The 111,292-nt window shown below is 70.1% G+C and carries 112 protein-coding genes and 3 pseudogenes (2 of these 115 only partly in view); 63 read left to right on the top strand and 52 right to left on the bottom strand.

Translation table 11 applies throughout. The features are described 5' to 3' along the window. Both ctaD and ACIQE0_RS23150 read left to right on the top strand, forming a co-directional pair. Positions 1 to 996 carry the 3' portion of a cytochrome c oxidase subunit I gene (gene ctaD / locus ACIQE0_RS23155; RefSeq protein ID WP_366329362.1) on the top strand. 717 nt of this gene lie to the left of the window's left edge, so 996 of the gene's 1,713 nt are visible here — the last part of the coding sequence; its start codon lies off the left edge, out of view; its stop codon occupies positions 994 to 996. 24 nt (positions 997 to 1,020) lie between these two features. Further along, entirely contained in the window at positions 1,021 to 1,383 is a 363-nt protein-coding gene (locus ACIQE0_RS23150) for a cytochrome C oxidase subunit I (RefSeq protein ID WP_402335264.1), read from the top strand. A gap of 81 nt (positions 1,384 to 1,464) precedes the next feature. Here the strand turns inward: ACIQE0_RS23150 and ACIQE0_RS23145 are convergent, their stop codons facing one another. Beyond that, positions 1,465 to 3,447 (bottom strand): heavy metal translocating P-type ATPase, encoded by a 1,983-nt coding sequence (locus ACIQE0_RS23145; protein WP_402335261.1) that lies wholly within the window; start codon positions 3,445 to 3,447, stop codon positions 1,465 to 1,467. A 108-nt stretch (positions 3,448 to 3,555) separates the two neighbouring features. Here ACIQE0_RS23145 and ACIQE0_RS23140 point away from each other — a divergent pair, with 108 nt between their 5' ends. From ACIQE0_RS23140 to ACIQE0_RS23130, 3 genes are all read left to right on the top strand, one after another. Then, complete coding sequence (locus tag ACIQE0_RS23140) at positions 3,556 to 3,960, top strand: ArsR/SmtB family transcription factor (RefSeq protein WP_402335258.1); 405 nt, start codon at positions 3,556 to 3,558, stop codon at positions 3,958 to 3,960. A 75-nt stretch (positions 3,961 to 4,035) separates the two neighbouring features. Next, positions 4,036 to 4,893, top strand: coding sequence for a maleylpyruvate isomerase family mycothiol-dependent enzyme (locus tag ACIQE0_RS23135; RefSeq protein WP_402335256.1), 858 nt, complete (start codon positions 4,036 to 4,038; stop codon positions 4,891 to 4,893). 258 nt (positions 4,894 to 5,151) lie between these two features. Further along, positions 5,152 to 5,835: a CBS domain-containing protein gene (locus tag ACIQE0_RS23130; protein ID WP_402335253.1), complete on the top strand. Its 684-nt coding sequence runs from the start codon at positions 5,152 to 5,154 to the stop codon at positions 5,833 to 5,835. Between the two features lie 102 nt (positions 5,836 to 5,937). Here ACIQE0_RS23130 and ACIQE0_RS23125 read toward each other — a convergent pair whose 3' ends face one another. Beyond that, positions 5,938 to 6,849, bottom strand: a complete 912-nt coding sequence (locus ACIQE0_RS23125; RefSeq protein WP_402335250.1) for a universal stress protein — start codon at positions 6,847 to 6,849, stop codon at positions 5,938 to 5,940. A 232-nt stretch (positions 6,850 to 7,081) separates the two neighbouring features. On the opposite strand from ACIQE0_RS23125, the gene ACIQE0_RS23120 reads away from it, so the two are divergent. The 3 genes from ACIQE0_RS23120 (at position 7,082) to ACIQE0_RS23110 (ending at position 11,222) form a co-directional block, all read left to right on the top strand. Further along, positions 7,082 to 7,756: a CBS domain-containing protein gene (locus tag ACIQE0_RS23120; protein WP_402335247.1), complete on the top strand. Its 675-nt coding sequence runs from the start codon at positions 7,082 to 7,084 to the stop codon at positions 7,754 to 7,756. A 108-nt stretch (positions 7,757 to 7,864) separates the two neighbouring features. Beyond that, complete coding sequence (locus ACIQE0_RS23115) at positions 7,865 to 10,564, top strand: GNAT family N-acetyltransferase (protein WP_402335244.1); 2,700 nt, start codon at positions 7,865 to 7,867, stop codon at positions 10,562 to 10,564. A gap of 52 nt (positions 10,565 to 10,616) precedes the next feature. Next, positions 10,617 to 11,222 carry a CBS domain-containing protein gene (locus ACIQE0_RS23110; RefSeq protein WP_402335241.1) on the top strand — a complete coding sequence of 202 codons (606 nt, stop codon included), beginning with the start codon at positions 10,617 to 10,619 and terminating at the stop codon, positions 11,220 to 11,222. Positions 11,223 to 11,271: 49 nt separating this feature from the next. Here the strand turns inward: ACIQE0_RS23110 and ACIQE0_RS23105 are convergent, their stop codons facing one another. Next, complete coding sequence (locus ACIQE0_RS23105; RefSeq protein WP_366329383.1) at positions 11,272 to 11,721, bottom strand: pyridoxamine 5'-phosphate oxidase family protein; 450 nt, start codon at positions 11,719 to 11,721, stop codon at positions 11,272 to 11,274. A gap of 275 nt (positions 11,722 to 11,996) precedes the next feature. On the opposite strand from ACIQE0_RS23105, the gene ACIQE0_RS23100 reads away from it, so the two are divergent. Continuing rightward, complete coding sequence (locus ACIQE0_RS23100; RefSeq protein ID WP_402335237.1) at positions 11,997 to 12,707, top strand: response regulator; 711 nt, start codon at positions 11,997 to 11,999, stop codon at positions 12,705 to 12,707. A gap of 95 nt (positions 12,708 to 12,802) precedes the next feature. Here ACIQE0_RS23100 and ACIQE0_RS23095 read toward each other — a convergent pair whose 3' ends face one another. Beyond that, positions 12,803 to 13,225: a MerR family transcriptional regulator gene (locus ACIQE0_RS23095; RefSeq protein WP_402335234.1), complete on the bottom strand. Its 423-nt coding sequence runs from the start codon at positions 13,223 to 13,225 to the stop codon at positions 12,803 to 12,805. Between the two features lie 55 nt (positions 13,226 to 13,280). Here ACIQE0_RS23095 and ACIQE0_RS23090 point away from each other — a divergent pair, with 55 nt between their 5' ends. Beyond that, a complete protein-coding gene (locus ACIQE0_RS23090) occupies positions 13,281 to 14,252 on the top strand; it encodes an SDR family NAD(P)-dependent oxidoreductase (protein ID WP_402335231.1) in 972 nt (323 codons plus the stop codon). 172 nt (positions 14,253 to 14,424) lie between these two features. Here ACIQE0_RS23090 and ACIQE0_RS23085 read toward each other — a convergent pair whose 3' ends face one another. Further along, positions 14,425 to 14,967, bottom strand: a complete 543-nt coding sequence (locus tag ACIQE0_RS23085; protein ID WP_402335228.1) for a GNAT family N-acetyltransferase — start codon at positions 14,965 to 14,967, stop codon at positions 14,425 to 14,427. Positions 14,968 to 15,494: 527 nt separating this feature from the next. On the opposite strand from ACIQE0_RS23085, the gene ACIQE0_RS23080 reads away from it, so the two are divergent. Further along, complete coding sequence (locus tag ACIQE0_RS23080; RefSeq protein ID WP_402335225.1) at positions 15,495 to 16,631, top strand: cytochrome P450; 1,137 nt, start codon at positions 15,495 to 15,497, stop codon at positions 16,629 to 16,631. A gap of 121 nt (positions 16,632 to 16,752) precedes the next feature. On the opposite strand, the gene ACIQE0_RS23075 is transcribed toward ACIQE0_RS23080, so the two are convergent. From ACIQE0_RS23075 to ACIQE0_RS23065, 3 genes are all read right to left on the bottom strand, one after another. Further along, complete coding sequence (locus ACIQE0_RS23075) at positions 16,753 to 18,462, bottom strand: GAF domain-containing protein (RefSeq protein WP_402335223.1); 1,710 nt, start codon at positions 18,460 to 18,462, stop codon at positions 16,753 to 16,755. A 154-nt stretch (positions 18,463 to 18,616) separates the two neighbouring features. After that, the gene (locus ACIQE0_RS23070) at positions 18,617 to 19,447 is read right to left on the bottom strand and encodes a universal stress protein (protein ID WP_366329397.1); all 831 of its coding nucleotides are present in this window, start codon (positions 19,445 to 19,447) and stop codon (positions 18,617 to 18,619) included. Between the two features lie 320 nt (positions 19,448 to 19,767). Continuing rightward, complete coding sequence (locus tag ACIQE0_RS23065; RefSeq protein WP_402335219.1) at positions 19,768 to 20,496, bottom strand: helix-turn-helix domain-containing protein; 729 nt, start codon at positions 20,494 to 20,496, stop codon at positions 19,768 to 19,770. Positions 20,497 to 20,797: 301 nt separating this feature from the next. On the opposite strand from ACIQE0_RS23065, the gene ACIQE0_RS23060 reads away from it, so the two are divergent. Then, positions 20,798 to 21,787, top strand: a complete 990-nt coding sequence (locus ACIQE0_RS23060; protein ID WP_402335217.1) for an Acg family FMN-binding oxidoreductase — start codon at positions 20,798 to 20,800, stop codon at positions 21,785 to 21,787. An 85-nt stretch (positions 21,788 to 21,872) separates the two neighbouring features. Here ACIQE0_RS23060 and ACIQE0_RS23055 read toward each other — a convergent pair whose 3' ends face one another. Continuing rightward, on the bottom strand, positions 21,873 to 24,137 hold the full coding sequence (locus ACIQE0_RS23055; RefSeq protein ID WP_402335214.1) for a heavy metal translocating P-type ATPase: 2,265 nt from the start codon (positions 24,135 to 24,137) through the stop codon (positions 21,873 to 21,875). 490 nt (positions 24,138 to 24,627) lie between these two features. Here ACIQE0_RS23055 and ACIQE0_RS23050 point away from each other — a divergent pair, with 490 nt between their 5' ends. Next, complete coding sequence (locus tag ACIQE0_RS23050; RefSeq protein ID WP_402335211.1) at positions 24,628 to 25,497, top strand: universal stress protein; 870 nt, start codon at positions 24,628 to 24,630, stop codon at positions 25,495 to 25,497. Between the two features lie 93 nt (positions 25,498 to 25,590). Here the strand turns inward: ACIQE0_RS23050 and ACIQE0_RS23045 are convergent, their stop codons facing one another. Next, entirely contained in the window at positions 25,591 to 25,965 is a 375-nt protein-coding gene (locus ACIQE0_RS23045; RefSeq protein WP_402335208.1) for an ArsR/SmtB family transcription factor, read from the bottom strand. A 230-nt stretch (positions 25,966 to 26,195) separates the two neighbouring features. Here ACIQE0_RS23045 and ACIQE0_RS23040 point away from each other — a divergent pair, with 230 nt between their 5' ends. The 4 genes and pseudogenes from ACIQE0_RS23040 (at position 26,196) to ACIQE0_RS23025 (ending at position 30,720) form a co-directional block, all read left to right on the top strand. Next, complete coding sequence (locus ACIQE0_RS23040) at positions 26,196 to 27,599, top strand: NAD(P)-binding domain-containing protein (protein WP_402335205.1); 1,404 nt, start codon at positions 26,196 to 26,198, stop codon at positions 27,597 to 27,599. Next, positions 27,596 to 28,024, top strand: a pseudogene (locus ACIQE0_RS23035) (MFS transporter); the annotation flags it as partial. The gene ACIQE0_RS23040 and the pseudogene ACIQE0_RS23035, both read left to right, overlap by 4 nt. Positions 28,025 to 28,031: 7 nt before the next feature. Next, positions 28,032 to 28,739 (top strand): hypothetical protein, encoded by a 708-nt coding sequence (locus ACIQE0_RS23030; protein ID WP_402335202.1) that lies wholly within the window; start codon positions 28,032 to 28,034, stop codon positions 28,737 to 28,739. Between the two features lie 580 nt (positions 28,740 to 29,319). Continuing rightward, the gene (locus tag ACIQE0_RS23025; protein WP_402335199.1) at positions 29,320 to 30,720 is read left to right on the top strand and encodes an isopeptide-forming domain-containing fimbrial protein; all 1,401 of its coding nucleotides are present in this window, start codon (positions 29,320 to 29,322) and stop codon (positions 30,718 to 30,720) included. Positions 30,721 to 30,899: 179 nt separating this feature from the next. On the opposite strand, the gene ACIQE0_RS23020 is transcribed toward ACIQE0_RS23025, so the two are convergent. The 6 genes from ACIQE0_RS23020 to ACIQE0_RS22995 form a co-directional block, all read right to left on the bottom strand. Further along, positions 30,900 to 31,094, bottom strand: coding sequence for a hypothetical protein (locus tag ACIQE0_RS23020; RefSeq protein WP_366329419.1), 195 nt, complete (start codon positions 31,092 to 31,094; stop codon positions 30,900 to 30,902). A 460-nt stretch (positions 31,095 to 31,554) separates the two neighbouring features. Next, positions 31,555 to 32,403: a helix-turn-helix domain-containing protein gene (locus ACIQE0_RS23015; RefSeq protein ID WP_402335194.1), complete on the bottom strand. Its 849-nt coding sequence runs from the start codon at positions 32,401 to 32,403 to the stop codon at positions 31,555 to 31,557. An 11-nt stretch (positions 32,404 to 32,414) separates the two neighbouring features. Continuing rightward, complete coding sequence (locus ACIQE0_RS23010; RefSeq protein WP_402335191.1) at positions 32,415 to 32,933, bottom strand: DUF6879 family protein; 519 nt, start codon at positions 32,931 to 32,933, stop codon at positions 32,415 to 32,417. Continuing rightward, positions 32,914 to 33,177: a hypothetical protein gene (locus ACIQE0_RS23005; protein WP_384096021.1), complete on the bottom strand. Its 264-nt coding sequence runs from the start codon at positions 33,175 to 33,177 to the stop codon at positions 32,914 to 32,916. Before ACIQE0_RS23005 ends, ACIQE0_RS23010 begins: the two co-directional genes overlap by 20 nt. Before the next feature lie 170 nt (positions 33,178 to 33,347). Further along, entirely contained in the window at positions 33,348 to 33,548 is a 201-nt protein-coding gene (locus tag ACIQE0_RS23000) for a hypothetical protein (RefSeq protein ID WP_402335188.1), read from the bottom strand. A 97-nt stretch (positions 33,549 to 33,645) separates the two neighbouring features. After that, positions 33,646 to 33,858, bottom strand: coding sequence for a hypothetical protein (locus ACIQE0_RS22995; protein WP_402335186.1), 213 nt, complete (start codon positions 33,856 to 33,858; stop codon positions 33,646 to 33,648). 85 nt (positions 33,859 to 33,943) lie between these two features. Between ACIQE0_RS22995 and ACIQE0_RS22990 the strand changes: the two genes are divergently transcribed. From ACIQE0_RS22990 to ACIQE0_RS22940, 11 genes are all read left to right on the top strand, one after another. Further along, a complete protein-coding gene (locus ACIQE0_RS22990; protein ID WP_402335340.1) occupies positions 33,944 to 34,795 on the top strand; it encodes a Scr1 family TA system antitoxin-like transcriptional regulator in 852 nt (283 codons plus the stop codon). Further along, positions 34,792 to 35,004 carry a DUF397 domain-containing protein gene (locus ACIQE0_RS22985; protein ID WP_402335183.1) on the top strand — a complete coding sequence of 71 codons (213 nt, stop codon included), beginning with the start codon at positions 34,792 to 34,794 and terminating at the stop codon, positions 35,002 to 35,004. The genes ACIQE0_RS22990 and ACIQE0_RS22985 overlap by 4 nt, the downstream gene beginning before the upstream one ends. Before the next feature lie 72 nt (positions 35,005 to 35,076). Then, on the top strand, positions 35,077 to 35,289 hold the full coding sequence (locus ACIQE0_RS22980) for a DUF397 domain-containing protein (RefSeq protein WP_402335180.1): 213 nt from the start codon (positions 35,077 to 35,079) through the stop codon (positions 35,287 to 35,289). Positions 35,290 to 35,766: 477 nt separating this feature from the next. Beyond that, entirely contained in the window at positions 35,767 to 36,276 is a 510-nt protein-coding gene (locus ACIQE0_RS22975) for a DUF2231 domain-containing protein (RefSeq protein WP_402335176.1), read from the top strand. Positions 36,277 to 36,652: 376 nt separating this feature from the next. Then, positions 36,653 to 37,207: a 2'-5' RNA ligase family protein gene (locus tag ACIQE0_RS22970; protein ID WP_402335173.1), complete on the top strand. Its 555-nt coding sequence runs from the start codon at positions 36,653 to 36,655 to the stop codon at positions 37,205 to 37,207. A gap of 14 nt (positions 37,208 to 37,221) precedes the next feature. Then, a complete protein-coding gene (locus tag ACIQE0_RS22965) occupies positions 37,222 to 37,572 on the top strand; it encodes a hypothetical protein (protein WP_366329434.1) in 351 nt (116 codons plus the stop codon). A gap of 228 nt (positions 37,573 to 37,800) precedes the next feature. Continuing rightward, a complete protein-coding gene (locus ACIQE0_RS22960) occupies positions 37,801 to 38,766 on the top strand; it encodes an ABC transporter substrate-binding protein (RefSeq protein ID WP_402335170.1) in 966 nt (321 codons plus the stop codon). Next, a complete protein-coding gene (locus ACIQE0_RS22955) occupies positions 38,763 to 39,548 on the top strand; it encodes an ABC transporter permease (RefSeq protein WP_402335167.1) in 786 nt (261 codons plus the stop codon). Before ACIQE0_RS22960 ends, ACIQE0_RS22955 begins: the two co-directional genes overlap by 4 nt. Next, entirely contained in the window at positions 39,545 to 40,354 is an 810-nt protein-coding gene (locus ACIQE0_RS22950; protein WP_402335165.1) for an ABC transporter permease, read from the top strand. Before ACIQE0_RS22955 ends, ACIQE0_RS22950 begins: the two co-directional genes overlap by 4 nt. Beyond that, a complete protein-coding gene (gene mdlC, locus ACIQE0_RS22945) occupies positions 40,351 to 41,958 on the top strand; it encodes a benzoylformate decarboxylase (protein WP_402335162.1) in 1,608 nt (535 codons plus the stop codon). The genes ACIQE0_RS22950 and mdlC overlap by 4 nt, the downstream gene beginning before the upstream one ends. Before the next feature lie 8 nt (positions 41,959 to 41,966). After that, positions 41,967 to 42,734, top strand: a complete 768-nt coding sequence (locus ACIQE0_RS22940) for an ABC transporter ATP-binding protein (RefSeq protein ID WP_402335338.1) — start codon at positions 41,967 to 41,969, stop codon at positions 42,732 to 42,734. Positions 42,735 to 42,888: 154 nt separating this feature from the next. Here ACIQE0_RS22940 and ACIQE0_RS22935 read toward each other — a convergent pair whose 3' ends face one another. Continuing rightward, positions 42,889 to 43,359 (bottom strand): heavy metal-responsive transcriptional regulator, encoded by a 471-nt coding sequence (locus ACIQE0_RS22935; RefSeq protein ID WP_366329445.1) that lies wholly within the window; start codon positions 43,357 to 43,359, stop codon positions 42,889 to 42,891. Between the two features lie 118 nt (positions 43,360 to 43,477). On the opposite strand from ACIQE0_RS22935, the gene ACIQE0_RS22930 reads away from it, so the two are divergent. Further along, positions 43,478 to 45,460 carry a heavy metal translocating P-type ATPase gene (locus tag ACIQE0_RS22930; RefSeq protein WP_402335158.1) on the top strand — a complete coding sequence of 661 codons (1,983 nt, stop codon included), beginning with the start codon at positions 43,478 to 43,480 and terminating at the stop codon, positions 45,458 to 45,460. A 367-nt stretch (positions 45,461 to 45,827) separates the two neighbouring features. Continuing rightward, positions 45,828 to 46,286, top strand: a complete 459-nt coding sequence (locus ACIQE0_RS22925) for a PPOX class F420-dependent oxidoreductase (RefSeq protein WP_402335155.1) — start codon at positions 45,828 to 45,830, stop codon at positions 46,284 to 46,286. Between the two features lie 170 nt (positions 46,287 to 46,456). On the opposite strand, the gene ACIQE0_RS22920 is transcribed toward ACIQE0_RS22925, so the two are convergent. From ACIQE0_RS22920 to ACIQE0_RS22905, 4 genes are read right to left on the bottom strand one after another with little or no spacing between them, the layout of a single operon-like run. After that, positions 46,457 to 47,656: an ABC transporter permease gene (locus tag ACIQE0_RS22920; RefSeq protein WP_366329451.1), complete on the bottom strand. Its 1,200-nt coding sequence runs from the start codon at positions 47,654 to 47,656 to the stop codon at positions 46,457 to 46,459. Then, positions 47,638 to 48,381: an ABC transporter ATP-binding protein gene (locus ACIQE0_RS22915; RefSeq protein WP_402335152.1), complete on the bottom strand. Its 744-nt coding sequence runs from the start codon at positions 48,379 to 48,381 to the stop codon at positions 47,638 to 47,640. Before ACIQE0_RS22915 ends, ACIQE0_RS22920 begins: the two co-directional genes overlap by 19 nt. Then, on the bottom strand, positions 48,378 to 49,481 hold the full coding sequence (locus tag ACIQE0_RS22910) for a peptidoglycan-binding protein (protein WP_402335150.1): 1,104 nt from the start codon (positions 49,479 to 49,481) through the stop codon (positions 48,378 to 48,380). The genes ACIQE0_RS22915 and ACIQE0_RS22910 overlap by 4 nt, the downstream gene beginning before the upstream one ends. Further along, positions 49,462 to 49,959, bottom strand: a complete 498-nt coding sequence (locus tag ACIQE0_RS22905) for a hypothetical protein (RefSeq protein WP_366329457.1) — start codon at positions 49,957 to 49,959, stop codon at positions 49,462 to 49,464. The genes ACIQE0_RS22910 and ACIQE0_RS22905 overlap by 20 nt, the downstream gene beginning before the upstream one ends. Positions 49,960 to 50,083: 124 nt before the next feature. Here ACIQE0_RS22905 and ACIQE0_RS22900 point away from each other — a divergent pair, with 124 nt between their 5' ends. From ACIQE0_RS22900 to ACIQE0_RS22875, 6 genes are all read left to right on the top strand, one after another. Next, positions 50,084 to 50,749 carry a response regulator transcription factor gene (locus ACIQE0_RS22900; protein ID WP_366329459.1) on the top strand — a complete coding sequence of 222 codons (666 nt, stop codon included), beginning with the start codon at positions 50,084 to 50,086 and terminating at the stop codon, positions 50,747 to 50,749. Continuing rightward, positions 50,746 to 52,005, top strand: coding sequence for a sensor histidine kinase (locus ACIQE0_RS22895; RefSeq protein ID WP_402335145.1), 1,260 nt, complete (start codon positions 50,746 to 50,748; stop codon positions 52,003 to 52,005). Before ACIQE0_RS22900 ends, ACIQE0_RS22895 begins: the two co-directional genes overlap by 4 nt. A 19-nt stretch (positions 52,006 to 52,024) precedes the next feature. Next, positions 52,025 to 52,312, top strand: a complete 288-nt coding sequence (locus ACIQE0_RS22890; RefSeq protein WP_402335142.1) for a hypothetical protein — start codon at positions 52,025 to 52,027, stop codon at positions 52,310 to 52,312. Further along, a complete protein-coding gene (locus ACIQE0_RS22885; protein WP_402335139.1) occupies positions 52,260 to 52,676 on the top strand; it encodes a hypothetical protein in 417 nt (138 codons plus the stop codon). Before ACIQE0_RS22890 ends, ACIQE0_RS22885 begins: the two co-directional genes overlap by 53 nt. Continuing rightward, positions 52,676 to 54,004, top strand: coding sequence for a PP2C family protein-serine/threonine phosphatase (locus ACIQE0_RS22880; RefSeq protein WP_402335136.1), 1,329 nt, complete (start codon positions 52,676 to 52,678; stop codon positions 54,002 to 54,004). Before ACIQE0_RS22885 ends, ACIQE0_RS22880 begins: the two co-directional genes overlap by 1 nt. Positions 54,005 to 54,099: 95 nt before the next feature. Continuing rightward, the gene (locus tag ACIQE0_RS22875; RefSeq protein ID WP_402335133.1) at positions 54,100 to 55,023 is read left to right on the top strand and encodes an LLM class F420-dependent oxidoreductase; all 924 of its coding nucleotides are present in this window, start codon (positions 54,100 to 54,102) and stop codon (positions 55,021 to 55,023) included. A 176-nt stretch (positions 55,024 to 55,199) separates the two neighbouring features. On the opposite strand, the gene ACIQE0_RS22870 is transcribed toward ACIQE0_RS22875, so the two are convergent. The 3 genes from ACIQE0_RS22870 to ACIQE0_RS22860 form a co-directional block, all read right to left on the bottom strand. After that, entirely contained in the window at positions 55,200 to 56,003 is an 804-nt protein-coding gene (locus ACIQE0_RS22870; RefSeq protein WP_402335131.1) for a DsbA family protein, read from the bottom strand. A 295-nt stretch (positions 56,004 to 56,298) separates the two neighbouring features. Next, positions 56,299 to 57,048, bottom strand: coding sequence for a GNAT family N-acetyltransferase (locus ACIQE0_RS22865; RefSeq protein ID WP_402335335.1), 750 nt, complete (start codon positions 57,046 to 57,048; stop codon positions 56,299 to 56,301). A gap of 259 nt (positions 57,049 to 57,307) precedes the next feature. Continuing rightward, entirely contained in the window at positions 57,308 to 57,709 is a 402-nt protein-coding gene (locus ACIQE0_RS22860) for a VOC family protein (protein ID WP_402335128.1), read from the bottom strand. A 103-nt stretch (positions 57,710 to 57,812) separates the two neighbouring features. Here ACIQE0_RS22860 and ACIQE0_RS22855 point away from each other — a divergent pair, with 103 nt between their 5' ends. Continuing rightward, positions 57,813 to 58,580, top strand: a complete 768-nt coding sequence (locus ACIQE0_RS22855; RefSeq protein WP_402335125.1) for a TetR/AcrR family transcriptional regulator — start codon at positions 57,813 to 57,815, stop codon at positions 58,578 to 58,580. A gap of 155 nt (positions 58,581 to 58,735) precedes the next feature. On the opposite strand, the gene ACIQE0_RS22850 is transcribed toward ACIQE0_RS22855, so the two are convergent. Then, positions 58,736 to 59,743 carry a tellurite resistance/C4-dicarboxylate transporter family protein gene (locus tag ACIQE0_RS22850; RefSeq protein ID WP_402335122.1) on the bottom strand — a complete coding sequence of 336 codons (1,008 nt, stop codon included), beginning with the start codon at positions 59,741 to 59,743 and terminating at the stop codon, positions 58,736 to 58,738. 347 nt (positions 59,744 to 60,090) lie between these two features. Next, positions 60,091 to 60,615 carry a GNAT family N-acetyltransferase gene (locus ACIQE0_RS22845; RefSeq protein WP_402335120.1) on the bottom strand — a complete coding sequence of 175 codons (525 nt, stop codon included), beginning with the start codon at positions 60,613 to 60,615 and terminating at the stop codon, positions 60,091 to 60,093. 222 nt (positions 60,616 to 60,837) lie between these two features. On the opposite strand from ACIQE0_RS22845, the gene ACIQE0_RS22840 reads away from it, so the two are divergent. Beyond that, complete coding sequence (locus ACIQE0_RS22840; protein WP_402335117.1) at positions 60,838 to 61,659, top strand: alpha/beta fold hydrolase; 822 nt, start codon at positions 60,838 to 60,840, stop codon at positions 61,657 to 61,659. Between the two features lie 47 nt (positions 61,660 to 61,706). On the opposite strand, the pseudogene ACIQE0_RS22835 reads toward ACIQE0_RS22840, so the two are convergent. Beyond that, positions 61,707 to 61,964: pseudogene (locus ACIQE0_RS22835) on the bottom strand (NUDIX domain-containing protein); the annotation flags it as partial. 341 nt (positions 61,965 to 62,305) lie between these two features. Between ACIQE0_RS22835 and ACIQE0_RS22830 the strand changes: the two are divergent. Both ACIQE0_RS22830 and ACIQE0_RS22825 read left to right on the top strand, forming a co-directional pair. Further along, positions 62,306 to 62,830 (top strand): MepB family protein, encoded by a 525-nt coding sequence (locus tag ACIQE0_RS22830; protein ID WP_402335331.1) that lies wholly within the window; start codon positions 62,306 to 62,308, stop codon positions 62,828 to 62,830. Positions 62,831 to 63,103: 273 nt separating this feature from the next. Next, a complete protein-coding gene (locus ACIQE0_RS22825; protein WP_402335114.1) occupies positions 63,104 to 64,240 on the top strand; it encodes a hypothetical protein in 1,137 nt (378 codons plus the stop codon). 192 nt (positions 64,241 to 64,432) lie between these two features. Here ACIQE0_RS22825 and gndA read toward each other — a convergent pair whose 3' ends face one another. The 3 genes from gndA to ACIQE0_RS22810 form a co-directional block, all read right to left on the bottom strand. Further along, a complete protein-coding gene (gene gndA, locus ACIQE0_RS22820) occupies positions 64,433 to 65,887 on the bottom strand; it encodes an NADP-dependent phosphogluconate dehydrogenase (protein ID WP_366329489.1) in 1,455 nt (484 codons plus the stop codon). 242 nt (positions 65,888 to 66,129) lie between these two features. Continuing rightward, entirely contained in the window at positions 66,130 to 66,903 is a 774-nt protein-coding gene (locus tag ACIQE0_RS22815) for a phosphotransferase (protein ID WP_402335112.1), read from the bottom strand. A gap of 331 nt (positions 66,904 to 67,234) precedes the next feature. Further along, complete coding sequence (locus ACIQE0_RS22810; protein WP_402335109.1) at positions 67,235 to 67,879, bottom strand: TetR/AcrR family transcriptional regulator; 645 nt, start codon at positions 67,877 to 67,879, stop codon at positions 67,235 to 67,237. A gap of 20 nt (positions 67,880 to 67,899) precedes the next feature. Between ACIQE0_RS22810 and ACIQE0_RS22805 the strand changes: the two genes are divergently transcribed. From ACIQE0_RS22805 to ACIQE0_RS22785, 5 genes are all read left to right on the top strand, one after another. Continuing rightward, positions 67,900 to 68,187, top strand: coding sequence for a hypothetical protein (locus ACIQE0_RS22805; RefSeq protein WP_402335106.1), 288 nt, complete (start codon positions 67,900 to 67,902; stop codon positions 68,185 to 68,187). Beyond that, positions 68,184 to 68,342 (top strand): hypothetical protein, encoded by a 159-nt coding sequence (locus ACIQE0_RS22800; protein WP_402335103.1) that lies wholly within the window; start codon positions 68,184 to 68,186, stop codon positions 68,340 to 68,342. The genes ACIQE0_RS22805 and ACIQE0_RS22800 overlap by 4 nt, the downstream gene beginning before the upstream one ends. 603 nt (positions 68,343 to 68,945) lie before the next feature. Then, entirely contained in the window at positions 68,946 to 69,623 is a 678-nt protein-coding gene (locus tag ACIQE0_RS22795) for a nitroreductase family protein (protein ID WP_366329499.1), read from the top strand. Then, positions 69,604 to 69,924: a DUF6092 family protein gene (locus ACIQE0_RS22790; RefSeq protein WP_402335100.1), complete on the top strand. Its 321-nt coding sequence runs from the start codon at positions 69,604 to 69,606 to the stop codon at positions 69,922 to 69,924. The genes ACIQE0_RS22795 and ACIQE0_RS22790 overlap by 20 nt, the downstream gene beginning before the upstream one ends. 40 nt (positions 69,925 to 69,964) lie before the next feature. Further along, on the top strand, positions 69,965 to 70,681 hold the full coding sequence (locus tag ACIQE0_RS22785; protein WP_366329503.1) for a tRNA-dependent cyclodipeptide synthase: 717 nt from the start codon (positions 69,965 to 69,967) through the stop codon (positions 70,679 to 70,681). 28 nt (positions 70,682 to 70,709) lie between these two features. Here the strand turns inward: ACIQE0_RS22785 and ACIQE0_RS22780 are convergent, their stop codons facing one another. The 13 genes and pseudogenes from ACIQE0_RS22780 to ACIQE0_RS22720 all read right to left on the bottom strand — a co-directional run bounded on the left by ACIQE0_RS22780 (position 70,710) and on the right by ACIQE0_RS22720 (position 86,410). Next, a complete protein-coding gene (locus ACIQE0_RS22780) occupies positions 70,710 to 71,657 on the bottom strand; it encodes a methyltransferase (protein ID WP_402335097.1) in 948 nt (315 codons plus the stop codon). Positions 71,658 to 71,938: 281 nt separating this feature from the next. Beyond that, complete coding sequence (locus ACIQE0_RS22775; protein ID WP_402335093.1) at positions 71,939 to 72,481, bottom strand: YybH family protein; 543 nt, start codon at positions 72,479 to 72,481, stop codon at positions 71,939 to 71,941. Then, positions 72,478 to 73,548 (bottom strand): PseG/SpsG family protein, encoded by a 1,071-nt coding sequence (locus tag ACIQE0_RS22770; protein ID WP_402335090.1) that lies wholly within the window; start codon positions 73,546 to 73,548, stop codon positions 72,478 to 72,480. Before ACIQE0_RS22770 ends, ACIQE0_RS22775 begins: the two co-directional genes overlap by 4 nt. Next, positions 73,545 to 74,495 (bottom strand): NAD-dependent epimerase/dehydratase family protein, encoded by a 951-nt coding sequence (locus ACIQE0_RS22765; protein WP_402335087.1) that lies wholly within the window; start codon positions 74,493 to 74,495, stop codon positions 73,545 to 73,547. The genes ACIQE0_RS22770 and ACIQE0_RS22765 overlap by 4 nt, the downstream gene beginning before the upstream one ends. Positions 74,496 to 74,503: 8 nt before the next feature. Beyond that, positions 74,504 to 75,538, bottom strand: coding sequence for a hypothetical protein (locus tag ACIQE0_RS22760; protein WP_402335084.1), 1,035 nt, complete (start codon positions 75,536 to 75,538; stop codon positions 74,504 to 74,506). 64 nt (positions 75,539 to 75,602) lie between these two features. Continuing rightward, positions 75,603 to 76,580 carry a UDP-N-acetylglucosamine 4,6-dehydratase (inverting) gene (gene pseB / locus ACIQE0_RS22755; protein ID WP_402335081.1) on the bottom strand — a complete coding sequence of 326 codons (978 nt, stop codon included), beginning with the start codon at positions 76,578 to 76,580 and terminating at the stop codon, positions 75,603 to 75,605. Positions 76,581 to 76,688: 108 nt separating this feature from the next. Continuing rightward, positions 76,689 to 78,059, bottom strand: a complete 1,371-nt coding sequence (locus tag ACIQE0_RS22750) for an aldehyde dehydrogenase family protein (protein ID WP_402335078.1) — start codon at positions 78,057 to 78,059, stop codon at positions 76,689 to 76,691. Beyond that, a complete protein-coding gene (locus ACIQE0_RS22745) occupies positions 78,059 to 79,153 on the bottom strand; it encodes an AMP-binding protein (protein WP_366329521.1) in 1,095 nt (364 codons plus the stop codon). The genes ACIQE0_RS22750 and ACIQE0_RS22745 overlap by 1 nt, the downstream gene beginning before the upstream one ends. Before the next feature lie 297 nt (positions 79,154 to 79,450). Beyond that, the gene (locus ACIQE0_RS22740; protein WP_402335075.1) at positions 79,451 to 80,659 is read right to left on the bottom strand and encodes a LysR family transcriptional regulator; all 1,209 of its coding nucleotides are present in this window, start codon (positions 80,657 to 80,659) and stop codon (positions 79,451 to 79,453) included. 1,436 nt (positions 80,660 to 82,095) lie between these two features. Further along, positions 82,096 to 83,544, bottom strand: a complete 1,449-nt coding sequence (locus ACIQE0_RS22735) for a hypothetical protein (RefSeq protein ID WP_366329525.1) — start codon at positions 83,542 to 83,544, stop codon at positions 82,096 to 82,098. A 135-nt stretch (positions 83,545 to 83,679) separates the two neighbouring features. After that, positions 83,680 to 84,125 (bottom strand): annotated as a pseudogene (locus tag ACIQE0_RS22730) (transposase family protein); the annotation flags it as partial. A 777-nt stretch (positions 84,126 to 84,902) separates the two neighbouring features. Beyond that, positions 84,903 to 85,451 carry a GNAT family N-acetyltransferase gene (locus ACIQE0_RS22725; protein ID WP_402335072.1) on the bottom strand — a complete coding sequence of 183 codons (549 nt, stop codon included), beginning with the start codon at positions 85,449 to 85,451 and terminating at the stop codon, positions 84,903 to 84,905. Further along, positions 85,448 to 86,410: a hypothetical protein gene (locus tag ACIQE0_RS22720; RefSeq protein ID WP_402335069.1), complete on the bottom strand. Its 963-nt coding sequence runs from the start codon at positions 86,408 to 86,410 to the stop codon at positions 85,448 to 85,450. The genes ACIQE0_RS22725 and ACIQE0_RS22720 overlap by 4 nt, the downstream gene beginning before the upstream one ends. A 478-nt stretch (positions 86,411 to 86,888) precedes the next feature. Here ACIQE0_RS22720 and ACIQE0_RS22715 point away from each other — a divergent pair, with 478 nt between their 5' ends. Then, complete coding sequence (locus tag ACIQE0_RS22715) at positions 86,889 to 87,011, top strand: hypothetical protein (RefSeq protein ID WP_402335066.1); 123 nt, start codon at positions 86,889 to 86,891, stop codon at positions 87,009 to 87,011. Between the two features lie 466 nt (positions 87,012 to 87,477). Then, positions 87,478 to 87,750 carry a hypothetical protein gene (locus ACIQE0_RS22710; protein ID WP_402335063.1) on the top strand — a complete coding sequence of 91 codons (273 nt, stop codon included), beginning with the start codon at positions 87,478 to 87,480 and terminating at the stop codon, positions 87,748 to 87,750. Positions 87,751 to 87,859: 109 nt separating this feature from the next. Here ACIQE0_RS22710 and ACIQE0_RS22705 read toward each other — a convergent pair whose 3' ends face one another. Then, positions 87,860 to 88,303, bottom strand: coding sequence for an SRPBCC family protein (locus ACIQE0_RS22705; protein ID WP_402335060.1), 444 nt, complete (start codon positions 88,301 to 88,303; stop codon positions 87,860 to 87,862). Positions 88,304 to 88,354: 51 nt separating this feature from the next. After that, entirely contained in the window at positions 88,355 to 89,188 is an 834-nt protein-coding gene (locus ACIQE0_RS22700; RefSeq protein ID WP_402335057.1) for an oxidoreductase, read from the bottom strand. Between the two features lie 388 nt (positions 89,189 to 89,576). Here ACIQE0_RS22700 and ACIQE0_RS22695 point away from each other — a divergent pair, with 388 nt between their 5' ends. Next, positions 89,577 to 90,455, top strand: a complete 879-nt coding sequence (locus ACIQE0_RS22695; RefSeq protein WP_366329539.1) for a peptidase S1 — start codon at positions 89,577 to 89,579, stop codon at positions 90,453 to 90,455. A 90-nt stretch (positions 90,456 to 90,545) separates the two neighbouring features. On the opposite strand, the gene ACIQE0_RS22690 is transcribed toward ACIQE0_RS22695, so the two are convergent. The 3 genes from ACIQE0_RS22690 to ACIQE0_RS22680 form a co-directional block, all read right to left on the bottom strand. Continuing rightward, on the bottom strand, positions 90,546 to 90,959 hold the full coding sequence (locus tag ACIQE0_RS22690; RefSeq protein ID WP_402335054.1) for a tautomerase family protein: 414 nt from the start codon (positions 90,957 to 90,959) through the stop codon (positions 90,546 to 90,548). Between the two features lie 191 nt (positions 90,960 to 91,150). Continuing rightward, positions 91,151 to 91,813: a response regulator transcription factor gene (locus ACIQE0_RS22685; RefSeq protein WP_366329543.1), complete on the bottom strand. Its 663-nt coding sequence runs from the start codon at positions 91,811 to 91,813 to the stop codon at positions 91,151 to 91,153. 4 nt (positions 91,814 to 91,817) lie between these two features. Next, complete coding sequence (locus tag ACIQE0_RS22680) at positions 91,818 to 93,104, bottom strand: sensor histidine kinase (RefSeq protein WP_402335050.1); 1,287 nt, start codon at positions 93,102 to 93,104, stop codon at positions 91,818 to 91,820. A gap of 190 nt (positions 93,105 to 93,294) precedes the next feature. Between ACIQE0_RS22680 and ACIQE0_RS22675 the strand changes: the two genes are divergently transcribed. The 3 genes from ACIQE0_RS22675 (at position 93,295) to ACIQE0_RS22665 (ending at position 96,062) form a co-directional block, all read left to right on the top strand. Beyond that, positions 93,295 to 93,852, top strand: coding sequence for a heme-binding protein (locus tag ACIQE0_RS22675; RefSeq protein WP_402335047.1), 558 nt, complete (start codon positions 93,295 to 93,297; stop codon positions 93,850 to 93,852). A gap of 418 nt (positions 93,853 to 94,270) precedes the next feature. After that, the gene (locus ACIQE0_RS22670; protein WP_402335044.1) at positions 94,271 to 95,164 is read left to right on the top strand and encodes a virginiamycin B lyase; all 894 of its coding nucleotides are present in this window, start codon (positions 94,271 to 94,273) and stop codon (positions 95,162 to 95,164) included. Between the two features lie 118 nt (positions 95,165 to 95,282). Beyond that, on the top strand, positions 95,283 to 96,062 hold the full coding sequence (locus ACIQE0_RS22665) for a class I SAM-dependent methyltransferase (RefSeq protein ID WP_366329553.1): 780 nt from the start codon (positions 95,283 to 95,285) through the stop codon (positions 96,060 to 96,062). 214 nt (positions 96,063 to 96,276) lie between these two features. On the opposite strand, the gene ACIQE0_RS22660 is transcribed toward ACIQE0_RS22665, so the two are convergent. After that, positions 96,277 to 96,948 (bottom strand): TetR/AcrR family transcriptional regulator, encoded by a 672-nt coding sequence (locus tag ACIQE0_RS22660; protein WP_366329555.1) that lies wholly within the window; start codon positions 96,946 to 96,948, stop codon positions 96,277 to 96,279. Between ACIQE0_RS22660 and ACIQE0_RS22655 the strand changes: the two genes are divergently transcribed. The 9 genes from ACIQE0_RS22655 to ACIQE0_RS22615 all read left to right on the top strand — a co-directional run bounded on the left by ACIQE0_RS22655 (position 96,904) and on the right by ACIQE0_RS22615 (position 103,934). Next, the gene (locus ACIQE0_RS22655; protein ID WP_402335041.1) at positions 96,904 to 97,482 is read left to right on the top strand and encodes a phosphotransferase; all 579 of its coding nucleotides are present in this window, start codon (positions 96,904 to 96,906) and stop codon (positions 97,480 to 97,482) included. The two genes, ACIQE0_RS22660 and ACIQE0_RS22655, sit on opposite strands and share 45 nt — an antisense overlap. Before the next feature lie 219 nt (positions 97,483 to 97,701). Further along, positions 97,702 to 98,514 (top strand): inositol monophosphatase family protein, encoded by an 813-nt coding sequence (locus ACIQE0_RS22650; protein WP_402335038.1) that lies wholly within the window; start codon positions 97,702 to 97,704, stop codon positions 98,512 to 98,514. A gap of 776 nt (positions 98,515 to 99,290) precedes the next feature. After that, positions 99,291 to 99,632: an ArsR/SmtB family transcription factor gene (locus tag ACIQE0_RS22645; RefSeq protein ID WP_402335035.1), complete on the top strand. Its 342-nt coding sequence runs from the start codon at positions 99,291 to 99,293 to the stop codon at positions 99,630 to 99,632. Next, positions 99,629 to 101,353 carry a SulP family inorganic anion transporter gene (locus ACIQE0_RS22640; protein WP_402335033.1) on the top strand — a complete coding sequence of 575 codons (1,725 nt, stop codon included), beginning with the start codon at positions 99,629 to 99,631 and terminating at the stop codon, positions 101,351 to 101,353. The genes ACIQE0_RS22645 and ACIQE0_RS22640 overlap by 4 nt, the downstream gene beginning before the upstream one ends. Then, on the top strand, positions 101,350 to 101,757 hold the full coding sequence (locus tag ACIQE0_RS22635; protein ID WP_402335030.1) for a pyridoxamine 5'-phosphate oxidase family protein: 408 nt from the start codon (positions 101,350 to 101,352) through the stop codon (positions 101,755 to 101,757). Before ACIQE0_RS22640 ends, ACIQE0_RS22635 begins: the two co-directional genes overlap by 4 nt. Then, positions 101,757 to 102,182: an ATP-binding protein gene (locus ACIQE0_RS22630; protein ID WP_402335027.1), complete on the top strand. Its 426-nt coding sequence runs from the start codon at positions 101,757 to 101,759 to the stop codon at positions 102,180 to 102,182. Before ACIQE0_RS22635 ends, ACIQE0_RS22630 begins: the two co-directional genes overlap by 1 nt. Before the next feature lie 31 nt (positions 102,183 to 102,213). Beyond that, the gene (locus ACIQE0_RS22625) at positions 102,214 to 102,630 is read left to right on the top strand and encodes an STAS domain-containing protein (protein WP_402335024.1); all 417 of its coding nucleotides are present in this window, start codon (positions 102,214 to 102,216) and stop codon (positions 102,628 to 102,630) included. Between the two features lie 247 nt (positions 102,631 to 102,877). Next, on the top strand, positions 102,878 to 103,222 hold the full coding sequence (locus ACIQE0_RS22620) for a metalloregulator ArsR/SmtB family transcription factor (protein WP_366329567.1): 345 nt from the start codon (positions 102,878 to 102,880) through the stop codon (positions 103,220 to 103,222). Positions 103,223 to 103,409: 187 nt separating this feature from the next. Next, entirely contained in the window at positions 103,410 to 103,934 is a 525-nt protein-coding gene (locus ACIQE0_RS22615; RefSeq protein WP_402335021.1) for a GNAT family N-acetyltransferase, read from the top strand. Between the two features lie 162 nt (positions 103,935 to 104,096). Here ACIQE0_RS22615 and ACIQE0_RS22610 read toward each other — a convergent pair whose 3' ends face one another. After that, positions 104,097 to 105,029, bottom strand: coding sequence for a phosphotransferase enzyme family protein (locus ACIQE0_RS22610; RefSeq protein WP_402335018.1), 933 nt, complete (start codon positions 105,027 to 105,029; stop codon positions 104,097 to 104,099). A 217-nt stretch (positions 105,030 to 105,246) separates the two neighbouring features. Here ACIQE0_RS22610 and ACIQE0_RS22605 point away from each other — a divergent pair, with 217 nt between their 5' ends. Continuing rightward, positions 105,247 to 105,990: an SAM-dependent methyltransferase gene (locus ACIQE0_RS22605; RefSeq protein ID WP_402335015.1), complete on the top strand. Its 744-nt coding sequence runs from the start codon at positions 105,247 to 105,249 to the stop codon at positions 105,988 to 105,990. Positions 105,991 to 106,167: 177 nt separating this feature from the next. On the opposite strand, the gene ACIQE0_RS22600 is transcribed toward ACIQE0_RS22605, so the two are convergent. Both ACIQE0_RS22600 and ACIQE0_RS22595 read right to left on the bottom strand, forming a co-directional pair. Further along, positions 106,168 to 107,613 (bottom strand): choice-of-anchor K domain-containing protein, encoded by a 1,446-nt coding sequence (locus ACIQE0_RS22600; RefSeq protein ID WP_402335013.1) that lies wholly within the window; start codon positions 107,611 to 107,613, stop codon positions 106,168 to 106,170. Between the two features lie 148 nt (positions 107,614 to 107,761). Beyond that, positions 107,762 to 108,802 (bottom strand): hypothetical protein, encoded by a 1,041-nt coding sequence (locus ACIQE0_RS22595; protein WP_402335010.1) that lies wholly within the window; start codon positions 108,800 to 108,802, stop codon positions 107,762 to 107,764. A gap of 250 nt (positions 108,803 to 109,052) precedes the next feature. Here ACIQE0_RS22595 and ACIQE0_RS22590 point away from each other — a divergent pair, with 250 nt between their 5' ends. Together ACIQE0_RS22590 and ACIQE0_RS22585 are read left to right on the top strand one after the other, a co-directional pair. Continuing rightward, entirely contained in the window at positions 109,053 to 111,218 is a 2,166-nt protein-coding gene (locus ACIQE0_RS22590) for a DUF362 domain-containing protein (protein WP_402335008.1), read from the top strand. Continuing rightward, positions 111,215 to 111,292, top strand: the 5' end (the start) of a protein-coding gene (locus ACIQE0_RS22585) for an NAD-dependent epimerase/dehydratase family protein (RefSeq protein WP_402335004.1). The gene runs 996 nt beyond the window's last position; the window shows 78 of its 1,074 coding nt (coding positions 1-78); the start codon lies at positions 111,215 to 111,217; its stop codon lies beyond the right edge, outside the window. The genes ACIQE0_RS22590 and ACIQE0_RS22585 overlap by 4 nt, the downstream gene beginning before the upstream one ends.

Genomic DNA, 111,292 nt, shown 5'->3' with positions numbered 1-111,292 from the left:
GACTCGGCCAACGGCGGCGCGGTGCTGTGGCAGCACCTGTTCTGGTTCTTCGGCCATCCCGAGGTCTACATCATCGCCTTGCCGTTCTTCGGCATCGTCACCGAAGTCCTCCCCGTCTTCAGCCGCAAGCCGGTCTTCGGCTACGTCGGGCTGATCGCCGCCACCATCTCCATCGCCGGCCTGTCGGTGACGGTCTGGGCGCACCACATGTTCGTCACCGGCGCGGTGCTGCTGCCGTTCTTCTCCTTCATGTCGTTCCTGATCGCGGTGCCGACGGGGGTGAAGTTCTTCAACTGGATCGGCACGATGTGGCGCGGCTCGCTCTCCTTCGAGACGCCCATGCTGTGGGCCGTCGGCTTCGTGGTCACCTTCCTGTTCGGAGGGCTCACCGGAGTCCTGCTGGCCTCCCCGCCGATGGACTTCCACGTCTCGGACTCGTACTTCGTCGTCGCCCACTTCCACTACACCGTCTTCGGCACCGTCGTCTTCGCGATGTTCGCCGGCTTCTACTTCTGGTGGCCCAAGTTCACCGGCAGGATGCTGGACGAACGCCTCGGAAAGATCCATTTCTGGACCCTGTTCCTCGGCTTCCACGGCACCTTCCTCGTCCAGCACTGGCTCGGCGTCGAAGGCATGCCGCGCCGCTACGCGGACTACCTCGCCGCCGACGGCTTCACCGCACTCAACACCGTCTCCACCATCGCGTCGTTCCTGCTGGGCCTGTCGATGCTGCCGTTCCTCTACAACGTCTGGCGCACCTCGAAGTACGCCCCGCCCGTCCTCGAAGACGACCCGTGGGGCTTCGGCCGCTCCCTGGAGTGGGCCACCTCCTGCCCGCCCCCGCGCCACAACTTCGTAGCGCTCCCGCGCATCCGCTCCGAATCACCGGCCTTCGACCTCCACCACCCCGACGTCTCCGTTCTGGAGGCGCCGAACAGACATGGCCGGGCGGAAGACGCCGCCGGCCCCGGCGAATCGCGGCCGGGACACCAGTGAGAGCGGACTGGCCGGAAGGGCGCTATGACTGACAGCCAGGTACCGGACGCCCGTGCCATCCGTGCAGGCATCGCGACGATGGAGGGCTACCTGCTGTGGCAGGCCGAGATCGACCGCGCACGCAGCGATTCGGAGGCGCTTCTCGAACCGGTGGACTGGCTCACCACCGCACAACGGGAAGAACTGACCGATCTCCTCACCCGGCAGCAACTCGACCATGCCCGCTCGACCGTCACCCGCCTGGCCACCCGTTCCCTCCAGATGCGCCGCGACTACGAGGACCGCTACCACCACCTCAAACGCCGCGTCCTCGGCAGCGCGCTGGCGCTGTCAACCGCCGTGGTGTCGGCCGTGGTTCTGGCCGACCGCCTGCTCATTCCCGCTTGATCCCGACCGCGGGGTGGCAGGCGGTCGCGCAGTGCAGCGCCGAGTGCCGTGTACCTGCGGGGCTGTTGCGGCCGTGACGGCCTACTCGTGGTTCTCGCCGCGGGCACGGCGCCAGGCGGTTTCTGCCAGGAGGCGCAGGCCGTTGAGGCCGACGATGACGGTGGAGCCTTCGTGGCCGGCGACGCCGAGCGGGAGCGGGAGGGTGCCGACCAGGTCCCAGACGACCAGGCCGGTGATGAAGGTCGCGGCGATGACCAGGTTCTGCACGACCAGTCGGCGGGCTCGGCGGGAGAGTTGGACGACGGTGGGGATGGTGGCGAGTTCGTCGCGGACCACGACGGCGTCGGCGGTCTCCAGGGCGAGGTCGGAGCCGGCGCGGCCCATGGCGATGCCGGTGTGGGCGGCGGCCAGGGCGGGGGCGTCGTTGACGCCGTCGCCGACCACCAGCACCTTGCGGCCGGCCTGCTCCAACTCCCTTACCGCCGCGACCTTGTCCTGCGGCAGCAGCCCCGCGCGGACATCGGTGATGCCGACCTCGTGTGCCAGGCGGGCGGCCGCGCGCGGGTTGTCGCCGGTGACCAGCACCGGCGCGCGACCGGTGAGGGCGGTCAGCGCGGTGACGGTGGACGCGGCCTCCTCACGCAGCCGGTCGGCGATGCCGAGCACCCCGACCGGTGCGTCCTCGACCTCGACGAGGACGGCGGTACGGCCTTCGTCCTCCAGTTGGGAAGCCGCCGCGGCGGCCGGGTGGTCGGCACGGCCGTTCAGCAGGCGGGCGGGGCTGCCGACCGCGATCTTCCTGCCCTCGACGGTGGCGGTCACGCCGGCGCCGGGCGCCGAGCTGAAGCCGTCCGCCGACGGGATGGCGAGGGTGCGGGTGCGCGCGGCGTCCACCACGGCGCGGGCCAGCGGGTGTTCGCTGGGATGCTCGGCCGCCGCCGCAAGCCGCAGCAACTCCTCCTCGGACAGGCCGGAGCCGGCCAGCGGGCGGACGTCGGTGACACGCGGGGTGCCCTCGGTGAGGGTGCCGGTCTTGTCCAGCGCGACGGCGTCGATCTGGCCCAGCTGTTCCATCACGACGGCGGACTTGACCAGGACGCCGTGGCGTCCGGCGTTGGCGATGGCCGACAGCAGCGGCGGCATGGTGGCCAGCACCACCGCACACGGTGACGCGACGATCATGAAGGTCATCGCCCGCAGCAACGTGGGCTGCAGCGCGGCACCGAAGAGAAGGGGCAGGGTGAACAGTGCGATCGTGGCGATGACCATGCCGACGCTGTAGCGCTGCTCGACCTTCTCGATGAACAACTGCGTCGGCGCCTTGGTCTCGGAGGCCTCCTCGACCATCGCCACGATCCGGGCGATCACCGAGTCCGACGGATCACGCTCGACCCGCACCCGCAGCGCACCGGTGCCGTTCAGCGTGCCGGCGAACACCTCGTCCCCGGCCTCCTTCGCCACCGGGAGCGGCTCACCGGTGATGGTGGCCTGGTCCACCTCGCTCGCCCCGTCCAGCACCCGTCCGTCGGCGCCGACCCGCTCACCGGGCCGTACCAAGAGGGTGTCGCCCACGCGCAGTTGCCCGGTGGGGACCGTCTCCTCGGCCCCGTCCTCGCCCAGGCGGGTCGCGGTCGCGGGGGCCAGATCGAGCAGGCCGCGGACCGAGTCCGCGGTCCGCGCGGTGGCGATCGCCTCCAGGGCGCCGGAGGTGGCGAAGATGACGATGAGCAGCGCACCGTCCAGTACCTGCCCGATCGCCGCCGCGCCCAGCGCCGCGACGACCATGAGCAGGTCCACGTCCAAGGTCTTGTCCTTGAGTGCCTGGAGGCCCGCCCAGCCGGGCTCCCAGCCGCCGGCCGCGTAGGTCAGGGCGAACAGCGGCCCCCAGGACCACGCCGGTGCCCCCAGCAGATACAGCGGCAGGCCGACCAGGAAGAGCACCAGCGAGGCCGCTGCCCAGCGGGCCTCGGGCAGCGCGAAGATCCGGGTGCGGCGTTTGGGCGGTGCCGAGCCGTGCGTGGTCGCGTCGCCGGTGGGGGCCGAGCGCGTGAGGGTGGAAGTCATCGGGGCGAGGTCCTTACGCAGACGGGGGCGGGCGGTGTCGGACCCTGACACCGTACAGGAATATATGAACATGGTTTCATGCATTCATGCGGCGCGTACGATGACTGCATGGGTCATGGAGCCGCATCCCCCGCCAACCACGTACCCCGCGCTCGCCTGACCGCGGACAACGCTGCGAAGGTCGCCGCCACACTCCAGGCGCTGGCCACCCCCTCGCGACTCCTGATCCTCGCCCGCCTGCGAGAAGGACCGCTGCCCGCGACCGAACTGGCCGCCGAGGTCGGCATGGAGCAGTCCGCCTGCTCCCACCAACTCCGCCTGCTGCGCAACCTCGACCTCGTCGTCGGCACCCGCAAGGGCCGCTCGGTGGTCTACTCCCTCTACGACAACCACGTCTGCGAGCTGCTGGACCAGGCCCTCTACCACGTCGAGCACCTGCGCCTCGGCCTGAGCGACGCCGACACCGCCGCCGGTGAACCGGAGCCCGAAGCGGCGACCGCACCGAGCACCTGACAACTCCTCAGAGCCGACCCTCTTCAAGCCCGATATTCGTTGGTGCGGCGGGCCCGCGGTTGCCAGGCTGAGGGCATGGACTCCCCACCCCATGAGGACCCCGACCAGTCCTGGCTCGGCAGACCGATCGACGTCCGCCCGCTCTTCGCCTCGGAACATACGGCGCTGATGGCCACGTTGCGGGGACTTGCGCCTGCCGACTGGCGCAAGGAAGCCGTGCCCGGCTGGGACGTGCGCGATCTGGCCGCGCACCTACTCGGTGACTGCCACGGGCGCCTCGGCCGCGATCGCGACGGTCACCGGGCCGGGCCCGCCTTCGCCCCCGGCGAGACGCTGGAGGCGTTCATCCACCGCATCAACCAGGAGTGGGTCGAAGCCCACCGCCGAGTCAGCCCTGCCGCACTCACCGACACCCTGGACCTGATCGGCGCCCACGTCGCCCGCTTCTTCGAGACCGCAGACCTCAACGGGCCGTCGCTGGGGGTGTCCTGGGCCGGCGCCGACCCCGCTCCGATGTGGCTCGACAGCGCCCGGGAACTCACGGAGTTCTGGACGCACCGCCAACAGATCCGCCATGCCATCGGCCAGGCAACCGATCCCGATCCACGCGTTCTGTCCGTAGTACTGGACACCTTCATGCGGGCCCTGCCTCACACCCTGCGCGATACCCGTGCCCCCGTCGGGACGCAGGTCCAGGTACGTATCACGGGGCCGGCCGGCGGTGCCTGGACCGTGACCGCCACCGAGGGCCGCTGGTCCCTGGCCGAGCCCGATGCCGGGTCGCCCGCCGCCCACGTCTGCCTGGACTCGGAGACCGCATGGCGACTGTGCACCCGAGGGATCGAGCCCGCCACCGCGCTGGCCCGCGCCCGCATCGAAGGCGACCGTCAACTCGCCGAAGCGGTCTGCCAGATCGTGTCCATCGTCTACTGAGGGCGCTGAGGGAAAGCGCCTACGGAAAGCGCAACGCAACGCACGGCGACCCCGGCGCAGGGCCGGTCCAGCGGATCGGTGCGGGCAGCCCGCGGCAAGGGATGCCTGGGCGGTTGGTGCCGGTTCGGTGCCGGAGTGGGCCGGACGGCCCTGTGGGACCGACCAGCCGCGTCGCAGGCTGGGAGTGATGCCGGAGGCGCGCCGCTCGGCCGTGCGACGACCGTCCGGCGCGCAGCCGTTTTCCGAGGAGGCGCCACCATGCCGAACACCCCGCACCGCGTCCGTGACGTCATGACCCAGCCCGTGGCGGCCGTCGACCGGGCGGCCGGCTTCAAGAAGATCGTCGAAACGCTGCGGCAATGGCACGTGACCGCCCTGCCGGTGGTCTCGGCCGAGCGGCGGGTGATCGGCGTGGTCTCCGAGGCCGACCTGCTGCCCAAGGAAGGATTCCGGGAGGCGGACCCGGAGCGGCTTGAGCGACTGCGCCGGGTCGACGACGTACGGCGGGCGGAGGCGGTGACGGCGGGGGAGTTGATGACCAGCCCCGCCGTGACGGTGCGCAGCGACGTCACCCTGGCCCAGGCCGCCCGGGCGATGGCCCGGGCATCGGTCAAACGGTTGCCGGTCGTGGACGAGGACGGACTGCTGGTGGGGATCGTCAGCCGGGCCGACCTGCTGAAGGTGTTCCTGCGGCCCGACAACGACCTCGCACAGGAGGCACGGGGAGTACTGGCGACGTACTTCGCGGCCCCGACCAAGGAGTTGCACGTCGCGGTCACCGACGGGGTGGTGACGCTGAGCGGGCACCTGCGCGACCGGTCGTTGGTGCCCGTGGTGGCGCGGTTGGTACGCGGCATCGAGGGCGTGGTGGATGTGGAGTACGACGTGACGGGCGTGGCGCCGGTTCGCGTCGGTCCGTCGGCGGAGAGTTCGCCCCTGTGAGCGGCTTCGTGGCGCTGGGCTCCGGGGCGCCTGTTCCCGTGCGTCCGGACGAGAGTGCCAAGGCCGTGCCGTCCGCGGGCGCGGCCGGCCCGCGCACCGCGCTCAGCCGTGCGGAACGACGGCGACGGGGGACGGGCAGTGGTGGAGGACGGCGTGGGCGATGTGCCCGAGGTGCGGCAGCGCGGCACGTGCCGGGCGGCGGTGCCGGCCGATGACGACGAGAGCGGCATCGGCCGCGGCGTCGAGCAGATGGTGCACGGGCTCGCCGATGACGGCCTGCACCGACACCTCCACGCTCGGGAACCGCTCCTGCCACGGTTGCAGCACCCGGTACACCGACTTCCGTTCCTTGGCGGACAGGTCCGTGCCGAACGTCAGGGCCGCACCGAGTCCGTAGACGTAGTACGGCGGTGGGTTCCAGCCGTGCACGACCGTCAGGGGCGCGGTGCGGATCGCCGCGGACTCGAAGGCGAAGCGGATCACCTCTTCGCAGGGGCGGCCGAGGTCCAGTCCGAGGACCACCGGTGCGGTGGCGTGGACGGTCGGGACGGGAAGGGCGGGATCTGATTCCGAGGCGGGAGCCGGCGGCCCGGCCGAGGCGGGGCCCCGAACGACGACGACGGGGGCTTCGGCGTGGGCGACGACGGACATCGCCACCGAGCCGAGCAGGAACCCGGCGATCCGGCCCGCCGCGACCGTGCCGAGAACCAGTACCTCGGCGTCCTCGGCCGCCTGGCACAGCACGTCCCGCGGCAGGCCGACCACATGGTCCGCGGAGATGTCGAGGTCCGGGTAGCGGCGCCGCAGCCGGTCGGTCACCTCCAGAGGCACCCCCTCCGACCAACGGCGGGCGGCGTCCGCCTCGACGGGCCCGGCGGGGGAGGAGGGCTGCCACTCCCAGGCGTGGACCAGCCACAGGGGAAGCCCCCGGAGCAGGGCCTCGCGGGCGCCCCAGTCCGCGGCGGCCAGAGCTGCGGGCGAGCCGTCCACACCGACGGCCACGGGGCGTGTCATCGCTGCCTCCCAGGGACGGGTTCCTGTCTCCCACACTGCGCGGTACGCGCGGGGTGGGAAAGGGCCCCTGGTCCCGTGAGCAGTCCGGTCGGCCCACCAGGTGGCGCCGCGCGGGGACCCCGGTCGGCCGGACGTAGGGCCGGTCGGCCCCTGCCCGGGGCCGGGCGGGCGCCCGCACGCTGAAGGTGTCGCAGCCCTGGGGCGACGGCGGTCGTAGGGAGGAGACGGCGTCATGACGCACAGCCCGCACACGGTCAGCGACGTGATGACCCAGACGGTGGTCGCCGTCGGTCAGGGGGCTCGTTTCAAGGAGATCGTCGAAACCATGCAGCAGTGGAAGGTCAGTGCCCTTCCGGTGCTCGCGGGGGAGGGGCGGGTGGTCGGCGTGGTCTCCGAGGCCGATCTGCTGCCCAAGGAGGAGTTCCGGAACGCCGCCCCGGACCGGCTGGAGCAGCGGCAGCGGCTGGGCGACCTGGGCAAGGCCGGCGGCCTGACGGCCGGGGAGCTGATGAGCGCCCCGGCGCTGACGGTGCACGCCGACGCCCCCCTCGCCCAGGCAGCGCGGACGATGGCGCACAGGTCGGTCAAGCGGCTGCCCGTGGTCGACGGGCGCGGCATGTTGCAGGGCATCGTCAGCCGCGCCGACCTGCTGAAGGTCTTCCTGCGCTCCGACGAGGACTTGGCGGAGGAGGTGCGGACGGAGATCGTCGGCCAGCTCTTCACGGGCACCGCGCGGCAGATCGAAGTGAGCGCCGAGGAGGGCGTGGTGACCCTGCGCGGCCCCGTCCGCGGCCGCGCGCTGCTGCCCGTCGTGGCCCGTCTGGTGCGGGCGGTGGAGGGCGTGGTGGACGTGACGTTCGACGTCCACCCCGCGCCGGCGACGGAGGTGCACACGGTGCCTGGATGAACCGCACGGCGGCCGGGTGAGGGGAGACCCGGGCGCGGAACGCGTACGGCTGGACCCGCGGGACCGGCCCGCGGCCGACGTCCGGCGATGTCTGGGGAAGGACGAGGCGTGAAGACGGAAACGGCGTCCGCGGTCCGCACGGTGTGTGCGCTGCTCGCCGACGGAAGTACGGTCCAGCTGCGTCCGGCGGACCCGGCGGACCACGACCAAGTACGGCGGCTCTACGGCGAGATGTCCGCCGACAGCCTGCGCAACCGGTTCTTCGTGGTGAGCCGGCGCTCCGGCGAACGGGCCGCCGAACGGCTCTGCACACCGGGCGGCCCCGGACACCGCACCCTGGTCGCCCTGCACGGCGACCGGCTGATCGGCGTCGCCGAGTACGAGACCGACGGCCCGGCCAGCGCGGAGATCTCCCTGGCCGTGGCCGACGACTTCCATCACCGCGGTGTCGGCACCCTGCTGCTGGAACACCTCGTACACACCGCCCGCGAGAACGGCGTCACCGCCTTCACCGCCGACGTGCTCGCCGACAATCACCCCATCCACCGCGTCCTGGCCCACCTCGGCCTGCACGTCACCCGCCGCTACGACGGCTCCACGGTGCACGGCGTCATCCGCCTCGAACCGGACGAGACCTACCGCTGTGCCGTGGACCTCAGGAGCCGCACCGCCGGCACCGCGAGCCTGCGGCCGCTGCTGCGCCCCCGCTCGGTCGCCGTCATCGGAGCCGGAACCAGGCCCGGGTCCGTGGGACGGGCCATCCTGCACAACCTGCGTGAGGGCCACTTTCGTGGACTCCTCCACGCGGTCAACCCGCACGCCCACGCCGTCCTGCACATCCCGGCCTTCCCGTCCGTCGGCGATCTGCCGCACCCGCCGGACCTCGCCGTCCTGGCGGTGCCCGCCGAGGCCGTCCCCCGGGTCGCCGAGCAGTGCGGCCGGGCCGGGGTGAGGGCGCTGGTGGTGGTGACCGCGGGCCTCGACGCCGATCGCACCGCGGAGTTGACGGCGGCCTGCCGCCGGTGGGGCATGCGGATGGTCGGGCCGAACTGCTTGGGCATCGTCAACACCGCACCGGACGTCAACCTCGACGCGACCTTCGCCGTGGGCCGGCCACTGCCCGGCACCGCCGGCGTCGCCGTCCAGTCCGGCGGCGTCGGCATCGCGCTCCTGGACGGGCTCTCCCGCCTGGGCATCGGCGTCTCCAGCTTCGCCTCGCTCGGCGAGAAACGGGACGTGAGCGGCAACGACCTCCTCCAGTGGTGGGAGTGCGACGACCGGACCGAACTGGCCCTGATGCACCTGGAGTCGTTCGGCAACCCCCGCGCCTTCTCCCGCACGGCGCGGCGCGTGGCCCGGCGGATGCCGGTGCTCACCGTCGACGCGGGGCGGTCGACGGCCGGGCGCCGGGCCGCCGCCGCACACACCGCGGCCGCGGCCCCACCGACCATGACCCGGCGGGCCCTGTTCCGACAGGCCGGCATCACCGCCACCGACACCCTCGGCGAACTCCTCGACACCGCGGCGCTGTTGCACGCCCAGCCGCTGCCGGGCGGCGCTCGGGTCGCCGTGCTCTCCAACGCCGGCGGGGTCGGCGTACTGGCCGCCGACGCCTGCGCGGACGCGGAGTTGACCGTCCCGGAACTTCCCCCGGCACTCACGAAAGAACTGCTCGCCATGCTCCCGGTGGGCGCCGGAGCCGAGAACCCGATCGACACCACACCGGCGGTGGACGCGCTCACCCTGGCCGCCTGCGTGGACCGGCTCGCGGAGTCCGGAGCGGTGGACGCCATCCTGGTCGCCCTCGTACCGACCGCCCTGACCACCGCGGTGGGCACCGACCTGGTCACCGCGCTCACCCCCTCGACGCACCCCGCCCGCGCCCACTGCCCCGTCCTCGCGATCCTGCCCGACCAGCCAGAACGCATCCGCCTGCTGCACACGAACGACGGCCGGACCGTCCCCGCGTACGGCGAGGCACAGTCGGCCGCCCGCGCCCTGCGCCACGCCGTGGAGCGCGCCCGGTGGCTGGCCCGACCACCCGGGCAACCCGTGGTGCCGGTCGGCGCCGACTCCGTCCAAGCCCGCGCACTGGTCGCCGAGTTCCTCACCGGGCAACCGGCCGGCGGCTGGCTGGACGCCCGGCAGACCGCCCGGCTCCTGGGCTGCTACGGCATCCCCCAGCTGCCGCAGGCCCACGTCACCACCGAACAGGAGGCCGTCGAGGCCGCCGCACGCCTGGCGAACCGTTCCGGGGCGGTCGCCCTCAAGGCACAAGGACCCGACCTGGTCCACAAGACCGAACGCGGCGGTGTCCTCCTCGACCTCCGCGGCGAGCACGCCGTCCGGGCCGCCTACCGCGACCTGGCCACCCGCCTCGGTCCGGCGATGACCGGCGCGCTGGTCCAGCCGATGGCGCGGCGCGGCACGGAACTGCTCGCCGGCGTGGTGCAGGACGAGGTCTTCGGCGCCCTGGTCGTCTTCGGAGCCGGCGGCACCACCAGCGAACTGCTGGCCGACCACGCGGCCCGCCTCGCCCCGCTGACCGGCACCGACATCCACGAACTGCTCACCACGCCCCGCTGCGCACCGCTGCTCTTCGGCTACCGGGGCGCCGCGCCGGCCGACCGCGCCTCCCTGGAGGAGCTGTTGGCCCGCCTGTCCCGGATGGCCGACGAGCTCCCGGAGCTCGTCGAGGCGGAGTGCAACCCGGTCATCGCCCGCCCGGACGGCAGCACCGTCGTCGACGCCCGGATCCGGTTGCTGCCACGGCGGGTGACCGACCCCTATCTGCGCCGGCTGCCCTGAGACAGGCGCGGCCCGGTGGCAGGAGCGGCGACGAGCGGCGAAAGGTCCCGAGGTGAAGCAGCGACGAGTCGGGGGCGTCATGACCGGCGACGTGGTCAGTGCTCACAGTGACACGCCGACCGGTGAACTGGCACGCTGGATGCGGGAGTTCGACATCAACGGCGTGCCGGTGGTCGACGCCGACGACCGGGTGCTCGGAGTGGTCTCGGCCTCGGACCTGGCACGTGCGCGCCGCACGGACGACGGCTACCAGGACCGCCCCGCGCAGACCCTGATGTCCGCCCCCGCCCATACCGTCCGCGCCGACGACTCGGTCGTCCGAGCGGCCCGGATCATGTCCGCCCACGGCGTCGAACGGCTCCCCGTCGTGGACGAGGAGGCCCGCCTCGTCGGCATGCTCACCCGGCGCGACGTGCTCAAGCTCTTCGCCCGCTCCGACGAGGAGATCCGGAACGAGGTGATCGACGAGATCGTGCTCCGGACCCTGTGGCTCAATCCGCAGCGCGTCGACGTCTCCGTCCGCGACGGCGTGGTCACCGTCGAAGGCCTCCTGGAGAGCAGCGGCCAGGCAGCCGCGCTGGTACGCATGGCACGGAGGATCGACGGCGTCACCGCGGTGGTCGACCGACTCTCCCACCGGCGCGTGGGGCCCTGGTAGGAGCCCGGCGGCCAGGGGGGCACGGGAGAGCGGGCCGCCTCACCTCACCTCAGGGAATGTCGGCCAGCGGCGCGGTACCCCGCCCACGCAGCCGTGCCTGGAGCATCCGCCCGGTCACCAGATCGGGGGCGATCCGGATGAACGCCTCCTCCGGCACCTCCTTCCACGAGCGGAGGCCGACCGCCTGCAGTTGCTCCCGGTCCCTGGGATCGGCGACCAGCGCGGCCCGGCCGGTCACGGTCACGCTCCACCCCGACTGCGCGGCCTCGTCGAAACAGTCCGCCTCGAAGGCCACGACCGCCCCGTCTACGGCGAGCGCCAGCCGGGAAGTGGCCGCGGTACGCAGCACCACGGCATGATCCGCGTCCAGCGAGAAGTTCACCGGCAGAACGGCCGGCAGCGCCTCGTGCGTATACACGATGCGCCCAATGGGCACCAGGGCCAGGAGACGCAGGCACTCCTGCCGGTCGAGCTGCCGGAAGCGGTCTTGGGACACCATGCCCCCATCCTGAGCGCAGCGGACCGGCTGTTCGTAGGGCCGGTCGCCCTGGTGCGCATGGGCGGTTCGGGCACGTTCGGCGGCCTTTCGGCGGGCCACGTGCCGACCGTGCCCGGCAGCAACCGGTGCACCTCCCCGTCACTGCGGGTCATCGGCCCCGGAACGCGGGCGGGCGCGCCTGCGGACGGCCCGGCCAGGACCGATAGGCCCTGGCGTAACCGCCACAGGCGGCGCCACGATGGAGCGGGGGTCCGGTTTCACGGACGGAGGGCCTCATGACCGAGGCGGGCGCGTTCTCCCCGCGGCGGCCGATCCGGGTGTTCCTCGTCGACGACCACGAGGTCGTCCGGCGCGGCGTGCAGGACCTGCTCGACGCCGAGCCCGACATCGAGGTGGTGGGCGATGCCGGGACGGCCGACCACGCGCTGGCCCGGGGGCCGGCCCTGCGGCCCGACGTGGCGGTCCTCGACGTCCGCCTCCCGGACGGCGACGGCGTCTCGGTCTGCCGTGAGCTGCGCTCGCGGATGCCGGGGGTGGCCTGCCTGATCCTCACCTCGTTCGACGACGATGACGCCCTGCTCGACGCGATCATGTCCGGCGCCTCCGGATACGTCCTCAAGGAGATCAAGGGCGCGGACCTGGTCGCCGCGGTACGCACCGTCGCGACGGGCCGCTCGATGCTCGACCCGGCGACCACGGCCCGGCTGATGCGCCGCCTACGGGGCGAGGAGGAGAACGCCCGGCCCGAGGAGGACGCCCTGTCCGCGCTGTCGGCACGGGAGCGGGAGGTGCTCGACCTGGTCGGCGAAGGATTGACGAACCGTCAGATCGGTGCCCGGCTCTACCTGTCCGAGAAGACCGTCAAGAACCACATCTCCCGCCTGCTGGCCAAACTCGGCGTCGAACGCCGCATCCAGGCAGCGGTGCTCGCCACCCAACACGGCCCGGCGACCGGCCCCAGATACGGCGACCCGGAACGACATTGACGCGTCCCACGAAGCAGCCTCCGGAAGCCCGCGCATCCATCGCCCCTCACGCCGGCATCGGCACGCCCCGCACGCCGCGGCCGCCCATGCCTGCCTCAGGCCGTCGGGTCCCAGAGCCCGCCGGCCTCGCCGCGGGCGAGGTGTTCGGCGTAGACGCCGACCTTCCAGGCGATGACCGAACGGCACTCCTCCAGCGCCTGGATCTGCGCGTCGACGCGCAGCCGATGGGCATCGAGCAGACCCAGGCGTTCCGCCTCGTTGCCGGGCCCCTGCCGCACCAGTTCGGCGAACCGCTTGAGATCGGCCAACGGCATACCGGATTCCCGGAGCTTGACGCAGATCAGCAGCCAGTCCACGTCGAAGGAGGAGTACCGCCGCCGGCCACCCGACGTGCGGTGGACCGGCCCGACCAGCAGCCCCTCCCGCTCGTAGAAGCGCAGGGCGTGCACGCTCAGCCCCGTCCGCTCGGCCACCTGACCGATGCTCAGCGGCTCCACAGGCGTCTCACTGGTCGTCATGCCGCTCAGCCTAGAACTTGATCTAGACCTCGCTCTAGATCGTAGCGTCAGCGGCATGACCACCACTGATCAGCAGCCGCTCGGCTCGCCCTTCTCCGCATCCACCACCGTCGAGGACGTCATGGCCGGACTGGACCTCTCCGGCACGACCGCCGTGGTGACCGGGGGCTACTCCGGGCTCGGCCTGGAGACCACCCGCGGCCTGACCGCCGCCGGGGCCCACGTCATCGTTCCGGCCCGCCGACCCGACACCGCCCGCGCCGCCCTCCAGAACGTGGCGGGCTGCGAGGTCCTCGCCATGGACCTGGCCGACCTCGACAGCGTGCGCACCGCCGCCGCGCAGATCGGCGACCGGATCGACCGCCTCGACCTCCTGATGGCCGTCGCGGGCGTCATGGCCACCCCCGAGCGGCGCGTCGGGCCCGGCTGGGAAGGCCAGCTCGCCGCCAACCACTTCGGGCACTTCGCACTCGCCTGCGAGCTCTACCCGCTCCTGGCCGCCGCGGACGGCGCGCGCGTCGTCGTCAACAGCTCCGCCGGACACGCCCTGACCGACATCCGCTGGCACGACCCGCATTTCCGCACCGGCTACGACAAGTGGCTGGCCTACGGCCAGGCCAAGACCGCCAACACCCTGTTCGTCGTGCACCTCGACACCCTCGGACGCGACGACGGCGTCCGGGCGTTCGCCCTCCACCCCGGCAAGATCATCACCGGTCTCCAACGGGAGATGAGCCTCCAGGAGCAGATCGACCGCGGATGGGTGGACGAGCACGGCAACGTGATCGGCGCCTACTTCAAGACCCCCTCCCAGGGCGCCGCCACCGGCCTGTGGGCAGCCACCTCGCCCCTCCTCGACGGCCGCGGCGGGCTCTACCTGGAGGACTGCGACGTCGCACGCGTCTCCGCCCCCGGGCAGTCCATGGACGACGGCGGCGTCCGCGCGTACGCCATCGCCCCCGACGCCGCCGCACGGCTCTGGGACCTGTCCCTCGCGGCGACCGGCGCCACCCCGATCCCCCGATGAACCCTCGCTCCGCGCCGTGTGCCGCGCCGTGCGCCGCCGCGGCACATGGCGCGACCGGCGCCCAGCCGACGGCTGGCGTCGATGGGGGAGTGGGGGTGGTCGCCGTAGACCCCCTGCCTCTCGGCCGCCCAAGTCGACTACGCAGCAGAGCCGTTGACGGTCGGGCGGCAGCCTAGCCCTTGGAGTCCGGCTTCCACTCCTGGACCAGGAGCCCGAGCAGCACCTGGTCCAGGAACTCGCCCAGCACCCAGGCAGAGGAGCGCAGCACGCCCTCGCGGACAAAGCCGTTACGCTCGGCGGAGCGCAGCATCGCGGCGTTGTCCGACAGCGTCTCTATCTGCAGCCGCTGCAGGCCGCGTACGACGAAACCGTAGTGGCACAGCACCGCGACCACGTCGGTGCTGTAGCCCTTGCCGCGGGCGGACGGCCGCAGCCCCACCCCGATGTGCGCGGACCGGTGGTGGTTGTCGATGCCCCACAGCGCCGCGGTGCCGATCAGCGTGCCGCCCTCCAACTCCACCACGGAGAACGGGGCGAACGCCTGCTCCTTGTTGTCCACCGCGAACCGCGGATCCTTCGGGCCGGGCATGATCGGCCGCCACGGCCCGCCTTCGGCCCGCGAGGCGTTGACCACGTCGTCGTAGAGCTCGGCCCGCAGGACCGGGATGTCGTCCTCGTGCCGGGCCCTCAGCCCGACCTTGCTGCCTCTAAGCATGCGAGCTTCCTAGCCGACCGGACTGTCCGGCAGCAAGCCATATGCGATCGCCGCGTGCGGCCTGGGGCTGGATTCCCGGTCAGGGGCACGGCGTTCGGTCCCTTGTTGAACGGGAGTTGGAGGTCGGGCGGCCCGAACTTCTCTACCCATCAGGTGACTTCAGGTTCGCCTTCCGCACGGCGGGAGCCGTGTGATCGTTCTGGCGGCCCGGCGCCATCGGCAGACCAACAACACGGCGAACATTGGGGGTTCGCCCCGGAACGCACCAGGCGTCGATCCGGTGAGCATACGGAGGCTCGCGAGGGGAAGGACTCACGGAGCCCATCGCGCGGCCCCGGCAGCCCTCGCATCGAGGCGACGCCGAAGTGCGGGACAGGCACGCAGACGTGGAGCACGGGTGGAGCCGCGTAGGGCAGCGGCGCACCCGACATGGTCTTCGGGAAACGGAGGTGCCGCTCGTGGACGACGAGGGCGGGGAATACGGGTGCCGCAGGATCGAACGGGAGACGGCAGCGACGGGCTGCCCCGTGTCACGCACGGACGACGGCGACTGGCAGGTGCGCGGGTACGACGAGGCCCGCACCGTGCTGCGCAGCACCGCCACCGTGCAGGCCGGCCTCGGCATCGAATCCGTCGAGAAGCTCCCCGCACGCGTCCGGCGACCGGTGATCTACCGAGACGGACCGGAACACCGTGAACACCGTCGGCAGACCGCCCGCTTCTTCACGCCGCGCCGCGTCGACCAGCACTACCGCGACGTCATGGACCGCGTCACCCGGGCCCAACTGGACCACCTCAAGTCCGCGGGCCGAGCCCCGCTGTCCGACCTGACCTTCAACCTGGCGATCGAAGTGGCCTGCGCGGTCATCGGCCTGACCGAGAGCCGGCCCGGCATCAAGCAGCGACTGGAACGCTTCTTCCCCGAGAAGTTCGGTACGCCCGGACTCACCAGCCTGCACGGCATCTACTGGATGATGCGCCAGAACACCAACTGGCTGCGTGTCTACCTGGGCGATGTACGGCCCGCCGTACGAGCCCGCCGCCGCGGCCGCCGCGACGACCTCATCTCCCATCTGCTCGACGAGGGCTGCTCGTCCGTCGAGATCCTCGGCGAATGCCTCACCTTCGCCGCGGCGGGCATGGTCACCACCCGCGAGTTCGTCACCGCGGCCGCCTGGCACCTGTTCTCCGATGCCACGCTGTTGGCGCACTATCAGGCGGCGGACGAGGCCGGCAGGCTCGCGGTCCTCAACGAGATCCTTCGCCTCGAACCCGTCATCGGCCGCCTTCGCCGCCGCACCACCGAGCCCCTCGACCTGCCCGGCAACGGCGAGAAGACCCTGACGATCCCGGCCGGAGCACACATCGACGTTCTCCTCGACCACACCAACCTCGACGAGCGCGCCGTGGGTCCGCAGCCGCAACGCCTCCGTCCCGGGCGCGCCACGAGCGAGGGCGCCGCATCCCCCGGTCTGTCCTTCGGCGACGGCCCGCACAAGTGCCCCGGGATGCACATCGCGCTCCTGGAGACGGACGTCTTCCTCAGCGGACTGTTCGCCCTCCCGGGACTGCGCATGGCGACCCCACCCACGATCGGATTCGTCGACGGCATCGCAAGCTACGAACTGCGCCACTGCATCGTGGAGGTCGGCACCGCCCCGTGACCCGTCCGACGAGGACCGGCGAGGGGAACACGAACCGCGTGCCGGAGAACCGGGTCCGTCGTCGGAGCCCGGGATGCTCTCCGCGTGCGGATGGCGGGCGTTCGTCGGGAGACGTCCGCAGCTATGCGGGAAGCGGGACGGTCCAGATCAGCCGGGTGCCGCCGTGTGCCGGAGCGCAGAGGGTCATCCCGCCGCCGGCGCCCTCGGCCCGTCTGGCCAGGTTGAGCAGACCACTGCGCCGGCTGCCCTCGGCAATCCCCACCCCGTTGTCCTCGACGGCCAGGGTGAGCCGACGGGCGCGGGCTACCAGGGAGACGTCCGCCGCGCTCGCGTGGGCGTGCCGGGCGACATTGCAGAGAGCCTCGCCGAGGGCCGCCGTGACGTGCTCGGCGAGCTCCTCAGGCACGTCCGTGTCCAACAGCCCCTCCATGTGCAGGGACGGCATGAACCCCAGCGCCCGGGACGCCACTTCCAACGTGGCGACCGTCCGGGCCCGCAGACCCTGTCTGCCGGTGCGCACGCCGCGGTTGCGCAGCCCGAAGATGGTGGAACGGATGATCTTGATGGTCTCGTCCAGGTCGTCCACCGCGCGCAGCAGCCGCTCGTACGCCTCGGGGTGATCCACGAAGCGCACCGCGCTCTGCAACGTCATACCGACCGCGAAGAGCCGCTGAATGGCCAGATCGTGCAGGTCGCGGGCGATCCGGTCGCGGTCCTTGAGCAGCGCCATCTGCTCGGCCGCGGCGCGCTGCTCGGACAGCTCCATGGCGAGCGCTGCCTGGCCCGCGAACGTCAACAACGGCGCGGTCTCCGGCTCGGTGAACGGACTGCGCCCACGCAGCCGCGCCAGGAGCAGCACCCCGCGGACCTTCCCGCCGGTGGTCATCGGCACCGCGACCGCCGGCCCCATCTGGCACCAGCGGGGCGGACCGGTGGCGATCCTCGGGTCGTGCTCGATGTCCTCGCTGATCAGCGGGCGGTTGGCGGCCAGCGCGGCGCCCGCGAACGAGCCGTGGCGGGGGACGACCAGACCGCGGTGCGCCTCGGCGTCGATGCCGGACGCCAGCTCCACCCGCAGCCGGTCGCCGGCGACCGGCAGGGCCAGCACCCCGACGTCGGCGGAGAGAATACGGGCCGCACGGTCGACGATCATCGCGAGCACATCGGACTCCGCCGCACCCGGCAACAACCCGGCCACGATCTCGCCGTTGGCCTCCAGCCACTCCTGCCGGTTGCGGGCCTCCTCGTAGAGCCGGGCGTGGTCGATGGCCACCCCCGCCGCCACCGCCAGCGTGACCAGCAGGGTCTCGTCCTCGTCGCTGAACGGCTCGTCACCGCGCTTCTCGGCCAGGTACAGATTGCCGAAGACCTCGCTCCGAATCCGGATGGGCACCCCCAGGAACGAATGCATCACCGGATGGTTCGGCGGAAAACCATGGGACGCGGGGTGCGCGCCCAGCTCGCTCAGCCGCAACGGAGCGGGGTGCCGAATCAGCTCACCCAGGATGCCGTGGCCCGCCGGCAGCCGGCCGATCGCCGCGAACTGGTCCTCGGTGAGCCCGACCGACAGGAACTGGCCGAGCCGCCCCTTTGCCCCGACCACACCGAGCGCGCCGTACCGCGCATCGGTCAGCACGACGGCGGCCTCGACGATATGGCGCAGGACCTCTTGCAGGTCCAGCCCGCCGCTCACGGACAGCACGGCCTGGAGCAGGAGGTGCGGCGAGCGCCCCACGGGCGTCTCGACCGCACGCAGCCGCTCCAGGAGCTCGGTCGGCAGCGCGTGCAGGAGCGGACGCGCACCGTCCGACAGGCCGTACTCCTCGCCCACGGCGATCCTCCGCTGCGGCCGGTATCCGTGCCCCGGCCACACCACCCACGGTAGTGCGAGGCGCAGACAGGCACCCGACGGGCAGCGATCGGTACGGTCCCGAGCCGGGACAGACGCAGGCGTCCCGCACGTATTGCGCCTGCGGCGCCACGCCTCAAGCCCAGGGAACGACCGCGACCGGACACCGCGAGTGGTGCAGCACGGCCAGCACCGCCGGCCCCAGAGGCATCGGCGTGCGATCCGGTTGGCGCCCGATGACCAGCAGCCCCGCCTGCGAGGAGGCCTCCAGCAGCACCGGTACCGGCCGGCCGCCGGCCACCTGCTCGATCACGGGGACGTCGGGGAACTTCTTGCGCCACGGGGCCAGAGCCGCGGAGAGCAGTTGCCGTTCGTCCGCCGCGCGGTCCGAGTCGTCCGGTTCGTGGTCGGCGAGTGGCCAGGCATGCACAGCGTGCAGGCCCGCACCGTGGACCATGGCCGTCGCGAAGGCGTAGTCCAGTACGGCATCGCGCACGGCCCCCATCTCCCGCACCCCGACGACGACTTCGGGCCCCGGACCGACGGACGTCTCGTCCTCGCGGACGGTGACCACCGGGCACGCGGCGCGCCCCAGGACCCGCAGACTCACCGAACCCAACAGGAAACCCGCGACCCGGTCGTGGCCGCGCAATCCGAGCACCATCAGCGCGGCCGCCCGGCTGCGCTCCACCAGGGCGTCCGAGGCCTGCTCGGCGACCTGCTCCGCGGTCACCGGTACCTCCGGGTGCAGCGCCACGACCGCGGCCTCGGCCCGGTCCAGCAGCGCGGTACCGAAGACGCGCCGATCGGCCTCCTGCCACGCCAAGGCGGCCGCCCAGGGCTGGGAGACCCACGAGTGCAGCAGGTGCAGGGGCAGCTGCCGGACCGCGGCCTCCTCGGCGCCCCAACGCACCGCAGGCACACTGTTCCCGGTACCGTCCAGCCCCACGAGAACCGTGCCGTCCATGTCATGCCTCCGCCCGCTTGGGAGTGCCCGATCGGAGAGCTTCCGAAGGGCAGTTGAGGCGTCGAAGGTGTGCCGGAGCCGCGACCGCGACCTGATCGCCGCTGTGCGCCTGCACCGTCCGCGCCTCCTGCGCACCGGTGCCCTGTGCCGAACGTGGCACGGACGCCGGCAGCGGGCCATGGGGCGAGTCGACCGGATCAGGGGCCGTCCGGCCCATGGGGGAGGGACCGGACGGAACGCGCCTTCGCCCCCGCCGCACGGGATTTCACCCAAAGTGACAACACGGAGACGGACACGTCGCGGGCCGCCGCGGCCGGGCCTCACGCGTGCGAACGGCGCCTGGCGCCTCCGGCCGTCCGCATCGGCGCCCCGGGAATGCGGAGGCGCCGGCCGCTGAGACGGGTCGGCCGGATGGTGATCCACTGATGCCGCCCACTGCCCACCCAAGGAGCCGAGTACGCCTGCTCCTCGTACGTACGGGCTTCGTGGAAGCCGGTGACCGCCTCGGCCGGCCCCACGGCCAGCACGCTCCAGCCCTGGCTGAACGCCTCGTCGAGGTGGTCCACCTCCAGCGCGGCCTCGTGCCCGGCAGCCGCGGCCGGACCGGAGCCCGCCCGGGTGCGGTAGACGATCACCTCGTCGACGACGGAGTAGTTGACGGGGAAGACCGCGGGAGCGCCGTCGACGGTGACGGCCACCCTGCCCACGCCGTGCGTGGAGAGCAACTCCCGGCATTCGGCCAGTCCGAGCGTGAGCACCTCGGGACGGGCACCGGCCCGGCCGAAGCCCGCCGGGAGGTCGGCGGTACCACCGGTCAACTCCGCGACCGTGGTGTGGAGCGCACCGGCCAGGCGCAGCAGAAACCCGATGCTCGGTTCGGCCGCGTGCTCCTCGACGTACTGCAGATAGCCGGGCGACGCGGCGGCCCGCGCCGCGACCTCCTCCCGGGTCAGCCCCAGCTGCTGCCGGCGCAGCGCGATACGCCGCCCCAGATCGCTGCCCGGCCGCCCCGGCCCGGCGCCGAATCCGGATGCCCGGTCGTCGGTCATCACGTACACATCCTCGTCATCAGCCCACCTGCCGTGCGGTGCTCCCGCACCGGCTCCTTCCACCGCGGCTGCCCGCGCCGCGGCCGCCCCTCCAGCGTGGACGGACCGGCGTACGATGCGACATGAGCCACTCGGCCCCATTCAGGCAGCCAGCCGTCCCCCGCGGGCCGACCGGCATCGGTGCCAGGGCCCTATGGCCCCTGACACCGACGGCGGCGCCCCGCGACGCTGTAGGGGACCCTGCCGAACCCACCGCCCGTGCCCTCATCGCGCACGGTCCGATACGCCCGGGAGGCCCCCGGTGCTCAGCCACCCCACTCTCGACGACACGGCCGTCGCCTCGCTGGTGGCCGACGCCACCACCGCGCCCTCGATGCACAACGCCCAGCCGTGGCGCTTCGCGTACTCCCGGGCGACGCGCACCCTGCATCTCTTCGCCGACCTCGACCGCGCGATGCCCCTGGCCGACCCCACCACCCGCGCACTCCACCTCGGCTGCGGCGCCGCCCTGCTGAACCTCCGCGCCGCCGCGGCGCACGCCGGCCACCACACCGTCACCACGCTGCTACCGGACCCCCACACCCCCACGCTCCTGGCCTCCGTACGGCTCGACGTGCCGCCCGAACCCCTGGAGACGGGCCTGGCCGAACTCTCCGACGCGATCCCCGACCGGCACACCAGCCGCCGGCCCTTCTCCGAGCGACAGATCCCGAACACCCTCCGCATCGCCCTCGTCGCGGCCGCGGCCAGCGAAGGGGCCCGACTGGCGTTCCTGACCACCCCGCACCGCGAAACGGTGCTCGACCTCCTCCTGCACGCCGAGGACTACAACCGCATGGACGACGGCCGCGCGGCCGAACAACGCAAGTGGACCCACGACACCTCCGCCACAGCCACCGAGGGCATCCCGGAGAACGCCTTCGGCCCCCTCAAACGCCGCGGCGCCGCCCCGACACGGGACTTCGCCGGCCGGCACCCGGTCCCCGGACGCACCTACGCCGACTTCGAGGAACAGCCCCAACTGGCCTCCCTGAGCACCAGCCACGACGGCCCGATCGACTGGCTCCGCGCCGGCCAGGCACTCGAACGCATCCTGCTCCTCGCCACCCGCCACGGACTCGCCAGCTCCTTCGCCACCCAGGCACTGGAATGGCCCGACCTGCGCTGGCTGCTGCGCGACCCCCTCGTGGGCACCGGCCACGTCCAGATGATCCTGCGCCTGGGCTACGGCCCCCACGGGCCGAGCACACCGCGCCGCCCGGTCGACGAGGTCCTGACGATCACGCCATGAGCACCAGGGCACCAACCAGGGTCGGACACCGGGAAGTTCGGCCACCCGCCCCTCCGGCCACCGACGCACCGCACGAGGACGGACCTCAGGGGGAGAGCGAGAAGTAACTCTCCTCCTCCTGACTGAAGTGGAGCCGCAGCACGGTGTGCAGCCCGTACAACGACGCCCGAAGATCGTCGAGTTGCTCCGGCAGCAGGGCCCCCGCAGCGTCGGCGAGGGTCAGATGCGTGGCGATGCGACCGGCGAGCCGCTCGATCTCGGTGTGCGCACGACTCATCGTCTCCGTTGCGTCCGGACCACCGAGCCGCTCGTTGAGCGCGGGATAGAGCTGGTGCTCCTCGGCGAACTCATGCGGCAGCAACTCCTCGGTGAGCAGCCGGTCGACACGGTGCACGGCATCCAGGGCATCCGGACCGGCATCGGAGGAGAGCAGATGCGCCGCGTCGCGGATGGCGTCCACGACGCCGCGCAGATCCTCGTGTTCGGCGGCGAAACGCTCGATGAGCCGCTCGGCCTCCGGTTCGAGGGGCGGCCCGCCCGTTCCGGGGGCCGGCAGCAGCACCCGCAGGGCGTTGAGGATGGCAACCACGTCGATGCCCTCCTGCAACAACGCACCGGCAGCCGGCGGCAACCACCCCAGCAGCGCCGCGGCCATCGCCACCAGCGACAACGCCATCCCCCCGGCCGCACTCTGCACCGCGATCCGCCGGGCCCGCACGGCGAGATCCATCGCATCGGCGAGCCGGGCGACCCGGTCGGTGGTGAGCACGATGTCGGCCGCCGCGGACGCGGAGGTGGCGCCGCGCGCCCCCATGGCGACACCGACGTCGGCGGCTGCCAGGGCCGGAGCGTCGTTGATGCCGTCACCGGCCATCACGGTGACGGCACGACCGCTCTCCTCCCGCACGGCCCGGACCTTGTCGGCAGGCAGCTGCCCGGCGGCGACCTCGTCCAGCCCCAGGACCATCCCGACCTGGCGGGCCGGTTCCGGACGGTCCCCGGTGAGCAGCAGCAGCCTGCGCAACCCCGCCCTCCGCAACCGCCGGACGGTGTGCGGAGCGTCCCGGCGGAGGGGATCGTGCAGTAGAAGGGCACCGGTGAGTGTGCCGTCGACGGTGACCCAGACCACCGTGGCCCCGTCGAGAAGCGCGCGGTTGTCCACGGTCCGGGCCCAGCCGGGCAGTTGCCCCGAGGGCAGGTCCGCCTTCCCGACGGAGACCCGACGCCCGTCGACGGTGCCGGTGGGACCGCGTCCGGGCTCCTCGGTCACCTCGCCGGGCAGCGACAGGTCCAGGCCGCGATGGCGCGCCTCCCGGGTGATCGCCTCGGCCAGGATGTGCACCGAGACCTGATCGAGGGAGGCCGCCAGCCGCAGCACATCGGTGGGGGAGAGGCCACCAGGAGCGGCGGTCACCTCCAGTACCCGCGGCCGGCCCGCCGTGAGCGTCCCGGTCTTGTCGATCACCAAGGTGCGGGCCCGCCCCAGGTTCTCCAGCGCCCGGCCGTCCCGCACCACCACACCCCGACGCGCCGCCCGCGACATCCCGGAGACCACGGCCACCGGCACGGCCAGCAGCAGCGGGCACGGGGTCGCCACCACCAGCACGGCCACCGCCCGCACCGGATCCCCGCTCATCGCCCACGCCACCCCCGCCAGCCCCAGCGCCAGCGGCAGAAACCACGCGGCGTACCGCTCGGCGAGACGCACCGCCGGCGCCTTCTCGGCACCCGCCTCCCGGGCCAGCCGAACGATCTCCGCATAGGTGCTGTCCCGCGCGGTCGCCGTCGCCGTCACATCGAAGGCCCCGCCGGCGTTCACCACACCACTGCGCACCTCGTCGCCCGCATCCCGCGCCACGTGCGCCGCTTCCCCGGTGAGCGCCGACTCGTCCAGAACCGCCGTGCCCGCCCTGACCGTTCCGTCGACCGGCACCACCTCACCGGGCCCGATCACGAGCACATCGCCCACCGCGACCGCGTCCAAGGACACCGAGACGATCTCCTCGCCACGACGGCGCCGCGCCGAACGCGGCGCACGCTCCAGCAGGGCCCGCAGATCACGCGAGGCCCGACGCCCCGCAGCGGCCTCCAGCGTCCGCCCGGTCGCCAACATCACGCCGACCAGCGCCCCGGCGAGGTACTCGCCCACCAGCAGCGTCCCGGCAAGCGCCAGCACCGCGATCAGGTCGACCCCCAACCGGCCCTTCCGCAGCGCCCCGACGACCCAGACCACGGCCGGAACGAGCGCGACCACCGTGCCACCCGCCCAGCAGGCATCCGCGAACTCCCGGTGACCGACCAGCCACCCGACCCCACCGGCGACCAGCGCGGCCGTCGTCGCGATCAGCAACAGCGGATCGAGCAGAGGCCAGGCAGCCGCGCCTCCCGGCGCCTGATCCCCTCCCCGGTCCCCGGCACTCCGCACGGCAGCCTCCGGTCCTGCCAGGGGCACCCCCGCGGCGACCCCGGCGTCGAGCCCGTGTCTCGGCACAACGGCCGTATGGCCTCCAGACCAGCACGGTCTTCGGCCGCCCGCCAGTGCTGGACGGGCCGTCGCCCGGCGCCCACGTCGTCCACCCGCTCAGGCAGCCACCACGAGCGCCTCAAGCGCCGACAGCTCCGGCCCTCACGCGGCAGACACGGCCGACCAGTTGGGAGACCGCAGAGCCCGCCCCCCCCCACACACGCAGACCGGGACCGTTCACATGGGGTCATCGCCCCTGTCGCGCCGGTCCCACGGCAACGGCACGCTGGAAGAGACGGAAAGAGAAGAGACAGGCAGGGGACGGGAAGGAAACGCCCGGCCCACTCCGACGCGCGGAAAGAGGGAGGCAACGGCCATGGAACACGTCGTCACGGTGGGCCTCGACGGTTCGGACGAGAGCCTGGCCGCCGCCCACTGGGCCGCCGAGGAGGCCGACCGCCGCAAGGCGACGCTGCACCTGCTGCATGCCTGGCCCATGCTCGCCCCCGAGGCAGTCGGGACACCCCCCGAAACAGATCAGAACTACTGGGCGAAGCTGATCGTGCACAACGCACACACCGAACTCCGCGAGCACCACCCCGACCTCCGCATCGTCGAGGACCTGGTCGCGTCGGACGCCACAAGCGCCCTGCTCAACGCCGCCCAGCAGGTCCGACTCCTGGTGCTCGGATCACGCGGCCTCTCCCACGCCGCCAGCTTCTTCCTGGGCGACACCAGCATGGACGTCGTCGCCCAGGCCGCATGCCCGGTCGCCCTGGTGCGCGCCGACACCGGACCCTCCCCGGATGCCGCACCCCGTACAGCGGAAGTGGTGGTGGGGGTCAGCCTGCACGGGCCGTGCGAGGACCTGCTGGAGTTCGCCTTCACAACCGCCGCCTCGCGCGAGGTGCCCCTGCGCGCCGTCCATGGACGAAGCCTGCCGGCCGCCGCCTATGTGCCGTGGGCCATGGCTCCGCAGGCCCTTGAGAAGGTCACGGCGGACGCCCAGAAGGAACTGGGCGACGCACTGCGCCCGTGGCGCAAAAAGTTCACCGGGGTGCGGGTGGTCGAGGACGTACAGCTGGAGAGCCCCGCCCGGACCGTCGTGGACGCGGCGTCGGCCGCCGACCTGCTCATGATCGGACGACGCAGGCACCGTCATGCCCTGGCACCCCGGTTGGGCAATGTCGCCTATGCCGCGGCACACCATGCACCGTGCCCGGTCGTCGTCGTTCCCCACGACTGAAACGGTCCGCGACGGGCCAACCCGCCGTGCCACGTTGCAACTTGGCGCGCTGCTCTGGCAGACGAGCGGGGCGCACTGTTGCAGGAAAGGCTTTCAGCCGGCGGTCGACAGGCCCAGCAGCTTGCCCATGGCCGCCAGGACTGACGGCTCAACCCGGTAGTACACCCAGGTGCCGCGCCGCTCGGAGGTCAGCAGCCCGGCCTCTTTGAGCTTCTTCAAGTGGTGGGAGACGGTCGGCTGGGAGACGCCGACGTCGGAGATGTCGCATACGCACGCCTCGCCGTCCTCGTGGGAAGCCACGGCAGAGAACAGGCGCACCCGCACCGGGTCGCCCAACGCCTTGAACATCCGCGCGGCCGTCTCGGCCTCCTCCACGGTGAACGGCCGCTCGGTGAGGGGCGGGCAGCATGGCGTCACGGCATCGGCGATCTCGGGCTCGATCAGCGGCAACGCCTTGGTGTTCGACATGTGTCTATGTTGACATAAGTCGAACCAGGGCGGCGAGGGCTGCTCGCCGCCCCCTGTCGCGACGGGGCGTACCCGGCGGCCGGCCCAACTGCCTGCCGTCGATCGCCGCCGCGTCGACGTGTTCCATCGACCCCTTGATTTGATATGCGTCTATGTTGACGAGCGTCGAAATGGCTGTGATGCTGACAGTGCAACCCATCGACAGATGTCAAAACACGCAAGGAGTCGCCGTGAACGTGCCCCCCACCGCCGAGCTGCCCGTCGTTGTGATCGGTGCCGGGCCCGTTGGTCTGGCCGCTGCCGCCAACCTGCTCGACCGCGGCATCGAGCCATTGGTGCTGGAGGCCGGTCCGGCTGCCGGTGCGGCGGTGCGGGAGTGGTCGCACCTGCTTCTGTTCTCCACCTGGAGCGAGGTCACCGATCCCGCTGCGGAGAAGCTGCTCGCGCCGACCGGCTGGACCAGGCCCGACCCGGCGATCTACCCCTCGGGCGGGGACTGGGTCGAGCAGTATCTCCAGCCGCTCGCCGACGTCCTTGACGACCGGGTCCGCACCGGTGCCCGGGTGACCGGCGTTTCCCGCGTCGGCCGCGACCGGATCGTGGACGCCGACCGGGAGGCCCAGCCCTTCGTCGTCCACGTCGCCTACGCCGACGGCCGTGAAGAGCGCCTCTTCGCCCGCGCGGTGATCGACGCCTCCGGCACCTGGACCACGCCCAGCCCGGCCGGCGGCAGCGGTCTGCCCGCCCTCGGCGAGCGCGCGGCGGCCGACCGCGTCACCTACCGCGTCCCCGACCTCAAGGACCAGTCCGTACGGGCCCGTTACGCAGGCAAGCGCACCGCAGTCATCGGCTCCGGTGCCTCCGCCTTCACCGCGCTCGCCTACCTCGCCGATCTGGCCAAGGCCGACGACGGTGCCGGCACGAAGGCGGTGTGGATTCTGCGTCGCGGTATCTCCGGCTCCACCTTCGGCGGCGGCACCGCCGACCAGCTCCCCGCCCGAGGCGCCCTCGGCCTCGCCGCGAAGGCCGCCGTCGACGACGGACACGCGGACGCGGTCACCGGCTTCCGCGCCGATGCGATCGAACGCGACGGTGACGGCCGCCTGGTCCTCGTCGCCGAAGACGGCCGACGGCTGGAGCCGGTCGACGAGGTGATCGTGCTGACCGGTTTCCGCCCCGACTTGTCCTTCCTCTCCGAGATCCGTCTGCACTTGGACGAACGTCTCCAGGCCCCGGCCGCACTTGCGTCGCTGATCGACCCCAACCAGCACTCCTGCGGCACCGTCTACCCGCACGGCCACCGCGAACTCGCCCACCCCGAACAGGGCGTCTACCTGGTCGGCATGAAGTCCTACGGCCGCGCCCCGACCTTCCTCGCCATGACCGGCTACGAGCAGGTCCGCTCCGTCGCCGCCGCAATCGCCGGCGACCTCGAAGCCGCCGACAAGGTCGAGCTCACCCTCCCCGAAACCGGAGTCTGCGGCGGCGCCGGCCTCTTCGACGCCCCCGAGGCCGACCAGAACGGTGGGGGCTGCTGCGCAACCACGCCCGCGCCCGTCCAGATCGGCAGCACCCCGGCAGCCGAACAAGCCGCAGACACCACGCAGCCGGCCAGCGGCGGCTGCTGCGGATGACCGACGCCGTCACCCGCAACGCCGGGGCCGCGACCGGAGCTGGGAACCGGCCGCGGCCCCGTGCCGTCCTGCCCGCACTGTGCGTCACGCAGATCACCAGCTGGGGCGTCGTCTACTACGCCTTCCCGGTCTTGAACCCGCAGATCACCGCTGAAACGGGATGGTCGACAGGTACGACCACGGCCGCCTTCTCCGCAGCGCTGCTGGTCTCCGCCGTGGTCGGGATACGCGTCGGTCGCATCATCGACCACCGCGGGCCGCGCACCGTGATGACGACTGGCTCGATCCTCGGCACGCTCAGCCTCCTGATCGTGGCCGCCGCCCCCAACATCGCCGTCTTCACGGTGGGATGGCTGCTCGCCGGACTCGCCATGGCCTCCACCTTCTACCAGCCGGCATTCGCTGCCCTGACTCGATGGTGGGCACGGTGCCGTGGGCGCCCTCGTCTGCGGACTGATCCTGGGGTTCGCGTACGCGGGTGGAGCGGACGAGCCGTCGGACGAACCCCTGCGGTTCGCGGACGCCATACGGGAGTTCCGACGACGGCTCGCGCCCCGACTGGCGATCGGGTTCGCGGGCGGGTTCGGAGGCGGGCTCGTCTTCTGGTTCGCGGTCACGCTCGTGTTCGGCCTCGCAGGCGGAGTCCCGGGCGGATTCACGGCCCTGCTGACGGACTCACTCAAGACCGGGATCGAGAGCGGCCTCGGCTACGGCCTCATTCTCGGGCTCACGTACGGCCTGGCCGGCGCCCTCGCCCGCCCGGTCCCCGTCACATCCGCCGTCAGCCCCTCCGCCCTGCTGAAGACCGACCGCAAGGCAGTGGCCCACCAGTTGCTCGTGAACACGCTGATCTTCGGCCTGGTGGGAGGGATCTTCTACGGCCTCCGGGGGGACTACTTGGACTGGCTCGTGTTCGTCGTCACGGGCGGTCTGGGCATCGGCCTCGCCTACGCCTTCAGCTTGACCGCTTGGGGCCACTGGGTGATCCTGGCCCGTATCTGGCTGCCGCTCACCGGCCACCTACCCAGAAACCCGGCCGCTTTCCTCAAGGAAGCCCACCGCAGAGGCGTACTGCGCCAGGTCGGCGCCGTGTACCAGTTCCGGCACGTCCGGCTCCAAGGCCGTCTGACCGAGAAGTGACACTACGGCAGTTCAGGTACCGAAGCGCGCAGCGCCGACGTAAGCCTCAGAGTCGCGATCAGACCGTGCCGGTCGTCTCCACCACGTCGATGCCCGCGGGCGTCCTGGTGTGCGTCAGCATGAGCTTCCTCCCTCCTGCGAGGGCGACGGCGCTTGCACCGAGACCGACGTCGTATGGCGCCACGGACCCGGCGTTCCGCCCTGGCCTTCCATTATTTCGCTCTCACCCACGGTGCCAGGGGCGTCAACCTCGTTGGTGAGCGATTCACCCTGAGCAACACGACGGCAGGACGTACAACGAAGGTTTTCGGCCACGACAGGCGTGGGCGGGAGACAGACGCGAGACGCGTGTGAAGGGAGCGCCGCGCCGACGGCGGCACGGGGGACGACGCGGGCGCGAGCTGTCCGAAGGGCGGGTTCCGCAATCCTGCCGCGCACGGTTGGCCGGTCCCCATCGTCCGTCGCTTTACGCGTTCACGCGAATGCGTTGTGCTGCTGGGTGTTTCGGCTCCGCCGCGGCACGCAGTGGCCGGCCGATCGGCGGCGCATTCCAGCGGCGTCACGTTCGAGGGGGACAACCATGACCACACCTCCCGCTCCGCTCCGAGTTTCCCTGGTCAACGGCAGCTTCGAACAACCCACCGTCACCGGCGTGGAGATCCTGCCGGACTCCTCACAGACACAGGCACCCAAACGCGTCCCGGGCTGGCTCACCACCGCCTCCGACCACATGATCGAACTGTGGCAGACGGGCTTCAACGGTGTTCCGTCAGCCGACGGCGTCCAGTTCGCCGAGCTCAACGCCAACCAGGTCTCCACCCTCTACCAGGATCTGCCGACCACGCCCGGAACGAAACTGTACTGGCGCCTGTACCACCGCGGCCGCCTCGGCAGCGACACCATGGCGCTGGACATCGGCGCGCCCGGCGCCACGGTGGAGCAGCGGCGGATGACCGACGGCAACACCGCCTGGGGCTACTACACCGGCACCTACATCGTCCCGGCGGGCCAGACACTGACGCGCTTCGCCTTCCGCTCCGTCTCCGCGGCCGGCGGCAACCGCAGCATCGGCAACTTCCTGGACGGCATCTTCTTCGGCACCGCTCCCTACGTGGTGCTCACCAAGACCGCTGTCCCCGCGGGGCCGTTGGACGTGGGCGACGCCGTCACCTACCGCATCACCGCCCAGAACGAGGGCGGCGGCGCTGCCGACAACCTTGTCCTCACCGACGCCATCCCGGCAGGCACGACGTATCTGCCCGGCTCCCTGCACATCGTCGACGGCCCCAACGCCGGAGCGAAGACCGACGCGCAGGGCGACGACCAGGCGTACTACGACGCCGGGGCGAACAAGGTCGTCTTCAACCTCGGCAACGGCGCCACTGCCGCGGGCGGCGGCAGCCTCCCCAGCACCGAGACCCTGCCGGCGGGGACCACGGTGGAATACCGGGTCACCATCGACCGGGCCAGCGGCGGCAAACAGATCAGCAACACCGCAACCGCCACCTACGAGAACCGGCTCAGCGGCACGCCGGAGCCCCTGACGTCCACCTCCAACGAGCAGATCACAGACGTCAAACCGGCCGCCGACCTGGTCGCGACGAAGTCGGCCGACGCGACCACCGTCACCGTCGGCCAGACCGTCACCTACCGCGTCGCCGTGCACAACGCCGGCCCGAACGACGCCACCGGCGTCACCGTCACCGACCAACTCCCCGACGGCCTCGCCTTCCTGTCCGCCGACGCCACCTCCGGAAGCTACGACCCGGCCACCGGGACATGGACCGTGGGCGACCTGGCCGAAGGCGCCACCGCCACCCTCGTCCTGCGGGCCAAGGCCACCAAGGCCGGCATGGTCACCAACACCGCGACGGCCACCGGCAACGAAAAGGACCCCGACCCCACCAACAACACCGACACCGTCGCCGTCTGCGTCGAACCGGCCCGCTCCTGCTGCGACCCCTGCGCCACGCAGATGTAGCCCAGGCACACGCCCCCAGGCCGTTGCCGACAACCGCCCCCGGTACGCCCCCTGTTGGGGACACGACCGGGGCGCGGTCACGACCTCGCACAGCGATGGCGAACCGACGGCCGCAATCCGGGGGCCATCAGGCATCCGAACGGTCATTGGTCGGGAGCCGTGGCCCCGGCCGTCAGCGCCTACTTCTGGTCTCCGTCGCTGGGCTGCGGCGCGGGATCGCGGGGTGCCTCTGGCGGCATGGGCCCGCCGTCGTGCTTCCCACCGTCGTCCTCGGCGACGACCACCAGGTCCGCCGGGTGCCGGAACGGGATGCCGGGCCACCCTTCAGCGTCACGCAGGCGCTTCTCGATCGTGTCGACCTCTACTGCGCTCATCTCTCAACCTCCTCTTTCACGAGGGGCCGTGCCGCCGTACCGTCGAAGGCACGGCCCGAAGGTCCGCAGGTTTCTGCGGTTGGGTCACCCGCCCCGGCTGCTCGACTGTCCAGGTTTCCGCCGCCGGGGCGGGAGTCTTATGCGCCGTTCATCCACACCGTTTCCTGGTGCCCACGGCGGTGGTTCCGAATGCCGCGCGCTGCGGCGCAAGCGGTCTTCCAGTCGCCGGCGTTCCTCCCCCGGTCCCGTTTCTCGGCCCGCGTCGCGCATTCCTCGCAGCCGGGGACCGGCGACCCCTCCAGGAGCCAAGGCTCCAGGGGGAGTTCAATGGGGTTTTGGCTGTACCGGATGGGGGTGGTCATGCCGTCTCCGCGGGGTGCCTGGGCGTCGTGTGGGTGACTGACACGCTAGGAAGGCCGGCGGGACCTCGCCCAGTCGATTGCACTCGATTGCAGGCGGATCACCCAAGCGAGCGGATTGCCGCGTTGATCAGCCGGCGGGCCTTGGGTCCGTATACCGCGATATCGGCCAGTGTGGCGAACGTTTCGGCATACGCGCGTACCTCAGTCGGCTGGGTGAGCGTGAGGTATCCCGAGACGAGTTCGACGTTGACTTGGGCTTTGTCGTAGATCCAGAAGCCTTCGACGGGCATCCGGGGCCGACCGGTTCGCATGGGGACCACTCCCAAGCTGATATTGGGCAATGCGCCGGCCGTGAGCAGGTGTTCCAGTTGCTCAACTTGCGTATCGACACTGCCAAGGCTGGTCCGCAGGACCGACTCCTCCACCAGGAACGCAAATGTCGCGGAGCCTTCGTACAGCACTCGTTGACGCTCCATCCGCACGGCAACGGCATCGGCGACGTCGTCCACGGTGACGCGCCGGCGTTGGACTGCGCGTAGCACGTCTTCGGTGTAGCGGTGGGTTTGGAGTAGTCCTGGCACAAGCCAGGAGGAGTAGGCGCGGAACCAGCGGGTTCGTTCGAACAGGGGGTGGACGGATTCTTGAGCGCGTCGTAGCCCGTCGCGTTCCATCCGGCGCCATTCGATCCACATGCCTTCGACGGCCCGGAGGGAGGCGACCAGGTCATCGATTTGGTCTTCCCGGGCGCATGCGCGGCACCAGGCGCGAATGTCGTCAGCGGTCGGCGATGTCTTGGCGTTGACTATCCGAGAGACTCTGGACGGGTGCCAGCCGCAGGCCGCGGCGAGTTGCTTGCCTTCGAGCCCGGCGTCCTTGCACATCTCCCGAAGGCGGTCTGCAAGGACTTTCCGGGCTTCTTGAACGTTGGAGGCTCCAGGTGTCGGCATGGTGCGGGTAGTCAGGCCGGTTTGTATTCCTCGTGTGGGGTAGCTCGCTGCCAGATCGCCTCGAAGGCCGCCCGCACCTGTTCGACGACGGGGGCGTCGGTACGCCACTCCCGATCAACTACGTTGCCGGTGCCGGAGAAGTAGGTGAAGAGGACGGCGGTCTCGTCGATCATCCAGAGGTCTGTTCCGGGGAGGACGAGGTCGGCGGCCTGACGGCGGGGCAGCCATCGGACCAGTTCGCCGGCCGCGACGTTGGCGAAGGTCATGTCATGCTCGTACCGGATGTAGTCGGTCACCGGTTCGTTGATGACGCGGGCTCGTCGCATGACGACTCCGCGGGCTGTCGTCTCCGTCACAAGATCTCGCCAAGTCCCCCACCATTCCGGCAACGTGTCGGGGTCTCCCTCGTACCTGTGACCCGCCCGCCACCGTGCGAACTCCGGGTCATCCGGGGTGTACATATCGCGCATCTCCAGGTGCACAGCGGAGTGGCGCGCTTTGGCGATCCCTTCACGTACGGGGTACTTCACTGTGCTGGTCCTCCGGTTGGGGGATGTGCTTCAGCATCACGGCGGGGAGTCGGATGATTGTCTCGTGATCCGGCACGTTCGTGGAGTGACCGGGGATGGATCCGATTTCCTGGCATGCCTTCACCTCCTCCTCCGTGGCCTTGTAGGACTGGATGAGCAGGTCCCCGGTGTCGTCGTCCATCCAGATTGTGGGTGAGTCGTCAACGGGTGTGTTCGGGATGATCCCCAGGAAGCGTAGCTGCATGCGTGTCTCCCTCTGTCGATGCGATTGCAGTCGATTGCACGACCATCGCGCTATTGGCATGGGCCGTCAAGAGTGCTCTTCGGACATCAGGAAGCCCCGCTGCCCGCCCCGGCTGGCCTGCGGTGGTCGGGGGTGTTGGCGGTCGAAAGCGCGGCGTTGCCCTTCGCGACTCAACTTAACGTCGGCGGGTGGGCCGGCGCGTGGGCGATGAGAGTTACGCCGTCCTTCTCGCAGTTCCACACCGTGGGCGCGACATGCTCTATGTCGTGCCCGCCGAAAGGGCAGTTGACGGGTTGGTCGTCCAAGCCGGCGGTGTCCGGTGCGGGTCCGGTCGGCTGGTCGGCGATGATGCGCGCTAGCAGGCGGTGCATGGTCGTCCTCGGCCGTCAGTCTTCTTCCCGCTGTTCGGGCCCTCCGACTGCTGGTTGCGCTTGTTGTTCTTCTGGCTCACGTCGTCGGTGGTGCCGCTCATTTCCGTGCCGCCTTCACCATGCGGGTGACGCGGGCGGTCTGGCTCGGCGTGAGCAACGGGGGAGCGACCCGCGTCACCTTAAAGCCGTCGTCCTCGTTCAACTGCACAGTGCTGGGAGGGGCGTTGATGCCCGCTTCTTTGAGTGCGGCGTCGAGCTTCGCTGCTTCTTCGGCGCACGCCGAGTAGGGCGTGCGGGCAGGACTGGTCATGGAGCTCTCCTTGCCTCTCCGTAGCGATTCGCTACCGAGAGCACCCAGCGTGGCCTGCAGTCACGTTGTCTTCAACGTTCCAGAAATGGAGGGCACATTGGTAAACGTGAAGGAGCTGAACCCGGACTCCTCGCCCCAAGCGGCCTATGGCGCACGTTTGCGCAGCGCGCGGGAGGCGCGCGGATGGATTCAGGACGAGTTGGCCGAGCGTGTGGGTTACTCGGGCAGGCATATTTCGGCCGTCGAAACCGGACGCAAGCCGCCAACTCCACGATTTTCGCGGAGTGTAGACACCGTCTTTGGACTCTCTGGAACTGCCGGATCGTTCGAACGCGCGTTGGGGGAGATCCGGAACGGCAGTCTGCTGGAGGGCTTCCCGGAGTACTTGGGGCAGGAGGCCCGCGCGGCAGAGATCCGGTTGTTTGATGTAGGGGTGATTCCCGGATTGCTCCAGACGCCGGAGTACGCAAGAGCCATCGAAGAAGGCCACGTGAAGCGGGGCACGCTCAGCCCCGAACAAGCCGATGACCGCGTCTCGTTCCTGGCAGAACGGCAAGCAACTTTGGTGAGTCATACCCCTCCCGTGGTGATCGCGGTCTTGGACGAGAGCTGCATCCGACGGCCGATCGGAGGGGCTGAAGTCATGGAGCGTCAGTTGGCCCGTCTGATCGAGTTCGCCGACCAGCCGGACACTGTCCTTCAGTTGGCCCCTTTCTCCATAGGCGAGCGCCGCCCGTTCAACCGGCTGGTGAATCTCCTGACCCTGTCGGACCGCTCCGTCATGTCCTACGTTGAGTCCGAGACCAACGGGCACTTGGACAGGGAGAGGACATCCGTCGTGCCACTGGTGAGGGCCTACCATCAGCTACAGGCCGAAGCGCTTTCCCAGGCCGAATCAGTGGCCATGATCGAGCAGGCACGAAAGGGCACCCCGTGACGATCGACTCCCTCCCCCTCAACTGGTTCAAGTCCTCCTACAGCGGCAGCGGTGGTTCTTGTATAGAGGTCGCCGCAGGCCTCGTGGCCTCGCATGGCGTGGTCCCGGTCCGTGACAGTAAGGACCCGCACGGACCTACCTTCGTCGTCTCGACCAGGTCCTTCTGCGCTTTCGTCTCGGCCGTCAAGAGCGGGATGTTCTCCGACTGACCCTGGAGCACGTCACAAGCGCAGCAGACCGGCCTCCTTCACCGTGATCGAGCAGGCACGAAAGGGCACCCCGTGACGATCGACTCCCTCCCCCTCAACTGGTTCAAGTCCTCCTACAGCGGCAATGGTGGTTCTTGCATAGAGGTCGCCGCAGACCTTGTGGCCTCGCGCGGCGTGGTCCCGGTCCGTGACAGTAAGGACCCGCACGGACCTACCTTCGCTGTCTCCACCAGGTCCTTCTGCGCGTTCGTCTCGGCCGTCAAGAACGGGACGTTCTCCAGCTGACCCTGGAGCACGTCACAAGCGCAGCGGAACGGCCCCCTTCACCGTGATCGTGAAGGGGGCCGTTGGTGTCGGGCGGCGAGGTGGGCGGCCACCCTCAGCGCATCGCCCAGGCCGGCCGCAGGACCGGTCAGCTTCCGGGCCGGCAACAGTTCGTGGCCACGGTTCGCCACGTCGCTCTCCGGAAGGCCGTCCCGGTCCGTCAACTTCTCACCGGGTAAGGAGATTCCTCGCCCCGGAGCAGTTCACGGAACTGGATCTGGCCGTAGGTCGCCGCCCACCGGGCCATGGCCGGCAGTAGGCGGTTCCGGTACTGACTACCTGTCAACTTTTCGGCCCGCAGAGGCGACGAGTGTCCGGGCGGCTGGCAGGGCAGGCCCCCTCAGCGATCCCCCTGCACCGCATTGAGAGCAAATTGAGAAAGAGCCGTGCCAGGCTGACGCCCCCCACTATGCCCAAGGACGCTCAAGGAGCGCATAGATGAGTCTGATCAACGGCCTGCCCGCCCATGTCCTGCTGGTCCACGTGGTCGTCGTGCTGGTGCCGCTCGCTGCCGTGGCCCTGGCTCTGGCGGCACTGTGGCCGCGCGTCGCCCGTCGGTTGGGCCCACTGCTGCCACTGCTGGCCTTGGTCGCCCTCGTCAGCGTGCCGCTGACCACGGAGGCGGGCGATTGGCTGGAACACCACGTGGAGCGCAACGCCCTGGTGCACCAGCACACCGAGCTGGGTGACGGGCTGCTTCCGTGGGTCCTGGGCCTGTTCGTACTGGCCGTGGCCGTGTGGTGGGCAGGCAGGGGCACGCAGGCGGAGCCCGGGCAGGACGGCGGCTCGTTCCGCTTCGGCATGCCGGTGCGCGTTGTGCTGGGTCTGCTGTCGCTGGTCGTCGCCGTGGGTGCGGTCGTGGACGTCTACCGGATCGGTGACTCCGGGGCCAAGGCCGCCTGGCACGACGGCTTCTCGGCATCGGCGACGCAGCCGAAGGGCGAGTGACCCGCGCGGCCGGCCCGGACTTCCGGAAGTCGCGGCTGGGGCCGCTCACTTCCGCGACGGGAGGAGGCCGGGCCGGGCCGTCGCTCACTCGCGAGGTTGCCCAGCGGCGGCGGTGGACTTGCTCGTGCGGTGCCCCGTCCAGGGCGCCGCCCAGGCCCGGCCGCGAGCCGCATCAGCGTCCCGTAGCCGAAACGCCGGTCCGCCCCCTGCGCCCAGGTCCTCTCGGGGCAGCACCGGACGCCTGAACGGACGTCAACGTGCCTTGCCGGAAGCCGATGGTGCAATGCGGCTCCGGCATCGAGAAGGGGCATCGCGCCTGATGGCGGACGCATAAAGAGTGCCGTCGTCGGCCTCGGAGATGGCAACATGCCGTGCCATGGCAGATGACAGCGCGAGTGGGTTTCAGGCCGGCCGGACGGGGCTCATCGTCAGGATCCCGGAGGCGGAGCCGGCCGTCCGCGCATGGCGTGAACGGTTCGATCCGTCAGCCCGGGCAGGGGTTCCGGCACATGTCACGGTGCTCTTCCCGTTCCTCGACGAGAGCCGCATAGATGCACGCGTCCGCTCGGCACTCGCTGGTGTGCTTGGCGGTTACCACGCCTTTGACCTGCGGTTTGAGAGCTGTGGGCGGTTTCCGGGGGTGCTGTATGTGGTTCCTGGGCCGGATGCGCAGTTGCGGCGGCTCACCGAAGCGATCGCCGGCCGGTGGCCCGAAGCCCCTCCGTACGGAGGCCAGTTCACCGAGGCCGTGCCCCACCTGACCGTCGCCGATGGGCAGGACGATGACGTCCTGGACGAGATCGAGGCCGATCTGCTCGGCGAACTCCCTTTCACGTCCAGGGTTTCGTCGGTCGACCTCATGGTGCATGACGGCGCGAAGTGGGAATGGCGGGAGTCGTTTGCCCTCAGAGGAACCGGCGCGGCCGGCTGAACGTCATGCAGGGCATGCCTACCGTTCTCCTTCTTGGGTTCGACCCACACGCAGTGCCCGGTATGGACGGGGACGCCATGCGTGCGGTCCTGGACAAGGAAATGGCCCGCTTCGGTGAACATGCCATCGACGCGTCCATGGCGCTGGTCGCGCCGGACGAATCGGCCGAGTCCACGGTGGTCGCGGCGCTGTCCGGACGAGCCTGGGACGTCGTCGTCATCGGGGGCGGGATACGCAAGCCCGAAGCCGCGCTGACGTTCTTCGAGCAGGTCGTGAACCTGGTGCGGAAGCACGCACCCGGGGCCGCGATCGCGTTCAACACCAGCATCGGTGACAGCGTCGAGGCAGCCGAACGCTGGCTGTGAGCCCCGGCCCGCGGGAGGAACCGTCGTGGGCGCCTCATCAAGGCCGACGTCACGACGACCTGTCCCAGGCAGGGACGACACCAGATAGACCGCCGCTTCGTATGAGGTGGCGGTCTTGTCGTCTCTGGTAGCGATCCCGAGGAAGGCTCCGAGAGCGCCGCATCAGAATCAGTGAAGCGCCGCACGGGTGGTGGCGATCATCATCATCTCCCTGGTAAACAGGCGATTATGACGCTTCGTCAGTTATGGACGGGAACGGGGAAGGCGGCGGCAGCCGCGGCGGCCCTCGCGCTGCTGGCCACGGCCTGCGCGGGCGGGGACCCGCACGGAGCCGGGGACGGGAAGCAGATCACCGTGGCGGCCCTGCCGTTGACGGACTCCGCGGCGCTGTATCTCGCCCAGGACCGCGGCCTGTTCAAGAAGGAAGGGCTGAACGTCCGCATCCAGCCCGTACAACAGAGCATCCAGGCGCTGCCCGCCCTGGCCAAGGGCCAGGTCGACGTGATCGCGAGCGCGAACTATGTGACCTACGTGCAGGCGTACGAGAAGGGCACCCTCGACGTACGCATCCTCGCGGAGGGCGTACGGGCTGCACCGCACATGATGGATCTCCTGGTGCCGAAGGGCTCCGCCATCAAGAACGCGGCCGACCTCAAGGGCAAGAAGGTCGCGGTCAACATCCTCAACAACATCCAGACGCTGACCCTGAACGCGATTCTGGACAAGCAGGGGGCCGGTAGGCCCGTCTACCGGCAGATCGCGTTCCCCCAGATGGCGCCCGCCCTGGAGAAGGGCCAGGTCGACGCGGTGCACGTGGTCGAACCCTTCGACAGCGCGATCCAGGGCGACTTGCAGGCCCGGGTCCTGATCGACGGCGGCGCGTCCCCCGTCGAGTCGCTGCCCCTGAGCGGATACGTCACCACCGCGCAGTACGTGAAACAGCACCCCGACACCGCCGCCGCGTTCCGGCGCGCCATCGAGGCCGCGTCGAAGATCGCCACCCGGGACCCGTCGGCCGTGCGCAAGCAGCTGCCGAAGTACGCCAAGGTCTCCGCGGCGCAGGCCGAGTCGATCGGCCTGCCCGCCTATCCGACCATCACCGATCCGGACGCACTGCGTCGCCTCACTGAACTCATGCAGAAACAGGGGCTGTTGAAGAAGGCAGTGAACCCGACGGCACTGCTCGTCAAGTGAACCGGCGCAGCCGGCGGGACGTCGGGCTCGGCATCCTCGGCGTACTGCTCGCCCTCGGCGCGTGCGAGGCCGTGTCACGCGCGGGAATCGTCCACCGCACCTATCTGCCGCCCGCCTCCGACGTCCTGGCACGCGCCGTCCACCTGGCGGGGGACTCCGCGTTCCTCGACGGAATCGGCGCCACGGTGCGTGCCTGGGCCCTGGGGCTCGCCCTCGCCTGTGCGATCGCGGTACCGGTCGGCCTGCTGCTCGGCAGCGTGCCCGTCGTGGACGCCGCCGTGCGCGCGATCGTGGAGTTCCTGCGGCCGCTGCCGTCCGTGGCGCTGATCCCACTGGTGTCGCTGCTGCTCGGTGCCGGCACCGAGACCGAGGTCGCACTGATCACGTACGCCTCGGTGTGGCCGATCCTCTTCAACACGATGTACGGCCTCGGCGAGAGCGAGCCGCTGGCCAAGGACACGCTACGCGCCTTCGGCTTCGGGCGGACCGCGGTGCTGCTGCGCGTCGAACTGGCCGGTGCGGCACCGTTCATCGCCGCCGGCATCCGCATCTCGGCAGCCGTCGCCCTCATCCTGGCCGTGGCCACCGAGCTGCTGTCCGGGTTCGGCGAGGGCCTGGGCATCTTCATCGCGCAGGCCCAACTGGCCACGGACGGCACCCGGGACGTCCTCGCAGGCGTGGTGTGGACAGGGGCACTCGGCCTGGTCGTCAACGGCGTACTGGTATGGGGGGAACGACGGTTGTTCCCCTGGACGCCCGAGCGGCGAGCGGTGCGGACATGACGGCTCCACCGACAGCCGGCAGGGTGCGGCCCGCGCGCGGTCACCTGCTGCGCTGGCCGGTCCTGGCGCTTGCCGTCGGCGCCTGGGAACTGGCGGCCCGCACGCGCGGCAGCATCTTCTTCCCACCGCCGTCGCGCATCGCCCGGCACGCCTACGACCTGTGGTTCTCCGGCCCGGCGAGCCACCTGTTCCTCACCGACACCGCGTTCGACACCATCGGGCCGAGCCTTGGCCGGATGGCGGCCGGCTTCGCGCTCGCCGCCGTCGCCGGGATCACCCTCGGGACGGCCATCGGCCGCTCCCGGCGGGCCTACGCACTGTGCGATCCCGTGTTGCAGTTCGCACGCGCCGTCCCACCACCCGCCCTGGTCCCCGTCTTCGTCGTGCTCCTCGACTTCGGCACCCCGATGCAGATCGCCTCCATCGTGTTCAGCGCCGTATGGCCCCTCCTCGTCAACACCGCAGAAGGCGCCCGCAACACCGAACCACTGCGCCTGGAGGTCGCCGCCGTACTGCGACTCACCCCGGCCGAACGGCTCCGATACGTGATCCTGCCCTCCGCACTGCCCCGCATCTTCGCCGGACTGCGGCTCAGCCTGTCCCTCGCACTGATCCTCATGGTGTTCTCCGAGCTGCTGCCGGGTACCGAGAACGGCATCGGATTCCTGCTCACCGACGCCCAGTCACGTTCCGACCTGCTCACGGTCTGGGCGGTGCTGGCACTGCTCGGCACCCTGGGCCACCTGCTCAACACCGGCTTGCTGGCCATCGAGAGACGCCTGCTCGGCACAGGGAGGAAGACTTGACGACAACGGTCCTGGACGCGGTGGTCCGGCTGCTGCGCGACACCGGCATGACCACCGTGTTCGGCAACCCGGGCTCCACCGAACTGCGCATGTTCCGCAACTGGCCAGAGGACTTCACCTACGTCCTCGGCCTCCAGGAATCCTCGGCCGTGGCCATGGCCGCGGGCCACGCCCTGGGCACGGGGCGCGCCGCGTTCGTCAGCCTGCACTCCGCGGGCGGCGTCGGCCACGCGCTCGGCGCCGTCTTCAACGCGCACCGCGACCGGGTGCCGCTGGTGATCGTCGCCGGTCAGCAGGCGCGCTCCCTGCTCCAGCTGCGCCCGTTCCTCGGCGCCGACGAACCGGACCAGTTCCCACGCCCGTACGTGAAGTCCGCCCGCCAGCCGGCACGTGCCGCCGATGTGCCGGCCGTCCTCGCCGAGATGCACCGCATCGCCATGACCCCTCCGCGCGGGCCGGTCTTCGTCTCCGTCCCGGAGGACGACTGGGACCAGGCAGCCGAACCGGTCGAGCCCCGCACGGTGCACAGCGGATACACCGCCGACCCGGACGCCCTCGCCGCCCTCGCCGCCCGCCTCGACACCTGCGCACGGCCCGCACTGGTCATCGGCCCCGGCGTGGACGACGAAGCCGCCCTCCCCGAGGCCGTCGCACTGGCCGAGCGGATCCGCGCGGCGGTCTGGATCAGCCCGATGTCCGGCCGCTCCGGATTCCCCGAGTCACACCCGCACTTCCAGGGGTTCCTCCCACCGGTCGCGGGCCAGCTGGCCACCCGCCTGGAGCCGTACGACGTCGTGGTCTCACTCGGAGCACCCGTCTTCACCTACCACGTGGCCGACGACAGCCCCCCGCTGGCACCGGGCACCGAACTCTTCCACCTGGACTGCGACCCGGCCCAGGCACCATGGCTGCCCACAGGCACCAGCCTGGTCACCACACTGCGCCCCGCCCTCGCCCAACTCACCGCACTGGTCCGCCGGTCGGACCGCGAACCGCCACCGGCACGCAGGCAACCGGCGCCGGTGACCGCCGGCGAAGACCTCACATCCGAACTGGTCCTGGACCAACTGCACCGATGCCTTCCCCGCGACCGGGTACTCGTCGAGGAGACCCCCAGCCACCGGGACGCACTGCACGCACGCGTCCCGATCAACCTCTCGGGCGGATTCCTCACCACAGGCAGCGGCGCCCTCGGCTGGGGCCTGCCCCTGGCCGTCGGCCGCGCGCTCGCCGACCGGCGGCGGGTGGTGTGCGTACTGGGCGACGGCTCGGCGCTGTACTCCGTCCAGGCACTGTGGACGGCGGTCCGGCACCGGGCACCGGTCACCTTCATCGTGCTCGACAACGGCGGCTACGCGGCGGTCGGCGCACTCGGCCGCCGGATCGGCATCACGCCGGTACCCGGCACGGACATCGGCGACATCGACTTCACCGGGCTCGCCGCATCGCTCGGCTGCCAGGCAGACTACGCGGACCGCCCCGCCGACCTCGCCAGGGCCCTGGACCGCGCGGTGACCTCACTCGGCGACGACGACGGCCCCCACCTCCTCCACCTGCGCGTCACCGGCACCGAGGGCGTGCTCTACGAACCCTGGACCGGGTGACGGCCCGGATGCTCCGACTCGACTCCCTGAGCCAGTCATACGGCGAGCGCCGCGTCCTGCACGACGTGTCCCTCACCGTGCCGGACGGCCAACTCCTGTGCGTCGTCGGCCCGTCGGGCTGCGGCAAGTCGACCCTGCTGCGCACGATCGCCGGACTGCTGCCCGTCCACCAAGGCACGGTCACGATCGACGGCACACCGGTCACCGGCGTCCCGGACCGGCTCGCGGTCGTCTTCCAGGACTACGGCCGCTCCCTGTTGCCATGGCTCACGGTCTGCGACAACGTGGCCCTGCCGCTACGCCGCCAGGGCCTGCGCCGGGCCGAACGACGGGCCAAGGCCGAACACCTCCTGGAACGCGTCGGCCTGGAGACCTCGGCCCGCCACCACCCCTGGCAGCTCTCCGGCGGCATGCAACAGCGGGTCGCCATCGCCCGCGCCCTGGTCGTCGGCCCCTCGCTGCTGCTCATGGACGAACCCTTCGGCTCCCTGGACGCCCAGACCCGCGAGGACCTGGAAGACCTGCTCCTGGAGGTGCACCGCACCAACGGCACCACGATCGTCTTCGTCACGCACGACATCGACGAGAGCGTCTACGTCGGCGACCGCGTGGTCGTCCTCTCCGCGGGCCCCGACTCCCGCATCGCCCGCGACCTGCCGGTCGAACTCCCCTCCCCACGCGACCAGATCACCACGCGCGGCCTGCCGGCATTCGTGACACTGCGGGCCGAGGTGGGACGGGCGGTACGGAAACCGGACCAGGCCAGAACCGTGTGACGACACCCGGCCTTTCGCGGTCGGCCCTGCGGATGCACGGCACAGAGCCGACGACGCCGGGAGGCCACGATGGGAGCCACCCCGCCGACACGGACCTGCCTGGCGGTCTGCCGCCCCTGCGGGACAAGGGCGCCAACGACGAGGAACGAGCCCGCTACAGGTCAGCGGGGCTGAATGCCTGGGGCGGGCGCCAGGTGCCGGGGGTGGGGTCGGGGCAGTCGTCGGCGGGCAGGGCCGCGGCCATCGCGGCGAGTTCGGCGCGCAGTTTCGTGAGCCGTTCGATCTCGGCGTCGATGTCGGCGATGCGCCGGTCAAGGAGTGTGGCGGCGGGCTCGCACGGGCAGGTGCCGGTGTCGCGCACGGCCAGCAGGTCCCTGATCTCCTCCAGCTTCAGACCGAGGCGGCGGGAGCCCTGGATGAAGTGGAGGCGGTCCAGGGCATCGGGGCCGTAGCGACGGTGCGAGCCGCTGGTGCGAGCGGGGGCGGGCAGCAGGCCGATGCGCTCGTAGTAGCGCAGAGTGTCGGGGGTCAGGTCGGTCTGCCGGGCCAGTGCGGCGATGGTCCATCCGCCGGGGCGGGGCGCCTCCGGGCCGGTGGCCGGCTGAGGGCTGGTGGTGTGCGTCATGTCACGGCACTTCTTCCACGCTCGGGCTTGATTCTGGAGTCGGCTCCAAGTTCTAGCGTAAAGGTGGAGGACAGCGGGCATCCCGTGCCCGCGCCCCGCGCACTTGGGGAGACGTGCCATGGACCGACCGACCGCGCCGAAGACCGCGGCCTCACCGCCGGACCGCAATCAGGGACTGCTGCCGCTCACGCCGGCCGCGGACGGATGCGGCTGCGACGACGCGTGCGCCCCGGCCGCCTCCGCGCCGACGGGCCGACTCGCCTTCGCCCGCCCGGTGCTGACCCTGTTCGGCGTGGTCGTCGGGCTGGTCCTGCTGGTGGTGGTGGTCGGCGAGTGGCTGGGCCTCTTCGAGCAACTCACCGACAGGGTGCCGTTCGCCGTCGGTCTCGCGCTGGTCCTGGCCGGCGGATTCCCGATCTTCAGAGGCGTGGCCAAGGCCGCGTGGCGGCGCAAGGTCACCTCCCACACCCTGATGACCGTCGGCGTCACGGCCGCGCTGGCGGTCGGTGAGTGGCCGGTCGCGGCAGTGGTGGTGCTGTTCATGCACACCGCCAACTACGCAGAACGCTTCACCGCCGAACGCGCCCGCAAGGCGGTGCGGGAGCTGGCCGCGCTGGCCCCGACCACCGCCCGCGTCGAGCGCGACGGCGCCGAGGCCGAGATCCCCGTCGAGCAGGTACGCATCGGGGAGACGGTCATCGTCCGGCCCGGCGAGCAGATCCCCGTCGACGGCACCGTGACCGCCGGGGCGGCCACCGTGGACCAGGCCGCCATCACCGGCGAGTCGATGCCGGTGGAGGCCGGGCCCGGCACCCGCGTGTACGCCGCCTCCTTCGCCCGCCTGGGATCGCTGCGCGTCACCGTGACCGGGGCGGGCGCGGACACCACCTTCGGCCGGGTGATCGCACTGGTGGAACAGGCCGAGACGCACCGCGCCCCGGTGCAGCGGATCGCCGACCGCTTCTCCGCCTGGTACCTGCCCGTCGTCGTCACGGTCGCCGCGCTGACCTTCGCGTTCAGCGGGGACACCCTCGCCACCTCCGCGGTGCTGGTGGTGGCCTGCTCCTGCTCCTTCGCCATGGCCACCCCCGTCGCCGTGCTCGCCTCGGTCGGCGCCGCCGCCGGCCAGGGCCTGCTCATCAAGGGCGGCCGCTACCTGGAAGCCCTGGCCAAGGCCGACGTCCTACTGATCGACAAGACCGGCACCCTGACCCTGGGCCGCCCCCAGATCACCGACACCGTGCCCCTGGACGGCCGCACCGAGGACGAGCTGCTGCACCTGGCGGCCAGCGCGGAACGCTACTCCGAGCACCCCCTCGCCCAGGCCGTCCGCACCGCCGCCGCCGGGCGCGGCCTGGCCCTGGGCGAGCCGACCGACTTCGAGGCCCTGCCCGGCCGCGGCGTACGGGCCGGCATCGACGGCACCCGGATCGCCGTCGGCGGCCTGGGCCTGGTCCCCGAGGCCGCGACCCACCACCAGGTGCGCGAACTCACCGAGCAGGGCAAGACCTTGCTCGCCGTCACCGCCGACGACAAGCTCATCGGCGTGCTCGCCGCCGCCGACACCCTGCGCCCGGAGATCCCTGCCGCCCTCGCCGAGTTGAAGGCCCTCGGCCTGGCCCGCGTCGAGCTGCTCACCGGCGACCACCAGGCCACCGCCGCCGCACTCGCCGGTGAACTCGGCATCCCGTTCCGGGCCGGACTGCTGCCCGAGGACAAGATCACAGCCGTACGGGAGTACCAGGCCGAGGGCCACAAGGTGGTCATGGTCGGCGACGGCGTCAACGACGCCCCCGCGCTCGCCCAGGCCGACATCGGCATCGCCATGGGCGCCGCCGGCAGCGACATCGCCATCGAAGCCGCCCACATCGCCCTCATGCGCGAGGACTGGACCCTCGTCCCCCAGGCCGTGCGGATCGCCCGCCGCACCGCCCGCGCGATCCGGCTCAACATCGGCTTCACCGCCGCCTACAACGCCATCGGCCTGTCCGCCGCCGCCTTCGGCATCCTGCCGATGATGCTCGCCGCCGCCGCCCAGTCCCTCCCCGACCTGGGCATCCTCGCCAACTCCGCCCGCCTGCTGCGCACCCGACGGAACTGAGCGACTGGAGTGCGTCCCGAGCTCAGCGCCCGCTGTCGCCAGGCGCGAGCAGGCCGGTGCGCTCGGCGATCGCCGCGGGGGACGGCTTGCTCCTCAACCCCCGACACCAGGAAGCCAGACACACGGAACTGACATGACCTTCAACCGGCTTGGGCCCCGTGCCGTGACCGCGGGCAGAGGAAGAAGAGTTCAGGGCCTCCGTCGTCCAGTCCGTGGAGCAGGCCGACCGGGCGCCAGCCGACGGTTTGCAGCAGGTGCTGCATGGACTTGGTGCCCCTCGTGCGTAGCCCGAAGGTGGCGGACGTGACAGCGGGACGGGACGTACGGCCCACGAAATCATTCGGCCACCTCGGATGTTGATCAGGCCATGACTCAAGGACCAGCGCCTCGCCCCCTGTCCGACGAAGCTCTCTCCGACCTTCTCGGCCAGCAGCAGTTCGGCACCCTCGCCACCACCAAGCGCAGTGGCCACCCCCACCTGACCACCATGCTGTACAGCTGGGACGCCGAGGCCCGCATGGTGCGCTTCTCGACGACGGCCGATCGCATCAAGGTCGTGCACCTGCGGCGCGATCCGCGTGCCGCACTGCATGTGCAGGGCGGTGACGTGTGGTCGTTCGCCGTCGCAGAGGGCGAGGCAGAGGTCTCCGAGGTCACGACGTCTCCAGGCGACGAGGTCGGTCGGGAACTGCTGGCGATGGTGCCGCAGGCCGCGAAGCCGGAGGACGAAGGTGCGTTCCTGGAGCAGTTGGTCGCCGAGCGCCGAGTGGTCATCCGGCTGACGGTCAACCGACTGTACGGAACGGCGCTCGACATCGAGGGCTGAAGTCTGTTCGGTAAATGACGCCCGTCGAGGAGCCGTTCGCCGCGCCGGCAGGGTGCCCACAGCACGTACGGGAGTGACGCCGAAGGTGTCGATGGCGGGTGCCGGCCAGACCGAGGGCCCGGGGCTGCGCGGTGGTACGCGCGCAACCCCGGGCCCTGTGACCGGTGTTCCTACCCCGCCTGGAGGGCGAGGGTCGGGGAGAGGCGGGCGGCACGGACTGCCGGATACAGTCCGGCCACCGACCCGATGAGGAGGGTGGCGGCGAAGCCACCGCCGACCGCCCACAGGGGGACCACCCAGGGCATGCCACCGTAGGCGGCGAACACGTAGGTGGCCGCCGCGCCCAGCACCACGCCGGCCAGTCCGCCGAGCCCGGAGAGCAGCAGCGACTCGGTGACGAACTGGATGCGGATCTGGCCGCGGGTGGCGCCCAGCGAGCGCCGCAGACCGATCTCGTGACGACGCTCCAACACCGAGATGATCATGGTGTTGGCGACTCCGACGCCGCCGACCAGCAGCGCCACACCACCGAGTCCGAGCAGCAGGCTGTCGAACGCGCCCTCCGTCGCGGCCTTGGCCTGGAGGGCCGAGGACGGGTTGGAGACCTCGACGTTCTGCGGATTCTGCGGGTCGGCGGTGCGTGCGAGCAGTTTGCGGACCGCTTCGACAGAGGCGTCGGTGGAGCGTTCGTAGATCTGGGTGGGATGGCCGTCGAAGCCCAGGAGCGTGCCGGCGGCCTGCCAGCCCACGAGCGCGGACCGTTCGATCTCGGGTGCCAGTGGCAGCGGGTCGAGGATGCCGATGACCGTGAAGTACTGCTTGCCGATGAGGACTTGCTGACCGGGCGCGGTGATGCCCAGGCGCTCGGCGGCGACGTTCCCGAGCACCACCGAGGGGTAGCGTCCGTTCGCGTCGTTGAGCCAGGTGCCGACACCGATCGTGCCTTGCAGGGCCTTCAACAGGTCCCCGCTGGCGGCCTTCACGGACAGGCCGCTGGTGTTGCTCTTGGGGATCTTCTCGCTGCGCCGGACCGTCGGGTTGAGGTCGGCGGTCGCGCCGGCGTGTTCGACGCCGGGGATGCGGCCGATCATGCCCGGTGCTTCCTTGGGCAGCTTGGTCTTATCCCCACTGAACATGTCCTGGCCGGGGGCGACCTTCAGCATGTTGGTGCCCAACCTGTCCAGTTCGTTGAGCAGTTGGGCCTTGCTGGAGGCCGAGATACCGACCACCGCGATCATCGTGGCGATGCCGATGGCGATGCCCAGTGCGGACAGCACCACCCGCATCGGCCGAGAACGCAGACCCGCCGAGCCGACATGCAGGACGTCGCGGGGACCGAGGCGGGCCGGGGTCAGTCGGTCACGTGACACGGTTCCTCGCCTCCCGCCGGCTCCGACGACATCGCCCCCGCGACCCTTGGCCCGGTGCGCGTGTCCTCCACGACCAGGCCGTCGCGGATGCGCACCTGGCGCGGCAGCGCGCCGGCGATCTCGCCGTCGTGGGTGATCACCGCGATGGTGGCGCCCTCGGCGTTGAGATCGTGCAGCAACTGCATCACGGCCTCACCGGACGCGGAGTCCAGGGCCCCGGTCGGCTCGTCCGCCAGCAGCAGGTCCGGCTCGCCCACCACCGCCCTGGCGATGGCCACCCGCTGCCGCTGCCCGCCGGACAGTTCGTGCGGGCGGTGGTGCATCCGGTCCCCGAGCCCGACGCGTTCGAGGGCCGCGGCCGCGCGCCTGCGGCGCTCGGCCCGCGTCAGGCCGGAGTAGAGCAGCCCCTCGGCGACGTTGTCCTGGGCGCTCACCCCGGGCACGAGGTGGAACGACTGGAAGACGAAGCCGATGTGCCGGGCCCGCAGCGCGGACAGCCGGCGGTCGGGGAGCGCCGCGACATCGTGCCCGGCGATGGCGACGGTGCCGGCGGTGGGGCGGTCCAGAGTGCCGACGATGTGCAGGAGGGTGGACTTGCCCGACCCGGACGGGCCGACGATGGCGAGCAGTTCCCCGCTCTCGACGCGCAAGTCCACCCCGCGCAGCGCCGCGACCCCGCCCGGGTACTCCTTGGTGACCTGGTTCAGTTCGACGACGGATGTCATGTCGTGGGCACTCCGACCTTCATGCCTTCCTTCAGGCCCGATCCGCTGACCTCCACCCTGCCCTGCCCGAACAGCCCCAGCTTGACCGGGACTTCGCGGGCCTTGCCGCCCTCCACGACCTGGACGCCGAAGCCCCCGGCGGGCAGCGCGAGCAGGGCGTTGACCGGGACGGTCAGCACGTTCTGGTGCGTCTCACCCTTGAGCTCGACGGTGACCGGAGCCTGGTCGATGCCCTTGACCTGCGCCGGATCGTCGAAGGTCACCCGGGCGGTGACCTTGGCGGACTGCTCCTGCCCACCGCCCTGGTCCTTCTCGTCCGAACTGGCACTGCGGTCGACGGAGGCGACCTTCCCCTTGACCTTGTCGCCCCCGGGAAGGGTGATCTCCACCCCGGTGCCGGGCTTGGCGAGATCGGCGTCGGAGACGTCCAGCTTGATCCGCACCTCGCGCTCGGCCCCGGTGACGGTCAGCACCGGACGGCCCGGACCGGTCTGGTCGCCGACGGTCGCCTCCTTCTTCTGGACCCGCACCGAGCTCGGCGCGAAGGCGATCTGCTCCGGACCCGTCTGGCCGGTCTGCTTCAGACCGTGATCCTTCTGCCAGCGCTTGAGCGCCTCCTGCGTACCGGAGGTGAACTCCTCGTCCACCACCAGGCCCGCTCCGTAGCCGAGGTCGCGCAGGTTCTGCTTCAGCTGTCGGACGTCCGGCCCCTTGTCGCCGGCCTTGAGCTTCCGGTACATCGGCCGCTCGCCGTACAGCAGCCAGACCTTGGCGCCGTCGGCCTCGTAGAGCGCCTCGTTCAGCCTGATCACCGCGCCGGTGCCCGGGAGCCAGGTGAGGGTGCCCGGGGCACCGCCGTTGAGCTTGCGCTCCTTGGAGTAGCCGAGCGTTCCGTCGACCTGCGTGCGGCTGCTCAGATCCTGCCGCGTGATCGGGTCGGTCTGCTGCGGCAGCCCGTCCGTGCGCTGCTCCTGGCCCTTGGCGTCGTCACCGCTCACCGAGGCGACTGCCGCCCCGCCCACCAGCGCACTCGCCACGACCAGCGAGGCGATCACATACTTCCTGGCAGGGCGCTTGCGCTCACTCCCCGAGCTTGTCATTGCACGCCTTCTGTGCCTTTTCCATCTTCTCCTTGTTCACGTCAGGACCGCCGCCCGCCTTCATGGTCAGGTTGCCGTCCTTGAGCTCCGGGTCCGGCATGTCGACGCCCTCATCCCGCATGCACTGGGCAAACTTGAGGGCCTTGTCGAAGGCCTTCTGCTGATCCTGCCCGGACATCTCCTTGGGGGCACCGGCCAGGCCCTTGCAGGCATCCTTCGCCTTCTTGAACGCCTTCTCGTCCTTCACCTGGATGCCCGCGGCCTGGCCTTCCTTGGGCTCCTCCACCTTCACACCGTTGTCACGCAGACACTGACGGTACTTGTAGGCGTCGTCCTCCGCCTTGCCCTTACCGCCCGGGTCCGAGCCGTGCGCACCGCTGTTCTTGCCGGAATCCGCACCGCCGCCGGCGCAGCCGACCGCAAACAACGACATACCCGTGATCAGCGCAGCCGCTACGGCGTGCCTGACGTTCACCATGGAATTCCTCCGTATCCGAGAGCCGGTGATCGACTGCACTGAGGTTGGCAGGCACCCGCATTTCGTTTCTCTCAGCGAAGAGGTTTATGCCGACGAAATGCCACTCTCAGGTATACGTGGACGCATGCGTGTGCTTGTCGTGGAGGACGAGGAATTCCTGGCGGAGATGATCGCCGAAGGGCTGCGGCGCGACGCCCTGGCCGTCGATGTGGCGCACGACGGCCGCACGGGGCTGGAGCGGCTGCGGCTGGGCGACTACGACGTGCTCGTCCTCGACCGGGACCTGCCCGGCCTGCACGGCGACGAGGTGTGCCGCCGGGTCGTCGAGGCGCGCCTGCTGACCCGGGTGCTGATGCTCACCGCCGCCGGTTCCGTGCGCGAGCGGGTCGAAGGGCTCGGCCTGGGCGCGGACGACTACCTCGCCAAGCCCTTCGCCTACGAGGAGCTGCTCGCCCGCGTGCTGGCCCTGGGCCGCCGCGCCCGGCCCGCGCTGCCGCCCGTGCTCGAACGGGCGGGCATCACCGTGGACACGGCCCGCCGACAGGCCTTCCGCAACGGCCGCTACCTCGCACTGTCGCGCAAGGAGTTCGGCGTCCTGGAAGTGCTGATGCGCTCCGAGGGCGCCGTCGTCAGCGGCGACGACCTGATCGAGCAGGTGTGGGAGGAGAACACCAGCTACCGCACCAACGCCGTCCGCGTCACCCTCAGCAAGCTGCGCGCCAAACTCGGCGAGCCCCCGGTCATCGACACCGTGCCCGGCCATGGATACCGCATCGACGGAGCCATGTGAACCGGCCCGCCTTCCCCCGCACCCGACGCCTGCGGCTGCCCGGCGGCGAACGGGCCCGGCTGACCGCGCTCTACGGCGGACTGCTCGTACTGGCCGGAGCCATGCTCATCGGCCTGATCAACCTCCTCGTCGGCCAAGGGCTGTACACCACCATCAGTACCGCGGTGGCACGACGCCCCGACGGCGTCGCCTCCGGTGTCGCTCTTCCCCCCGGCACATCCGCCGAGCTCGTACCTTCAGAGGCCATCCCCGCTCAACGCGACCAGGAGGCCACCGAGGCCATCAGGACATTCACCCAAGCCGCTGAACAGGCCACCCAGAGCGAGCTGTTGACCATCTCCCTGATCACCCTGGCCGTCTTCGCCGTCACCTCGGTGGCGCTGGCCTGGTGGATGGCCGGGCGGGTGCTCCGCCCCGTCGGAGTGATCACCCGCACCGCACGGCGACTGTCCGGGGAGAACCTCCACGAGCGGATCGCCCTCGACGCCCCCGACGGCGAGCTGAAACAACTCGCCGACACCTTCGACGCCATGCTCGACCGCCTGGAACACCTCGTCGGTGCCCAGAAACGCTTCGCCGCCAACGCCGCACACGAGTTGCGCACCTCGCTCGCGGTACAGCGGGCCGCGGCGGAGATCGGGCTGGACACCTCCGACCCGAAAGCCGTCGCACGCATCCGCCGCAAGCTCATCGAGGTCGCCGACAGCAGCGAACGGCTCATCGAGGGCCTGCTGCTGCTCTCCGTCTCCGACCAGGGCCTGGACCACCGCGAACCGGTCGACCTGGACGAGCTCGCCGGCTCCGTGACCGCCGAGCACACCGCATCGCAGCAGGCCCACGATCGCGACATCACCGTCCGGACCCGGACCGCACCCATGACGGTGCAAGGCGACCCGGTGCTGCTGACCCACCTCGTGCACAACCTCGTCGGCAACGCCCTGCGCTACAACCACGACGGCGGCCACGTCACGGTCAGCACGCACGGCCGCACCCTGGAGGTCACCAACAGCGGCCCCCACGTACCGCCGCCGTCCGTCCCCTACCTCTTCGAGCCCTTCCGCCGCCTGGAAGAACGCCGGCACGCCCGCGGCGAGGGCGCCGGCCTGGGCCTGTCCATCGTCGCCTCGATAGCCCGCGCCCACCAGGCCCACGTCGAGGCCGAATCCAACCCCGACGGCGGGCTGACCATCCGCATCCTCTTCCCCGACCCCGAGGGGGGCACGCCGACGCCTGCCGCAAGGCCGGCGTCCGCCTGAGCGCGGAGCCGGCGGCCCGGTGATCACCATCAAGGAAGCCGATCCCGCCGAAGGCGCGGCCGCCGACCAGCGCCGGTCGCCGGGCGAGCGTTCTGGGCGCAGGCCGAAGACCGGGCGGGGGAGCGGGAGGACCGGCGGATATCGATCGACGTGCCTGCTGTTGCACCAGCAGCTGCCTGCTGATGCGATGGTGGCCATCGAGGCCCGCAAGGCCATGGAGACGCGGGAGGCGGAGGACGTCGGCAATGCGGCGGATGCCGACGGCCGGGTACGACGAGCAGGCAGCCGAGGCCACCTGTGCCGGTGAGGCGGCCGGTGCAAAGGTGATCCCGCTGCCCACGCGACGACCGCCGGCGGCCGTGCGGACCGCGCTGCCGGACAGGGGCGAGTACGACTGGCTGCTGCAGCCGATGACGATCCCGTCGACGACAAAGGGCGCGCGCATGACCCCCACCAGGACCGCCGAAGCCACCGGCGAGCACGTACCGGCGAGGATCCCGCTGCCGGGCGACCCGGAGGACGCGCTGATCGACGAGGCACGCCGCGATCTGCGACTCCGCGCGGCGCTCGCCGACCGGCTCACGTTCAAGGGCACCCCGACCCGGACCGGCACAGAGTCCCATCGGCTCAAAGCCACCAAAACCGCACCCCACGCCGCCAGGCGCCCCTGATGACAGGCAAAGAGCCAGAACCCGAACAGTCGCGCCTCCCGGACCCGCGGCCGCACAAGGACACCCAGCTGGACCAGATCGCCACGCAGCTACATGAACTGGCCGGTGCCAAGGACCGCCTGCAGGGCCTGCTCGGGGCCGTCCTGGCCATCAGTCGGGAGACGGACCTGCCCGCCGTACTGCACCGCATCGTCACCACCGCCATGAGTCTGGTCGGCGCCCGCTACGGGGCACTGGGGGTGCTGGACGAGTCCGGTGAGTCCCTGAAGGAGTTCATCACCGCCGGCTTGTCGGAGTCCGAGCGCACCGACCTGGCCGATGTGGAGTTCCCCCGCGGGCGCGGCGTTCTCGGATACCTGATCCGTCACCCCGAGCCCCTGCGAGTCGACGACATCCCCTCCCACCCCGCCTCTGCCGGGTTCCCACCCGGCCACCCCCGTATCGGCACCCTCCTGGGCGTCGCCGTCAGCGTCCGCGGCACCATCTACGGAGACCTCTACCTGTCCGAACGTCGTGACGGGCAGCCCTTCGACCATGACGACGAGGCCATCGTCGTCACCCTGGCCGGTGCCGCCGGCATCGCCATCGAGAACGTCCGCCTCTTCGAGCAGGTCCGCGACAGCGCCGAACACTTCCAGCGCCTGCTGCTGCCTACGCTGCCCGACCTGCGTCCCTTCACCGGCGCAGCGGTCTACCGGCCCGCACCCACCCCAGGCCATCTGGGCGGGGACTGGTACGACGCGATCTTGCTGCCCGACAACGCGTGCGCGGCCGTCATCGGCGACGTCGTCGGCCACGACCTGCGCGCGGCCGCCGCCATGGCCCAGACCCGCAGTATGCTGCGCGCCCTGCTCTTCGACCACCTCTCCCCGCCCAGCACCGTTCTGGGCCAGCTCGACCGCACCCTGCACGCCATCACCGACCTGCCCGTCACCACCGCCTGCCTGGCCCGCATCGAACCGGCACAAGACGGCTGGACACTGCACTGGAGCAGCGCCGGCCACCTTCCCCCGCTGCTGATCACCCCCGACCGGCACGCGCGGTACCTCTATGCCGAGCCCGGACTGCCCCTCGGGGTGAACACCGAACACGACCGCCCCGACCACACCCACCCGCTGCTCCCGGGCGCCACCGTGGTCTTCTACACCGACGGACTCATCGAAGACCCCACCCGCACCCTCGACGAGGGCCTGGAGGAACTCGCCCACCTCGCCACCGCCCACATCGGACTGCCCCTGCAGGACTTCGTGAACACCCTGGCCGACCACCACCCCAGCGACGGCCACGACGACACGGCCATCCTCGCCCTGCGCACCCCCGCGAACTGACACTGCCGGGACCCCTGCGGTCGGGACACACTCCCGACACCAACCTGTCACACCAGCGGGGAATCGATCGCCAACTCGCCCTGTTGCCAACGGACATGAACGTTGGAGTTGCGCTCAACCCGACCGCCCCCGCCAACCAGATCGACGCGAGCGTGCGGCTCGCCAAGGAAGCCGCGGCCGCGGGACTGCGGTCCGCCTGGTTCGGGCAGACCTTCGGCGCGGACTCGCCCCAGCTCGCTGCCCTCGTCGGCCGCGAGGTGCCGGAACTGCACGTGGGCACGTCCGCCATCCCCGTCTTCGGACGGCATCCGCTGCCGGTCTCCAGCCAGGCCCAGACCGCGCAGGCGGCCACGCACGGCCGCTACCACCTCGGACTCGCGCTCGGCACCAGGCTCCTGACCGAGACGGGCTTCGGGCTCCCCTTCGAACGGCCCGTCGCCCGCCTGCGCGAATTCCTCACCGCACTACGGCAGTTGCTCGAAACCGGCAGCGCCGACTTCCACGGCGAACTGCTCACCGCGACCACCCCGATACCGGCCCGGGTGCCCGGCGCGGAGTCCGGCGTCCCAGTGCTCGTCGCCGCCATGGGCCCCCAGGCGCTGCGGGTCAGCGGCGAACTGGCGGACGGCGTCCTGCCGTACCTCGCCGGGCCCCGAGCCCTCGCCGAGCACATCGTCCCGGCCGTCACCGCGGCCGCCGAGGCCGCCGGCCGCCCCGCTCCCCGCATCGTGGCGCTCGTCCCCGGCATGGTCACCGACGACGTCGAGGCCGTGCGTGCCACCTTCACCGAGAATCTGGCGTTCTACGAGCAGATCCCCTCCTACGCCCGGGTCATCGGACTGTCCGGCGGCCGACGGGCCGGCGACATCGCCGTGATCGGCGACGAGGAGAAGGTCGCCGCCGAAGTCCAGCGCTATCGGGACGCCGGGGCGACGGAGGTGGTGTTCTCGCTCTCGGAGATCGCCGGTGACGCCGACCGGCACCGCACCTGGAAACTGCTGGGCGAACTGGCCCGCTGACCGGCGCTTCTGTGCCCGCGGCCTGGACGCCGGCCGCATCCGCTCCCCCTTGGGGAGTGGAGATGGCCACGCGCAGCGAGGGCTGCCGGGAGCCGGCCGCCCTCGCCTGACGGCCCCGGGCTCCGGTCCGCCCCGGGAGGGACTATGACCGGAGCCCGGAAGCCCTCACCCTGCCCTCACGGCGTGGCAGTGGGCGAGGGCGTGTCAGCGCCGGTGTCGGGGGACGCGGCCGCCACCCGCTGCGCCTCCTTGGACACCAGGCCCGCCAGCTTGCTCGGCGTGAGCTGCGTCGTGGGATCGGCGAGCGTCTGCCCGTTGAGCTGCACGACCGGGACCGGTCCCAGGCCCGAATTGGCGTAGTCCTGCTGGGACTTGTTCACCCAGCCCTGCCGCTGGTCACGGTCCAGGCAGAGGTCGAAGGTGTCGTGCTGGATCTTCCCGGCCTTCTTTGCCAGCTTTTTGAGCAGCGCGCGGTCCTTGAAGCCGTCCTGCTGCGGGGCCGGCTGGTTCGCCCAGACCTGGTCCATGAACTGACGGAACCGGCCCTGGTCCTGGGCGCAGGCGGCCGCCGCTGCGGCCTCCTTCGCACCCGACCCGCCGTACGTCTTGTCGCTCTGGGTGACAAGACGGTAGTTGATCTGCGCCTGGCCGGACGCGAGAAGCTGCGAGAACGTCGCGGAGTACTGCTGCGCGAACGTGCGCGACTGCGGGCTCCGCGGGTCCTCGTACACCGTCAAGGTGACGGGGACGGTCGGCCTGATCGGGAGTGCCAGCTTCTCGCCGGTGGGCGTCGGTCCCACGGCGTTGGCGGGCGGCTCGAACGTGGTCGCCTCGTTGGCCCGGGAGAACTGGCCGACCACGACCGCCGCCCCGCAGACCACGACGACGCCGACGGCCATCACCGCGTAGTTGCGCCAGTTGGAGCGGGAGCTCTTCTGTGTCGCTTCGCTGCCGTTCTTGTTGTTCCCTGCGGCCACCATGCGCACCCTTTCACCAGGTCAATCGATGTGCTCGCCGGCGGTGCCAGGTGCCGTGCCCGCCGCCGTCGACTGCGGCCGCGTCGCACGGCTCACCGCTGCGGCACCGCACAGTGTGGCAGCATTCGCCAGCCGGTCAGGGCCCGGGGCCGAGTGCGGCTCAGCCGGAGCGCCAAAGGGGACAAAACCCCGCGCGGCGGGAGGGCCGGCGCACCCCCCGCCGGGTCGGCTGCGCTCGCACGGGGGAGCCCGCCCCGTCGGGCCCGGCCCATGGCATGCGCCAGGCCCGCGGCCCGTATCAGGCCTCCGGTGGCGACCACACGTAGGGCGTGGTGGTCGTCACGGGGAGGAACCCCAGCCGGCGCAGGATCGGCGCGCTGTCGTCCGACGCGTCGACCTGCAAGTACGTGACGCCACGGGCCACGGCGAGTTCGGCACGGGCGGCGACCAGCGCCCGGTAGATGCCCCGGCCGCGCCACTGCGCACGCGTCGAGCCGCCCCACAGGCTCGCGAAGTCGGTTCCCTCACGGAGCACCAACCACGCCGCGGACACCACCTCGCCCCCGGCCTCGGCCATCAGGACGGCGATGGCGTCCGGCTCCGCCGACACCCGGCCGATCAGGTCCTCGCCGAGCCAACTCCAGTCCTGCTCCCAGATGTCCGACTCCATGGCGGCGATGCGGTGCATATCGGCGTCCGCGGTCGTCCGCCGCAGGGTGACCCCCTCCGGCATGACCGGCGCCGCCGCCAGCTGCGCCGCGTGGCCGATGAGCACCGTCTCCCGCTCTTCGGGGACGAAGCCCGCGGCCCGCAGTCGCTCGGTGAGGTCGGCCGGGCGGTCGTGCCCGCGGGTCTTCCACTCCACCGCCTCGCCCCGGGCGGCGAAGAAGTCCCGTTGGCGGGCGATCAGCCGGTCCAGTTCGGCTCCGTGTACGCCCAGGTCAGGCGGGGTGCTGACCAGGCCGCGGAACTGGCCGACGGTCCGCAGCACCGGGCCGTCCTGCTCGTAGGAGACTCCGGCCGGAGGGTGGGGCGGCTCCCCGCGCATCTGCTCGTCATAGGCCGCGAGCAAGCCATCGATGTCTGCCACACAAGAGACGATACGAACGCCGGCAACCGATTTTCCGCGACTGATGCGACCGGCGCGACCAAAGCCCGAGTGGCCTCAACGTGTGTTCCGCCCACGGAAGTTCACCGGCGGAGAGGTGCTGTCCGCTACCGGGGCCGCACGGCCGAGAGCACCGCCCCGGAAACCGAAGTCCCCGAGGCGGTGCTCCAACGGCTGCCGGTGTGCCGTCCCGAGGCGGTCAGCTGCCTGCGGAATCGCCGGCGGGGGCGTTCCAGTCGACCAGCTGGACGATGACGCCGTTGGGGTCGCGGACCTGGAAGGCGCGCTCGCCCCACTCCTCCTCGGTCAGCGGCATGGTGATCTCGACGCCTTCGGAGCGCAGGCGTGCGAGTTCGCCTTCGAGGTCCTCGACCACGAAGGCGAGGATGAGGCCGGTGGCGTGCTCGTCGCGCTGGTCTGCCGGGAGAGTCGGCAGACCCCGGCGCAGGAAGACGACGTTCATGCCGGCGTCGTCGCGGCTCAGGGACGCGAAGCCGTCGGCGGCCATCTCTTCGCGGAACCCGAAGTGCTCCGTGAGGAAGGCGCTGGATGCGGGGACATCCTCGACGTTGAGCGATACGGCACTAGAGGTGACCTTCACGGAAACTCCTCCACGATCGGATCGTGCTGCTCGATAACTCTGTACGACGTACATTGTACATAGTACGGAGAGGGTTCGCGGATCTTTGCGAGAGGATGCTGCCGTGGCAACGGAACGAACCAGCGCGGGCGACCCGGCCCGGACCCTGAAACTGCTGTGGCGCGACTCCTCGTCGGCCCCCCAACGAGGACCGCGACGCGGGCTGAGCATCGACAAGGTGGTCGAGACGGCCACCGCCATCGCCGACGCCGACGGACTGGACGCGGTGACCATGCGCCGGGTGGCCAAGGAACTCGGCGTGGTGCCCATGACCCTGTACACCTACGTCCCCGGCAAGGCCGAACTCCTCGACCTCATGCTCGACTTCGCCTACGCTCACATGCCCCGCACCGGGACCACCGGACAACCCTGGCGCCACCGCATCACCGCCCTCGCCGAGGAGAACAAGGCCCTCTTCGAACGCCACCCATGGGCCGCGACCGTCTCCACCATCAGACCCCCGCTCGGACCGGGGCAGATGGCGAAGTACGAACACGAACTGTCCGCACTCGACGGCCTCGGCCTCAGCGACATCGAGATGGACGACTGCCTGACCCATCTCCTCACGTTCGTGCGGACCTGCGCCCGCGCCACCGCCGACGCCCGCACCGCCCAGCACGACAGCGCCATGAACGACCAGCAGTGGTGGGACGCGAACGCCCCGCTCCTGGCCCGCGTCCTCGACGAGAACGCCTACCCCACGGCCGTCCGCGTCGGCGCGGCCGCAGGCGCCGCACACGGCAGCGCCCACGACCCCGACCACGCCTACGCGTTCGGTCTGCAACGCGTCCTGGACGCCTTCGCCGCCCTCATCGACCGGACGTCCGACTGAACGGCGGCCTCCCGGCCATCGCCGGCGGTGGCACGCGCGCGGGGCACCGCGTTGCGGCGGAAGGCGAGGAGGCCGACGCCGAGGAGCACCACGAACACCGCGACGGGGCCGCAGACCACTACCGGCCCCTCGCGCGAAGGTGCACGCGCACCCGATCAACCCGGTCCCGGACCGCCGGGACGTCGCAACGCGGCTGCCGCCGCAACGAGCATGCCGAGGAACACCGCCGCCCAGACCGCCAGGGCCACCCACGCCTCGGCCGCCCCGAACCCGACCATCCACCCCCACCCGGCCGCCCGCCCCAGCTCCCCGGTGCCCACCCCGTACATGCCCACCGGGAAGACCAGGCTCCACAGGCTCCCCTCGTACCGCAACGGCACACCGCGCAGCGCATGCCGCCACACCCCGAAGGCCAGCAGCAGCGGGATCAGCCAGGTGCAGAACGCCCACAGCACGGCGGACACACCCAGCACGAACGGCCTGGGCAACAGCGCCATGCCTGCGGGCAGTTGCAGGAGTACCGCGCCGGCCAGCACGCTGATCGCGGCGGCGCCCATGAAGATCCAGTAGGGCGGCAGCAACTCCGCCGGCTCCACCGGTTCCAGCAGAAGCCTTGCCAGAACCAGGGCGGCGACCAGCAGGTACTGGAGGAGCCCGACGGCCCAGCACAGAGCGGCCACCGCCCCCAGCTCCCGGCCGCCGGTAGCGGCACCGACGGACGCGACGGCGACCGCGACGGACTCGGTGCCCACCACCCAGAGGAACCACGACCCGTTCACCTGTCGAAGCGGACGGGCACGCCCGGTGCAGATCAGGACCAGCGGCACGCCGTACCCCAACACCAACCAACCGGCCGCCCCGAGCACCGTCAGCACCTCGGCAGCGCCGTACAACCCACCGAGGGCCAACCGGCGCGCCAACACCCCCGATGCGGCGACGATGGTGAGGAAGGCGAACCCGTACGGTCCGGCGAGATCGGCAAGGAAACGCTCCCGCCAGCACACCCAGCGCCACAGGTAGACCGCCCACAGCACGGCATATCCCACGGCGGCGATCAACGCCAGAACCGCCGAGATGGTCGCACTACCGCCATGGACCAGTGCATTGGACACGATGCCGGTGGCCATGACGAAGGCGAACGCCCCCGGGTTGAGCTCCGCCACGCAGGACGCCATCGCAGACCACCGCTCCCCGGACGGCCGACCGGACGGAGACCACCTCACGCCACCACCACCCACCTCCTGCCGGCCCCGATCCGCGCACGCGCACCGTCCGCCGCCTACCCCGACCATGGCAAGGCATGACGGGGGAGCGGCGACCGGCTACAGCGTCGCACTGCGGCACCTCGTCAAGGGGACGGCGACATGGCTCCGCTCACCGATCCCGCACACACCCCGACCGAGCCTGGAGTTGTCCGCATCGCCAGGCGGCCTCTCCCAGACCGAGACCACCTACCGACCCCCGTCGAACGAGCGGCTGCCAGAGGAGACCAGAACGCGTCAGCCGCGACTCATCGCAGTTCGCCCTCCAACAGGCCCATGGTGAACTGGTCGAACCACCTGCCGTCGCGCCGGAACACCTGCCGCAGCCGGCCCTCCTCGACGAAACCGATCTTCCGGTAGATGTGGTGAGCGGCGTGGTTCTCGGTGACGACATGCAGCGAGATCTTGTGCAGCCGCATCTTCTCGAAGCCGTAGCGACACATCGCCCGCAGCGCATCGGTGGCATAGCCACGCCCCCAGTACTCCTTCTCACCGAGGTAGACATCGAGCCAGGAACACCCGGTCTCCGGCTCGGTGTCCCGCAACCGGACCAGGCCGATGAGCTTCGCGTCGGCGAGCACCTCGATCCCGTACAGCACATCGCCGTAGCTGTTGCCCGGCCGCTCCGCCAGGCGCTTCCTGGCCACGGCGAGCGGTTCGGTGTAGCCGTCCTCCATCCACCGCATGACCTCGGGGTCGTTGCGCCACCGCCACAGCGCATCGGCCTCCGACGGCTCCAACGGCCGCAGTTTCACCAGTTCCCCGAGCATCATGTCTGTCAGCCCCTCCGCATCCCGCGCGATCAGTGAATGGAACCCGGCAGTGGTAACACGCGGCGAAGACAGCTGGCCAGCCAATTACCCTTCTCCAGCGGGGGGATGGAGCGCCTGGAACGGCAGCAGCTTCCGCGTCGGCAGCGCCCCTCGCACGGCGCACCCGATGGCCACCGCCCGCCACGACCATCGCCACCAACGACCCTTCGGGAAGGCGCCACCATGACGGCGAACACCACAACGGCAAAGACCATGACGGTAAAGACCACGACGGTGCGGGGCCTGCGCCTGGCCTACGCGGATGCCGGCGGGCCGGGAGCGCCGGTGCTCGCACTGCACGGACACTTCGGCCGCGCTCGGCAGTTCGCCGCACTGGCCGCCGCGCTGGCACCTCAGTTCCGGCTGATCGCACTGGAACAGCGCGCCCACGGCCAGAGCGACCGCGACGACGACCTGACCCCGGACGCCTACGCCGCCGACGCCGCCGCGTTCGTCCAGGCATTAGGACTCGGCCCGCTTCCGGTACTCGGCCACTCGATGGGAGGCGTCGTGGCCTTCAGAATGGCGGCGCAACACCCGGAACTCGTCCGGTCATTGATCGTCGAGGAGGGCGGCGCACTCAACCGCCGACCCGAGGTGGCCCACCCGGTCCTGGACGTACGGGACTGGCCACGCCGCGCGCCGACGCTGGGGGAGCTGCGCCGCCAGGTGGAGGCGCACGGCATCCCGGACGCCGGCTACTTCCTGGAGAGCGCGGTCGAACACCCCGACGGCTGGGGCTTCCTCTTCGACTACGAGGACATGATGCGATCGCAGGAAGCGCTCGTCGGTGACTGGTGGGAAGACTGGCTGACCAGCACCTGCCCGACGCTGCTGGTGCACGGCCTGGACAGCACCGTCCTGCCGACCGCGATGGCACGCGATATGGCAGAGCGCCGACCGCACACCACCCTGCGCGAGTTCCCCCACTGCGGTCACTGGGTACACGACGATGCACCGGCCGCATTCGCCGTAGCAGTACGGGAGTTCCTCACCGTGCGGTGAGCCGATGGCGCGGGTCCGGACGCGGCGGGCGTGATCGATCCAGACTGGCGTGGGTCGGTGTACGTCCCCACGAGCCCTGTGATCTCCACCTCCAAGCCCGTTTCTTCCTTGACCTCACGGACCGCCGCCCCGGGCAGTGAATCGGCCATGTCCATGCCCCCGCCAGGGAGTGCCCAGAGGTCGTTGTCGCGTCGACGCTGGAGAAGAATGCTCCCCTCCTCGTCGGTGACCACGGCGGATGCTGCGACAACCATGCTGTTGGGCTTGGGGGTGTCCGGGTCGTCGTAGTACTCGGTCCGCGCCATGGTCATTCCTCCCCTTGCACCGGTGTCGCGGTTGCCCATACCAGCCCAGTGTGGGACAGCCCCAGTACGACTCCATGCATCCGGGGTGGCAGTACTTCGCCATGCCGTGGACGAAGTGCCAGATCTGCGGTGAAACGGTGCCACGCGGTGAGGACGGCTGGTTGTTCTTGGATCGGCGGAAGAAGCAGGACCCGTCGTCCTGGCCGGAGCGTTCGGTTACGGCAATGTCTCCGCTGTCTGAGGCGCATGCCCGGCTGTCCGTTGCTACCGGCCGCCGGTCAGCCGAGCCGTCGGCGACTGGCGGGCAAGGGAGCGTGCGGTCGCGATGGCAGGATGGCGGCATGGTGACGAATCAGCCGTGGGCGGGGCTTCACGATGACCTGTTGGCAGCGAAGGCCTCGGTGTACGACCCGAACGGTTTCGCCTGCTCGCCGCCGGTCCCTGAACAGGAGAGCGCCGAGTACGCGGCTTGCGGGTTCACGCTCGATGGCCGGTCGGTCCGGTTCCGTGTGGCCAAGACCACCCCGACGAAGGTGGGCCAGTTCGTCACCGTGTGGCAGCGGTCCCAGGAGGGACCGATCCGGCCCTTCGACGCCGACGACGGCGTCGATCTCTTCGTCATCAGCAGCCGCGACGACGACGGCTTCGGACAGTTCGTGTTCCCACGCGAGGTGTTGTGCGAGCGAGACATCGTCTCCCGCAACGGCTCCGGCGGTAAGCGCGGATTCCGCGTCTACCCGCCGTGGGCGACCACGACCAGTCGGCAGGCCCGCAACACCCAGGCATGGCAGGTGAACTACTTCCTTCACCTCGGCCAGGAGGGGCCTGCCGACCTGAGGCGCGCCCACGCCCTCTACCACCCGTAGGTGCCCGCTTCGGCGACGGCGTTCGCCCGCTGGGCGGACGGGGCGTCAGGAGCCGCGGCTCGGCGGCTGGGAAGCCGTTGCCGGCCGGTGGTTGTCTCGTCCACCTTGACCTCTTCACTGCGGCAGCCTGCCTTGCTCCGTAACCGAGTCGCGCATCCGGCTCCGCCTGACGTGCGCCGCGCCACCGAGTGCGTTTACGTGAGGGTCGGCAACTCTCTGTGACCTTCGTGGGGCCGCAGGACGGCCGCACGACGCTGAGGAGGTACGACCCTGATGAGGCTTGTTCTCGCTTCGCGTCTCGCGGCGATGGCCGTGACCGCGGCGACAGCGATCATGGCGGTGGGCGGTCCGGCATCCGCCGGGCCGACGGGAGGGGACAGGAACCCGTTCCTCGGGCCACTGCGCACCGTCTCGACCGTCGCATCGACGGTTCCGGCCAACGGCGACCTGAACCCGTACGGCACCGCCCTGGTCGAGCAGAGCATCGGTGACCTGCGACGCGGCGACGTACTGGTCAGCAATTTCAACAATGCCGCGAACCAGCAGGGCACCGGGACCACTCTGGTGCAGATCAGCCCCAGACGCACGGCCAAGCTGTTCGCTCAGATCGACCCGAAAAAGCTGCCGGGACCGTGCCCGGGGGGTGTGGGGCTGACCACCGCACTGTCCATCCTGCCGGGCGGCTGGGTGGTCGTAGGCAGTCTGCCCACGGCCGACGGCACATCCGCCACGGCGCGCGCCGGGTGCCTGCTCGTGCTGGACAGCCGCGGAAAGGTCCGGGAGACCCTCAGCGGCCAGGGGATCAACGGACCCTGGGACATGACCGCGAAAAGCTACGGCGAGAAGACCGACCTGTTCGTCACGAACGTGCTCAACGGCACGGTCGCCGGCGGCGGGAAGGTCGTACGGCGGGGCACCGTGCTGCGGATCACGCTGCGCACCCAAGGCAACCGGCCGCCGACCCGGATCGCCACTACCGAGATCGGCTCGGGCTTCGCCCAGAAGACCGACCCGGCGGCCCTCGTGATCGGGCCGACCGGTGTCGGCCTGCGGGACGGGACGCTCTACGTCGCGGACACCGTCGACAACCGCATCACCGCGATTCCGGACGCGTCGACTCGGCGCAATAGCGCCCGTATCGGCCGAGTGGTCACCATCAACCAGCGCCTCAACGGCCCGCTCGGGATGGCGATCACCCCCAAGGGGAACATCCTCACCGTCAACAGCGGCGACGGCAACATCGTGGAGACCACCCCCCGCGGCGTACAGGTGGCCGTGCGCACGCTGGACACCAGCGGCACCCCACCGGGAGCAGGCGCACTGTTCGGGCTCGCGATCGCCACAAACCCCGACCGTGTCTACTTCGTCGACAACGCAACCAACACGCTGAACCTGCTGAGCCGCCGCTGAAGCGCCTGCGCGGGGCAGATCCAGCCCCGCGCAGGCCCAGGCACGCGGTGCGCCGACCGGGCTCACGAAAAACTGGTCACGCACCCGCGCCGTCGGCGCCACGTGGGACGGCCCACGGCCCCGCGCACCAGGAACACCCAGGGCGCGGGGCCCGGTTGTGTCCGCGGACGGTGCCTGATGAGTGTGCTCCGGCTACGCCGCCCCGGCGTCCGTCTGGACCTCGGGGCGGCCGGGCTCGGCCCATTGCGTGTGGAAGCTGCCCGCACGGTCGGTGCGGCGGTAGGTGTGGGCGCCGAAGAAGTCGCGCAGCCCCTGGATCAGGGCGGCGGGCAGGTGCTCGCTGCGCAGGGTGTCGTAGGAGGCGAGCGCGGCGGAGAACGCAGGCACAGGAATGCCGTGCTGGGCCGCGGTGGCCACGACCGTACGCCAGGCCGGCTGGGCGTCAGTGATCTCCGCCGCGAACTGCTCCTCGGCCAGCAGGCTGACCAGGTCGGGGTTGGCGGCATGGGCGGCGCGGATCCGGTCGAGGAACGCGGCCCGGATGATGCAACCCCCGCGCCAGATCTTCGCCACCGCCCCGAGGTCGATGTCCCAGCCGTACTCGGCCGCGGCATCACGGAGCATGGTCCACCCCTGGTCGTAGGCGATGACCTTGGACGCATAGAGGGCCTGCTCGACATCCCGGGTGAAGCGCTCGGCCTCGTCCGGGCTCAACTCCTGCCGGGTGCCCCCGGGCAGCGGCCGGTAGGCCGTACGCAGCTCGGCGCGGGAGGAGGCGACCCGGGCGAAGGTGGCCTGGGCGATGGCGGTGACCGGCGAACCGAGGTCAAGGGCCGTTTGCACGGTCCAGCGTCCGGTGCCCTTCTGCTCCGCGGCGTCCTGGACGATGTCGACGAACGGCTTGCCTGTGCCGGGGTCGGTGTGGGCGAGGACCTCGGCGGTGATCTCGATGAGGTAGGAATTCAGCCGCCCCTTGTTCCAGCGCCGGAAGGTCTCGGCGATCTCGGCGGGGGTGTGGCCGCCGACGTCCCGCAGCAGGTGGTACGCCTCGGCGATGAGCTGCATGTCCGCGTACTCGATGCCGTTGTGCACCATCTTCACGAAGTGGCCGGCACCGTCGGTGCCGATGTGGGTGCAGCACGGGTCGCCGTCGACATGGGCGCTGATCTTCTCCAGCATGGGACCGAGAACGGCGTAGGACTCGGCGGAGCCGCCAGGCATGACCGAGGGGCCGTGCAGCGCGCCCTCCTCCCCGCCGGAGACACCGGTACCGACGAAATGGATGCCGCGCTCGCGCAGCGCGCGCTCGCGGCGGCGGGTGTCGGCGAAATGCGCGTTGCCACCGTCAATGATCATGTCGCCCGCCTCCAGCAACGGGGCGAACTCCTCGATGACCTCGTCGGTGGCCCGGCCGGCCTTCACCATGATCAGCAGCCTGCGAGGGCGCTCCAGCGCGGCCACGAAGTCCTGCGGCGACTCCGTGGGGACGAACGCGCCCTCGTGGCCGAACTCCTCGATCATGGCCCGGGTCCGCACCGGCGTACGGTTGTGCACCGCGACCGTGTAGCCGTTCCGGGCGAAGTTTCGCGCCAGGTTGCGGCCCATGACCGCCAGCCCCGTCACGCCGATCTGTGCGGATGCCTCCATGGCGGGTGCTTCCTTTCTCGGGGTCTCCGAAAGGCTCGCGGCAGTTGTGCCGCGGCTCTCCGGGCAGGGCGGCTCCGTTCACTGGCGCGCTTCGCGCGCGAACGCTCGCCTTGGGTGGCCGGAATCAAGGATCACCATCAGAGCGTGGGCGCCGCTCGGGAAGTTGGGCCGTTCCAGTGCCCTCGATCGAGACGGAACGCCGGTCCGCTGCCCCGATGCCGATGCGGCCGGAGACGGAGGCGTCAGCCCATGAGGAGGAGGTCGCGGTCGGCCAGGATGAACTGGACGTCTTCGCGGTAGCCATCGGCGTGCCGCTCGTCGCGGTGCACATCGAAGGCAGGGTTGCCGGCCCGGATGTGCTGCTCGATGTTGGCGGCGATGGAGGACAGGCGGACCACGGCCAGGTCGAGGAGTTCGGCCGGGCTGATTCCGTGGCCGTAGGTGTCGGTGAGCAACCGCAGTCGGGCGGCGCGGTCGGGGGGTGTCTCCCAGCCGAATGCCCGGGCCAGGCGAGGTGAGGACAGGGGGACGAACCGGTGGGCCGCATAGCAGAGGTCCCAGGCGCGGTTGGAGGGGCCGGAGACGTCCCAGTCGATGATGCCGGTAACTTCGGTTCCGTTGAAGATCATGTTCCATGGGGCGAGGTCGTGGTGGCCGATGCAATCGATGCGTGCCGGCACCGCGACCTCCCGGTGTCGCCATGCCTGAGGGTCTTCGGCAAGGAATCCTTGCGTGGCGTCGTGCATCGCTCGGACGGCCAGGGCGACGCTGACCAGGGTCGCCTCGGACCGGTATTGTTCCGTCAGGGGGTAGTGCGCGGCCCGGCCCTCGATGAAGCTGAGAAGGTCGCGCGTCCCCTCGTCGGTCGTGCCGAGGAAGCGCGGAGTCAGAGAGAAGCCGGTCCGTTCGAAGTGTCGTAGCAGGGCGTGCACGTTGGGGTTGCTCTGGGCGCGTTCGACCACGTTGCCCCGGCGCACGGGGTGGGAGAACCGGCCGCCAGCCATCACCTCGTCCATGGGCAAGGACTGTAGTGGTCCTGGGCATGGAGGAAGGCGGAGTTGGTGTTTCGGTGACGTAGAGCGCGCCGTATGGCCTGGAAACGGTCGGGAAAGCACGCCCGCGCTCAGCGTGGTCGACGCCGACGCCGGCGCCGACGGCACCGCTGCCGAGGGTTCCTTGCTCATCGACGAGACCGTCTGTGAGGGCGCTCGGCGGATGGCGGCCGCCGCGGCGGAAGCCGAAGTCGACGCCGGTACGGCCGAGTTGACCGACCAGTGCTACGAGCACGGGTACCTCGTCGAGCGCCCCCAGGATCACGCAGTCCGACCGATGCACCGGGCGCTGCGGTCAGTGTGCCGAGTTCGGCGTCCCAACAGGCAGTGACAGATTGCCCAGATGTGTCAGCAGCACCTCGCCACATGCCCGCGGGTTCAGGATCTCGGGGTGCAGGACGGCCCTGAGGCTGAGTCCGTCCAGGAGCGCCGTCAGCCGCTCGGTCTCGATGTCGAGGTCGAGTCCGGGTCGCAGGGTGCCTGCGGCGTCGAGTCGGGTGAGCGCGCGGCGCGCCAGCTTTCTCGTGCCTTCGGCTGCCTGGCGTGACAGGTCACCGAAGGCCGGGTTGGTGCGGGCGGCGGTGTTGAAGTCCAGGAAGACGGTGACCTCGGCACGGCGGTGCTCGTCGAGCGGCAGCAGCTCGGCCAGGAACCCGGCTACGAGCTGGAGCTGTTCGGGGCGGGGGTGGCCGCCCAGGTCTCCGATCCGCTCCACGTGTTCCAGCAGTCGGCTTTCGGTCCGGTCGAGCATCGACTGCATCGCGAAGCGCATCAGGTCCTGCTGGCTGGCGAAGTAGTGGCGCAGTGAGCCGATGTTGAGCTGGGCCTCGTCGGCGACCGCTCGCAGCGAGGTGCGCTGCAGACCTTCACGGACGACGACTCGGAACAACGCGTCGACGACGTGGCGACGGCGAGCATCCGCGTCTACGTGCTTGGGCATGGAGCCTTTCTATCACGGCCGTGATAGAAAGGATTTATCACAGGCGTGACAGAACGAATGGGGGCTTCTTCGTGGAGACGTATCTCAATCTCATGCTCATCAGGTTCGGCCTGATAGCGGGCGGTCTCGTGGTGCTGGCGCTCCTCGCCTTCGCCGTCGCCCTGACTCTCAAGCGCAGGGGCAGGCTCGACGAGGTGCGTCGGTATGCGGACCCTGTGGTGAAGGCCGGGTTGCGCGCCGCTGCCCGACGGCTCGACGGCGGGAAGAACGAGGCATCCCGGTCGCGGCGACAGGACGGCCGGCGATGACCGGCCTCGCAATGGAGTCGTCGGAACTCCTCTACCACCTGTTGCTGGACCGCGCGATCAAGGTCGTCATCGTGGTCGTGGCCGTGGGCATCCTGGCGCTCGGGATGACGGTGATCTGGCGCAGGGCCGGACGCACAAAGAAGCGGCCCGACTGAGCCGGCGGCATCAACCGATCCACCGCTATTGACGATTCCTCGGCGGGAAGGCGCTCCGGAGCCCCGGTGCTACCGACGTCGTGTGCCCGTGGGCGCCTTCGTCGGCTGCGTTCTTCCCTCAACTAGCGGAGAACTGACGCGTGTTGAGAGCCTGACTCGACCTCTTCGCAACGTGGCGAAGGCTCGACGCTTCGAGGCCGTACGGCTATCCCATGGATGCAGCCTGAACGGGTGCGCCGGTCCGTCCTCGCCGGGGCCGTGGCAGCGGACGGCGAGCCGGAGCCCCAGCCGGAGCGGCCGGACTTCTCGGGTGACCCAGCGCGCCCCTGTCGCTACCTCGCGATGGGGCCGCAGCGCCAGGCCGGACCGGAGGTGTGATCCACCAGGGACTCACCCGTGTGGAGCACCTGCGGTTTCGTGCGGTTTCGTCCGCTGCTGCACTGAGATTTGGGCCCGCCTCCCATGTGGATGCGCGACGCATCAAGCGGCCCCTGTCAGGCGCGGAACGGCACGGAAATTACCGAACCGGGCCGAACGGGAGCGAAACGGAGACAATGCACCTGCCGTCGCAGCAGCGTGCCAGCGCGCCTGGTGACCGGGTCCATGCTGATCAACACCTCGATCCACTGCTGGGCGCCATGCGAGGCGTCGCGGGAAGAGAGATCGCGAATGACCAAACCGCTACGGATGATCGACGGTTCGCATCTGGCGACCGACACGGTGGCCGGGGCCCAGTCGGGCATCGAGGCGCATGATCCACAGCTCCCCGAGGCACTGCGCGTACTGATGACACGTCACGTCGTGCGGGAGTACACAGGCCAGCCGATCAAGGACGCAGACCTTCAGGTTCTGACGCAGGCGATGCTGGCCGCGCCCACGGCGTCCAACCGGCAGGCGTGGGCGTTCGTCGCTGTGCGCGAGAAGCGGATGCTGCGGCTGGTGCGCGCGTTCGCACCGGGCATCGTCGGCGCTCCCTCGCTCATCGTCGCTGCCTGCTTCGACCGCTCGCGTGCGGCTCGGCCGGAGAACGGCGGCTGGGACGAGGGCCTGCTGTGTGTCGCGATGGCCGTGCAGAACCTCCTGCTGGCGGCGCACGCCCTGGGCCTCGGGGGCTGCCCGGTCGCGAGCTTCCGCAAGGGGCCCGTCAGTGCGCTCCTCCGGCTCCCTCAGCACCTGGAGCCGGTGCTGGTGGTACCTGTCGGACACCCGGCCCGTGCCCTTGAGCCTCCCTGCCGTCGCGATGCGAACGAGGTGGTCTGCCATGACGTCTGGAACCGGTGAGCTGCGACGGACGGGCGAGGAACTGCTGCTGCTCGCGACGTACCTGCTCAGCTGCGGACGCGGTCTGCTGGACGAGCCCCCGTCCTACGGGCCGCTGCGCTGCGTGGACGCGGCACGCAGAACCTTCGCCCTGGCCGCTGAAGCCGGCACCACCACCCCGGACCTGGAGAACCTGCGGGCGGAGCTGGAGGACTTCCTGTGCGGCGCGATGAAGGACCGAGACCTGAAGACGTTCCTCGACTCGCTGTGCGCGCGCCTGGCACGCCTGCTACATGAGGAAGAGCTGATCGCCCATGACTGAACCAGGCCGAACACCCGAGTCCGCGGACCGCCCTGACGGCATGGACAGGGAGCAGATCAAGGTCGAGACGTTCACTCCCGACTGCCGACGGGTGCTGGAGCGCGGCGAGCACGCCCTGATCGGTGTCAGCACCGGAAACAGCTACTTCACCCAGCGCACCCTGGCAGCGCTGCTGAAATGGGCCGTCGACCTGTTCGACCACGTCGATGTCATCTATACCGACCTGCACCTGGCCGACATGTACGCAGCCGACGGGTACACGCCCGAGCATGCCGCCTCCCGGGCGAAAAAAACGGCTCGCGACGCCCACCGGCGCATCAGACGGGCAGTGGAACAGCTGCCGCCCACCAAGGCCGTTCAGGTCCGCGCACTGTCCGAGTGCGCAACTCTGCCCGGCTACCAGGCCGTCCACACACGGTTGGAGTCCGCACGCAGCCACGACCAGGACCTGGCGCGGATCTGCGACGACCATGTGGTCCAGTGGCTCGCTGACTGCGACCACACCACCCCTGCGAACGCCGACGGGGACGACCCCCGGCACCGGGCCGCGCTGGCCTACCTGATGGCCGAACTGCCCATCCTCACCGCCACACCCGAGGCGCTCGACCTACCGTCTTCGGTGTGCTGTTACCACACCTTCATGCCCATCCTCCACGGACTGCGCCGCCTCGACGGCTACTGGCACCCTGCCCAGGCACACGCCGCCGTCCACGTCGCTCCGCCGCCCGAAGCCCCCGCCGAGCGCAGTAGGGCATAGGTCCGCCAGACGGCCGCCGTGATGGGCGTCAGCAACCTCTGGCCACAACGACCGACTCCCCGCCGGAATGGCCGGAGATTCTCTCCTCACACAATCCCGCGCTCCTGAGCAGCGCACGCATTTCCTCAGGGGTGCGGGTCCGCCCGCCGAGCAGCACCAGCATCAGCAAGTCATGCCCCGGTGGAGCCCCGCAACCTCCCTCGTCCGAATAAGCCATCGGCTCGGCGATCAGGAGCCGTGCGGCCGGCGGCATCGCGGCCCGCACACACGAGAGAATCCGCACCGCGTCCGCGTCAGGCCAATTGTGGAGCACACGGCCCAGAACATAGAGGTCGGCGCCCGCGGGCAGTGGATCGAAGAAGCTTCCCGGCACCACGGAGACCCGGTCGGCGACCCCGGCGCGTTCCAGGCACGCCCTCGCGTCCTCGACCACGTGCGGGAGGTCGACCAGCACCCCGGTCAGACCCCTGTGACGGGCCAGCAAATCCGCCAGCATCGCCCCCTGACCTCCGCCGACGTCCACCACCGTCGCCTTCGCAGGGAAGTCGAACGCCGTCGACAGTGCGGCCGCCGACGAGGTGGTGCGCATCGCCTCCTGGAACATCCCGGCCAGCTCAGGACGGCCGTCGAGATAGTCGTAGAACCGGCTCCCGAACACCGCCTCGAAGCCTGAGCGCCCCGTGCGAAGGACCTGTTCGGCGGCGCTCCACGGCAGAAGGAACTCCGGCGTGAGCGCCAGGCGCAACATTCCCTCAGCCGACCCCGGAGCCCCGGGCAGCGTGTCCCGCCCCAGCTCGGTGGCCTCGAACACACCCGGCTCCACCTCGACGACAGCCCCCGTCACCGCAGCCGCCCGCAGAAACCGCACCAGCGTCCCAGGGGCGCAACCGCAGCGGTCGGCCAGCACGTCCACCGGCTGACGGCCCCGAGCCAACACCTCCACCACCCCCGTGGCCGCCAACGCCGCCAGCGCCATCACACTCCACCCCACCCCCGCGGCACCCGCCAGCCGCACATGTGCCGCCAGCCCCTCTCTCGCCGACTCCGGCTCCGCCCACGACTCCTGCGCATCTGTCATGACCTGCCAACGACCGAACGCCGCGTAGGTCCCGAGGTCCGAGCTCCGGGTGCGGAGCGTGCGCCGGAGCAGGCCGTGTGCGATGAGGCCTGGACCCGAGGGGACAGGCTGGTGAGATGGACAGGCCCAGAAGGAACGCCGGACGAGGCCCTCGTGGTGTGGGCGTGGGGCGATGGCCTTTAAGATCCAACGCGTCCATGAAGGCGAACTGCCGTGTCTACGGGCCCGCGACGCGGGCTGCGGTCCTGTGCCTGGCCGGTCGGGGGTGCTGCCGGGTACGGGGCCTGGGCCTTGTCGTGGGCGGGGCGCAGTGGGCCCCATGGGTTGTCGATTGCCACGAGCCAGGTGCCGTCCTGCTGTCGGCGGAAGAGTTCCGCCGCTTGTGCCTCTGTGCGCGTGATGGTGCCGTCGGGTTCCGTGGCGTCGAGTTGCCAGTGGGTGCTGCTCTGGGCGAGGTCGCCGTTGACGATGACGGTGGAGGCGAGGGTGTGCAGGGTCGGCCTTGTTGACAGCATCTCGGTGAAGAACGCGTGGAGTTCGGCTCTGCCGCGGTGTATCGCACCGTGTTTGTCGACCATGATGGCCTCCGCCTCGTAGAGGGCGAGCAGCCCTTCGAGGTCGCCGGCGTTGCATCGTTCGTCGAAGTGCCGGCCGATCAGTCGCGGGTCGGTGATGGCCGTGGGCGTGGCGGTCCCGGTTGGGGTGCGAGGAGGGTTGGTCATTGCGCTGCCTTTCTCTGTCGTGGCAGGTGGCGGTCGGTGGCGATATTGCCTATGGCGTCGAGGATGCGCTGTCGGCCGCGGTTGTCCACGGTCTGCCAGGCGCGTTCGGCGAGTTCCGCGCACCGGGCCGGGGCGGCCAGCAGGTCGTGTACCTGCCGTGCCGTTCGGTGTGGGTGGGCGAGCACCGTGTCGAGGGTGCCGAGGCCTTCGGCACATCCGTGGGAGACCGCGCCCTGATAGACCGGTGCCTGGTTGTCGACGACTTGGATGAGCGCCGAGGGCACGCCCAGGCAGCATAGTTCGATGGTGGTGGTCCCAGCCGCGCTCACCACCAGGTCCGTCGCGGCCATCGAGGTCGCAAGCGCGGGCGTGGGGGCGATGACGTCCACCCGTTGCCCCGGGGCGGTGGTGAGGGCGCGCGCACCGGAGGTATCCGGGGTCACCACCGACAGGTCCAGTTCAGGAATCTGCGTCAGCAGGGCCCCGGCGAGTTGCAGCGTGGCATCGCGGGCGTCGGTGCCACCGAGAACCAGCAGCACCTTCCGCCTTCCCGTTGCTCCGGCGCGGTGCAGTATGCGCCGCGCCGGAGCAACGGGGCGCAGCTTTCCGATGGCATCGCGCACGACGGCATAGGAGGGGCCGCGGAGCAGCAGTGCCCCGTCGATGGACGGTGGGGTGGAGCGGTCCGCGCCGATGTTCTGGTCGTACAGCACGTCGCCGTGCGCGTGGCGTGGTTCTCCGTCGTAGGCCGCCAGGAGTGGGGCGACTGTGGCGGCTGCAAGGTAATGCGCCTTGGGTAGGTGGTAGGCGTCAATGGCAACTGCCCAGGGGGCGAGCTGTCCCAGGCGGGTGCGGAAGTCCTCGGCGGTTTCCGGGGCGTCGATCACCGTCAGCGGTGCGGCGGCCAGGACCTGCGCCAGCCACGGTACCTCGCACGTGGTGAGCAGGACCGGGTGCAGGCCGCGTGCCGCTGCTTCCTCGGCCAAGGCGACGCAGCGCATGACGTGTCCGGTGCCCATGCGCGGGGTGGCATCGGCGCGCAGGGCCAGTACTCGTTGGGCTGTCATGCCTTGCCTTCGATGCCGTGCCCGGCGTGGACTCGCCGCCAGTGATCGCTGATCAGGTCCTCCAGGGCGGTGTGTTGGGGTGTCCACCCCAGCTGTTCCCTCGCCGCGGTGGTGTCCGCGATCGAGTGCTGCACTTCGTTGGGATGGGCGGGGTGGTGGTCGACGGCGATGGTGCGTCCGGAGATCCGTTGAGCGGTGTCGATGACGTCGCGGGTACGGGCTGGGATCGCACCGATGTTGTACGTCCGCACCGCTCCCACCACTGCGGTCTGCAGGGCCAGTTCGACGGCGTGAACGGCGTCGCAGATGTGGACGAAGTCCCGGATCGCGCTGCCGTCGCCGCGGAGGCACAGGGTGCGGCCGTGTGCGGCGCAGGCCAGCGCTTGGGGGATCAGCGAGTGGGGGTCGGGAGCCCTGCCTGCGGGGGCCACCCCGGCAGCGTTGAACAGTCGGAGTGTGACGGCATCGACGGCGCCTGTGTCGGCGTAGCTTGCGACCGCGTGCTCGGCGGCGAGTTTGGTTCGGCCGTACGCTCCGGTGGGCACGGCGGGATCGGTCTCGCGTAGGGGGCGGCCCTCTCCAGCTCCGTAGACGGCAGCACTGGACAGGAGCACCATGCGGATGCGCCGGCCGGTGCGCGCGTGCTCTGCGGCGATGGCGTCGAGCAGGTTGAGGGTGCCGGTGACGTTGGTCCGGTAGTAGTCGCCGACTGCGTGGGGTGAGGTCACCCGCATCAGCGCCGCCAGGTGACACACGGCATCCGCCTCGTGCAGCGCTCGGCCGGTCGTCTCGCGGTCGGCCAGGTCAGCGGCGTGAGCGTGCACGCCGGCCGGCCAGTTGCCGCGACTGGTCCTGCCCAGCGCCACGACGTCATGCCCGGCTGCGGACAGCGTGTTGACGACGCTTGTTCCCAGGTATCCGGTTGCCCCGGTCACCACTATGCGCATGAGGACTGTCACGCACCTGCGCTCGTCAACTCACGGGCGACGAGGTCGAGCCACAGCACGTACTCAAGCGACATGTCCAGGTCGGACCAGAGCAGCTCGGTGGTGCTGTTCCGCTCGGTGCCGTGGAACCACAGGTCACGGGTCCACACGCCCGAGGGGTCCTGGTTGCACACGATCAAGTCGGCTACGTTGACGGCGAGTTCGGCGTACCGGTACTCGCTGGTGAGGCGGTAGAGCTTCGCGGCGCTCACTGCAAGCTTGCCGCAGGAGGGGTGGAGGGCCACATCCTGGTGGCAGGACAGCATCATGTAGTCCATCAGCTCCTGTGCCAGGGCCAGGTGCCGCTCATCGCTGGTCTTCTCGTAGAGCGTGGCCAGGAACAGTGCCGGGGCTCCGAGGAACCACCAGTCCTGTCCGGCTTCCTGCACGTTCAGCTGGTGTGCGTCGTTCCCGGTGAGCAGCTGGCCTTCGGGGGACATCGTGCTGGAGAACACCGATGCGCGGTTGGGTTGGCTTTCCCATACGCGGGTCAGGAAGTCGGCTGCGGCCAGGGCCACCGCCTCGCGCCGGTGGAAGAGTGCGGCGATCCCGCTGATGCTGGTGGAGACGGTGTCGCAGCGGCCGTCACCGGGGCGCGGGCCGGTTGAGGGAAAGCCGCCGTGCTGGGGGTTTTGCAGGGAGGCTATGAAGGACATGAGTCGGTCGGACAGGTCGAACCGGCCGAGCAGATGGGCGCCGATGGCGAGGTAGCCGTTGGCGTACAGGTAGTGGATGTCGAGGAAGTACGGCTCCTGGCGGGGCGAGGGAACATCGCCGTCGGTGCCGAGGTGGGATCGCACGTACGACGCGAGCCGTGCCGCTTCGATGGTTTTGCCGGCGCATTGGAGCGCCCAGATTCCCTTGTAGGAGGACTCGATCACGTCACGGGACGAGGGCAGCGCGCCGTCGGGTCGTTGGGTTGCGGCCAGGTGGTCGGCTCCGAGAGAGGAGGCAGCTTTGTAGGACGTGGCGCGCTGTGCGAGGTCGATCTCGGTGCGGGACATGGGAATCGGATCTCCTTGTCGGGTGGTGGTTGGTGCGCGGCGTGCGAACACCGGGCCGGGCTGGTCAGGCGATGAGTTCTTGGATTTCGCTCACCGAAAGCCACTGGTCGTTGGTGTCGGAGCGGTAGCAGAACCCGTCCGGAAGACGGCCGGCCACCAGCATGTCCTCGTCGGCCACGCCGCATTGGGGCAGGATGGTGAAGCGGTCACCGCGTTGGTAGGTCCGGATGGCGTCGACGGTGGAGATCATCTCCTCGTGCAGCTTCTCGCCCGGGCGCAGGCCCACCTCATGGGTGACCGCACCGGGGTCGACGGCCTCCACGAGGTCGACGACACGCATGCTCGGGATGCGTGGGACGAAAAGCTCGGAGCCTCGCATGAGGGTGAAGGAGTCGACGATGAACTGCACGGCCTGATCGAGGGTGATCCAGAACCGGGTCATGCGCTTGTCCGTGATCGGCAGCGACTTGCCCTCGGCCGCCATCCGGCGAAAGAGCGGGACCACGGAGCCGCGGCTGCCGAGTACGTTGCCGTAGCGCACCACGCAGAAGGTGGTCTTCTGGTTGTGCGGATCGAGGTTGGCCGAGGTGAAGAGCTTGTCTGCGCAGAGCTTGCTGGCGCCGTAGAGGTTGACCGGACTGGATGCCTTGTCGGTGGACAGGGCGACGACCTTGCGCACACCGGCCGCGACGGCCGCGTCTATCACGTTCTGCGAACCGACGACGTTGGTCCGCACATACTCGTAGGCGTTCATCTCGGCGGTGTCGACCTGTTTGAGGGCGGCGGCGTGGACCACGAAGTCGACACCGTGCATGGCGGTGGACAGACGCTCGCGGTCCCGGATATCGCCGATGATCCAGCGCAGTCGAGGATCCCTGTGGAAGTGCTCCCGCAGTTCGAACTGCTTGAGTTCGTCTCGGGAGTACACGATGACCGAGCGTGGTCCCAGGTGCTTGAGTGCGTGCTCGATGAACTTCTTCCCCAGGGAGCCGGTCCCCCCGGTGATCAGGATGTCTGTGTCGTTGAATTCGCTGGTGGACACTCTTACCTCGGCTCGAAACAATTCTGTTCTCCCGGGCCAGCGGAGCTGGAGCGGGCTGTATCCGTGGTCACGCACCGGTGCGTGACGCTGTGGTGGGCGTGCGGGTGCTCAGCGGATCATTGACTTGGTCCGCATGAGGAACTCTCCGAGATACCCGTCGTGCGGTACTCCGGGCCTCATCCACGTGGTCGGGTGGTCACCGAGGTACACGTTGGCGATGCTCGGCTCTTGGAGGAGGTTCTCGACCAGTTGTCGGTCCTGGGTCATCGCGGTGACGACGAGGGAGTCCTTCAGGGGTGCGGTCCCGTCCTCCGGTGCCCATGGGCCGACCCATACGCAGGGGAAGGGGAGTTCGACGTTGAGCTGGGGTGCGTCAGAGGAGTGCACTTCGTGTACGGCGGGCCGTAGGACGGCGCCTCCCTGCGGCAGTTCGTCGACGATGCGGTCCCCGCCCAGCCAGGCGCGGGTGCCCCCGGCCACGTTGCGGAGGTACTGGTCGATTCTGTCGGCCTGGTCACGCGGCTGGACGGCCAGAATCGCCGAGGGGTCTTCCGCGGGAAGGGTCGGTATCCGGGACAGCCGCTCCGCGAGGGCCTCCGCCACCGGTGCGGGGTCGCCCTCGACGAGCACCGACGTGGTGCACACGCATGCCGTCCCGCCGAGGAAGCTCACAGCGTCGGCTATCAGGCCGATCTTCTCGTGCCAGTCGACGTCTTTGGTGACGAGCACCTTGGAACGGCCGGGGCCCTGTGGCAGTACGCGTGGGTCGCCGGCGTACTTGTCGATGACGTCCTGCCCTCCGTAGACCATGGCGAAGTCCGCCTCGGCGATGATCACGTCAGCGGTCGCGTGGTCGCAGGGCAGCAGAGCGACGGTGTCGTTGCCGAAGCCGGCTGCCCGGAGGGCTGAGACCAGTCGGAACGCGGTGAACGGCTCGCGGGTCGAGGGCCGGACCGCCACCTTGTAGCCCAGCGCCAGCGCTTCGAGCCACAGTGAGTGCACGGCCGGCGTGTTGCCGGAAGCGTGGACGGCGAACACCTCGCCCTTGCGCGTCCACACCGCCGCTCCTTCCGCCGTTCGCAGGTCGTCCCATTCGGCAACGGCGCCCCGGGGCATCGCGAGCCCGGCGGTGTGCCGCAGGGCTCTCAGAGCCTGGGCGACCCCGGTGGCGGACGAGCGGACGAAGGCAAGCGGCACACCCGAGGCGACCGAGACCAGGCGGGCGTAGGCGTCGGCGCCCAAACCTGCGACGATACCGTTCAGATAGAGGTCGGCGGCCTTCTCCAGCATCGCGAAGCGGTCGCTTGTGCGGGGCACTGATGCCTGGCGCAGGGCAGCCATGGTGCGCCGCACGTACAACGGGGAAACCAGGCTGAGTTCGCCGACCTTCTCACCGGAGGCGCTGGTCAGGTCCGTACGCCGACGAGTGTGGTACTCGCCGTCGGCGCCAAGCGCGCCGAGGGTGGCCCTCTCGCGCATCAGTAGACCCCTTCGATGACCGGGGCGCCCTCGAACGAGGCCACTGGGCCGACCTCGGCCACCGACGAACCGATCGCTCCCGCGGGCGGCTTGATCCGGGTCGCCATGTCCCGCTCCAGGTTGTTCGGCAGCAGCGCATACTTCGACAGGTGGCTCATCACCACCCGACCGCGCTGGCCGAACTCCACCTCCTGTCCCGTGTCCGGATCGATGACACGAAAGAACAAGTAGGGCGAGAACGGATCGTGGATCGGGGCACCGTGGAAATCTTCGTCAGGGCGCTCTCTTGTCCCGCCCAGGATCGTCGTGCTCCCGTAGATTCCCATCAGCGGAATGCCCGGGAACACCTCGGAGCGCAGCAACTCCCTGGTGTCGGTGTCCAGTTGAGCCCCCGACCAGACTATCGCGCGCACCGACTTGTTGATCAGGCCAACCAGCTCCGGGTGCCGGGCGAATCGCTCCAGCAGCGCCGGAGTGGTCGCCAGCACCCCGACGTCTTGACTCCGCAGGATGTGGGCCGCCTGCTCCACGATGTGCTCCGCATACGCGTCGGCGTCACCCGGACGCCCCTGCGCGATCAAGGTCTTCACCCAGCGCGGATCGAGATCCACCGTGAACTTCACGCCACCGCAGCGACGGGCCCAACGCGTGGTCACCTCACCGAACATGTGCGGACCCGACGGCACCACCGCCAGCATGTTCAGCGGCCCGCTCCGCGTGGCAACCTGCTCCAACCGGTCGTCCCACGACAGGTATGCGTCCAGCCACTCGTCGAACATCACGAAGCGCTTCGGCGCCCCCGTCGTGCCGCTGCTCTCATAGATGCCCGCAATCGGTGCGCCTGGCCCCAGCCCACGAGGCACCAGATCCTCGACCGCCGCCTGCCGGAACTCGTCGATCAGATGAGGGAACTTCACCAGGTCCGCTACGCCCTTGACGTCGGTCAGCGGATCGAAGTCGAGCGCAGACGCACGGCGCAGCCAGAACCGAGACCCGGTTTCAGCGCGGAAGTGCCACTGCATCAGCTCACGCACATACGCGTCGGCATCGATCCGAGACGGGTCCGTTTTGATATCGAGAATTGAAGTAGACATGGCACCTTTATCGACAAGTCGCAGCGTTGTACACAGTGTTGGCATGGGAAGCGGGAATGAGCTCGATGGCCAGCGGTTCGGCAGGCGTGCCCTGAGCAGGGGAAATCGGCCCGCCGTGCGCAGAGAGTTTCAACCGGTGGATCATCCAGGGAGATGGATGACGGGCGCGAATCGATGGCGCCTTCGGACCTCGGTCGTAGGAATTCAGCGGGCGGGGCCGAGCGGGACCGGGTCTTTAAGTCCCGAGCTCGCCACGTGGCCGCTGTCACGTTCCTGGGGGCTGGTGTTGAGGGTGTGTCAGGGTGCGGTTACCCCTTGTTCTGTTGTCGTCAGGCATCGGCGGGGCCGGAAGCGGGGTGCGATCGAGGAGACGGTGGACAGGGGCCTGTGGGTTCTGCCGGCGGAGCGGTAACGTCTCATGGCCCCCGGCCCGGGATGGCGCGGCCCGTTGGGGTACTCCTGCCCGGGACGGGCGCACCAGCGCCGCATCGGTTCATGGCGCCACCGGCTGGTACGTTCCCGGAGCCCGTATCCGTCCGGGCCGTATCGCCCCGTGCATAAGCCTCCGGGTTCGTCCTCCGCATCCTCGTATATCTCACTCACCGTCTCGCACAGCGCCAGGACGAACTCCTTCGCCCGCTTGCTGGCGGGCGGCCCCGGCAGTCTCGTGATGCCGATGTCGGAGACGCAGGGGCGTTCGCTCAGGATGTCGAGAGCAACGATGCGGTCGCCCAGCGCAAGGGTGTCGGCCACGCCCCGGGGCATGAGGGCGAAGCCCTCCCCTTCGCGGACCAGGCCGAGCAGGGTACCGATGCTCGACGTCTGGACCACCTGTGGTGCGGGGACACCGGCCTGGGTGAACTTCGTGCGCACGGCGGCGCTCACCGCGTGTTCGGCGGGCGCGTCCACGACGAGAAGCGGCCGCGTGGCGAGCTCCTTCAGCGTGGTGTGCCGCGGGGAGGCCAGCAGATCCGTCTGCGACACGAGAGCTTCCAACTGCACGCTCGCGAGCCGGGTGAACGGGGCTTCCTGGCCGGGCACTTCGCCGGTCACCGCGAGTTCGCAGACACCCCAGCGGAGCAGGTCGAGCGCCTCGTCGATGGTTCCCTCGTGCACGGTGACGGTGAGCTGCGGATGCAGCCGGCGGAGTCTGCTCAGCAGCGCGGGAACCACGGGTGAGGCGATCGAGTGGAGAAACGCGACATTGATCTTGCCCCATGTCTCGCCCTGCCGTTCCCGGCAGTGGGCCTGCACCTCCTGCGCGTGGAGCAGCAGTGCCCGGGCGTCGGCGAAGAATGCGCGCCCGCAGTAGGTCAGGCTGACCCCTTTGGTGCGGTGCCTCTGGAGCAGTTGGATTCCCAACTGCCCTTCCAGCCGCCGGATCGCCATCGACACGGCGGACTGTGAGGTGTGGAGAAGCTGTGCCGCATCCGAGATGTTCCCCCTTTCTGCCGAGGTGACGAAATAGCGAAGCTGGGTCAGGGTGAAATCCACGCGCTGTTTCATCGTGAATGACCTCGCAAGCTGTCGAGGGGGCAGTGTTGCCATCCGCCATGCGCAGTCCCCCTTCCGGGGAACGTCGTGCCTTGACCATGACTGTTCCTTACGGAGGCAGTGGACCTGACGCAACGTCAGTTGCCCTCCGGTGGCGACTCCGGGCCATGCTCCCCTGAAGTCCGTAAAAAAATGAGCAAGTTACTGCTAAGCCGCTCTTCATGAAAGATATACGGGAATGATCACGAAGTCGACAGCGACGCCGCGGACGTCCCGTAGGCGCTGCATCGAACCGTGGTCACCCGTCGGCGAAGTACGTCAAAATGGCATGGTCACCTGTCCCGGTCGTTCCAGGTATCCGAAATGCCTGGCGTCCGCGCCAAGTCCGAATGTCGCGTGGGGAATTCCCCCGGCGAGCTCCCCTCCCGTATCGCCGTGGGGCCGGAGGGGCCCACACCGTTGTGGGTGGGACCGACCGAGGAACTCCGGTAAGGCGGCGACGAGTTCCATGGAGCTCGACGAATCCAGCCCGTACTGGTGCAGCGGCACCCAGCGGTCCGCCTCGTCGCGTCGCACGCAGAGCAAGTCCACGAGCCGGGAAGGCAGAAGCTCTCCGCTCCCATGGGAACGGCGCGGACCGGGTTCAGCAGGCATATCTGTTCCTCGACGGGTCTCAGCAACGAGCGGGCTGGTCGGATCACCAGGCGTCAACTATTCACGACAAAGCGGGACACGTTCAAACGCACTTTGTCGATGCAAGGGAACACCTGGTGTGATGACCGGTCGCGCGCGCATGCGGAGTCCGCGGACGGGCGCGGACCGGATCGGCGCCGCGTGCGGTGGTGCGGGGGCCCAGCCGATCCACCGGGCAACCGGCGTCTTCCCACTGGGCGATCGCGGTGGACGTTGCCCATGCATACGACTGCGGGCCGCGATCCACGCGCCGCTGTTGCGGCCACCGGCGAGCCGGAGGGCGTCGGCCGGGCTCGCCGGGCCGGTCCGCCAGGCGCGGCAGGTCTGGCACCTGGCCCGGAAGCAGCACACGGCGGTCGCCTCCGTCCTGCCGCAGCTGATCACGGTGGGCCACGCCACCGTGCGGGCAGCCAAGGCGCAGGGAGACGCCGGGCATCGGCGATCCTCAGTGAGGCGTACGCGCTCGCCCAGCAGTACGCCGCGCACGTGGTGGGGCGGAGCTGTACCGGGGGATCGTGGACCGGGCCCGGATGCCGGCCGAGCAGGCGTACGCCCTCGTCCGCTCGCCGAGGCGTCGGCGTCGCGGCCTGACGGCGTCCGCAGCTCACGCGGGGGATGTCGAGGGGACGGTTCGCCCCCCTCACCGCGGGGGTGACGAACCGTCCCCTGACGCCTTCGCAAACATCGGACTACCGAGCAGAGCTGTCCTGACGGTCAAGGAAACCGAGCCACTTCTGCGTTCACATTGAGGTCCCTCAGGGCCAAGGGTAATTCGGACTGGGATGAGTGCGGGAAGGGGTGGCTTCAAGAGGTATTTGACCGACCGTCATACGCGACGGCGGGTTGGCTCGCAGTCTCGCCTCGATTTCATCCACCTGTTTGGTGTCCGTGCTGTCGGGCCCTTTTTGTTGACACATAATTCGCCAAGCGGCGTTGCTGAAATCGCTGCACCGCTTCTGCCAGAAGATTTCAATCAGGTCTGCCCTGTTTGCGGCCAGCATCTTGTCGTTGAACACCGGAAGCACTCTTCCCGGCATTCCTGCGAGACTCCCCTGGAGCTCCCCGCTTACCATTTCGACGAACTTGGTCCTCGCTTCGAACCCCAGGTGGCTGAAGGTGTTGTGCGCTTGGTTTATGGCACTCATGTAAGCCGTGACCTGTTCCGTGTTGTTAGGTAGCGTTGAAGCTTTCCTGCTGATCGCTTCAAGCGTTAGCTGGCGCCCGTATGCCAGTTCGGATTCCAGCCTCTTCCATGCTTCGGTGAGAAGCTTCGATACATCTTTCTTTAGGTCGTCCCTGACGTTGTCCAGGAGCTTGGACCAAGCATTTCCTCGTGCCGTGTAAAGCTCCTCATAGACCCTGCTTCTGAGTTGGTTGTTGCTGATGATGATTGCAGCTATCGACACAAGGCTCTTGGCGATCGAGGCGCCGATGTTGACCAGAGGAGCGACCATGACTGGCAGCGAAGAAGCAACAAGTCCGATCGTGAACTTCGCTATTCCGACAGCAAGATCGACCCCATACAATATGATGTTGGCGGTATTGCCGGCGTAAATCGCTTCCTTCAGCTTGATCGCGCTGCCCACCTCTGAGGAGATGTTTGACCCTATAACGCCAGCAGCAGCCTTCGCGTCCCCCTTCAATGCGGCTTCCACGCCCCCTTTTATGGAATCGAAGAAAAGCCCTGAGTGCTGGTAGGACCGTGCGAACTTGGTGAGGAATGCCGCTTCGCCGAATACTTCCTTCAGGAAGGGTGCGTAGGCCTGGCTGGGATTGCCCAGGGCTTCTTTGAGATCCTCGGTGACTCCTGCACCGTTGAGGATTTTATCGAACTCCTGGCGCGCGAGATTCGCTATTTCCCGGTCGGACATCCCCACGAGTCCATCTGCCGGTTTCGGTTGTTCCTGGGGTCCTCCGGCCAACTGGTTGACGACCTGTCGCGCCACCTGGAGCTGTTCGTTGTTCAGGCCCTTCTGGTCGAGCTTGGAGAGCATCTGCTGTCGCTGCGCTTCGGTGATGACGGCCTCACCGGCACTCGACAAACCGCTGGTGGAAACCAACAAAGCGCCGCCTGTCGCCGGGTTGGCACCCGCAGATGAGGACCCGTCGAGGGCATGAGCTGCCGGGAGTCCGGATGCTCCCAGCATCGCGAGACACATGGTGATGGTTACGGTAGGCTTCGCCGCCTTGCAGGCGTACTTCATGAGAACTCATCTCGCTGAGTGGGAAGCGTGGTTGATTCGGCTCCCTGCTCACGGAACCGAAAGCTCCGAGACCATTCCGTCGCGGACGCGAGAAATTGGATATGCAGGGCCGGAGCACGACCCACAGGTGGCCGGGCTTCGAGCAGGGCGCACGGTGCGTTCGCCGGGGGCTCGGGGGCGGGCGTGGTCGCGGTTGTACCGCTGGTAGTGGGTGGGATGTTCATGGTGTCCGTAGCAGAGGTGCGGGCGGTGGTGCCGGCGCCCTGATGGGCGCGGTCCGCGAGGGCGAGGATCTGGTAGGTGGGGAAGGCGTTGGGTGATGCCGCGGGCGCGGGCCGCGGTCAGATCGCGCATGCGCCCGGGAGGGGCCGGCGAGAAGTGCAGGGGGACCCGTCCGGGGCAGCGATGACCTGGACGGTACGCCGTGCTTCCTGTGCTTGTGCGAGGAGTGGTTCGGCCGCGGCGATCCTGTCGGTAGGGGTCAAGGTGCCGTCGACGATGACGAAATCCCCTTCACTCATGCCTGCCGGAGCCTCACGCAGATCTGACACTGACGCGTCCAGGACCTCGACAGTCTCGTCCGCGTTGCCGGTAGGCAGCTCTGCGTATAACTGACGTCTGGAATACGGAAGTTGACGAACAGTCGAGATGTGCCTGCCGATGCGGCCGCCCGGGCCCGGTACGTGGCTGTGTATGCACGGTGGAGCCGTTATGGCGTGAAGTGCGCAGACGGTGGAGTCGGTGTACCGGCCCATTCGCTGCGGTGCTGCTGTGCAGCGGCATCCTCACAGCGGCCTCCGGCAGGAGGCGTGTTCAAAGGATGCGTACCGGCACAGGTCAGAGCGCGCTACACGCCGAGACGATGCGGTGCAGGAGGTCCGTGCAACTCGGACAGTGATCCATGGATAACCGCCTCCTCCCGGCCGGGTGCATGCTTACCGTCGCGGGATCTCGGAAATCGAACCACCGAGTACGCCAGCCGCCTGGCCGCGCGACACGTCAAAGTTAACAACGTCACCAGCGAACACCAGGGGTATAAAGCCCCGTCATCCAGGACCAAAGTCCCAAGAGTGAAGCGCTGTTGAGGGTGCGTCGGGTCTCGTAGGCGGAGTCCGGGACGAAGACGCGGGAGGCGAGAAAGCGGCCGGCGGCGGCGACGGAGACCGGCGCGATCGGCTCGGTGTCGCCGTGGACCGGCACGCCGTTGATGGCCGGTTCGTCAGCTCACGCAGATCCGCTTGCCCGGCACCTGGGACACACCTACTACCAGGCCAAGCTCGCGGAAGGAAAGACGTCCGGCGAAGCACGACGCTGTCTCAACGCTTCCTTGCCGCAGGCGGGGGCGTGCGGCGTTGCCCTTACGAAGGGCTGGCAGCCAGCCGTCCCATGCAGTTCAGCTGCGGTGCGTCAGGTGAGAGCGGCTGCTGTGCGCCGATGACGACGTAGCCCCATCCTTCGTACAGTGCCTGGACCTTCCCGTCCCCGGCCTGGCCGTTCACGAGCAGTGTGGCGTAGCGCTCGGGGCGTGCCCCCAGCAGGTGCTCGTGCATCCGCTGGGCAATGCCCCGGCCGCGCCACGGCTGGACAACGCCGATCTCCTTGATGGCGACGGTCGGCCCGCTGGTGTACTGCTCCGGGGCTGGAGAAACCAGCCGAGTCCACCACCGGTTGCCGGGTTCGATCGTGTTGGCATAGGCGTAGCCGACCGGTTCGTCGTCTGCGTAGGCGATGACGGTTTCCCACCCTGGTTCTGATCCGTGGCGGTCAAGGCGCTCGGTGAAGGTGCTGACTTGGTAGTTCGGCAGGTGCAGCAGTTCGGCCCTGACGTTCGCGTACAGGTCGACGAGGGTCTGCCGGGTGCTGGCCAACTCGGTGAAGCGGCGCAAGGTGATGGTGTCGGCGTTCATGTGCGGGCCTCTCGCTGGTACTGCGTCCAAGTGCGCAGGTGGGCACTGTGAGGTGTGGCCTTGTGCAGGTCGGCGGTGAACCTGTTGAGCATTCCGGCTACCCGCGGGTGCTGGGCGATGTCGTGGGGAATGTGCATCGCCGTGTTCACCGCCGGCTCGACATCGCCCTGGCCGAGCTGGGCGCGTGCGAGGCGCGCTGTGGTGATGGCGAACGAGCGGTGCATGTGCGGAAGGAGTGCAGCCATGCTGCGGTGCGCGCGGGCCTCGGCCTCTTCCCAGTTGCCGAGCGCGAGATGGGCGGTGAGACCAAGGCTGTCCAGTTCGGATGGGCCGTAGAACGCCTTCAGCCACAGCGGCCGGGGCATGTCATCACGGGCGCGGCCCAGCGCGTCCTGGGCGTGCCCGAGGGATCGCCTTACGCCCGCACGGTCGCCGGCCGCCCCCTGGAGAGCTGCGTGTCGGGCGTGGCCGAGCGAGGCGAACATCGGGTCGCGGCGGGTGATGGACAGGTTGCGGGCGACGTCGTTGGCTGCGAGACCTTCGGCTGGTCGCCCCATGTGTCGGTAGAGAGTGCCGGCATGCGACCAGATACGGAATTGGATTGCCTGGTCCCCGGACAGTGTTGCAAGGCTGGACGCGCGGTCGAAATGACGCTGTGCTTCTGCGAAGCGGCGTCCGTCGATCGCGGCCCACATCGCTGAAGAAGCGAAAGCCGCGGCGGACGCATAGAGGTGGCTACGCACCCGTTGGCTGGCGATCCCTGATTGCTGGAGGGCCAGTGCCTCGTCGGAGAGGGCGGCGGCCTGGTGCTCAACGGAGAGTCGACCGCCGTGCCGGTGGTCGCTGGCGATGATGTCGGCGAACCGCCGGTTCAGGCGTTCGACATCGGACGTGCCGATGCGCCGGGGCGGCGTGGTCGAAGCGGCGACCGCCACGGCCAGGAAGTTGCGACGTTTCACGGGGTCCTCCTGCGGTGCTGGAGCGGACGACTGCCGGCCTCGCGGTTCGAACCCTAAAGCCGTCGCTGGTAGGCCGGTGACTCTCTCCAGCGCGGCACGGGTGAGTGCCTTCGGCCATCTGACACGGCCTGCCTTCCAGTCCCGTACCGATGAGCCGTCGAACCCGCCCGGGCGACCAGCGAGCTCACCAATCGCCTGATTGACGGCATCCGCAAAGGAGTTGGAGCTGTGCTTCTGCTCAGCCATCCAGTCCGTCAGCGCTTGGTTACGCGTCGCCCTCATGGCTTCACAGTAGGACTGCCCTTCCCGCCCGCCCGGCAAATGGCAGGTCAAATCGCCCTGGATGCGGCTACACGAAGCCCAGGTCATCGCCCTAATCACCGTCCTGTGGAGGCCGTTTGAGTAAGGGACAGCGGTTCCGGCCTCCCCCGTGGGGGTGGGCACCGCTACCCGGACTCCTCGCTTCCAGGAGGTACCCATGACAACGACAGGTGGCATGGACACAGTGCTCTACGTCTGTGCGACCCGTATCGGCCAGCCTCTCGGCCTGGCTGAGCAGCGGGCGGTGGAGGAAGGCCACAGCTTCGCTGAGGAGCACTGATTCCACATCAAGGCGCAGATCTCTGATCCCTACGGTGAGCCGAATCCGTGCGGGCGCCCGGGCTGGCTGCGGGTGCGGGAGTTGGCCGAGCGTGGTGAGTTCGATGTCGTCCTGACACGGTGGCCGAACGCGGTGTCCCCTGTACCGGAGCTGCGATATCCGGAACTGGACTACCTTGGACGCCACGGCACGCAATTGTTCTTCACCTGGGCGCCGTTGAGCGCGATGGCCGGCGGTGACGGTGCCCGATGAGCGGATGCCATGTTCGGCAGAAGGCCTCCCATCCTGGCCTCGCGGTGCTGTTGTTGGGGCTGCTCGGTCTGATACCGCCTGTCCTGCTGATTGGCGGGGCGCTGGAGGCCCCTGGCGCTCCGGCCTTGGCCTCCCGCACGGGTGCCGACACTCAGGCCGCTGCTGCTGTGCGGGATGGCTCCGGGAATTCCAGCCCACTACGCGGGGAGGGCCAGTGAGCAGCCTCCCGGAGAGGTTCCCCAAGAAAGCCGTGCCGTCCGTTGATCTGCCTGTGGCTGCCCCGGCCACGGACGCTGAGGTGCAGTCGGTAACGCATGTGGTTTCTCGCTCTGCGCGAGATCGCGATGGCTGTCTCGAATTGCTGGATGCCTTGGGCCTGTTGCGCTCGGCGCTGGAGCGTCGGGGCCTGCTGGACGGCGAACCTTCTGCGAAGGGCAGGGATGAGGAGCAAGGGGAGTATGGCGGCGCGGAGCCCGCGAATGTCTGAGTCAGATGAATGTGCATCGGGCCGTGGACATCCGACTTGGCGGATAGGTCTGACGGCGATCTGCCTGGAATCGTTCCGTTGAGCGGATTGCTGGGCACCTGGCGGTCGGTTAGCGATCGACGAGCAGACCGTCCGCGATCCGGCCGTAGAGCCACCGCGCCGACCGGGCCAGTACCGGCCGGAGGGCGCTGGGCAACCCGCGCAGTCGCAGTTCGCCGCTCCAGACGACGCGGCAGCCCTCGTCCCACGGGGACACCTCGATCGTGGCCCACCCGGTGACGATCCGCCCCCGCTTCTCCAACCGGCACCGGCCGACCGTCCCGGCGGCAGAGCCGGGCGGCACCCAGCTCACGACACGCATCACGTCGTCGAACGCCAAGCGGCCCAGGCCCGTGCGGGCGACGAACGTGGTGCCCACCCCGGACGGAGGCGGCGTCGTCACGGTGATCGCGGTCAGTGGCACCAGCGCGGCATGGGCTTCCCAGCGCGTCAGCCGCCGCCATGCGGCTTCTGGGGACAGTGGTGTCGTGCGGTCGATCCGGAACAGTGCCACTGCCCCATGCTACGCAGCCGGAGCCCTCCGGGCCGGGAATGTCTCGCTCCGCTACGCGTCGAAATCGGTGGAGCGGGTGAGCTTCTCCCACGCCGCGAACTCCGCGCGGGCACCGGCGAGATGTGCGGACACGGCGTCCGCCGCATCGCTGCCGAGCAGCAGCCGCAGCGGGGTGTCCTCCGCGTCCAGGGCGGTGAGAATGGCGGCGGCGGCCTTGGCCGGATCGCCGGGCTGCCGGCCGTCGCTGTCCGTGAGCGACGCCCGCACCGGTCCGACCGTCTCCGCGTAGGCGGGGAGGGCCGCCGACTGGTGCAGTGCTCCCGGGCCGGCGAACCCCGTACGGAACGCACCGGGTTCGACGATCATCACCTTGATCCCCAACGGCGCCACCTCGGCGGCGAGCGCCTCCGACAGCCCCTCCAGCGCGAACTTCGTCGCGCAGTAGGCGGAGACACCGGCGAACGCGAACCGGCCGCCCATACTGGTCATTTGGACGATGGCGCCCGACCCGTTCCGGCGCATGTGCGGGAGCACGGCCCGGGTGAGCGCGGCCGGCCCGAACAGATGCAGGTCCATCAGATCGCGCAACTCCCGGTCGGTGGTCTCCTCGACCGCGCCGACATGCCCCCGGCCGGCGTTGTTGACCAGCACGTCGATCCGGCCGTGGCGCTCGATGATCTCCCGCACCGCGGAATCGATCGCGGCGGTGTCGGTGACGTCCAGCGGATACGCCTCCACCCGGCCCGGATGGGCCACGACGAGATCGTCCAGCGCCGCGGTGCGGCGGGCCGCCGCCACGACGAGATCGCCCGCGGCGACCGCCGCCTCGACGATCGCCCGGCCGAAGCCGCTGCTCGCCCCGGTGATCAGCCACACCTTGCTCATCCCTGTTCCCCTTTGATCGGCTTCGGTGCTTGCGGCACACAGCCTGCCGGTAAGTCGGCGCCCTGGTCCAAGAGTTGTGGTGATAGCCAATGGCTATGAGTGACCGTAAATGACGCTGGATGGTCATGAACGGGGGCCGGACGAGGTGGTTCAGCGGCCGAAGGCGGCCGTCGATGAGTGGTTTATTGCGTGGATATCCAACCTTCAGGTGAAAGGCTTCGCGAAACCTCCCCTTCCACCCCACCCTTCCCCGACGATTCGGAGCGCCACCGATCACCGGTGTGATCAACACAATGGGGTGGGCCGGCCCACGGGCCGGTAGCGGCAACCCCGCGGTATCTCAGCATGCCCACGGAACGCCGCGCCCACAGAAGGGGACCGAATCACAATGAACGTCAAGCTGCTCTCTGCCACGGCTGCCGCCCTCGCCATGGCCGGAGTCGTCGCCGGATCCGCTGCCGCGTACGCGACGGTGTCGGGGGACGGTGGAAACCGCATCGGCGTGGTGCGGGCCAACGGCAAAGCCTTCGTGAAGGAGGGCGGCCTGAGCGCGACCTGGGTCGAGGAGGCCGGGGACGTCAAGCAGGTCGTGCTGACCGGCAACCGCATTGGTGTCCTCAAAGGCAACGGCGACGCCTTCGTCAAGGAGGGCGGCCTGAGCGCGACCTGGGTCAAGGAGGCAACGGACGTCAAGCAACTGGCCCTTTCCGGCAACCGGATCGGGGTGCTGAAGGACACCGGCGAGGCGTTCGTGAAGGAGGGCGGCCTCAGTGCCACGTGGGTCAAGGAGGCCGGCAAGGTCAAGCAACTGGAGCTCTCCGGCAAGCGGATCGGCATCGTCAAGGGCAACGGCGACGCCCTCGTGAAGGAGGGCGGCCTGAGCGCGACCTGGGTCAAGGAAGCCACCGACATCGTCGACATCGACCTGGCCGGCAACCGCATCGGCGTGTTCAAGGGCACCGGCGAGGCGTTCGTGAAGGAGGGCGGTCTGAGTGCGACGTGGGTCAAGGAGGCCGACGACGTCATCCAGCTGGAGCTCTCCGGTAACCGCATCGGCGTCCTGAAGGACAACGGCGACGCGTACGTCAAGGAGGGCGGCCTCAGCGCGACGTGGGTCAAGGAGAGCGACAAGACGATCCAGATCGCGCTCTCCGGCAAGCGGATCGGCGTCCTCAAGGGCAACGGTGACCCGTACGTCAAGGAGGGTGGCCTGAGCGCCACGTGGGTCAAGGAGGCGAACGACGTCACCGAGCTGGCCTTCTCGTAACGGGGGAGGGGCGGGCCCCGGTCGGCGGTGGTGCCGACCGGGGCCTCGGCGCTTCGTCGCGGCCCCGCCGATCAAGGCAGTCACGGGAATTCAGGGGGAGTCGGTCGCGGTCGGATCGGGGGCGGCGACGTACTGCGCCACCCCGTTGCCGAGCGACCAGTCGACCGACGCGTTCTCGGTCACGGTGACGAACACATTGCGCGGCTCGGTCCCCGCGTATGCCTGGGCCAGCTCGGCGATCCTCCGGTAGAGGGCCTGTTTCTGCTCGGGCGTGCGTCCCGCGCGCATCGTGATCGCGATGTACACGATCCCGTCGTCGCGCTGTACGCCGAGGTAAGTGCCGTGGTGCAGCGTGCTGTTGACCCCGTCGTGGCCGACCAGGACCTGGAAGTGGTCGTCGGGCGGAATGTCGATCGTCTCGATCAGGGCCTCGTGCACGGCCCGGCCGAGCGCGTCGAGACGCTCGCGGTCGGCCCGCAGCGCGTCAATGCGGACGAAGGGCATGAGGGTCCTCCTCGTGGGGACTTGGGGCGGGGCGGGGGTCTGGGGCTGGCGGGGGCGCACACCGGATGTGTCTGGCGGATGCCTGCCCCAGCATCGTACATACTAGTAGTTACAGTCACGGGTGAGTGGGCCTCATCCTGCCGCATGACCCGGCGCAGGACGGCCGACCCGAGCCCGCCCGACGGCACCGGTCAGGGAATCAGACGCTGCTCCTTGGCCGCCGCGACCGCACCCGCCCGGGTCTCCACGCCCAACTTGGCGTAGATACGGACCAGATGGGTCTTCACGGTCGCCTCGCTGATGAACAGCGCACGGGCGATCTCACGATTGCCCAGGCCGCGGGCGAGCTGCGCGAGAATGTCCACCTGCCGCTCGGTGAGCGCGGCATGGGGCCTGCGCACGCGCTCCAGCACGCGGTCGGCCGCGGGCGCGGACAACACGGCCCGCCCCTCCGCGGCCGCGGCGATCGCGGCGAAGAGCTGCTCCGGGCGTTCTGCCTTGAGCAGGTAGCCGGTCGCGCCGACCTGGATGGCCCGGGTGACGTCGGCGTCGGTGTCGTAGGTGGTGAGCACGAGGACGCGGGTACCGGGCACCTCGGCGACGAGGCGGCGGGTGGCCTCGATCCCGTCGATGCCGGTGCCGAGGCTGAGGTCCATCAGCACCACGTCGGGCCGTTGCTGGGCGGCGACGGCCAGCGCCTCCTCACCGGTGGCGGCCTCGCCGACGACCTCGATGCCCCCTTCGGCGGAGAGCAGAGCGCGCAGGCCGGCCCGGACCACGGCATGGTCGTCGCAGAGCAGCAGCCGGACCCGTCGCTCCGGGACGGCACCGGGGGAGTGCGGGGTGGGGGGCATGCGGTCACTCCTCGTCCGGGGCGGGTGCGGTGCGGTCGGTCCGGAGGGGGACGGCCGCGGAGACGACCGTCCCCTCCCCGGGGCGCGACTCGACGGTGAGCGTTCCGCCGAGCTGCCGCAACCGGGCCTCCATGGCGGGCAGACCATGACCCCGGTGCGACGCCGTCCGCTGCGCGGCGCCCTGGCCGGGCGGGAAGCCGCGGCCGTCGTCGGCGATGTCGAGGACCACGTCCTCCTCCAGGTAGCTGAGGGTCAGCACGGCTTCGTCGGCGTGCGCGTGCTCCCGCACGTTGGCGACGGCGCCCTGGGCGACCCGCAGCAGACCCGCCTCGACGGCCGGCGGCAGCGGCACGGGCTCGCCGTCGATCCGGAAGCGCACGGCCGGTCCACCGGCCGGCCCGCCTGCCGCGGACCCGGTGGCGGACTCCCGCCGGGCCAGGGTGCGCAGGGCCTCGGGCAGCCCGCCACCGGCGAGATCGGCGGGCGCCAGGTCGTGGACGAACCGGCGCGCCTCGACGAGATTGCGTTCCGCGATCTCCGACGCGGTGGCCATGTGGCGGTGGGCCGCCGCCGGGTCCCCGTCCCAGAGCCGGTCGGCTGCCTGGAGCAGCATCAACTGGCTCGACAGCGACTGGGCGAGCGTGTCGTGGATCTCCATCGACAACCGCTCCCGCTCCGCCAGCATCCCGGCCCGCCGCTGGCTCGACGCCAGCACGCGACGGGTCTGCACCAGATCCTCGATGAGCGAACGCTGCCGCGCCGACTGCCGCTGCATGTGCACGAACACCGTCGCGGCCAGCCCCGCAACCACCGGCGGTACGACGACCAGCAGCGGATCGGGACCGTTGATCCGCACCTGCGCGACCACCACCAGGACGGTGAGCACGGTGATCAGCGCGAGCGCGGCACGCGTCGGGAGCAGTTGCAGCGCCGTGTAGACGATCGCCACCGCACTCCAGGCAAAGCTCGGTGCCTGGAGCACGAGGACCACCCATCCCAGGACGAACGTACCGAGCCAGGCACGCCGCCACGACGCCGGAATCTCCCCGTCCGCGGCCGGCCGGGCCACGTACGCCACCGCGAGCAGCGAGGTCAGCGCGATCACCCACCAGGTGTCGGGGGCACCGGGATGATGGGTCAAGAACCGGGCCATGGCGGCGATCAACAGCAGCACGAAGGAAGCCGAGATCACCGCCTCCATCCACCGGCCCGTCGAGCCGACGGCACCCCCGCCCCGCGGTCCGCCGCCCACCACTCCGGCACGACCACCGCTCACCTGCTTCACGTCCATCCTTGATTCGTAGCCCGGATTCCGGCCCCCACCCGTCATCCGATCGGTTGACACCGACGTCCTCCATCATGCTCCGCGACGCCATCCGCTCCGCCGACCGCTGCCGCCCCGATGCCGCCAAGGATGGAACCACCGCAACCACCGCGGACCGCGGGCCACCCGGCCCGGTCCGACGAAGAGGAGCAACCCCATGCAGATGCCGTCCAAGCACATCCGGATCATCACGGGCGCGACCGCGCTGGCCGCCGTCGGAGTCACCGCCGCCGGAGCCGTCGCCGTCGCCGCCCCGGAGAAGGGCGGCAAGGCAGCCGCAACCACCGCGGGCCAGGCAACGTCCCAGAACGTCGTCACGACCGACCACCTGACCGTCGCCGCGGCCTCCAAGGCGGCCCAGGCAGCGCTCGCCGCCGCGGAGAAGGCCGACCAGCACGTGTCGGTCTCCGTGGTCGACCGCAACGGCAACACCCTCGTCACGCTGCGCGGCGACGGCGCCGGCCCGCAGTCCTACAAGGCGGCGGAGGCCAAGGCGTTCACCGCGGTGTCCTGGAACGCGCCCACCTCGGCCCTGGCCAAGCGTCTGGAGCAGGCGCCCACCCTCAAGGACATCCCCGGCACCCTGTTCCTCGCCGGCGGTGCCCCCGTCCAGACCAAGGGCGCCCCGGTCGCGGCCGTCGGCGTCGCCGGCGCACCCAGCGGAGACCTGGACGAGCAGTTCGCCCAGGCCGGCGTCGCCGCACTCAACGGCTGACCGCACCGCCGCCAGGCACCACCTGCGCGAGGTCGCCGGCCACGACCCGTGATCCGGCGACCCACGGCAGCGACGCGGGGATGCCGGTGATCGTGGCTGCGACCGGTACGCCGAAGGAACTGCGTAACTCGGTGGGCCGCCCTCCGCCGACTCGGGGCCGGCGTCGCCTCGCAAGGCAGGTCGGATCCCGACGTATCCAACGCTTTGGACAGCGACGTCCGTTGCATGGCCGCCGCCGTCGTCAAGGGCCAGCTCCGCACGATGGGCGACAGCACCCTCAAACTGAACCCCACGAACCGCAAAAACAGTTGCCCCAGCCGACTTCTCCCAGGCAGAGTTCGATCGTGATCGGCTCCGAGACCGAGCCAAGGGATCCGCCGAGAACGCCGATTGATCCCCACCCCAGCAAGGAGTCGCTGTGCACGATGCCCACACCCCGGCCATCAGGGAGATCTCCGTGGCGGACAAGGGGGCTGGGCCCTACGGCATCGTGACCGGCCCCGACGGTGCCCTCTGGCTGACCCTCGTGCACGGTGGTCGCATCGCGCGTCTCACCCTCGACGGCGAACTCACGGAATTCCCCCTGGACTTGCCCACCTGTCGGCCCACAGTCATCACCGTCGGACCCGACCGCGCGCTGTGGTTCACCCGAACCCAGGACCACCGGATCGGCCGCATCACCGTCCACGGCGAAGCGACCTCCTTCCCCGTGCCGACGCCCGACAGCGGACCCTTCGGTATCACCACGGGCCCGGACGAGGCACTGTGGTTCACCCAGCTGAACACCGACCGCATAGGCCGCATCACCAGCACCGGAGAGATCACCGAGTTCGCCCTGCCCGTCCAAGGCGCCTTTGCCTCGACGATCACCACAGGCCCCGATGGCGCCCTGTGGTTCACCCTCAACCAGGCGAACGCGATCGGTCGCATCACCGTCGACGGCGACATCGACCTGCACCCACTGCCCACCCCGGGCGCCGCCCCCGTGGGCATCACCAGCGACGGCGCGGCCTTGTGGTTCGTCGAGATCGCCGCGGGCCTGATCGGCAGGATCACAACGGAAGGCCGGATCGAGGAGTTCCCGCTCCCCGACCGCACAGCCAAACCCCACGCCATCGTCGCGGCCTCCACCGGGGACTGCTGGTTCACCGAATGGGGAGCCAACCGCGTGGGCCGCATCACCGCGAGCGGCGAGATCACCGAGTACGACCTGCCGTCCCCGTCATCCGAACCGCACGGCATCACTCTTGGCCCCGACGGCGCTGCCTGGGCGGCCCTTGAGACGGGAGGAGTCGCGCGGGTGGCACCGTAGCCCCGGGACGAAGAACTGCCCAAGGCCGCCGGACTTGCCCCGTCTCGCGGTCGGGGGACCGGCTCCGAAGCCCTGGCACGGGGTAGCCGACCGCCGGCAGCGCCGATACCGTAACCGCGTGGATCAGGATGAACGGCTGTGTCACGCCTCGTCGTTCGGCGCGGCGGCAGTCGCGTACGCCGAGCACCGTCCGGATTACGCGCATGCCGCGGTGCGTTGGGCGCTTGAGGCCGCGCCAGGCTCGCGCGTGCTCGACCTCGGCGCCGGAACGGGCAAGCTGACCGCCACCCTGGTCGCGCTGGGTGCCGAAGTCATCGCAGTCGAGCCCGACCCGGCGATGCTGACCGAACTGCGCCGCTCACTCCCGGCCGTCCGCGCCCTGCCGGGCAGCGCCGAGGCGATCCCGCTGCCGGACGCGTCCGTCGATGCCGTGCTGGCCGGCAACGCCATGCATTGGTTCGACATGGCCGTCGCGGGACCCGAGATCGCCAGGGTCCTCGCCCCCAACGGCATCCTGGCCGGCCTGTGGAACCTCATGGACGACCAGGTCGAGTGGGTTGCCGGGCTCGCGCGGGTCAGCGGGAGCGCGGCCATCGGCCCGCGTGACACCCCCACCGGCTGGCGAGCCGAGACGGCCGGCGCACACCTTCCCAAGACCGGCGCGGCCGCCCGGTTCGGCTCACCGGAGCAGGCCGAGTTCCCGCACGGGCAGCGCCGCACCGCCGACTCCCTCGTCGAGACCCTCGCGACGCGCGCGGGGATGCTGGTCATGCCGGAACAAGAACAACAGGCCACGCTGGGCCGGATCCGCACATTCCTCGCCGGCAGACCGGAGACCGCCCGCGGCGCATTCACGCTCCCGATGCTGACCGGCGTGCTGCGCGTCCGGCAACTGTGAAGCAGCGCGTCGACGCCCGAGTCTGAGGCACGGCCGCGAGCACGCGGGGATTGGCCGCGGCGAGCGCGTCGACAGGCCGTGCCCACCGGCGACGAAGACCGCTCCGTAGCAGCGCCGTTGTCCCCGTTGCCTGGCGGGCGCCGCCATCGAGAAGCACCGCGCCGTGCCCGAAGATGCCTGGCCTTCGGGCCCGGCGCTCACCGTCAACGGCGCGTCATGCCTGCGCCGAAACCGAGGCAGACGACGGGTCGGAGGGGCGGGTGGCGTAGGCGAGGGCGGTGTCGCTCAGCGTGCCCTCCACGAGGTCGAGGAGTTCCAGGACCGCCTCGGCGATCGTGGCCGGCCCTTCGCCGGCCACGATGCGCCGGCCGATCTCGCTGTAGACCAGCGAGTGGAACCAGCCGATCTGACTGGCGACCACACGGGGCGTCTGATCGTCCGGGGTGGCGCCGGCCTCCTCGGCCAGGACGACGCCGAGCGCGTCGGTCATCTGCCGGCCGAGGTCCTCCAGCCGGGCGGTGAGAGTGGGCGCGGCCCGCATCATCTCGAAGACCCGGCCGAAGCCCGTGGTCAGGCCCACCGCGCGGTCACGGCGCCGCAGTTCGTCACGGAGGTGGGCGAGGACGGCCCGCGCCGCGGACTCACCGGGCCGGCGGGCCCGGACGATAGCGGCGAGCCGTTCCGGAGATGCCTGGTCCGGCGGCAGGACCAAGTCCTCCTTGGACTCGTAGTAGTTGTAGAGGGTGTTGACCGACACATCCGCAGCTGCCGCCACCTCCGCGATGGTGACGCGATCGAATCCCCGCTCCACGAAGAGGCCGATGGCCACCTCCGAGATGCGTTGCCGTGTCTGCCGCTTCTTGCGCTCCCGCAGTCCTTCACCCATGAGCCAACCCTAACCCCGGCATCGAAGCGCACTGCATCTTTGCATCACGTTACGTTTTCGTCGTCCCGCGCGCCCTCAGGCACTCCGCGCCGAGTCAGCGGAGCGACGGGGGACCGGGGCCGGGGCCAGCCGCCGCACACGCGGCGCAGGCCCGGGAAGAGCCTGCCTGACCCCCTGCCACACCCTCGGCGTGCGGACCACGGCGACCTCGTCCCGCCCAACATCCACATCGACGCAGCCGGCAGGCCGGTCGCGGTGCTCGACTTCGGCTTCTACACGACCGCAGGCGACCCGGCCTTCGAGGCCGCTGTCACCGCTGCCGTCTGGGACATGTACGGTCCCTACGCCGAGGAGCACACCGCGGAACTCACCGGGCTCTTCGCCCGCGAGCTCGGGTACGCGCCGGAGACCCTCACCGCCTATCAGGCCGCATACGCCCTCACCACCTATGACCTCTTCGGCCTGGACGACAGCGACGGGCACTTCCGGTGGTGCGCAGAACAGCTACGCCGCAACGCCGTGTTCAGCGCCTGAAGTGGGGAATCGAGTGAGGTGAATCGCCATCGCGGCCGGGTTGTCGCAGCAACTCGATTGAAGCTGTGGGCAGTTCGGGTCGGGGATGCCGAGTCGGGCGGTAAGCCGCCCTGACAACGTCGGGACGAGCCGGCACTGTCAGGTGGTCGGGGCCGGCCAGTGCTCTGACCGCGAAGGTTCGCCGGGGCGCGGCGGCTTCGCCTCGATAGTCTGCACGGCATGACCGACTCCTACGCGAGCTCCGACGATGCCGCGGTCGCGATAGCCGGGGCGCGGGCCGGCGCGGACGTGGTCCGCACCATGTACGGCCGGCGGCTCAACCGGATCGACAAGGGTGCCGGGGACTTTGCCACCGCCGCCGATGTGGAGGCAGAGGAGGCGATCCTCGGCGTCATCCGTGCCGCACGGCCCGATGATGCGGTGCTCGGTGAGGAAGGCGGGCAGCGGGGTGCCGCCGACGCCGTGCGCCAGTGGTTGGTGGACCCCCTGTGCGGCACGCTGAACTACGCCGTCGGCAACATGCTGGTGGCCGTCAACGTGGCGCTGCGTGAAGGGGCGGCGGCGGTGGCCGACCCGTTCAGCGGCGAGGTCTTCTTCACCGATGGGGAGAACGCCTGGGTGCGGAATGACGGTGCCGAGGACGCACGGCTGACGCCCACGCCGTCCACCGGATTGGTGGACGTCAATCTGGATCCGCCGTTCCCGAGTGCGCCGGGCTTCCGGGCCGTGGATCTGCTGGCCCGCCCTGAGTTCGTCGAGCGTTTCCGGCCGCGCGTCGTGTCCACGACGCTGGCGCTGGTCTGGGTGGCTGCGGGCAAGCGCGCCGCGTATGTCACCGATGGCGGCGACCTCTCCGGGAGCGTGCATTTCGCGGCCGGTATCGCTTTGTGCCGGGCTGCCGGCTGCGTTGTCACCGGGATCGACGGCGCCCCGATCGGCAAGGCCGGTCGTGGACTTGGTCGCGGACTTGTGGCCGCCGCCGACGAGGAGACCCACGGGCTGCTGATGTCGATGATGCGCGGCCGAAGCTAGTCCAAGCCCCCCGCGGGCGAGGCGGGGTTGCCTGTGGCTCGCCCCGCTGCCGCTCGGGATCGGCCTGGGCGCGCCGCTTCCCCGGTTGGGCGCCGCGGCGCCCCGCCACCTGGCCGCCGCGACAACGCGCACCCTGGTCGCCCCGGCCGCCGCGGTCCTGGTCATGCGCGTGACCGCATGGAGCGGCGTCGCCGACCACCTCACCGGCATCGCCGGCGCCACCCTGGGCCTGTACTACTGGCTCACTCTGGGATTCCTCGCACTCCGCCTGTGCACCCTCGTGGCCCGCACCGCGGGAACGGCCTTCCTGGCGACCGCATGTCGGCTGTCCACGGCCCTCCTATGCGTCGGGGTGGCGCTGTCCCTCGCTGCGGGCCAGAGTCTCCTCGCCCTTGTCCGGTCCGGCCCCCGGGCGGGCCTCCTCGCCCAGGCCGCGACGCTCGGCCTCCCGGCGGCCGCGGCCATGAGCGCGCCGGCCGCGATCTGCGGCGGAAGCGGGCGTAGCACCCGGCGCCGCGCGCGGATCTGGCTGCGGCGCGCCGGGCTCGGAATCGATTGCACTGACCCGGCCGAGCTCGGCGTTCCCGCAGGTGGCACCCGCGTCGACGGCGCCGGCCGAGGGCCGGTTTCGGTGGGACGCCCGGATGTCACCCTGATGAGGAATTGCAGAATTTCGCAATTGGTTAGATGCTGTTTTGGCTGTGCCCGTAGGTAGCCGCGGGCACAGCCTGGCGTGCGCGCCCTGAACGGGGCGCGGTAGGGAAGCCCGAGGGGTTATGTCTGTTCCGCTGTACCAGGCCAAGGCCGAGTTCTTCCGCATGCTCGGGCATCCGGTGCGGATACGGGTACTGGAGCTGCTGCAGGACGGACCGAAGCCGGTGCGGGACCTCCTCACCGAGATCGAGGTCGAACCCTCGGGCCTGTCCCAGCAGCTCGCGGTGTTGCGCCGCTCCGGCATCGTCACCGCGAAGCGGGAGGGCACCACGGTCATCTACGAGCTGGCCGGCGGGGACGTCGCGGAGCTGATGAAGGCGGCGCGGCGGATCCTGACCGAGATGCTGGCCGGAAAGAACGAGCTGCTGGCCCAGCTGCGGGAATCCGGGAGCACCGTGCGATGACCTCAGGGATCAACCGGCTCCGGAACCGGGTCTCCGCGCTGCTGCCGGCCCGCGCGGATCTGGCGGACATGGGGCGGAATCCCCGGCGCGACCTGCTGGCCGGACTGACCGTGGCCATCGTGGCGCTGCCGCTCGCCCTCGGCTTCGGCGTCTCCTCCGGCCTGGGCGCGGAAGCCGGACTGGCGACCGCCGTGATCGCCGGTGCGCTCGCCGCGCTCTTCGGCGGATCGAACCTCCAGGTCTCCGGGCCGACCGGCGCGATGACGGTGGTGCTGGTGCCGATCGTGGGGGAGTACGGACCGACCGGCGTCCTCACGGTCGGCCTGATGGCAGGCGTTCTGCTGGTCGCCCTGGCCGCACTGCGGGCCGGGAAGTACATGCAGTACGTGCCGGCGCCCGTCGTGGAGGGGTTCACGCTGGGCATCGCCTGCGTGATCGGACTGCAACAGGTCCCGAACGCGCTCGGCGTCCCCAAACCCGACGGCGACCGGGTCCTCGTCGTCACCTGGCGCGCGGTCGAGGAGTTCGTGAAGGCCCCGAACTGGACCGCGATCGGCTTCGCCGTCGTCGTGGCCGCCGCCATCTTGCTCGGGGCCCGGTGGCGGCCCACGGTGCCCTTCTCCATCGTCGCGGTGATCGCTGCCACCGCCGTGGCACAGGCCGCCGGCCTGGACGCGGCGAAGCCGATCGGCGCCCTGCCGTCCGGACTGCCCGCGCCCTCGCTCACCTTCCTCGACCCCGGTGCGCTGGGCTCGTTGATGGGCCCGGCGGTGGCCGTGGCGGCGCTGGCCGCACTGGAATCGCTGCTGTCGGCCTCGGTGGCCGACGGCATGACGGTCGGCCAGCAACACGATCCCGACCGGGAGCTGTTCGGACAGGGGCTGGCCAACATCGCCGCCCCGCTGTTCGGCGGCGTGCCGGCGACCGGCGCCATCGCCCGCACCGCGGTCAACGTCCGCACCGGCGCACGCTCACGACTGGCCGCCCTCACCCACGCCGCCGTCCTCGCCGCGATCGTCTTCGCCGCGGCACCACTGGTCGCCAAGATCCCGCTCGCGGCCCTCGCCGGGGTGCTGCTGGCCACCGCGATCCGCATGGTCGAGGTCGGCTCACTGAAGGCCATGGCCAAGGCGACCCGCTCGGACGCGCTGATACTCGTCCTGACAGCCGTCGCGACCCTGGCCCTGGACCTGGTCTACGCCGTCCTCATCGGCCTGGCCGTGGCCGGCGCCCTCGCACTGCGCGCGGTCGCCACCCAGGCCCGCCTCGACCGGATCCCACTGGACCACGCCGACCACAGCGTCGAGGAACACGCCCTGCTGGCCGAGCACATCGTCGCCTACCGCCTCGACGGCCCGCTGTTCTTCGCCGCGGCACACCGCTTCCTGCTCGAACTGACCGACGTGGCCGACGTCCGGGTGGTGATCCTGCGGATGTCGCGGATCTCGACGATGGACGCGACCGGAGCACTCGTGCTCAAGGACGCGGTGACCAAGCTCCAACGCCGCGGCATCCTCGTCCTGGCCTCCGGCATACGCCCCGGCCAGCGCCGGGTCCTGGACTCCGTCGGCGCCCTGGAGCTGCTGCGCCACGAGGGCCGCGACCACGCCACCACACCCGAGGCCATCCAGGCCGCCCGGGGCCACCTGGAGCGCGCCGGAATCCTGTCCACCGCGTCCACTCCGAAGGCCGCAACCCCCCATGAGGAACACGTCCGATGAGCACGCCCGCCAGCCCCCTGCACATGACGGAACTGTCCGGCGGAGAGGCGCTGTGGCTGCTGGAGGGCAGCACACTGGGGCAGCTGGCATACGTCCAGCGGGAGCAGGCCGCCATCCGGCCCGCCCGGCACGTATGGGAGTACGGCCGCCTGGTCGTGCGCACGCCCGTGCCGGCCAAGGCGGTCCCCCCGACAGCGACCTACGTCGCGGACGAGATCGATCCGAAGACCGGCGCCGGCTGGACCGTCAACCTCACCGGCCCCGTCGATGTGGTCTGCGAGCCCCACGAGGCGGCGCACTACCGGCGCGCGCTCGCCGGTTGGGTACATGGTCCCCATGACACCCTCCTGCGGTTGCGGCCCCAGACGATCACCGGCTTCCGCCTCACCGGCACGGAGGCGTGATGTTCACCCCGCTGGCGAAGCTGCCCTACCGGCACGTCCTCACCCTGCCCACCGACCCCTCCGCCGTCCGGATAGCCCGCGAAACCGCCGAACTGACGCTGAACGCCTGGGGGATCGGCCTCCGCCACCCCACAGTGGACCCGGCCCTGCTGATCCTCAGCGAGCTGGTCACCAACAGCATCCGGCACGCCGCCGCGCTCTCCCCGCAGGTCACCGTGATCTACGGGGCCAGCCGGGACCGCCTGGTCGTCGCCGTCCACGACGCCCACCCCTACCAGCCGCCGCTGGAGAAGCCGATCGACGACAACGACGGCGGCGGGCTGGCCACGATCAAGGAACTCGTCCTCGACCTGGGCGGCACGGCGCTCGTCCGACCGGACACCCCGGCCGGCGGCAAGGGCATCTGGATTACCCTCCCCCTCTGAACCAACCGGCCGCCCTACAAGGGAGTTCATCGTGACCATCGAATGGCGCTACACGATCGAGGAGAACCTCGGCATCCTGTCCGTCGCCGGCTTCCTGGGCCCGGACGCCGCGCCCCGCTTCACCGGTGCGGTCGGCTGGGTCCTGGCCCGGGGCACCGGACCGGTCATCGTCGACCTGAGCGAACTGCGCAGCTGGTCGGGCGAGGGACAGCTGGCCATCGCCAACGCCGCCCGCCAGCTCACGGCGGCGGGCCGCAGCCTGGAACTGGCCGCGATCCCCGCCGACGGCTCCCTCGTCCCGCCCGGGGACCACCCGCCCATCCCGGTCCACGCCGACCTGGCGACCGCACGCGCCGCCCACAGCGCGCCGCGGAACGACGAACAGGAGGAGGGGCGCCACGAGTGGCGCACCGCCGGCTGGACCGCCGGGGCCGATCACGACGCGTAGAAGACGCACAGAAACAGGCAGGTGGCTATCCGCACCGGCCCCCACACGTACCGGGCCAATGCCGACGTTCACGACAACCGAGATCTCCACTGCTGCAGGCAGCGGCTCCGCGGCCCCGCCCCCGCGTGCGGTTCGGCCCGGTTCCGCACGCGAGGATGGGTCGTATGTTCTTGATGAGTGGATGGATGCGATGCGCCGGGCTCCGGCCGGTGGGGGAGTGCTGTCGCCTCGGGACGGTGGCCGCACGATGAGTACGCCCCTGTACCGGCTGAAGGCCGAGTTCTTCAAGGCGCTCGGCCATCCCGTACGCATCCGCGTCCTGGAATTGCTGAGCGAGCGCGAGCACGCGGTGGCCGAGATGCTGCCGAAGGTCGGCGTCGAACCGGCGAACCTCTCCCAACAGCTGGCCGTCCTGCGCCGGATGAACCTGGTCACGACCCGCAAAGCGGGCTCGACCGTGCACTACTCGCTGACCAGCCCGCACGTGGCCGAACTGCTCAAGGTGGCCCGGACCATCCTGTCCGGGGTGCTGGCCGGACAGGCGGAACTGCTCGCCGACCTGCAAGCCGGGCAGGGCAGGCCGTCCCCGTAGGGGACCCATGACCGGCGGCCGTCTCCCGGGAGTTTGGACAGCACTCTGCGAACGGGAGGCGGCCGCCTTCAGCGAACGCCGGTGGCGGGCGGCTCGACAGGCGTTGCGGTTACGGACATTCCCCGACTCGCAGTGCGGCACGAAAACCCATTGCGCACAGGCGCCGGCGAAAGCCAGAGTCTTGCCCATGAGTGCGATCTCCGTGCGCCCTCTGGGGGCTGAGGACTGGAACCTTTACCGTGCCGTTCGTCTGGCGGCCCTGTCGGACACCCCTGAGGCGTTCGGCTCCACCCTGGGCCGCGAGCAGGGGTTCACGGAGGACACATGGCGCGAACGCCTCGCGCGGCGCAACCAGTTCCTTGCCGAGGACGGCGACAAGGCATGCGGACTGATCGGTGTCGTCCAGGTTCGTCCCGGCGTCGCCGAAATCGTGTCCATGTGGGTGCACCCCGCCGCAAGAGGGCGCGGGGTCGGCGACCTCCTGGTGCTGCAGGCCCTGCGGTGGGCGCGCGACCATGACTGCCCCCAGGTGGGGTTGTGGGTGACAGAGGGAAACGACCGTGCGGAGCGCCTCTACGCCCGTCACGGCTTCCAACGGACGGGGGCGGTGCAAGCCGTGCGAGAGGGCGAGGACGGACAGGAGTTCGCGATGGTGCGTGCCGGTGGCATGGACCACCAGGCATCCTCGGCGCGACCCTCGGCCTCGGCATAGCCGAACTCGTCCAGACGCGATACGACCTTGACGGCGCGCACCGTGAGGCCGGCCCAACCTGACCGATCCGCCCGGGCGTTGGTATCAGGCCGAGCTCATGGGCACGCACGGTGAGGCGGTTGTGGCCGCCGGTGAAGCCGGGCTGCGCGGTCATGGCTGCGATCAACAATCCCTCTGGGGCTCGAAAGCCCCGGTCATACCTGCATAGGCCTCAGCAAGGCCCTTCTCGTTGTCCGAGGCGGATCCGGTCCCTCGAACGATCTCCCCGTCCAGGCGCGAGGCGAAATAGACCGCATTGCACATCCACCGCAGTCTGACGAAAACGCCGAGGTGACCGAGTTCCTCGGTGACCTCAGGAGACACCTGCCGGTAGCCGTCCAGGACCCAGGCCAGCAGGCGCGGTTGGCGGTTCGTGATCACCGCCAGGCTGCCCAGGTCGTAGAGCAGCGGAGCCTGCGTCGCGGCCGACCAGTCGACGAGACCGTCCTGATCGCCGGGCTCGTCCCGCAGCCGGAAACCGTCCAGCCCCGGATCGCCATGCACCACACCGACCCGCAGGTGCGCCCGTGCCGAGAGGCTGCGGGCGTCGTCCAGGGCGCGCGCCGCCGCGTCGCGGACATGCACCGGCATGGGAATGTCCCGCAGGCAGTCATCGGCCCATGTCCAAGGCCATGCGAAGTGCTCGCTCAGCGCCGTCGCCTCCGCTCCGAGCGCCCGGTGCGCGCGAGCCAGCGTCGCTCCCACCCGCCGTGCCTCCGCCGGCGACGTGGCGGCCGGCGGCCGGCCGGGAACGTACCGGAGCAGCGCGAGCACCCCTTCGGGCAGCTCCACGGCCAGGCTCCCATCCCGTGCCGGAACGGGCGGGCCGCTGGAGAAGCCACGGGACGCGGCCGCCGCGGCCACCCGCAGCCCGCCGCGGAACGCATCGGCGTCGCCGGTGTCGACGAGCTTGGCCACATACCGGTCGGCGCCGCCGTCGACGCCGGTCAGGTGGATGAGCCAGGTGATCGAGTTCCAGCCGCCGGGTAAATCCTCGATCGATGCGACGGAGCCGTCCCAGTGAGCGAGCACGGTCCTCAGTCGATTCGCGTCCATGCCTGTTCCTCTCCCAGATGAGGTCGGCCCGCCACACTACTGAGGATTTCTCTCGGCGTTGACGGCCCGTCTGGTGACGTGATGCCGTGGACACGGAGAACAAGACGGGACCGATGCGAGTGGGCCGTCCGCGGTGGAGGGCAGTCGCCTCGCAGGGCTCCGGCACCTGAGCGAAAAGAAGGTGCGCGCAGCCGATGCCGGTTGGCAAGCTGTGCCGATGACCCCTGAAGAGACCTCCCGGATCGCTCATACCGAGCACCCGATCAAGTCTCCGCTGGACGACGACTCGGTCGGTCGACTGCTGGAACGCGGGCTCCCGAGGGGCGACGAGCGGGTGCTCGACCTCGGTTGCGGCGGAGGGGAATGGCTTCTGCGCGCCCTGGCCACACGGCCGCGCCTGCACGCCGAGGGCGTGGACCTCTCCGAAGTCGCCCTGGCCCAGGCTTCCGCCGCCGCGCGCGAACGCGGCGTTCAGGAGCGCCTCGTCCTGCACCACCAGAAGGCCGAGGACTTCGTCTCCACAGAGCCGTTCGACGTGGTCCTCAGCTTCGGAGCCACGCATGCCTTCGGCGGCCTGCTCCCCACCCTCGCCGCGGCCCGCAGGCACCTGGCTCCCGGCGGCCGTGTCCTGGTCGGTGAGGGATTCTGGGAGCGCCCGCCGTCGCAGGAAGCCATCGAGATGCTCGGGGACTTCACCGACCTGGCGACCACCGTGGACCGGGTCGTCGCCGACGGATGGACCCCTGTCGATGGGCACGTCAGCACACGTCGCGAGTTGGACAACTACGAGTGGGCCTGCTGGGGTTCGCTGGCCGCATGGGCCCTGGACCACCCCGCCGATCCCGACAGCGCGCACGCGCTTGCGACAGCCACCATCCGCCGCCAGGAATGGCTGCGCGTCTACCGGGACACCTGGGGCTTCGTCTCCCTGGTACTGCGCCAGACGCCCGACCGCGCCTGAACCAGCCCTCCTGCGCGAACCGGTCCGGGCGGAGCACTGCCGGGCGGTATGGAGCCAGACGGTCCTGTTCGGACTGGTAGGAGCACGGGACCCGCAGGCGGATCCCGTGCTCAACCGGGGCCGTGCCGGCGGAGGATGTGTTCGCGGCCGGCACGGGCACCCGGGCAGTCCTGTCGGTCAGGGAGTGGCGATGGTGCCCTTAAGCTTTGCGGCGGTGGTGCCGGTGCCGATGGTGATGGAGCCGTCCACGTGGCGGCCGACGGTGGCGTTCTGCTGGGGCTTGAGCCCCAGGGTGTACACCAGGCGCTTGCCCTTGGGGTCCTTGGCGGGGTTGCCGACCTTGAAGTCGTGGTCGAAGGTCAGGGTCTTCTTGTCGGCGCTGATCTGCACCTGAAAGGCGCCTGCCGCACCCGAGACGGCGTTGCCGCTGCCGTAGTAGGCGTAGGCCGCGTAGCCGTCCCATTCAAAGCCGCTGGGTGCCGTGAGAGTGTGCTTCAGGCCGCCGGTCTTGATGGTCTGGGCCGTCGCGCTCTCGACGATGACGTTCATGTAGACCGATTCCCCGCCGGGCCTGCCCTCGAAGCTGCCGTCCTGGCGCACGATCACCTGCTGGGTGCCGGACGGGCTGGTGGCCGGGACCTCGATCGTCACGGGGTCGGTGTCCTCGGCGCCCGCATCGATGATCGTGCCGATGAGCTTCCCGGTGTCGGTGGACACGTCGCTCTCGATGGTGACCTTGCCATCGTCATGCCGGCCGACCTGGGCGTTCTTCTCCGGCGTGAGGCCCAGGGTGTACACCATGCGCTTGCCGTTGGGGTCGAGCTCAAGGTTGTCCACACTCAGCGCGTTGATGAACGTCAGCGTCTTCCCGCCGTCGCTGATGTGTGCCTGGAGAGCACCCGAGCTGCCCGTGACGGTACCGGAGGCGCCGTACGTCGCGTAGGCGGCGTAGCCGGACCAGACATATCCCGCGGGGGCCTTGAACGTGTGCGTCAGGGGATCGGTGTCGACGTGCCCGGTGGAGGCGCTTTCGACGGCGACGTTCACATATGCCGTCTCGTCCGAGCCCGATTTGCGCTCGATGGCGTTCTGCTGCCACACCTTCAGCAGCGTCCGGCTGAACTTGGCGATGATGTCCGCGCTGTTCGAGCCCCCCTCGGGGCTTCTGAACTGCGTGACGATGCTCCCGTCCGCCCCCTTGAACCCACTGAGTTCGACCTTGTACGCCGCACCGTTGACCCGGACGTTCTCCGCCGAGACGAAGGAGGGCAGATCGACCAGGTCGTCGTCGACCGGCGAGGAGCCGGTGGTGTTCGGCGTCTCGAAGTGGTTGAAGGTGAAGTGCAGGTCGGCAGGGGGGTTCCCCTCGAACTCGACTTTGACGTCGAGGTACACGTCGAACTTCTCCTGCGGGATGTTCGTCGGCTGGTTGTGATGGGTGAACGTGCCCAGGACGAATTCCGTGCCGTCGAGTTTCGCCTCGACCGGGTGACCGTTGAACTCGTACCCGCTCCCGGAACTCCCGCCCCACTTGATGTAGTTGGTGTTCAGGCCGGTGACCCTTCCTGCCGAAGGGTCCATCGTGATGGTGGGCCACGTGCCTGACGTCGTGATCGTGCTCATTTCGCTTGGGTCTCCTTTGGCTACCACGAGCGTCGAACGCTCGGGATTCCTTACGACTTGCTCCCCATGCGGCCTCTCGGATGAGTCGGCCACGGCTGTGCGCCCCGGGGCTCGCGCTGCTCCGGTGACGCGTGAGGGGCGCGTGTTGCTACCCCTTGCTCAGGAATGCTGTGAGCGGGATGCTCCGTTGCCGCCCGTTCATGGAGAAGGCGGCCTTGCCGACCGCGGGGCGGGTGCTGTCGGTGTTCTGGACGGTGAGGGCATCGGCGACGTCGATGCCCAGGCTGAGGACCGTCGTGTGCTGCGCGAGCACGTCCAACGGGCCGCCGTCCCGGTGCCCGGGGACGCGCAGGGTCGTCCCGCCGGCCGCCGGCTCACACCTCAGGTGCGCCGTGGTGCCGAGCTTGCCCTGATGGTCGTAGGTCGACAATTCGGCGGCACCCGTGAAGGTGAATCCCTGCGGGGCCGTGAACCGGTTCTTCGAGAGGTCGGCACGCTTCTCCGTGGTGATCGCGACGCAGATCCTGGCCATCAGGTCCTTGGGGCGCACGGCGGCCGGTCTGTTCTGCTGCTCGATCGACAGCCCGTCGACGACCCGACGTGCCGGGTCTCCTCCGTCGGCGGTGGCGCAGGTGGGCCCGTCGCCGGTGCCCAGGGGAGCGGTGGTGACCCGGGTGATCATCGGCCCCAGCGATCCGGAGTCGGTTTCGGAGATGAACGCCAGCTTCGCCGGGCTGTTCATCGGGACGAAACTCAGGCTCACCGGCTCCCAACCCTTCTCCGGCGGCGCGAAGTACCTCACGATGGGCTGGACCGAGGCACCGGTGATTTCGACGCGGTAGCTCTGGTCCTCGGGCTCCACGCCCTCGTTGTCGATATCGGAGTCCGGAGCGTGCTGCCAGCGGATGGTGACCTCGCGTCCGGGTGCGACGGCGAGGCTCTGCCAGACACCGTTGACCGCCGCCCGGACGTTGCTCGCGGCGCGGAGTTCCAGCGCGCAGTCACCGGTCGGGGTGTCGGCGCGGTCCCTGCCGTAGACCGACACCCTGCCCATGGCGGTCCACCCCTTCAGCTCCCAGGGCCGCTTGTAGGCGTCCTTGCCGGGGAGCGTCGCGCATCCGTCGTCCTCCAGGCCGTCCAGTCGGAAACCGGGGTTGAGGATCACGGGCGACGTCGCTGCTGAGGTCATGTGACCGGCTCCTCCTGAACGGTTCCTCGACTCCGGGGGAGCCTGGTTCTCGGACGCTGAATCCCATCGCCGCGGGCCCGCACTGGCCCCGGGCTCACAGGCAGCGGGCCACGCCTCCCTCAGTACAGGCTAGAAATGCCTCCAAATAGGCGCAAATCGACACCAGTACATCTGAAATTGGGCACTGCCCACATAAAGTCGTGTTCGCTGCAACCGACAACGTGATGTGTCGCCCGGGAGAGCGGAGGCCATGAAGACCGTCTCGCACGACGCCGCAGCCCCCCAACCACCCACAGCCACCGCCGCGGTAGCCAGATCGTCACCCGCACGACCGGCGTCCGCACCGGAGTTGCTGGCCGACGCGGTCCAGCGGGCCGGACTGTGGGACCTGCTCGCCGAGCGAACCCCCGCAGGCGATCCGGCCGACGTGAGAGTGCTGCTCACCCCCCAGACATCCGGGTACCGCGACGCCACGACAGCGGTGGACTCCGCACTGCTGGAATGCCTGATCGACATGTTGCACGCGCGCGGCTACCGCCATGTCGCGGTCGGAGCCGCCGGCCACTGCCCCGGCATCTGGTCCGGGCGGCCCGACCCGACCGACGCCCAGGACGCCTGCCGGCGGCTCGGATACAGCGGACTGACCCCCCAGGGCAACGCCTACCCGATCGTGGACCTGTCCGAGGACCTCGCGCCCGCAGACTTCCCCCTCACCGGCGTCCTGCACGGCAGCAGCATGGCCCGCGCCTGGCTGGACGCGGAGTTCCGCATCAACATCGCGAAGAACCTCACCCACCCCGAGTTCGGTTACGCACTCTGCCTGGCCAACCTCTTCGGCGTACTGCCCCACCCCGACCGACACCACCACTACCGGGCCCGCCGCGACGGCGCCGAGGTCATCACCGAACTGCTGCGCCGCTACCCACCCGACTTCCACCTCATCGACGCGGTGGTCAGCAGCCACGGCCTCGCCGGAGCGCACACCCCGCTCCCGATCCGGACCGACACCGTGATCGCCTCCCCGGACGCCGTGCTGGCCGACGTCGTCGGCGCGATCCTCATGGGCGTCGACCCCGCACTGTCACCACTGATGGCCGGCGCCCTCGCGGAGATCGGCCTGCCGCCCGCCTACCACGTCGACGGCGACCTGACGCCCTATCCGCAGTGGCGCAACCCGCCCCCGGTGGCCCTGGACGCCATGCGGCGACTGTCCAGCGACGGCCGCCTCCACCGGCTCCTGGCCGCCTCCGCCACCGCCGACCCCGACGCCGTACGGGACGACGACCCCCTGCTCGCCAAGGTCTCCACCGGCCTGACCGCCCTCGCCCGCAACGCCGACGGCAACCCGCTGGCCCTCGGTGCCCTGGTGGGCCTGCTCGGCACGGCGGGCGCCGGTGAATCCCTCGTCCGTGCCTGGCGGGCCGGCTACGCCAAGCACGCGGTCCACCGCCGCGACGTCTCCCTCGGACTGGACCTGGAGAACTACACCGACCACGACTACGACGCCCTCGACGGATACCTGGAGCCGATGGAACGACTGATCGACGCGATCCCCGCCGACTTCCTGGACATGCGGTGGCGCCACCTGGACGGCTCGGTGCTCTTCGGCTGCGACCGATGCGTCAACGCCCCCTTCGAGGCGTTCACGGCCCGGGTCGACATCAGCCGGTCGATCAGCTACATGACCGACTACCTCGGCGGGCGCATCGAAGTGGTCTCCCGCGACACCGAGGGCCGACCGGTGCGGCAGGCCGAACGCAACCTGTATCTGCAACAGCCCAACTACATGGCCTTCTACGGCGGCGAACCGATCGACGTCTGCAAGCTGGAGTCCATCCGGCGCACACCGGACATGCAACGGATCGCCTGGCGCACCGTCCGCAGCCCCAACGGCTCGGCGGAGTACGACGACGGGTCCGTCACCTTCCGCGCCGCCGACGGCGGCGGGCGCACACGCATCACCATCCGGGTCCGCCAGCGGTTCACGCTCCCACTCGTCTGGCAGGCGATCCGCCCGGACAACTGGCCACAACTGCGCGACCCCCTCACCCAGGACGCCTACCGGCGCTTCTTCACCCGCACCCTCGACAACTTCGAAGCACGCTACGAGGGCCGGGAATACCGGATCGGCCGCCTTGAGGAAACCGCCGACGACGGCGCCGAAGAACTCCCGACACGCCGCCTGACCGACATGGTCCACACCGCCCGGGCCCTGGCCGGCCAGGCACTCACCACCGTCCGCACTCCGGACCACATCGACGCCGACGGCTTCCAGCACTTCACACCGGGCCGGACAGCGGCGCGAACGGAGTTCCTCCAGGAGATCCGGGAGTCGCTGCGGCCGGCGTTCACCGGCTTCCGCAAAGGGCTGCGGGAGGCCGTGGCCCGCGACATGCGAGACGGAGAACGGCCATGAAAGCCTCGGTCACCGGAGCCAGCGGCCTCATCGGCAGCCATCTGACCCGCGCCCTGCACACCGCGGGCCACCAG

Source organism: Streptomyces sp. NPDC093097 (assembly GCF_044754325.1).
Taxonomy (GTDB): domain Bacteria; phylum Actinomycetota; class Actinomycetes; order Streptomycetales; family Streptomycetaceae; genus Streptomyces.
Note: the sequence above shows the minus strand (reverse complement) of the source record. Positions and strands in the feature narration are given on the sequence as shown.

Coding starts and splice junctions, on each gene's coding strand:
- ACIQE0_RS23150 (WP_402335264.1), top strand. CDS start 1,021: ATGACTGACAGCCAGGTACCGGACGCCCGTGCCATCCGTGCAGGCATC.
- ACIQE0_RS23145 (WP_402335261.1), bottom strand. CDS start 3,447: ATGACTTCCACCCTCACGCGCTCGGCCCCCACCGGCGACGCGACCACG.
- ACIQE0_RS23140 (WP_402335258.1), top strand. CDS start 3,556: ATGGGTCATGGAGCCGCATCCCCCGCCAACCACGTACCCCGCGCTCGC.
- ACIQE0_RS23135 (WP_402335256.1), top strand. CDS start 4,036: ATGGACTCCCCACCCCATGAGGACCCCGACCAGTCCTGGCTCGGCAGA.
- ACIQE0_RS23130 (WP_402335253.1), top strand. CDS start 5,152: ATGCCGAACACCCCGCACCGCGTCCGTGACGTCATGACCCAGCCCGTG.
- ACIQE0_RS23125 (WP_402335250.1), bottom strand. CDS start 6,849: ATGACACGCCCCGTGGCCGTCGGTGTGGACGGCTCGCCCGCAGCTCTG.
- ACIQE0_RS23120 (WP_402335247.1), top strand. CDS start 7,082: ATGACGCACAGCCCGCACACGGTCAGCGACGTGATGACCCAGACGGTG.
- ACIQE0_RS23105 (WP_366329383.1), bottom strand. CDS start 11,721: ATGGTGTCCCAAGACCGCTTCCGGCAGCTCGACCGGCAGGAGTGCCTG.
- ACIQE0_RS23100 (WP_402335237.1), top strand. CDS start 11,997: ATGACCGAGGCGGGCGCGTTCTCCCCGCGGCGGCCGATCCGGGTGTTC.
- ACIQE0_RS23095 (WP_402335234.1), bottom strand. CDS start 13,225: ATGACGACCAGTGAGACGCCTGTGGAGCCGCTGAGCATCGGTCAGGTG.
- ACIQE0_RS23090 (WP_402335231.1), top strand. CDS start 13,281: ATGACCACCACTGATCAGCAGCCGCTCGGCTCGCCCTTCTCCGCATCC.
- ACIQE0_RS23085 (WP_402335228.1), bottom strand. CDS start 14,967: ATGCTTAGAGGCAGCAAGGTCGGGCTGAGGGCCCGGCACGAGGACGAC.
- ACIQE0_RS23070 (WP_366329397.1), bottom strand. CDS start 19,447: ATGGACGGCACGGTTCTCGTGGGGCTGGACGGTACCGGGAACAGTGTG.
- ACIQE0_RS23065 (WP_402335219.1), bottom strand. CDS start 20,496: ATGACCGACGACCGGGCATCCGGATTCGGCGCCGGGCCGGGGCGGCCG.
- ACIQE0_RS23050 (WP_402335211.1), top strand. CDS start 24,628: ATGGAACACGTCGTCACGGTGGGCCTCGACGGTTCGGACGAGAGCCTG.
- ACIQE0_RS23045 (WP_402335208.1), bottom strand. CDS start 25,965: ATGTCGAACACCAAGGCGTTGCCGCTGATCGAGCCCGAGATCGCCGAT.
- ACIQE0_RS23025 (WP_402335199.1), top strand. CDS start 29,320: ATGACCACACCTCCCGCTCCGCTCCGAGTTTCCCTGGTCAACGGCAGC.
- ACIQE0_RS23020 (WP_366329419.1), bottom strand. CDS start 31,094: ATGAGCGCAGTAGAGGTCGACACGATCGAGAAGCGCCTGCGTGACGCT.
- ACIQE0_RS23015 (WP_402335194.1), bottom strand. CDS start 32,403: ATGCCGACACCTGGAGCCTCCAACGTTCAAGAAGCCCGGAAAGTCCTT.
- ACIQE0_RS23005 (WP_384096021.1), bottom strand. CDS start 33,177: ATGCAGCTACGCTTCCTGGGGATCATCCCGAACACACCCGTTGACGAC.
- ACIQE0_RS23000 (WP_402335188.1), bottom strand. CDS start 33,548: ATGCACCGCCTGCTAGCGCGCATCATCGCCGACCAGCCGACCGGACCC.
- ACIQE0_RS22995 (WP_402335186.1), bottom strand. CDS start 33,858: ATGACCAGTCCTGCCCGCACGCCCTACTCGGCGTGCGCCGAAGAAGCA.
- ACIQE0_RS22990 (WP_402335340.1), top strand. CDS start 33,944: ATGGAGGGCACATTGGTAAACGTGAAGGAGCTGAACCCGGACTCCTCG.
- ACIQE0_RS22975 (WP_402335176.1), top strand. CDS start 35,767: ATGAGTCTGATCAACGGCCTGCCCGCCCATGTCCTGCTGGTCCACGTG.
- ACIQE0_RS22970 (WP_402335173.1), top strand. CDS start 36,653: ATGGCAGATGACAGCGCGAGTGGGTTTCAGGCCGGCCGGACGGGGCTC.
- ACIQE0_RS22965 (WP_366329434.1), top strand. CDS start 37,222: ATGCCTACCGTTCTCCTTCTTGGGTTCGACCCACACGCAGTGCCCGGT.
- ACIQE0_RS22960 (WP_402335170.1), top strand. CDS start 37,801: ATGACGCTTCGTCAGTTATGGACGGGAACGGGGAAGGCGGCGGCAGCC.
- ACIQE0_RS22950 (WP_402335165.1), top strand. CDS start 39,545: ATGACGGCTCCACCGACAGCCGGCAGGGTGCGGCCCGCGCGCGGTCAC.
- ACIQE0_RS22940 (WP_402335338.1), top strand. CDS start 41,967: ATGCTCCGACTCGACTCCCTGAGCCAGTCATACGGCGAGCGCCGCGTC.
- ACIQE0_RS22935 (WP_366329445.1), bottom strand. CDS start 43,359: ATGACGCACACCACCAGCCCTCAGCCGGCCACCGGCCCGGAGGCGCCC.
- ACIQE0_RS22930 (WP_402335158.1), top strand. CDS start 43,478: ATGGACCGACCGACCGCGCCGAAGACCGCGGCCTCACCGCCGGACCGC.
- ACIQE0_RS22925 (WP_402335155.1), top strand. CDS start 45,828: ATGACTCAAGGACCAGCGCCTCGCCCCCTGTCCGACGAAGCTCTCTCC.
- ACIQE0_RS22915 (WP_402335152.1), bottom strand. CDS start 48,381: ATGACATCCGTCGTCGAACTGAACCAGGTCACCAAGGAGTACCCGGGC.
- ACIQE0_RS22910 (WP_402335150.1), bottom strand. CDS start 49,481: ATGACAAGCTCGGGGAGTGAGCGCAAGCGCCCTGCCAGGAAGTATGTG.
- ACIQE0_RS22905 (WP_366329457.1), bottom strand. CDS start 49,959: ATGGTGAACGTCAGGCACGCCGTAGCGGCTGCGCTGATCACGGGTATG.
- ACIQE0_RS22900 (WP_366329459.1), top strand. CDS start 50,084: ATGCGTGTGCTTGTCGTGGAGGACGAGGAATTCCTGGCGGAGATGATC.
- ACIQE0_RS22885 (WP_402335139.1), top strand. CDS start 52,260: ATGCCGACGGCCGGGTACGACGAGCAGGCAGCCGAGGCCACCTGTGCC.
- ACIQE0_RS22880 (WP_402335136.1), top strand. CDS start 52,676: ATGACAGGCAAAGAGCCAGAACCCGAACAGTCGCGCCTCCCGGACCCG.
- ACIQE0_RS22875 (WP_402335133.1), top strand. CDS start 54,100: ATGAACGTTGGAGTTGCGCTCAACCCGACCGCCCCCGCCAACCAGATC.
- ACIQE0_RS22870 (WP_402335131.1), bottom strand. CDS start 56,003: ATGGTGGCCGCAGGGAACAACAAGAACGGCAGCGAAGCGACACAGAAG.
- ACIQE0_RS22865 (WP_402335335.1), bottom strand. CDS start 57,048: ATGCGCGGGGAGCCGCCCCACCCTCCGGCCGGAGTCTCCTACGAGCAG.
- ACIQE0_RS22845 (WP_402335120.1), bottom strand. CDS start 60,615: ATGATGCTCGGGGAACTGGTGAAACTGCGGCCGTTGGAGCCGTCGGAG.
- ACIQE0_RS22840 (WP_402335117.1), top strand. CDS start 60,838: ATGACGGCGAACACCACAACGGCAAAGACCATGACGGTAAAGACCACG.
- ACIQE0_RS22830 (WP_402335331.1), top strand. CDS start 62,306: ATGGTGACGAATCAGCCGTGGGCGGGGCTTCACGATGACCTGTTGGCA.
- ACIQE0_RS22825 (WP_402335114.1), top strand. CDS start 63,104: ATGAGGCTTGTTCTCGCTTCGCGTCTCGCGGCGATGGCCGTGACCGCG.
- gndA (WP_366329489.1), bottom strand. CDS start 65,887: ATGGAGGCATCCGCACAGATCGGCGTGACGGGGCTGGCGGTCATGGGC.
- ACIQE0_RS22815 (WP_402335112.1), bottom strand. CDS start 66,903: ATGGACGAGGTGATGGCTGGCGGCCGGTTCTCCCACCCCGTGCGCCGG.
- ACIQE0_RS22810 (WP_402335109.1), bottom strand. CDS start 67,879: ATGCCCAAGCACGTAGACGCGGATGCTCGCCGTCGCCACGTCGTCGAC.
- ACIQE0_RS22800 (WP_402335103.1), top strand. CDS start 68,184: ATGACCGGCCTCGCAATGGAGTCGTCGGAACTCCTCTACCACCTGTTG.
- ACIQE0_RS22795 (WP_366329499.1), top strand. CDS start 68,946: ATGCTGATCAACACCTCGATCCACTGCTGGGCGCCATGCGAGGCGTCG.
- ACIQE0_RS22790 (WP_402335100.1), top strand. CDS start 69,604: ATGACGTCTGGAACCGGTGAGCTGCGACGGACGGGCGAGGAACTGCTG.
- ACIQE0_RS22785 (WP_366329503.1), top strand. CDS start 69,965: ATGGACAGGGAGCAGATCAAGGTCGAGACGTTCACTCCCGACTGCCGA.
- ACIQE0_RS22780 (WP_402335097.1), bottom strand. CDS start 71,657: ATGGCGCTGGCGGCGTTGGCGGCCACGGGGGTGGTGGAGGTGTTGGCT.
- ACIQE0_RS22775 (WP_402335093.1), bottom strand. CDS start 72,481: ATGACCAACCCTCCTCGCACCCCAACCGGGACCGCCACGCCCACGGCC.
- ACIQE0_RS22770 (WP_402335090.1), bottom strand. CDS start 73,548: ATGACAGCCCAACGAGTACTGGCCCTGCGCGCCGATGCCACCCCGCGC.
- ACIQE0_RS22765 (WP_402335087.1), bottom strand. CDS start 74,495: ATGCGCATAGTGGTGACCGGGGCAACCGGATACCTGGGAACAAGCGTC.
- ACIQE0_RS22760 (WP_402335084.1), bottom strand. CDS start 75,538: ATGTCCCGCACCGAGATCGACCTCGCACAGCGCGCCACGTCCTACAAA.
- ACIQE0_RS22750 (WP_402335078.1), bottom strand. CDS start 78,059: ATGCGCGAGAGGGCCACCCTCGGCGCGCTTGGCGCCGACGGCGAGTAC.
- ACIQE0_RS22745 (WP_366329521.1), bottom strand. CDS start 79,153: ATGTCTACTTCAATTCTCGATATCAAAACGGACCCGTCTCGGATCGAT.
- ACIQE0_RS22740 (WP_402335075.1), bottom strand. CDS start 80,659: ATGAAACAGCGCGTGGATTTCACCCTGACCCAGCTTCGCTATTTCGTC.
- ACIQE0_RS22735 (WP_366329525.1), bottom strand. CDS start 83,544: ATGAAGTACGCCTGCAAGGCGGCGAAGCCTACCGTAACCATCACCATG.
- ACIQE0_RS22725 (WP_402335072.1), bottom strand. CDS start 85,451: ATGAACGCCGACACCATCACCTTGCGCCGCTTCACCGAGTTGGCCAGC.
- ACIQE0_RS22715 (WP_402335066.1), top strand. CDS start 86,889: ATGACAACGACAGGTGGCATGGACACAGTGCTCTACGTCTGTGCGACC.
- ACIQE0_RS22700 (WP_402335057.1), bottom strand. CDS start 89,188: ATGAGCAAGGTGTGGCTGATCACCGGGGCGAGCAGCGGCTTCGGCCGG.
- ACIQE0_RS22695 (WP_366329539.1), top strand. CDS start 89,577: ATGAACGTCAAGCTGCTCTCTGCCACGGCTGCCGCCCTCGCCATGGCC.
- ACIQE0_RS22690 (WP_402335054.1), bottom strand. CDS start 90,959: ATGCCCTTCGTCCGCATTGACGCGCTGCGGGCCGACCGCGAGCGTCTC.
- ACIQE0_RS22685 (WP_366329543.1), bottom strand. CDS start 91,813: ATGCCCCCCACCCCGCACTCCCCCGGTGCCGTCCCGGAGCGACGGGTC.
- ACIQE0_RS22680 (WP_402335050.1), bottom strand. CDS start 93,104: ATGGACGTGAAGCAGGTGAGCGGTGGTCGTGCCGGAGTGGTGGGCGGC.
- ACIQE0_RS22675 (WP_402335047.1), top strand. CDS start 93,295: ATGCAGATGCCGTCCAAGCACATCCGGATCATCACGGGCGCGACCGCG.
- ACIQE0_RS22660 (WP_366329555.1), bottom strand. CDS start 96,948: ATGGGTGAAGGACTGCGGGAGCGCAAGAAGCGGCAGACACGGCAACGC.
- ACIQE0_RS22650 (WP_402335038.1), top strand. CDS start 97,702: ATGACCGACTCCTACGCGAGCTCCGACGATGCCGCGGTCGCGATAGCC.
- ACIQE0_RS22645 (WP_402335035.1), top strand. CDS start 99,291: ATGTCTGTTCCGCTGTACCAGGCCAAGGCCGAGTTCTTCCGCATGCTC.
- ACIQE0_RS22640 (WP_402335033.1), top strand. CDS start 99,629: ATGACCTCAGGGATCAACCGGCTCCGGAACCGGGTCTCCGCGCTGCTG.
- ACIQE0_RS22635 (WP_402335030.1), top strand. CDS start 101,350: ATGAGCACGCCCGCCAGCCCCCTGCACATGACGGAACTGTCCGGCGGA.
- ACIQE0_RS22630 (WP_402335027.1), top strand. CDS start 101,757: ATGTTCACCCCGCTGGCGAAGCTGCCCTACCGGCACGTCCTCACCCTG.
- ACIQE0_RS22620 (WP_366329567.1), top strand. CDS start 102,878: ATGAGTACGCCCCTGTACCGGCTGAAGGCCGAGTTCTTCAAGGCGCTC.
- ACIQE0_RS22615 (WP_402335021.1), top strand. CDS start 103,410: ATGAGTGCGATCTCCGTGCGCCCTCTGGGGGCTGAGGACTGGAACCTT.
- ACIQE0_RS22610 (WP_402335018.1), bottom strand. CDS start 105,029: ATGGACGCGAATCGACTGAGGACCGTGCTCGCTCACTGGGACGGCTCC.
- ACIQE0_RS22605 (WP_402335015.1), top strand. CDS start 105,247: ATGACCCCTGAAGAGACCTCCCGGATCGCTCATACCGAGCACCCGATC.
- ACIQE0_RS22600 (WP_402335013.1), bottom strand. CDS start 107,613: ATGAGCACGATCACGACGTCAGGCACGTGGCCCACCATCACGATGGAC.
- ACIQE0_RS22595 (WP_402335010.1), bottom strand. CDS start 108,802: ATGACCTCAGCAGCGACGTCGCCCGTGATCCTCAACCCCGGTTTCCGA.
- ACIQE0_RS22590 (WP_402335008.1), top strand. CDS start 109,053: ATGAAGACCGTCTCGCACGACGCCGCAGCCCCCCAACCACCCACAGCC.